This window comes from Gymnodinialimonas ceratoperidinii (assembly GCF_019297855.1).
Taxonomy (GTDB): Bacteria; Pseudomonadota; Alphaproteobacteria; order Rhodobacterales; family Rhodobacteraceae; genus Gymnodinialimonas; species Gymnodinialimonas ceratoperidinii.
The window spans coordinates 1502298-1612610 of the sequence record NZ_CP079194.1 but is presented as its reverse complement, the minus strand read 5'-3'; the positions used below and the strand labels follow the sequence as shown (position 1 = coordinate 1612610).

General features: G+C 64.6%; 111 protein-coding genes, 3 tRNA genes, 2 pseudogenes and 2 riboswitches (2 of these 118 running past the window's edge). Of the genes and pseudogenes, 55 read left to right on the top strand and 61 right to left on the bottom strand.

The window, feature by feature from the left end:
* The 9 genes from KYE46_RS07890 to KYE46_RS07850 all read left to right on the top strand — a co-directional run.
* Positions 1–33, top strand: a tRNA-Thr gene (locus KYE46_RS07890); it begins 42 nt to the left of the window's first position.
* A 175-nt stretch (positions 34–208) separates the two neighbouring features.
* Positions 209–1240, top strand: a complete 1032-nt coding sequence (locus KYE46_RS07885; RefSeq protein ID WP_219004753.1) for a LacI family DNA-binding transcriptional regulator — start codon at positions 209–211, stop codon at positions 1238–1240.
* A gap of 119 nt (positions 1241–1359) precedes the next feature.
* A complete protein-coding gene (locus tag KYE46_RS07880) occupies positions 1360–2679 on the top strand; it encodes an ABC transporter substrate-binding protein (protein WP_219004751.1) in 1320 nt (439 codons plus the stop codon).
* Between the two features lie 123 nt (positions 2680–2802).
* Positions 2803–3669: a carbohydrate ABC transporter permease gene (locus KYE46_RS07875; protein WP_219004749.1), complete on the top strand. Its 867-nt coding sequence runs from the start codon at positions 2803–2805 to the stop codon at positions 3667–3669.
* 10 nt (positions 3670–3679) lie between these two features.
* Positions 3680–4510, top strand: coding sequence for a carbohydrate ABC transporter permease (locus KYE46_RS07870; protein ID WP_219004747.1), 831 nt, complete (start codon positions 3680–3682; stop codon positions 4508–4510).
* Positions 4511–4522: 12 nt separating this feature from the next.
* Entirely contained in the window at positions 4523–5527 is a 1005-nt protein-coding gene (locus KYE46_RS07865) for an ABC transporter ATP-binding protein (RefSeq protein WP_219004745.1), read from the top strand.
* Complete coding sequence (locus tag KYE46_RS07860; protein ID WP_219004743.1) at positions 5524–6297, top strand: L-iditol 2-dehydrogenase; 774 nt, start codon at positions 5524–5526, stop codon at positions 6295–6297. Before KYE46_RS07865 ends, KYE46_RS07860 begins: the two co-directional genes overlap by 4 nt.
* Positions 6298–6341: 44 nt before the next feature.
* On the top strand, positions 6342–7841 hold the full coding sequence (locus KYE46_RS07855) for a mannitol dehydrogenase family protein (protein WP_219005063.1): 1500 nt from the start codon (positions 6342–6344) through the stop codon (positions 7839–7841).
* A 132-nt stretch (positions 7842–7973) separates the two neighbouring features.
* Entirely contained in the window at positions 7974–8666 is a 693-nt protein-coding gene (locus tag KYE46_RS07850) for a fumarylacetoacetate hydrolase family protein (protein WP_219005062.1), read from the top strand.
* A 112-nt stretch (positions 8667–8778) separates the two neighbouring features.
* Here the strand turns inward: KYE46_RS07850 and KYE46_RS07845 are convergent, their stop codons facing one another.
* Positions 8779–9858, bottom strand: coding sequence for a zinc ABC transporter substrate-binding protein (locus KYE46_RS07845; RefSeq protein ID WP_247716952.1), 1080 nt, complete (start codon positions 9856–9858; stop codon positions 8779–8781).
* Positions 9859–9927: 69 nt separating this feature from the next.
* On the opposite strand from KYE46_RS07845, the gene KYE46_RS07840 reads away from it, so the two are divergent.
* From KYE46_RS07840 to KYE46_RS07830, 3 genes are read left to right on the top strand one after another with little or no spacing between them, the layout of a single operon-like run.
* Entirely contained in the window at positions 9928–10407 is a 480-nt protein-coding gene (locus tag KYE46_RS07840) for a transcriptional repressor (protein ID WP_219004741.1), read from the top strand.
* On the top strand, positions 10404–11162 hold the full coding sequence (locus KYE46_RS07835) for an ATP-binding cassette domain-containing protein (RefSeq protein WP_219004740.1): 759 nt from the start codon (positions 10404–10406) through the stop codon (positions 11160–11162). Before KYE46_RS07840 ends, KYE46_RS07835 begins: the two co-directional genes overlap by 4 nt.
* Positions 11162–11986, top strand: a complete 825-nt coding sequence (locus KYE46_RS07830) for a metal ABC transporter permease (RefSeq protein WP_247716951.1) — start codon at positions 11162–11164, stop codon at positions 11984–11986. The genes KYE46_RS07835 and KYE46_RS07830 overlap by 1 nt, the downstream gene beginning before the upstream one ends.
* Here KYE46_RS07830 and KYE46_RS07825 read toward each other — a convergent pair.
* From KYE46_RS07825 to KYE46_RS07805, 5 genes are all read right to left on the bottom strand, one after another.
* Complete coding sequence (locus KYE46_RS07825) at positions 11961–12611, bottom strand: hypothetical protein (protein WP_219004739.1); 651 nt, start codon at positions 12609–12611, stop codon at positions 11961–11963. The two genes, KYE46_RS07830 and KYE46_RS07825, sit on opposite strands and share 26 nt — an antisense overlap.
* A 61-nt stretch (positions 12612–12672) precedes the next feature.
* Positions 12673–13842, bottom strand: coding sequence for a CapA family protein (locus KYE46_RS07820; protein WP_219004737.1), 1170 nt, complete (start codon positions 13840–13842; stop codon positions 12673–12675).
* Between the two features lie 39 nt (positions 13843–13881).
* Complete coding sequence (locus tag KYE46_RS07815) at positions 13882–15087, bottom strand: winged helix-turn-helix domain-containing protein (RefSeq protein ID WP_219004735.1); 1206 nt, start codon at positions 15085–15087, stop codon at positions 13882–13884.
* 9 nt (positions 15088–15096) lie between these two features.
* Positions 15097–16986: an acyl-CoA synthetase gene (locus tag KYE46_RS07810; protein WP_219004733.1), complete on the bottom strand. Its 1890-nt coding sequence runs from the start codon at positions 16984–16986 to the stop codon at positions 15097–15099.
* A gap of 108 nt (positions 16987–17094) precedes the next feature.
* Complete coding sequence (locus tag KYE46_RS07805; RefSeq protein ID WP_219004731.1) at positions 17095–18921, bottom strand: ABC transporter transmembrane domain-containing protein; 1827 nt, start codon at positions 18919–18921, stop codon at positions 17095–17097.
* Positions 18922–19200: 279 nt separating this feature from the next.
* Here KYE46_RS07805 and KYE46_RS07800 point away from each other — a divergent pair, with 279 nt between their 5' ends.
* Complete coding sequence (locus tag KYE46_RS07800) at positions 19201–21333, top strand: M10 family metallopeptidase C-terminal domain-containing protein (RefSeq protein ID WP_219004729.1); 2133 nt, start codon at positions 19201–19203, stop codon at positions 21331–21333.
* A gap of 31 nt (positions 21334–21364) precedes the next feature.
* On the opposite strand, the gene KYE46_RS07795 is transcribed toward KYE46_RS07800, so the two are convergent.
* A tRNA-Gly gene (locus tag KYE46_RS07795) sits at positions 21365–21438 on the bottom strand.
* A gap of 195 nt (positions 21439–21633) precedes the next feature.
* A riboswitch (cobalamin riboswitch) is annotated at positions 21634–21842 on the top strand.
* 38 nt (positions 21843–21880) lie between these two features.
* On the opposite strand from KYE46_RS07795, the gene KYE46_RS07790 reads away from it, so the two are divergent.
* Genes KYE46_RS07790 through KYE46_RS07780 form a run of 3 tightly spaced genes read left to right on the top strand, consistent with a single transcriptional unit; the run spans position 21881 to position 23260 of the window.
* Entirely contained in the window at positions 21881–22060 is a 180-nt protein-coding gene (locus KYE46_RS07790) for a CbtB domain-containing protein (RefSeq protein ID WP_219004727.1), read from the top strand.
* A 4-nt stretch (positions 22061–22064) separates the two neighbouring features.
* Entirely contained in the window at positions 22065–22757 is a 693-nt protein-coding gene (locus tag KYE46_RS07785) for a CbtA family protein (RefSeq protein WP_219004725.1), read from the top strand.
* Positions 22758–22783: 26 nt separating this feature from the next.
* Complete coding sequence (locus KYE46_RS07780; RefSeq protein WP_219004724.1) at positions 22784–23260, top strand: hypothetical protein; 477 nt, start codon at positions 22784–22786, stop codon at positions 23258–23260.
* Here KYE46_RS07780 and KYE46_RS07775 read toward each other — a convergent pair.
* The 7 genes from KYE46_RS07775 to cbiE are packed head-to-tail and all read right to left on the bottom strand — an operon-like array spanning position 23257 to position 28729.
* Positions 23257–23604 carry a DUF1636 family protein gene (locus KYE46_RS07775; protein ID WP_219004722.1) on the bottom strand — a complete coding sequence of 116 codons (348 nt, stop codon included), beginning with the start codon at positions 23602–23604 and terminating at the stop codon, positions 23257–23259. The two genes, KYE46_RS07780 and KYE46_RS07775, sit on opposite strands and share 4 nt — an antisense overlap.
* A complete protein-coding gene (cobF, locus tag KYE46_RS07770; protein ID WP_219004719.1) occupies positions 23601–24341 on the bottom strand; it encodes a precorrin-6A synthase (deacetylating) in 741 nt (246 codons plus the stop codon). The genes KYE46_RS07775 and cobF overlap by 4 nt, the downstream gene beginning before the upstream one ends.
* Before the next feature lies 1 nt (position 24342).
* The gene (gene cobA, locus KYE46_RS07765; RefSeq protein ID WP_219004717.1) at positions 24343–25065 is read right to left on the bottom strand and encodes a uroporphyrinogen-III C-methyltransferase; all 723 of its coding nucleotides are present in this window, start codon (positions 25063–25065) and stop codon (positions 24343–24345) included.
* Positions 25062–26378: a cobyrinic acid a,c-diamide synthase CobB gene (locus KYE46_RS07760; protein ID WP_219004715.1), complete on the bottom strand. Its 1317-nt coding sequence runs from the start codon at positions 26376–26378 to the stop codon at positions 25062–25064. Before KYE46_RS07760 ends, cobA begins: the two co-directional genes overlap by 4 nt.
* 1 nt (position 26379) lies before the next feature.
* The gene (gene cobM, locus KYE46_RS07755) at positions 26380–27174 is read right to left on the bottom strand and encodes a precorrin-4 C(11)-methyltransferase (RefSeq protein WP_219004713.1); all 795 of its coding nucleotides are present in this window, start codon (positions 27172–27174) and stop codon (positions 26380–26382) included.
* Entirely contained in the window at positions 27171–27536 is a 366-nt protein-coding gene (locus tag KYE46_RS07750; RefSeq protein ID WP_219005059.1) for a cobalamin biosynthesis protein, read from the bottom strand. Before KYE46_RS07750 ends, cobM begins: the two co-directional genes overlap by 4 nt.
* Positions 27533–28729, bottom strand: coding sequence for a precorrin-6y C5,15-methyltransferase (decarboxylating) subunit CbiE (gene cbiE / locus KYE46_RS07745; protein WP_219004711.1), 1197 nt, complete (start codon positions 28727–28729; stop codon positions 27533–27535). The genes KYE46_RS07750 and cbiE overlap by 4 nt, the downstream gene beginning before the upstream one ends.
* Here cbiE and KYE46_RS07740 point away from each other — a divergent pair.
* Positions 28728–29489, top strand: coding sequence for a cobalt-precorrin-6A reductase (locus KYE46_RS07740; protein ID WP_219004709.1), 762 nt, complete (start codon positions 28728–28730; stop codon positions 29487–29489). The genes cbiE and KYE46_RS07740 overlap by 2 nt on opposite strands.
* Here KYE46_RS07740 and cobJ read toward each other — a convergent pair.
* From cobJ to KYE46_RS07705, 7 genes are read right to left on the bottom strand one after another with little or no spacing between them, the layout of a single operon-like run.
* Positions 29456–30214, bottom strand: a complete 759-nt coding sequence (gene cobJ, locus KYE46_RS07735) for a precorrin-3B C(17)-methyltransferase (RefSeq protein ID WP_219004707.1) — start codon at positions 30212–30214, stop codon at positions 29456–29458. The two genes, KYE46_RS07740 and cobJ, sit on opposite strands and share 34 nt — an antisense overlap.
* Entirely contained in the window at positions 30211–30948 is a 738-nt protein-coding gene (locus tag KYE46_RS07730) for a precorrin-2 C(20)-methyltransferase (RefSeq protein WP_219004705.1), read from the bottom strand. The genes cobJ and KYE46_RS07730 overlap by 4 nt, the downstream gene beginning before the upstream one ends.
* On the bottom strand, positions 30945–31574 hold the full coding sequence (locus KYE46_RS07725; RefSeq protein ID WP_219004703.1) for a precorrin-8X methylmutase: 630 nt from the start codon (positions 31572–31574) through the stop codon (positions 30945–30947). Before KYE46_RS07725 ends, KYE46_RS07730 begins: the two co-directional genes overlap by 4 nt.
* Before the next feature lie 2 nt (positions 31575–31576).
* The gene (locus KYE46_RS07720) at positions 31577–32701 is read right to left on the bottom strand and encodes a cobalamin biosynthesis protein CobG (RefSeq protein WP_219004701.1); all 1125 of its coding nucleotides are present in this window, start codon (positions 32699–32701) and stop codon (positions 31577–31579) included.
* On the bottom strand, positions 32698–35979 hold the full coding sequence (cobN, locus tag KYE46_RS07715; RefSeq protein ID WP_219004700.1) for a cobaltochelatase subunit CobN: 3282 nt from the start codon (positions 35977–35979) through the stop codon (positions 32698–32700). The genes KYE46_RS07720 and cobN overlap by 4 nt, the downstream gene beginning before the upstream one ends.
* Before the next feature lie 6 nt (positions 35980–35985).
* On the bottom strand, positions 35986–37041 hold the full coding sequence (gene cobW, locus KYE46_RS07710) for a cobalamin biosynthesis protein CobW (protein ID WP_219004698.1): 1056 nt from the start codon (positions 37039–37041) through the stop codon (positions 35986–35988).
* A 3-nt stretch (positions 37042–37044) separates the two neighbouring features.
* On the bottom strand, positions 37045–37446 hold the full coding sequence (locus KYE46_RS07705; RefSeq protein WP_219004696.1) for a DUF1636 family protein: 402 nt from the start codon (positions 37444–37446) through the stop codon (positions 37045–37047).
* Between the two features lie 32 nt (positions 37447–37478).
* A riboswitch (cobalamin riboswitch) is annotated at positions 37479–37676 on the bottom strand.
* Between the two features lie 82 nt (positions 37677–37758).
* Here KYE46_RS07705 and cobO point away from each other — a divergent pair.
* Positions 37759–38367 (top strand): cob(I)yrinic acid a,c-diamide adenosyltransferase, encoded by a 609-nt coding sequence (cobO, locus tag KYE46_RS07700; RefSeq protein ID WP_219004694.1) that lies wholly within the window; start codon positions 37759–37761, stop codon positions 38365–38367.
* A gap of 45 nt (positions 38368–38412) precedes the next feature.
* A complete protein-coding gene (locus KYE46_RS07695) occupies positions 38413–39858 on the top strand; it encodes a cobyric acid synthase (protein WP_219005058.1) in 1446 nt (481 codons plus the stop codon).
* Here the strand turns inward: KYE46_RS07695 and pcaD are convergent.
* The 4 genes from pcaD to KYE46_RS07675 all read right to left on the bottom strand — a co-directional run bounded on the left by pcaD (position 39853) and on the right by KYE46_RS07675 (position 43806).
* Positions 39853–40650, bottom strand: coding sequence for a 3-oxoadipate enol-lactonase (gene pcaD, locus KYE46_RS07690; RefSeq protein ID WP_219004692.1), 798 nt, complete (start codon positions 40648–40650; stop codon positions 39853–39855). The two genes, KYE46_RS07695 and pcaD, sit on opposite strands and share 6 nt — an antisense overlap.
* Positions 40650–41768, bottom strand: coding sequence for an LLM class flavin-dependent oxidoreductase (locus tag KYE46_RS07685; protein ID WP_219004690.1), 1119 nt, complete (start codon positions 41766–41768; stop codon positions 40650–40652). The genes pcaD and KYE46_RS07685 overlap by 1 nt, the downstream gene beginning before the upstream one ends.
* 185 nt (positions 41769–41953) lie before the next feature.
* On the bottom strand, positions 41954–43270 hold the full coding sequence (locus tag KYE46_RS07680; protein WP_219004688.1) for a TRAP transporter large permease: 1317 nt from the start codon (positions 43268–43270) through the stop codon (positions 41954–41956).
* 11 nt (positions 43271–43281) lie between these two features.
* Complete coding sequence (locus KYE46_RS07675) at positions 43282–43806, bottom strand: TRAP transporter small permease (protein WP_219004686.1); 525 nt, start codon at positions 43804–43806, stop codon at positions 43282–43284.
* 238 nt (positions 43807–44044) lie between these two features.
* Here KYE46_RS07675 and KYE46_RS07670 point away from each other — a divergent pair, with 238 nt between their 5' ends.
* The 3 genes from KYE46_RS07670 to KYE46_RS07660 all read left to right on the top strand — a co-directional run bounded on the left by KYE46_RS07670 (position 44045) and on the right by KYE46_RS07660 (position 46631).
* A complete protein-coding gene (locus tag KYE46_RS07670; RefSeq protein ID WP_219004684.1) occupies positions 44045–45121 on the top strand; it encodes a C4-dicarboxylate TRAP transporter substrate-binding protein in 1077 nt (358 codons plus the stop codon).
* An 89-nt stretch (positions 45122–45210) separates the two neighbouring features.
* Entirely contained in the window at positions 45211–46095 is an 885-nt protein-coding gene (locus KYE46_RS07665; protein WP_219004682.1) for a polysaccharide deacetylase family protein, read from the top strand.
* A complete protein-coding gene (locus KYE46_RS07660) occupies positions 46092–46631 on the top strand; it encodes a cupin domain-containing protein (RefSeq protein ID WP_219004680.1) in 540 nt (179 codons plus the stop codon). Before KYE46_RS07665 ends, KYE46_RS07660 begins: the two co-directional genes overlap by 4 nt.
* 13 nt (positions 46632–46644) lie before the next feature.
* On the opposite strand, the gene KYE46_RS07655 is transcribed toward KYE46_RS07660, so the two are convergent.
* From KYE46_RS07655 to KYE46_RS07625, 7 genes are all read right to left on the bottom strand, one after another.
* A complete protein-coding gene (locus KYE46_RS07655; protein ID WP_219004678.1) occupies positions 46645–47028 on the bottom strand; it encodes a GFA family protein in 384 nt (127 codons plus the stop codon).
* 73 nt (positions 47029–47101) lie between these two features.
* Positions 47102–47725, bottom strand: a complete 624-nt coding sequence (locus tag KYE46_RS07650; protein ID WP_219004676.1) for a glutathione S-transferase family protein — start codon at positions 47723–47725, stop codon at positions 47102–47104.
* A gap of 18 nt (positions 47726–47743) precedes the next feature.
* Positions 47744–50119, bottom strand: a complete 2376-nt coding sequence (locus KYE46_RS07645; RefSeq protein WP_219004675.1) for a xanthine dehydrogenase family protein molybdopterin-binding subunit — start codon at positions 50117–50119, stop codon at positions 47744–47746.
* Positions 50116–50586, bottom strand: a complete 471-nt coding sequence (locus tag KYE46_RS07640) for a (2Fe-2S)-binding protein (RefSeq protein ID WP_219004673.1) — start codon at positions 50584–50586, stop codon at positions 50116–50118. Before KYE46_RS07640 ends, KYE46_RS07645 begins: the two co-directional genes overlap by 4 nt.
* Positions 50587–50588: 2 nt before the next feature.
* Entirely contained in the window at positions 50589–51407 is an 819-nt protein-coding gene (locus tag KYE46_RS07635; RefSeq protein WP_219004671.1) for an FAD binding domain-containing protein, read from the bottom strand.
* A gap of 100 nt (positions 51408–51507) precedes the next feature.
* Positions 51508–52113, bottom strand: a complete 606-nt coding sequence (locus KYE46_RS07630) for a TetR/AcrR family transcriptional regulator (protein ID WP_219004669.1) — start codon at positions 52111–52113, stop codon at positions 51508–51510.
* A gap of 56 nt (positions 52114–52169) precedes the next feature.
* On the bottom strand, positions 52170–52661 hold the full coding sequence (locus KYE46_RS07625; protein WP_219004667.1) for an OsmC family protein: 492 nt from the start codon (positions 52659–52661) through the stop codon (positions 52170–52172).
* Positions 52662–52757: 96 nt separating this feature from the next.
* On the opposite strand from KYE46_RS07625, the gene KYE46_RS07620 reads away from it, so the two are divergent.
* Both KYE46_RS07620 and KYE46_RS07615 read left to right on the top strand, forming a co-directional pair.
* A complete protein-coding gene (locus KYE46_RS07620) occupies positions 52758–53714 on the top strand; it encodes a cyclase family protein (RefSeq protein WP_219004666.1) in 957 nt (318 codons plus the stop codon).
* 12 nt (positions 53715–53726) lie between these two features.
* Positions 53727–54311 carry a glutathione S-transferase family protein gene (locus KYE46_RS07615; protein ID WP_219004664.1) on the top strand — a complete coding sequence of 195 codons (585 nt, stop codon included), beginning with the start codon at positions 53727–53729 and terminating at the stop codon, positions 54309–54311.
* Here the strand turns inward: KYE46_RS07615 and KYE46_RS07610 are convergent.
* The gene (locus KYE46_RS07610) at positions 54308–55501 is read right to left on the bottom strand and encodes an FAD binding domain-containing protein (protein ID WP_219004663.1); all 1194 of its coding nucleotides are present in this window, start codon (positions 55499–55501) and stop codon (positions 54308–54310) included. The two genes, KYE46_RS07615 and KYE46_RS07610, sit on opposite strands and share 4 nt — an antisense overlap.
* 155 nt (positions 55502–55656) lie before the next feature.
* Here KYE46_RS07610 and KYE46_RS07605 point away from each other — a divergent pair, with 155 nt between their 5' ends.
* Complete coding sequence (locus KYE46_RS07605; RefSeq protein WP_219004662.1) at positions 55657–56217, top strand: carboxymuconolactone decarboxylase family protein; 561 nt, start codon at positions 55657–55659, stop codon at positions 56215–56217.
* On the top strand, positions 56214–57164 hold the full coding sequence (locus KYE46_RS07600) for an SLAC1 anion channel family protein (RefSeq protein WP_219004660.1): 951 nt from the start codon (positions 56214–56216) through the stop codon (positions 57162–57164). The genes KYE46_RS07605 and KYE46_RS07600 overlap by 4 nt, the downstream gene beginning before the upstream one ends.
* On the opposite strand, the gene KYE46_RS07595 is transcribed toward KYE46_RS07600, so the two are convergent.
* The 3 genes from KYE46_RS07595 to KYE46_RS07585 form a co-directional block, all read right to left on the bottom strand.
* A complete protein-coding gene (locus KYE46_RS07595; protein ID WP_219004659.1) occupies positions 57161–57841 on the bottom strand; it encodes an SOS response-associated peptidase in 681 nt (226 codons plus the stop codon). The two genes, KYE46_RS07600 and KYE46_RS07595, sit on opposite strands and share 4 nt — an antisense overlap.
* Before the next feature lie 44 nt (positions 57842–57885).
* Complete coding sequence (locus KYE46_RS07590) at positions 57886–58053, bottom strand: hypothetical protein (protein ID WP_219004657.1); 168 nt, start codon at positions 58051–58053, stop codon at positions 57886–57888.
* A gap of 180 nt (positions 58054–58233) precedes the next feature.
* Positions 58234–59832, bottom strand: coding sequence for a bifunctional metallophosphatase/5'-nucleotidase (locus KYE46_RS07585; RefSeq protein ID WP_219004655.1), 1599 nt, complete (start codon positions 59830–59832; stop codon positions 58234–58236).
* 124 nt (positions 59833–59956) lie between these two features.
* Here KYE46_RS07585 and KYE46_RS07580 point away from each other — a divergent pair, with 124 nt between their 5' ends.
* From KYE46_RS07580 to arsC, 3 genes are read left to right on the top strand one after another with little or no spacing between them, the layout of a single operon-like run.
* Positions 59957–60292: a DUF952 domain-containing protein gene (locus KYE46_RS07580; protein ID WP_219005057.1), complete on the top strand. Its 336-nt coding sequence runs from the start codon at positions 59957–59959 to the stop codon at positions 60290–60292.
* A gap of 1 nt (position 60293) precedes the next feature.
* Positions 60294–61343 carry a quinone-dependent dihydroorotate dehydrogenase gene (locus tag KYE46_RS07575; protein WP_219004653.1) on the top strand — a complete coding sequence of 350 codons (1050 nt, stop codon included), beginning with the start codon at positions 60294–60296 and terminating at the stop codon, positions 61341–61343.
* Complete coding sequence (gene arsC, locus KYE46_RS07570; protein ID WP_346345226.1) at positions 61334–61687, top strand: arsenate reductase (glutaredoxin); 354 nt, start codon at positions 61334–61336, stop codon at positions 61685–61687. The genes KYE46_RS07575 and arsC overlap by 10 nt, the downstream gene beginning before the upstream one ends.
* Before the next feature lie 43 nt (positions 61688–61730).
* On the opposite strand, the gene KYE46_RS07565 is transcribed toward arsC, so the two are convergent.
* From KYE46_RS07565 to KYE46_RS07555, 3 genes are read right to left on the bottom strand one after another with little or no spacing between them, the layout of a single operon-like run.
* Entirely contained in the window at positions 61731–63068 is a 1338-nt protein-coding gene (locus KYE46_RS07565; RefSeq protein ID WP_219004651.1) for an MATE family efflux transporter, read from the bottom strand.
* A 6-nt stretch (positions 63069–63074) separates the two neighbouring features.
* Complete coding sequence (locus KYE46_RS07560) at positions 63075–63596, bottom strand: PaaI family thioesterase (RefSeq protein WP_219004649.1); 522 nt, start codon at positions 63594–63596, stop codon at positions 63075–63077.
* Entirely contained in the window at positions 63593–64036 is a 444-nt protein-coding gene (locus tag KYE46_RS07555) for a PaaI family thioesterase (RefSeq protein WP_219004647.1), read from the bottom strand. Before KYE46_RS07555 ends, KYE46_RS07560 begins: the two co-directional genes overlap by 4 nt.
* Positions 64037–64161: 125 nt before the next feature.
* Between KYE46_RS07555 and KYE46_RS07550 the strand changes: the two genes are divergently transcribed.
* From KYE46_RS07550 to KYE46_RS07520, 7 genes are all read left to right on the top strand, one after another.
* Complete coding sequence (locus KYE46_RS07550; protein ID WP_219004646.1) at positions 64162–64524, top strand: MerR family transcriptional regulator; 363 nt, start codon at positions 64162–64164, stop codon at positions 64522–64524.
* A 255-nt stretch (positions 64525–64779) separates the two neighbouring features.
* Positions 64780–65169, top strand: coding sequence for a MerR family transcriptional regulator (locus KYE46_RS07545; RefSeq protein WP_219004644.1), 390 nt, complete (start codon positions 64780–64782; stop codon positions 65167–65169).
* Between the two features lie 28 nt (positions 65170–65197).
* Positions 65198–66973 (top strand): acyl-CoA dehydrogenase C-terminal domain-containing protein, encoded by a 1776-nt coding sequence (locus KYE46_RS07540; RefSeq protein ID WP_219004643.1) that lies wholly within the window; start codon positions 65198–65200, stop codon positions 66971–66973.
* 55 nt (positions 66974–67028) lie between these two features.
* A complete protein-coding gene (locus KYE46_RS07535) occupies positions 67029–67241 on the top strand; it encodes a hypothetical protein (RefSeq protein WP_219004641.1) in 213 nt (70 codons plus the stop codon).
* A 317-nt stretch (positions 67242–67558) separates the two neighbouring features.
* Positions 67559–68179: a glutathione S-transferase family protein gene (locus KYE46_RS07530; protein ID WP_219004639.1), complete on the top strand. Its 621-nt coding sequence runs from the start codon at positions 67559–67561 to the stop codon at positions 68177–68179.
* Between the two features lie 124 nt (positions 68180–68303).
* Complete coding sequence (locus KYE46_RS07525) at positions 68304–69515, top strand: acetyl-CoA C-acetyltransferase (protein WP_219004637.1); 1212 nt, start codon at positions 68304–68306, stop codon at positions 69513–69515.
* A gap of 36 nt (positions 69516–69551) precedes the next feature.
* Complete coding sequence (locus tag KYE46_RS07520) at positions 69552–71753, top strand: 3-hydroxyacyl-CoA dehydrogenase NAD-binding domain-containing protein (protein ID WP_219004635.1); 2202 nt, start codon at positions 69552–69554, stop codon at positions 71751–71753.
* A gap of 72 nt (positions 71754–71825) precedes the next feature.
* Here the strand turns inward: KYE46_RS07520 and KYE46_RS07515 are convergent, their stop codons facing one another.
* Positions 71826–72392, bottom strand: a complete 567-nt coding sequence (locus KYE46_RS07515; RefSeq protein WP_219004633.1) for a porin family protein — start codon at positions 72390–72392, stop codon at positions 71826–71828.
* A 492-nt stretch (positions 72393–72884) separates the two neighbouring features.
* On the opposite strand from KYE46_RS07515, the gene KYE46_RS07510 reads away from it, so the two are divergent.
* Together KYE46_RS07510 and KYE46_RS07505 are read left to right on the top strand one after the other, a co-directional pair.
* A complete protein-coding gene (locus tag KYE46_RS07510) occupies positions 72885–74516 on the top strand; it encodes an AMP-binding protein (RefSeq protein ID WP_219004630.1) in 1632 nt (543 codons plus the stop codon).
* Between the two features lie 271 nt (positions 74517–74787).
* Positions 74788–75807 carry a hypothetical protein gene (locus KYE46_RS07505; protein ID WP_219004627.1) on the top strand — a complete coding sequence of 340 codons (1020 nt, stop codon included), beginning with the start codon at positions 74788–74790 and terminating at the stop codon, positions 75805–75807.
* Positions 75808–75809: 2 nt separating this feature from the next.
* Here KYE46_RS07505 and KYE46_RS07500 read toward each other — a convergent pair whose 3' ends face one another.
* The 10 genes from KYE46_RS07500 to KYE46_RS07455 all read right to left on the bottom strand — a co-directional run bounded on the left by KYE46_RS07500 (position 75810) and on the right by KYE46_RS07455 (position 87381).
* Positions 75810–76739 carry a cation diffusion facilitator family transporter gene (locus tag KYE46_RS07500; RefSeq protein WP_219004626.1) on the bottom strand — a complete coding sequence of 310 codons (930 nt, stop codon included), beginning with the start codon at positions 76737–76739 and terminating at the stop codon, positions 75810–75812.
* 84 nt (positions 76740–76823) lie between these two features.
* Positions 76824–77981, bottom strand: coding sequence for an SPOR domain-containing protein (locus KYE46_RS07495; protein ID WP_219004624.1), 1158 nt, complete (start codon positions 77979–77981; stop codon positions 76824–76826).
* 72 nt (positions 77982–78053) lie between these two features.
* Entirely contained in the window at positions 78054–78701 is a 648-nt protein-coding gene (upp, locus tag KYE46_RS07490) for a uracil phosphoribosyltransferase (protein WP_219004622.1), read from the bottom strand.
* The gene (locus KYE46_RS07485; RefSeq protein WP_219004621.1) at positions 78698–79684 is read right to left on the bottom strand and encodes an adenosine deaminase; all 987 of its coding nucleotides are present in this window, start codon (positions 79682–79684) and stop codon (positions 78698–78700) included. The genes upp and KYE46_RS07485 overlap by 4 nt, the downstream gene beginning before the upstream one ends.
* Positions 79681–80868 (bottom strand): phosphopentomutase, encoded by a 1188-nt coding sequence (locus tag KYE46_RS07480; protein WP_219004620.1) that lies wholly within the window; start codon positions 80866–80868, stop codon positions 79681–79683. Before KYE46_RS07480 ends, KYE46_RS07485 begins: the two co-directional genes overlap by 4 nt.
* Positions 80869–82179 (bottom strand): thymidine phosphorylase, encoded by a 1311-nt coding sequence (locus tag KYE46_RS07475; protein ID WP_219004618.1) that lies wholly within the window; start codon positions 82177–82179, stop codon positions 80869–80871.
* 9 nt (positions 82180–82188) lie between these two features.
* The gene (locus KYE46_RS07470; RefSeq protein ID WP_283095222.1) at positions 82189–82644 is read right to left on the bottom strand and encodes a cytidine deaminase; all 456 of its coding nucleotides are present in this window, start codon (positions 82642–82644) and stop codon (positions 82189–82191) included.
* An 11-nt stretch (positions 82645–82655) separates the two neighbouring features.
* The gene (locus tag KYE46_RS07465) at positions 82656–84176 is read right to left on the bottom strand and encodes a response regulator (protein WP_219004614.1); all 1521 of its coding nucleotides are present in this window, start codon (positions 84174–84176) and stop codon (positions 82656–82658) included.
* A 61-nt stretch (positions 84177–84237) separates the two neighbouring features.
* The gene (locus KYE46_RS07460) at positions 84238–86514 is read right to left on the bottom strand and encodes an NADP-dependent malic enzyme (RefSeq protein WP_219004612.1); all 2277 of its coding nucleotides are present in this window, start codon (positions 86512–86514) and stop codon (positions 84238–84240) included.
* Positions 86515–86613: 99 nt separating this feature from the next.
* On the bottom strand, positions 86614–87381 hold the full coding sequence (locus KYE46_RS07455) for an NAD kinase (RefSeq protein WP_219004610.1): 768 nt from the start codon (positions 87379–87381) through the stop codon (positions 86614–86616).
* A gap of 192 nt (positions 87382–87573) precedes the next feature.
* On the opposite strand from KYE46_RS07455, the gene glyA reads away from it, so the two are divergent.
* Positions 87574–88869 carry a serine hydroxymethyltransferase gene (gene glyA / locus KYE46_RS07450; RefSeq protein WP_219004608.1) on the top strand — a complete coding sequence of 432 codons (1296 nt, stop codon included), beginning with the start codon at positions 87574–87576 and terminating at the stop codon, positions 88867–88869.
* A 310-nt stretch (positions 88870–89179) separates the two neighbouring features.
* Positions 89180–90226, top strand: coding sequence for a fatty acid desaturase (locus KYE46_RS07445; RefSeq protein WP_219004607.1), 1047 nt, complete (start codon positions 89180–89182; stop codon positions 90224–90226).
* Positions 90227–90280: 54 nt separating this feature from the next.
* On the opposite strand, the gene KYE46_RS07440 is transcribed toward KYE46_RS07445, so the two are convergent.
* The gene (locus tag KYE46_RS07440) at positions 90281–90892 is read right to left on the bottom strand and encodes a TetR/AcrR family transcriptional regulator (protein WP_219004605.1); all 612 of its coding nucleotides are present in this window, start codon (positions 90890–90892) and stop codon (positions 90281–90283) included.
* Positions 90893–91019: 127 nt separating this feature from the next.
* Here KYE46_RS07440 and KYE46_RS07435 point away from each other — a divergent pair, with 127 nt between their 5' ends.
* The 6 genes from KYE46_RS07435 to KYE46_RS07410 all read left to right on the top strand — a co-directional run bounded on the left by KYE46_RS07435 (position 91020) and on the right by KYE46_RS07410 (position 96250).
* Positions 91020–91274 carry a hypothetical protein gene (locus KYE46_RS07435; RefSeq protein ID WP_219004603.1) on the top strand — a complete coding sequence of 85 codons (255 nt, stop codon included), beginning with the start codon at positions 91020–91022 and terminating at the stop codon, positions 91272–91274.
* Positions 91275–91350: 76 nt separating this feature from the next.
* Positions 91351–92637 carry a homoserine dehydrogenase gene (locus KYE46_RS07430; RefSeq protein WP_219004601.1) on the top strand — a complete coding sequence of 429 codons (1287 nt, stop codon included), beginning with the start codon at positions 91351–91353 and terminating at the stop codon, positions 92635–92637.
* 201 nt (positions 92638–92838) lie between these two features.
* Complete coding sequence (gene glpX / locus KYE46_RS07425) at positions 92839–93801, top strand: class II fructose-bisphosphatase (protein ID WP_219004599.1); 963 nt, start codon at positions 92839–92841, stop codon at positions 93799–93801.
* 1 nt (position 93802) lies between these two features.
* Entirely contained in the window at positions 93803–94360 is a 558-nt protein-coding gene (locus tag KYE46_RS07420) for a cysteine hydrolase family protein (RefSeq protein WP_219004597.1), read from the top strand.
* A complete protein-coding gene (recJ, locus tag KYE46_RS07415; protein WP_219004595.1) occupies positions 94357–96099 on the top strand; it encodes a single-stranded-DNA-specific exonuclease RecJ in 1743 nt (580 codons plus the stop codon). The genes KYE46_RS07420 and recJ overlap by 4 nt, the downstream gene beginning before the upstream one ends.
* 76 nt (positions 96100–96175) lie before the next feature.
* Positions 96176–96250, top strand: a tRNA-Glu gene (locus KYE46_RS07410).
* 440 nt (positions 96251–96690) lie between these two features.
* Here KYE46_RS07410 and KYE46_RS07405 read toward each other — a convergent pair.
* The 3 genes from KYE46_RS07405 to KYE46_RS07395 all read right to left on the bottom strand — a co-directional run bounded on the left by KYE46_RS07405 (position 96691) and on the right by KYE46_RS07395 (position 98422).
* Positions 96691–97140 carry a hypothetical protein gene (locus KYE46_RS07405; protein WP_219004594.1) on the bottom strand — a complete coding sequence of 150 codons (450 nt, stop codon included), beginning with the start codon at positions 97138–97140 and terminating at the stop codon, positions 96691–96693.
* A gap of 19 nt (positions 97141–97159) precedes the next feature.
* On the bottom strand, positions 97160–97489 hold the full coding sequence (locus KYE46_RS07400; RefSeq protein WP_219004592.1) for a helix-turn-helix transcriptional regulator: 330 nt from the start codon (positions 97487–97489) through the stop codon (positions 97160–97162).
* 399 nt (positions 97490–97888) lie between these two features.
* On the bottom strand, positions 97889–98422 hold the full coding sequence (locus KYE46_RS07395; protein ID WP_219004590.1) for a DUF3768 domain-containing protein: 534 nt from the start codon (positions 98420–98422) through the stop codon (positions 97889–97891).
* Between the two features lie 257 nt (positions 98423–98679).
* Between KYE46_RS07395 and KYE46_RS07390 the strand changes: the two genes are divergently transcribed.
* The 4 genes from KYE46_RS07390 to KYE46_RS07375 all read left to right on the top strand — a co-directional run bounded on the left by KYE46_RS07390 (position 98680) and on the right by KYE46_RS07375 (position 102684).
* A complete protein-coding gene (locus tag KYE46_RS07390) occupies positions 98680–99813 on the top strand; it encodes a type IV secretory system conjugative DNA transfer family protein (RefSeq protein WP_219004588.1) in 1134 nt (377 codons plus the stop codon).
* Positions 99814–99817: 4 nt separating this feature from the next.
* Positions 99818–99964: a hypothetical protein gene (locus tag KYE46_RS07385; RefSeq protein WP_219004585.1), complete on the top strand. Its 147-nt coding sequence runs from the start codon at positions 99818–99820 to the stop codon at positions 99962–99964.
* Positions 99961–101499, top strand: a complete 1539-nt coding sequence (locus tag KYE46_RS07380; RefSeq protein ID WP_283095215.1) for a recombinase family protein — start codon at positions 99961–99963, stop codon at positions 101497–101499. Before KYE46_RS07385 ends, KYE46_RS07380 begins: the two co-directional genes overlap by 4 nt.
* 58 nt (positions 101500–101557) lie before the next feature.
* A protein-coding gene (locus KYE46_RS07375; protein ID WP_219004580.1) for an IS3 family transposase occupies positions 101558–102684 on the top strand; the annotation gives its coding sequence in 2 pieces (ribosomal slippage) (positions 101558–101822 and positions 101822–102684; 1128 coding nt in all).
* Positions 102685–102718: 34 nt separating this feature from the next.
* Here the strand turns inward: KYE46_RS07375 and KYE46_RS17490 are convergent.
* Positions 102719–102904, bottom strand: a pseudogene (locus tag KYE46_RS17490) (SRPBCC domain-containing protein); the annotation flags it as partial.
* Entirely contained in the window at positions 102901–103242 is a 342-nt protein-coding gene (locus KYE46_RS07365; RefSeq protein ID WP_219004575.1) for an ArsR/SmtB family transcription factor, read from the bottom strand. The gene KYE46_RS07365 and the pseudogene KYE46_RS17490, both read right to left, overlap by 4 nt.
* Before the next feature lie 537 nt (positions 103243–103779).
* On the opposite strand from KYE46_RS07365, the gene KYE46_RS17570 reads away from it, so the two are divergent.
* The gene (locus KYE46_RS17570) at positions 103780–103965 is read left to right on the top strand and encodes an NAD-dependent epimerase/dehydratase family protein (RefSeq protein WP_346345225.1); all 186 of its coding nucleotides are present in this window, start codon (positions 103780–103782) and stop codon (positions 103963–103965) included.
* A gap of 275 nt (positions 103966–104240) precedes the next feature.
* A pseudogene (locus KYE46_RS07360) lies at positions 104241–105431 on the top strand (IS3 family transposase).
* Between the two features lie 36 nt (positions 105432–105467).
* Here the strand turns inward: KYE46_RS07360 and KYE46_RS07355 are convergent.
* The 5 genes from KYE46_RS07355 to KYE46_RS07335 all read right to left on the bottom strand — a co-directional run bounded on the left by KYE46_RS07355 (position 105468) and on the right by KYE46_RS07335 (position 108950).
* Positions 105468–106217: a heparan-alpha-glucosaminide N-acetyltransferase gene (locus tag KYE46_RS07355; RefSeq protein WP_219004572.1), complete on the bottom strand. Its 750-nt coding sequence runs from the start codon at positions 106215–106217 to the stop codon at positions 105468–105470.
* Between the two features lie 202 nt (positions 106218–106419).
* Positions 106420–107364, bottom strand: a complete 945-nt coding sequence (locus KYE46_RS07350) for a cation diffusion facilitator family transporter (protein ID WP_219004569.1) — start codon at positions 107362–107364, stop codon at positions 106420–106422.
* Positions 107354–108124 carry a transglutaminase-like domain-containing protein gene (locus tag KYE46_RS07345; protein ID WP_219004567.1) on the bottom strand — a complete coding sequence of 257 codons (771 nt, stop codon included), beginning with the start codon at positions 108122–108124 and terminating at the stop codon, positions 107354–107356. Before KYE46_RS07345 ends, KYE46_RS07350 begins: the two co-directional genes overlap by 11 nt.
* Positions 108125–108193: 69 nt before the next feature.
* The gene (locus tag KYE46_RS07340; protein ID WP_219004565.1) at positions 108194–108520 is read right to left on the bottom strand and encodes a YnfA family protein; all 327 of its coding nucleotides are present in this window, start codon (positions 108518–108520) and stop codon (positions 108194–108196) included.
* Position 108521: 1 nt separating this feature from the next.
* Positions 108522–108950 carry a MerR family transcriptional regulator gene (locus tag KYE46_RS07335; protein ID WP_219004563.1) on the bottom strand — a complete coding sequence of 143 codons (429 nt, stop codon included), beginning with the start codon at positions 108948–108950 and terminating at the stop codon, positions 108522–108524.
* Positions 108951–109195: 245 nt separating this feature from the next.
* Here KYE46_RS07335 and KYE46_RS07330 point away from each other — a divergent pair, with 245 nt between their 5' ends.
* The 3 genes in view from KYE46_RS07330 to KYE46_RS07320 are tightly spaced (each overlapping or abutting the next) and all read left to right on the top strand, a layout consistent with a single transcriptional unit that may run on beyond the window.
* Complete coding sequence (locus tag KYE46_RS07330; RefSeq protein WP_219005055.1) at positions 109196–109735, top strand: SCO family protein; 540 nt, start codon at positions 109196–109198, stop codon at positions 109733–109735.
* Entirely contained in the window at positions 109732–110154 is a 423-nt protein-coding gene (locus KYE46_RS07325) for a disulfide bond formation protein B (protein WP_219004561.1), read from the top strand. The genes KYE46_RS07330 and KYE46_RS07325 overlap by 4 nt, the downstream gene beginning before the upstream one ends.
* Positions 110151–110313, top strand: partial view of a DsbA family protein gene (locus KYE46_RS07320; protein ID WP_219004560.1) — the beginning only. 497 nt of this gene lie beyond the right edge of the window; 163 of the gene's 660 nt are visible here — the first part of the coding sequence; its start codon is at positions 110151–110153; its stop codon lies beyond the right edge, outside the window. The genes KYE46_RS07325 and KYE46_RS07320 overlap by 4 nt, the downstream gene beginning before the upstream one ends.

Here is a 110313-nt window from a genome sequence, read left to right as displayed (position 1 = left end):
AGGTCGGGAGTTCAATCCTCCCTCACAGCACCATTCCCCCCCTTCCCACGTTCGATCTTGCAGCCGCTGCGCTGACGGGCTCTATGGGCATCCGGCGGCTTTCGGTCGTGCATAGGCGCCTCAAAACTTTTCGCGCGTAAAGTTTTTTGCTTCAATATTCGTCGTTGCTCCATTAACGTAGGGTTAGTCAGGAAGGGTCTCAAACCAGATGGCCGATCAACAGATCAGAAACATGGAAGACTTTGCTGCCGTGAGCGGCATCTCTCGACCGACCATCTCGAAGTATTTCAACGACCCTCAAAGCGTGCGCTCCTCGACGCGCGAACGGATCGAGAAGGCGCTCGATCAATACGACTATCGCCCCAATATCTACGCGGTGAACCAGAACCGGCGGCAGACCAAGAACATCGGCATCATGGTGCCCTATCTTGCCGACCCGTTCTTTGCCGAAATCGCGCGTACCATCGAGATGATGGTGATCGAGGCTGGTTTCCGCCCCATCGTTCTCTCTTCCCACGGCAGCACCGAGCTGGAGGCCGAAAACCTCGAGACGCTCCGCTCGCTCAAGCCTGCGGGCGTGTTGATGGCCCCGCTTGGGCGCGCCTCGGACCGCGGCGCTGTCGAGAAGTTCTGCCGCGACGTGCCCTCGGTGCTGTTCGACAGCAACATGGAAGGCATGGGAGAGGCATTCATTGGCTCGGATAACGTAAGTTTTGTTGAGCAAACAGTAGGTTACGTGACCCAGACCGGCAGCCCGCCGTGCTTCTTCGAGATGAAGACCCCCGCCAACCCCAACGCCAACAAACGCCGCATCGCCTATATCAATGCGATGGAGGCCCGCGGGTTGGAGCCTCGGGTGGTCAGCATCGGCGGGGAGGGTTGGGCGTTCGAAGAGATCGGGCGTCAGGGCGCCCACGACGTGTTGGAAAAGGGCCATCTGCCCACCAACACGGTCCTGTGCAGTAACGACCGCCTTGCCATCGGCTTCCTCGCGGCCTGCTACGAACGCGGCCTGCGTGTCGGACGCACCGAGGGCTGCGCCCTGCGGGTGGCGTCCCACGATGATCACCCCTTCTCGCGATTCACCTGCCCGGCCCTGACCACCGCTGCGCATGACTACGATTCGGTGGCCCAAGGCGCCGTCGACACCCTTTTCGAGCTGGTCGAGAGCGGCGCGCGGGCCAACGCCCGCCAGGAAACCGTGTATCCGGCAAAATTGATCGTTCGCGCATCTGCCTGAATTGTAGGCACAAAATTAACCACGTTGGCAAAATTTTACGCGCGTAAAGTTTTTCGTTGACGCAAGGACCGGTATACCGCATCCTGAGGCCGTAACATCCAACTCAGGGAGGACACCGGATGTCTCTCAAGACAGCATTGGGCGCCACGACAGCGCTCGCAATTTGTGCAGCGGGAACGGCTGCATTCGCTGACGGCCACTCGCCGACCATCACCATCGCGACCGTGAACAACGGCGACATGATCCGCATGCAGGGTTATACCGACCAGTTCACCGAAGAGACGGGCATCGCCGTCGAGTGGGTCACGCTGGAAGAGAACGTGCTGCGTCAGCGCGTTACCACGGACATCACCACCAACGGTGGCCAGTTCGACATCATGACCATCGGCATGTACGAGACGCCGATCTGGGGCGCCAACGGCTGGCTCGTCCCGCTCGACAACCTGTCGGACGAGTACAACGTCGACGACATCCTGCCCGCGATGGCAAACGGTCTGTCCCACGACGGCACGCTCTACGCGGCACCGTTCTACGGCGAATCTTCCATGATCATGTACCGCACGGACCTGATGGAAGAAGCCGGTCTGGAAATGCCGGACGCACCGACCTGGGAATTCATCCGCGAAGCTGCGGCTGCAATGACCGACCGTGAGAACGACATCAACGGCATCTGCCTGCGCGGCAAGCCCGGTTGGGGCGAAGGTGGTGCATTCATCACCGCGATGTCCAACTCCTTCGGCGCGCGCTGGTTCGACATGGACTGGCAGGCACAGTTCGACACGCAGCCTTGGCGTGACACGCTGACCTTCTTCAACGACATGATGCAGGAATCCGGCCCCGCAGGTTTCGCGACCAACGGCTTCAACGAGAACCTCTCGCTGTTCCAACAGGGTCTGTGCGGCATGTGGATCGACGCAACCGTTGCGGCGTCCTTCGTGACCAACCCCGAAGACAGCGAAGTTGCTGACTCCGTCGGTTTCGCGCTCGCACCCGACAACGGCCTGGGCCGTCGTTCCAACTGGCTCTGGGCATGGGCACTGGCAATTCCTGCCGGCACCGATCAGGCCGAAGAGGCACTTCAGTTCATCGAGTGGGCCACGTCCACCGACTACATCGAGCTGGTTGCCGAGAATGAGGGTTGGGCCAACGTTCCCCCGGGCGCACGTACGTCGCTCTACGAGAACCCCAACTACGCCGAAGTACCGTTCGCGCAGATGACCCTGGACTCGATCCTGTCGGCTGACCCGAACAACTCGACCGTCGAAGAGAGCCCCTATGTTGGCGTTCAGTTCGCCGCGATCCCCGAATTTGCCGGTATCGCGACCGAAGTGAGCCAGGAGTTCTCCGCTTACTACGCCGGTCAGCAGACCCTCGACGAAGCGCTCGAGAACGCTCAGGCGATCACCAACGAAGCAATGGAAGCGGCCGGCTACCAGTAAGCCCTCCGCGTACCAAGCTCACGAAAGGCGGCGTGGATCGTCGCCTTTCGACCCAAAATTCCCTACAATCGACGAACTTCCCTTTAACCGAGCCGCCTGGCTCGAACGCAGAGGATATGTGTCATGGCGACCCAGCATTCCCGATCAGCGGCCCGGATCATGATGGCGCCAGCGGTTTTCCTGCTCCTTGTTTGGATGCTCGTACCGCTCTGCATGACGCTCTGGTTCTCGTTTCGCGACTTTCGCCCGCTCCGTGGCGGCGACCTCGGCTTCGCCGGGATCGACAACTACATTCGTTTCGTTTCTTCCAGCTCCTTCTGGCCCGCGGTCGGCACCACCCTGATGATCGTAGGCGGTGTCCTGCTGATCTCGATCATCTTCGGCGTGCTTCTGGCGATCCTGCTGGATCAGCCGATGTGGGGTCAGGGCATCGTCCGTATCCTCGTGATCGCGCCCTTCTTCGTGATGCCCACCGTGTCGGCGCTGGTCTGGAAGAACATGTTCATGGACCCGGTCAACGGCGTCTTCGCCCACCTCTGGCGCTTCTTCGGAGCTGATCCAGTGGTCTGGTTGCAGGATGCCTCGGTCTTCTCGATCGTGATGATCGTGTCCTGGCAGTGGCTGCCCTTCGCCACGCTGATCCTGCTGACGGCGATCCAGTCGCTCGACAGCGAGCAGCTCGAGGCCGCAGAGATGGACGGCGCAAGCCCGCTGGCCCGCTTCGGCTTCATCACCCTGCCCCACCTGAGCCGCGCCATCACCATCGTGGTGCTGATCCAGACGATCTTCCTGCTCGCCGTCTTCGCCGAGATCTTCGTGACCACCGGCGGCGCCTTCGGCACCCGGACGCTGACCTACCTGATCTACCAGCGCGTGCTGGAGAGCCAGAACGTCGGACTGGGCAGCGCAGGCGGCGTCTACGCCATCATCCTTGCCAACATCGTTGCCATCTTCCTGATGCGCATCGTCGGCAAAAACCTGGACAAGTGAGGGACTAGACATGGCACGATCTGTTACTTCCCAACGCAAGGCCCTGAATACGATCTTCGCTTGGGGCATCGGGCTGCTGATCTTCTTCCCGATCATGTGGACCATCCTGACCTCGTTCAAGACCGAGGCCCAGGCCATCGCCAACCCGCCGGTGTTCCTCGCCTTCGACTGGACGCTGGAAAACTACGGGATCGTTCTGGAACGCTCGAACTACATGCGGTTCCTGACCAACTCGATCATCATTGCCGGCGGCTCCACTGTCCTCGGCGTGATCATCGCGGTGCCCGCGGCCTGGTCGATGGCCTTCGTGCCTTCGCACCGGACCAAGGACATCCTGCTCTGGATGTTGTCCACCAAGATGCTGCCCGCCGTGGGCGTGCTCTACCCCATCTACCTGCTGTGCATTCAGCTTGGGGTCCTCGACAACCGTCTGGCGCTGGTGATCATCCTGATGCTCATCAACCTGCCGATCATCGTCTGGATGCTCTACACCTACTTCAAGGAGATCCCCGGCGAGATCCTCGAAGCGGCACGGATGGACGGGGCGACGCTGCGCGAGGAAATCCTCTACGTGCTGACCCCGATGGCGGTACCGGGCATTGCCTCGACCTTGCTGCTGAACTTCATCCTCGCCTGGAACGAAGCGTTCTGGACGCTGAACCTGACCTCGGTCAACGCGGCACCGCTGACGGCCTTCATCGCCAGCTACTCCTCACCCGAGGGTCTCTTCTTCGCCAAGCTATCGGCGGCATCGACCATGGCAATCATGCCAATCCTCATCCTTGGCTGGTTCAGCCAAAAGCAACTCGTCCGGGGCTTGACCTTCGGCGCCGTCAAATAGGAGCGACGAGATATGGGACGCATTACACTCGATAAAGTGCAGAAGTCTTTCGGCGACGTAGAAGTCATCCCGCCGCTGGACCTCGAGATCAACGAAGGCGAATTCGTCGTCTTCGTCGGCCCCTCGGGCTGCGGTAAATCCACCCTCCTGCGCCTGATTGCCGGCCTGGAAGATGTCACCGGCGGCGAGATCCGCATCGACGGGCAGGACGCCACCATGACGCCCCCCGCCAAGCGCGGTCTGGCCATGGTCTTCCAGTCCTACGCCCTCTACCCGCACATGTCCGTGCGCAAGAACATCGCCTTCCCCCTGCGGATGGCGGGCATGGACGCGGCCGAGCAGGATCGCCGGATCGAGGGGGCCGCAGCCGCGCTCAACCTCACCGACTATCTGGACCGTCGTCCGGGCCAGCTTTCGGGCGGTCAGCGCCAGCGGGTTGCCATCGGCCGCGCCATCGTGCGGGAGCCTTCGGCCTTCCTCTTCGACGAGCCGCTCTCGAACCTCGACGCGGCGCTTCGGGTCGGCATGCGGATGGAGATCTCCGAGCTGCACAAGAAGCTCGACACGACGATGATCTACGTGACCCACGACCAGGTCGAAGCCATGACCATGGCCGACAAGATCGTGGTGCTGCGCGCCGGTCATATCGAGCAGGTGGGCAGCCCGCTCGAACTCTACCGCGCGCCCTGCAACACCTTCGTTGCCGGCTTCATCGGGTCGCCCAAGATGAACCTGATCGAAGGCGCGGCCGCGGCCGAGTACAACGCCCAGACCATCGGCATCCGTCCCGAGCACCTCGACGTCTCGACGACCGATGGCAAATGGCAGGGCACCGTGGGCGTGGCCGAGCATCTGGGTTCGGACACCTTCATCCACATCCACGGGATTCCGGGGTGTGACCCGCTGACCGTGCGCGCGGATGGCGAGATGTCCGTGAGCCACGGCGATACGGTCTACCTGACGCCGAAAGAGATGCACCTGCACCGCTTCGACGCCGCGGGCCTGCGGATCGCATGACGCGACTGGCCGGTAAATCCGCCCTGATCACCGGGGCAGCCCGGGGGATCGGCAAGGAGTTTGCACGCGCCTACGTGAACGAGGGAGCAACGGTGGCGATCGGGGATATAAACCTCGACGCTGCCCGCGCCGCCGCCGGCGAGATCGGCGCCGGTGCAACCGCGGTCCATCTGGACGTGACGCGGCAAGACAGCATCGACGCGGCGATTGCCGCGGTGGTGGAAAAGGCCGGCAAGCTGGACATTCTCGTCAACAACGCCGCGCTTTTTGATGCTGCCGAAACAGTGGACATCACCCGTGACAGCTATGACCGGCTCTACGCCGTCAACGTCGCGGGCACGTTGTTCACCTTGCAGGCAGCCGCACGGCAGATGATCGCGCAGGGACACGGCGGCAAGATCATCAACATGGCCTCGCAGGCGGGCCGTCGAGGAGAGCCGCTGGTGCTCGTCTACTGCTCCACCAAGGCGGCAGTGATCTCGATGACGCAATCGGCGGGGCTCAACCTGATCGGCCATGGCATCAACGTGAATGCCATCGCGCCGGGCGTCGTGGACGGCGCCCATTGGGATCATGTCGATGCGATGTTCGCCAAGCTCGAGGGCAAGGCGCCGGGACAGAAGAAGGCCGAAGTGGCCGCAGGCGTGCCGGCTGGCCGCTTCGCCACTCCGGATGATTTGACAGGCATGGCCGTGTTTCTCGCCTCCCCCGAGGCCGATTACATCGTCGCCCAATGTTACAACGTGGACGGCGGCCAATGGATGAGCTGATCGAGGACAGGACGATGGCAACGACTTTAATGGGAGATGATCTGATGGCCGCACCGGTTTCGGGCAAAATTACGGTCCACAAACTCAGCAACGAGACGCTGTCATCGCTCGACAACGCCATTCGTGTGCCGCGCTATGACCGCGCGACCCTCAGCCCGGGCATTGTCCACATCGGGCTTGGCAACTTTCACCGGGGCCACCAAGCCTGGTATCTGCACCGGCTGTTCGACGCGGGCGTGGATCTTGACTGGGCCATCGTCGGTGCCGGCGTGCGCGCCGGTGACGCCGCCATGCGCGACAGGCTTCTGGCGCAAGATTGCCTAACCACCCTGATCGAACTGGACCCCTCCGGCCACCGCATCGAAGTGACCGGCTCGATGATCGACTTCGTTCCGGTCGAGGAAGACAACGGCGCCCTGATCGCGCAGATGGCCGACCCGGCGATCCGCATCGTCGCCATGACGGTGACCGAAGGCGGCTATTACATCGCCCCCGCCGACGGCGCTTTCGACGCCGATCACCCCGATATCCAGCACGACGCCGCCAATCCCGATGCGCCCCACACGGCCTTCGGCGCCATCATCGCCGCCTTGAAGGCGCGCCGTGACGCGGGCCACGGCCCCTTCACCTGCCAGAGCTGCGACAACCTGCAAGGCAATGGCGACGCGTTGCGGCAGACCGTCCTCGGCCTCGCCAACCTGTCGGATCCGGAGCTTGGCGCGTGGATCGAGGAGAACGTGACCTTCCCGAACTCCATGGTCGATTGCATCGTGCCCGCCACCGGCCCCAACGAACTCGCCCTCGCCCGCAGCTTCGGCATCGACGACGCCGCTCCCGTCACCCACGAAAGCTACCGCCAGTGGGTGATCGAGGATAAATTCTGCGCCGGACGGCCCCAGTGGGAGCGTGTCGGCGCCACCATCACCGATGACGTCCACGCGTTCGAGGCGATGAAGATCCGCATGCTGAACGCGGGCCACCAGGTCATCGCCAACCCCGGAGAGCTGCTGAGCATCGGCACCATCGCCGGCTGCATGGCCGATCCCTCGATCAACGCGCTGTTCATGAAGCTCGAGCGCGAGGAAATCGCACCTCACGTCGACCCCGTCCCCGGCATGACGCCCGAGGCCTATATCGACCTGATCGAGACCCGTTTCTCCAACCCCGAGATCATCGACACCACGCGCCGCGTGTCCTTCGATGGCTCCTCGCGACACCCCGGCTTCCTGCATCCGATCATCCGGGACGCCATCGCGAAAGGCACGCCCATTCAAGGCCTTGCCCTGATCGAGGCGATCTGGGCCCGGATGTGTGCCGGCACCCGCGAGGACGGCAGCGTGATCGAGCCCAACGACCCGTTCTGGGATGATCTCACCGCCTGTGCGCAAGAAGCAAAGACCCGCCCCGCCGCGTGGCTGGAGCAAGAGCATCTCTACGGCGATATCGCCGAAAACGAAGCCTTTGTTGCCGCGTTCACCGAATGGCTGGATCTCCTGTGGTCCGACGGGCTCCGCCGCGCGATCAGCCGCTACACGGGCGCCTGAACCACTCACAACCTGTCGAGGCAGACAGTGGCGCGCTCCCTGACCGGGGGCGCGTTTTCTTTGTGGGGGCTGGTAACTCTCCGAGTGATCCGCCTATCTTCCGCGTGAATGACCGAATTAGGAGAGATTTCCGTGGCCTATGTGTTCGACCCGATGCCCACCCCCACAGTTGCCGTAGCGGGGCTGACGGCCCATTACCCCGTCCGTCGGATCTTCTGCGTCGGCCGCAACTACGCCGAGCACGCGCGCGAGATGGGCCACGATGACCGCGAGCCACCGTTCTTCTTCGCCAAGCCCGCAGACGCGCTGGTGGCCGATGGCGCGACGGTGCCCTACCCTCCGGGCACCGAGAACCTGCATTTCGAGGCCGAACTCGTCGTCGCCATCGGCACCGGTGGCCGGAATATCCCCGAGGGCGACGCCCTCGACCACGTCTATGGCTACGCCTGCGGCAACGACCTGACGCGGCGCGACGTTCAGGCCGCGGCGAAAAAGGCGGGCAAGCCGTGGACGATGGCGAAGGGTTTCGACCATTCCGCCGTGGTCGGTCCGATCCACCGGGTCAGCGATGTAGGACATCTGGACAAGGGCGCGATCAGCCTCAGCCGCAACGGTGAGGTGCAACAGAATGGCGACCTATCCGAGATGATCTGGTCCACGCCCGAGGTCATCGCCTACCTCTCGGGCCTCGTCGAGTTGAAGCCTGGCGACCTGATCATGACAGGCACACCCGCCGGCGTCGGCGCGTTGACACCCGGCGATACGGCGGTGGTTTCCATCGCCGGCCTCCCCGATCTCTCGACCCACATCGGCGAGCCTGCCTGAATTGAAGAAAGCCGCGACAGATTTGTTCTGCCGCGGCTTTTTAATATATGTCAGATAGTTACGTCGCGAAGCTCATGTATCACATGAAGGGCCTTGCGTGACGAACGCTAGATCATTCCGGCGCAAGGCAATCCTCGAAGGACGCCGCCGTCGCCTGCATCAGAGCCTCGTAGAGGTCAGGCCCGGGTGTCAGAGCCACGCCCAGAGGGTCGATAACCCCGACCCGCGCACCGGCGTCTGACATCGTCGCCTCCACCATCGCCGGGTTGAACTGAGGTTCGGTGAAGACGCAGGTCACGTTCATCTCCTGCACTGTTTCTCCGATCTCCACCAAGCGGCGCGGCCCCGGAATGCTGCCATCCCCGAGCGTGATCGAGCCCGTCGCCTCGATGGCGAAACGCGCCTCATAGTAATGGTAAGCGTCGTGGAACACGACGAACGCCCCGGAAAGCGGCGCCATGCGGGTTGAGATCTCGTCAACCAGCGCTTCGACCCGCGCTGTCGCGGCTTCTGCATTCGCGGCGTAAGCCTCTGCGTTTTCGGGATCAATTTCGATCAGCGCCTCTGAAATAGCCTCCAGCCAGACGCCCGCATTGACCGGGTCCAACCAGGCATGCGGGTCGCGCCCGTCATGATCATGCCCGTGACCGTCGTCATGGTCTTCATGGTCGTGATCCTCATCGTGTTCGTGATCGTCGTGTTCGTGGTCATCCTCGTGCTCGTGGTCATCCTCATGCTCGTGCTCATGCTCACCGTCGTGTTCGTGCGCGTCTTCATGCTCGTGAGCTTCGTGGTCATCGTCTTCCTCATGGCCATGGTCCGCGTGTCCCTCCTCCCCGACCGGGGCGAAGACCGGACCTTCCCGGAACTCCAACACCCGCGTGCCCGGAACGTCCAACAGCGTCAGGACCGCGCCGTCTGCCACCGCCTCGACGCTGCGCGCCACGGCAGGGCTAAGCTCCGGCCCGATCCAGACCACGAGATCGGCTTGCGCCAAGGCCGCGGCATCGGAAGGACGCAGCGCCGCATCATGAGGCGAAAGGCCCGGGGGCAGGATCAGATCGGGCGTCGCGACCCCGTCCATGACCTGCGCCACCAGCGAATGGATCGGCGGAATATCGACCGCGACGCGCGGCGCGTCGGCCATCGCGGCGGAGGTCAAGGCAAGGAGAGCACAGGTGGAGCGGAGCATCGGAACCTCTGAATGTAATGATATAACATCACGGTTGTTATCGGTGATGTTATATCATATCAACCCCCTATGGAGACGATTGAATTTTCACAACACGACCACGCCCGCTGCATCAAGTCGGCTGTACAGGTTGTGGCCGAACGGTGTACGGCCGAACGGCTGCAACTGACCCCGGTGCGCCGCCGCGTTCTGGAGATATTGCTGGAAGAACACCGCGCGATGGGAGCTTACGATATTCTCGAGATTTTGCGGGAGGAGGGTTTGGGCGCACAGCCTCCGGTGGCCTATCGCGCCCTCGATTTCCTCACGACCCATGGCTTTGCCCACCGGGTCGAGCGGCTCAACGCTTTCGTGGCCTGCGCCCATTCGGACGAAGATCACGTCCCCGCCTTCCTGATCTGCCGCGTCTGTGACGTGGTTGCCGAAGCGCCCGCCCGCGACGTCCGCAGCGCCCTGTCCGACACCGCCCAGAGCGCCGGCTTCACGATTGAACGCGCCACGGTCGAGGCCTTGGGCCTCTGCCCCAATTGCCAAGTCTCCGTCGAATGACCGCGCTTATCTCGGCGATCGATATCTCCGTCATGCGAGGCAGAAACCGGGTGCTCCGCGACGTGGATTTCTCGATCTCACCCGGTGAGATCGTCACGATCGTGGGCCCTAACGGCTCTGGAAAATCCAGCCTTCTCAAAGCTTTGATCGGTGCGATTCCCACCGCCTCCGGCATCCTCACGCGCGCGCCTGACCTGCGCATCGGCTACGTCCCGCAATCTCTTGCCTTGGACCCGACCCTGCCCTTGAGCGTTCGCCGATTTCTGGATCTGCCCCACCGCGTCTCCAACGCCGAGGCCGAGGCTGTCCTGAACATCACCGGCAGCGCCGCCATCGCGAGCCGGCAGATGACCGATCTTTCCGGCGGCCAGCTTCAGCGGGTGATGCTCTCGCGGGCGCTCTTGGCGCGGCCGCAGCTCCTGATCCTTGATGAGGCCACGCAGGGCCTCGACCAACCCGGTGCGGCTGCGTTCTACCAACAGATCGAGGATGTCAGAACCACCCAAGGCTGCGCCGTACTGATGGTGAGCCACGATCTGCACGTCGTGATGGCCGCGTCGGACCGGGTCATCTGCCTCAACGGCCACATCTGCTGCGAAGGCCACCCCGAGCAGGTCGCCACCGCCCCGGCCTACCGCGCCCTTTTCGGGACCGGCACCCAGGGCGCGTTGGCACTCTATCGCCATGCCCATGACCACCATCACGACCATAGTCACGGCGGCGCTTGCGTCCATGAACACGAGGAAGCGTCGTGATGAGCCTTTTTCAAGACACGCTGCTCGACAGCCTCTTCGTCCGCGCCAGCCTCGCCGGGATCGGCGTGGCACTCGCCGCCGGCCCCTTGGGCAGCTTCGTGGTCTGGCGTCGGATGGCCTACTTCAGCGATGCCACGGCCCACGCGTCGATCCTTGGGGTCGCAATGGCATTAGCCTTTGACATCTCCATCTTTTCCGGCGCGCTCCTCATGGCGATCATCATGGCTCTCGGCGTTCAGAGCCTCACCTCACGCGGTCGCTCGATGGATACCGCGCTTGGCGTCCTCTCCTATTCCGCGCTCGCCATCGGCATGGTCGCGGTCTCCCTGACCTCCGGCGTGCGGATCGACATTTCGGCGCTTCTGTTCGGCGAGATCCTGATTGTCCAGGGCGCTGATCTGGCCCTGATTTGGGGCGGCGCGGCGGTGGTCTTCGCGCTCTTGTGGTGGCGCTGGTCGGCCTTGCTGACCGCCACCGTCTCCCCCGAATTGGCACAGGCCGCGGGTCTCAACCCACGGGTCGAGCAATTCATCCTCACCATCGCGCTGGCTCTGACCGTCGCCGTCGCGATCAAGGTCGTCGGCGTCCTGCTGATTGGTGCATTGCTGATCATTCCCGCTGCGGCAGCACGCCCCTTTTCGAGCACGCCGGAACGTATGGCCGTGCTCGCGACTGTGGGCGGCGTGGTCTCGGTCCTTGTGGGATTGTCGGCGGCGTGGGAGTTCGACGTGCTTGCAGGTCCCGCGATCGTCTGCGCTGCGGCGGCCCTCTTCGTGACGTCCATGCTGGTGCAGGGCGTCAGGGCGCTCCGGTCAGACGGTTGAGGAGCGGCGCTGGATCCTTGTAGGAGCCCCGCGCCATGAATGCCACGATTTCGTCCACATGGGCAGGAATCGGCAAGCGCAGAAATTGCGCCAATTCCTGAACGAACTCAGCCGGTTGCGCGGAGGCTTTCTCGTAGGAAACCATCAGGCAGGGCAGTTTCAATTTCTCGATCAATTCTGTATTTCGCATCTGGGCGCGCAAACGGCCGGCGATGAAGTCCGGTGCTTCCTCTGGCGTTTTCGCGCGGCGGAGGGCGGCGGGGACCGGGTCTCGGAAGACGCACACCAGATGCGGCGCGCGAAGGTGCGGGGCGAGTTGCTCAAGGTAGCGGGCGGCATTGGGGAACTTCCATCCCCAGATCTCATGGGCTTGGTTCCGCGCTTCGACGGTATCGCGCGCGTGTTGGAGGAAACCCTCCATCGCCATGCCCTGCGCGTCGAAGTTGAACGCCGGGTCTTCCAGATTGCGGCCCAGGTCCGGCCCCATCGGAACGCCGAGCCCAAGGATCGCGCCCGCCACCATCGAGGTGCCACCCCGCGCGGTTCCGAAACAGACGACGGTCCGCGGGCCGGGTTCGCCGATGTCGTCGGTGAAAACCGGAAGCGACGTCAGAGACTTGGTCATGGAAGTGGACATAGGGAGACCCGCTGGAAAGACGTTCAGGTTACGGGCTGCGCGGTTCCGGTCAAGGCGCGGGACAGCCGTTAGGCAAAAGCATTCCCGGTCCCAGAACGCGCTGCGCATGGGCGAGGCTCGGCCCGCCAGTCGCGAGTTGCGCCGCCGGAAAGACCGCCACGCCGCGGTCCACGGTGCGCTCGACCCGGGTCGGCAAATAGCGCGGGTCAGTCGCTTGTAGCCGCCCCGCTGCGTCGCGGGTCAGGTCGAGAAAATAGACCGCCCCCGTGCGCCGCTCCAGCCGCCATTGGGTAGAGATGAGATTGCCGAGCGAGAATGCCACGGGCACCTGTCGCCCGTCGGCGGCAGTGAGCATCTCCTGCGGTTGAAGAACATGAGGATGCGTGCCCACGACAGCAATCGCCCCGGCATCGGCCGCTGCCTGCGCCAAGCGCCTCTGTCGCCTGGTGGGGCGGTTGGAATACTCCGTTCCCCAATGGGGCAACAGGATGACGCCGTCGATGTCTGGCTGCTCGGCAAGGGTGTGAATGAGGTTGAGGATAAAACTCCGATTCCGGTAACACCCAAGAGACTGTTGCCGCTGATCTGACAGACCATTGGTCGAAAATGTGCAAGCGAGGAAGGCGATGTTGTAGCCGGAGACCTGCCGGGTGGCATGCCATATGGCCGCGCCGTCGGAGGGATGCGTACCGGTCGACGACAGGCCGGCTTCGGCAAGGGCTGAGAGCGTCAGATCAGCCCCCACGGACCCGCGATCCATGGCATGATTGTTCGCCGTCTGCACGATATCTACGCCTGCCTGTTGCAGGACCTCCGCGATGGACGGGTGGTAGTTGAACAAGGGATAGCCGGAGTAGATGTGTCCGTCATATCGCGTCTCCGGGTCCGCTTCGATCCGGTGACGCGGTGACACGTTCCGCGCGGCCGGCCCCTCGAGGTTCACGACTGTCACGGACGCCTGGGAGAGGACATTTGCTAAGGGCGCGAAGGCCGGCGCGAACCCCTCTGGCCTTGCGGCAGCGTCGGATTGGATCAGGCTGTGCAGCAACACGTCGCCGCCAAAGGCGAGGTCTGGCCGATCGCAGGCACCGGGGCCGCTGTCGCTCGGGGTGCAGGAGGCGATGACGCCTGCAATCAGCGCCAACCGCAAAAGGTGAACGCCCCGCGCGAGACGCTTGTCTTTCATCGAGAAGTCCATGGCTCGGCCTGTGGATAACACGCGATCAGGCAACTACGGGCCGCGGGATGCTGTCAACGGTTAGCTGAGCGGACCGCGCAGCCAATCCTCGGCGAAATCGAGCGCGCCGCCGGTCGCAAAGCGTGCCGCCCGTTCCAATTCTGCCCGCAACCGCTCTACTCGGCCCGACCCCATCCGCACGCCTGTTTCCGGCCAGAAGGCTCGGACGTGGAGCACGCCGTTGTCGCGCGCCATGTCGATCCGCCCGATGAGCCGAGTGCCCTCGAGCACCGGGAAGACGTAATAGCCGTAGCGCCGTCTTGGCGCGGGCACGAAGATTTCGATCCGGTAATGAAACCCGAACAAACGCTCCGCCCTCTTGCGCTCGCGCAGCGCGGGATCGAAGGGAGACAGCACCCGCACGCGGGACGAGGGCGCGGGCAGTTCTGCCAACGTTTCCAGATCCTTGACCCACATGAACGCGCGTTTGCGCTGTCCGTCTGCACCGGTTATATCCACTTCGGTGAGGCGTCTCTCCGCCAGCGCACCAGCCACCCACTGCTTGGCGTGCTCTGGCCGGATGAGCGCGAAAAACGCAGCCAGCTCTCCGCTCGTTGCAAAGCCCAAACGATCCATCGCCGCGACGCAGGCCTGCTCGATGATCTCATCGTCGCTGAGTTGCACCGCGCGCGTATCTGCCGGGATCACCCGTTCGCTCAGGTCATAGAACTTGCGGAACCCCACGCGCTTGGTGACTGCCAGGTCGCCTGATCGCCAAAGATACTCCAACGCGACTTTCGAGGGCTTCCAATCCCACCATCCGGTGGATTTTTCGGGCCTGTCGTCCTCCATATCCGCGGAGCAGCACGGCCCCTGCTCCGCGACCTGGTTGAGGACCCTGTCGATCTCGGGGTGAAACCCGGCGCCGTGCCAATCCTTCCACTTGCCGTGCAGCCGCTCGCGGTCACGCTCGAACCGCATCCGCCAGAGCGGGTAGAAAGCCATGGGGATGATCGAGGCATCGTGGGTCCAATGCTCGAACGTCGCGCGGGCGCGATCGTTGATCCAGCGCAGGCTCTCGGGACGGTAGGACTGCCGCCGAGACCAGAGGATCAAATCATGGGCGCGGGCAAAGGTGTTGACGCTGTCGACCTGCACGAAGCCGAGCGAGTCGATCAGGCCGGCCAGAGCCGCGCCGGTGGCCTTGCCCGAGGGCGGGTCCATCAGACCGTGGCGCGCCAGAAAAAGCCGGCGCGCCTGATCGTTGGTCAGAACCGGGACGGTCAATGGGCCCGCTCAGGCGGCCTCGACCCATTCCCACGGCCGGGTGAATTCGCCCAGAACCTGCCGGACACCATCAGCATCGGCGCCGTTCTGTTCCAGATAGGCCACCAGCCCGCGTTTCTTGTGTTCACGCACCTCGACAACCCGCGCGTCGTGGCCGGCCTTCTCCAACGCCTCATTATAAATCCGCGTGATCGCCTTCTTGCGCAGGTCGGGCTTGAACACCTTGCCGACGGCCGTTTTGGGCAATTCATCGAGCACTTCCAAGTATTTGGGGATCGCGGCGCGTTCGTGAATGTGGTCCTTGGCATAGGCCATCAACTCATCCTCGGTGATCTGGGCGTTGTCCACCAACTCGACATAGACGCAAGGCAGCTCGCCTGCGAATGCGTCGGGTTGACCGATGGCACCGGCGAAGGCGACGGCCTCGTGGCCGGCCAATGCCTCTTCGATCTCGGCGGGGTCGATGTTGTGACCGCCCCGGATGATCAGGTCTTTCGCGCGGCCTGTGATCCAGAGGTAGCCGTCTTCGTCAAACCGGCCCAGATCGCCTGTGCGCAGGTAGACGTCGTGGTGGAAAAGGTCGCGGTTCTTGTCGGCTTCGGTATAGGTCGAGCCTTCGAAGACGCCGGGGCTGGAGATGCAGATTTCGCCGACCGTGTCGACGTCCGCCTCGACCGGTCCATCGGGGCTATCGGTCAGGATCTTCACCTCGGTATGGGGGAAGGTCACGCCGATGGAGCCAATTTTCTTCTCGCCTTCCACGGGGTTACAGGACACGAGGCACGTCGCCTCTGTCAGGCCGTAGCCCTCGATTAGGGTCACGCCAGTGGCTTTCTCGAAGCGGTGGAACAGCTCCACCGGCAGCGGCGCGGAGCCCGAGAAGGCGGTTTTGACCGTTGAGACATCGGCATCCACCGGGCGCTGCATCATCGCGGCAATCGCGGTGGGGACAGTGATGATGAAGGTCACCTGCCAACGCTCGACCAGCTTCCAGAAGTTGTCGAAGACGCCCTCGCCCCGGTAGCCCTGCGGCGTCGGGAATACCACGTGCCCGCCCGAGGCGACCATGGCCATCAGGATGACGTGACAGGCAAAGACATGGAACAGCGGCAGGGGGCAGATCACCGTGTCCTTCTCGGAGAAGAGCAGCGTGTGGCCGATCCAGCCGTTGTAGATCATCCCGGAATACTTGTGCTGCGCGACCTTGGGCATGCCGGTGGTGCCGCCGGTGTGGAAGTAGCACGCCACGCGGTCTTCGCGGACGTCCTCGAAATCGAGGGTCTTGTTCTGCTTCGCGCATTCGTCCGTGAAGCTCAGCACGCGTGCGTTGTGCTCGACCGGGTTCTTCGGCCGCAGGAGTGGTACGATGAATTTCTTCAGGCCCGTGAGGTAGCGCAGGAGGTCAACCTCCAGCACCGTTTCAACACCCGGCGCCATGGTGATAGCCTCGGACACCTTCTGGGCGACATCGGTCTTGGGGAAGGATTTCAGCGTCACCACGACCTTGGCGTTGGTCTCGCGCAGGATCGAGGCGATCTGCTCGGCCTCCAGCAACGGGTTGATCGGCGCGGCGATGCCAGCCGTGGCGCCGGCCAGAAGGGTGACGGCGGTCTCGTTACAATTCGGCAGGATGTAGGCCACGGTATCCGTCGGCCCGACCCCGAGCGACCGGAACAGGTTCGCCGCCTGCGTGATCCGCTCGTGAAACATGTTCCACGTCAGGGTTTCTGCCGGGTCCTTGGGACCAGAGAACAGTTGAAACGTGATCGCGTTCAGGTCGCCGTGGGCCTTGGTCGTGTTGCTCAGCAACTCGTACAAGGTGACCGCCGGCTGGCTTTCCGGCCATGGCATCTCTGCTTCGATTTTCCTGACGTCTTCGAGCGATGCAAAACGAGCCATGGCTCCCTCCCCTTACTTTTCTTGCGGGCACCTTTTTAGCGGTGCCTCTCCCGCAATCAGCATCGGGGAAACTCGCGCAGCGCGCAACTATAACGCAACGTAGAGGTGTTATTCGGCAGCAAGGCCCGAGGTGAACTGCAACCGCGCCAGACGCGCATAGAGCCCCCCCTCCGCGACGAGGCTGTCGTGGGTGCCTTCCGCGACGATGCGCCCGTCCTCGAAGACCAAGATGCGGTCGGCCTGCTTCACGGTCGCCAGGCGGTGCGCCACGATCAAGGTGGTTCGGGTCTCCGACATCCGGGTCACGGCCTCTTGCACCGCGCGCTCGGATTCCGCGTCCAGCGCGCTTGTCGCCTCGTCCAGCAACAAAATCGGCGCGTCGCGCAGGATCGCCCGCGCGATGGCGATGCGCTGCTTTTGCCCCCCGGACAGCATCATGCCGCGCTCGCCGACATAGGTGTCGTAGCCCTTGGGAAGCGCGCTGATGAACTCGTGCGCGGCGGCGGCGCGGGCGGCGGCCTCGACCTCCGCATCGGTGGCGTCCAAGCGCCCGAAACGGATGTTGTCGCGGGCGGAGGCGGCAAAGATGACCGGGTCCTGCGGAACCAGCGCCATCGCCTCGCGGAACGTGTGACGGGCCATCTCGGGCAGGCCGGTCCCATCGAGGGTGATGCGCCCCGATTCCGGATCGTAGAACCGCAAAAGCAGTTGGAAGACAGTGGATTTACCGGCCCCCGATGGGCCGACAAGCGCGACCGTCTCGCCGGGCTGAATGGTGAAACTCACGCCTTCGAGCGCCGCCGTCTCGGGGCGCGATGGGTAGTGAAAATGAACATTGTCAAAGGAGATCGGCCCGCGCCCGCCTTGCGGCAGCTCCGCGCCCGCCGCCGGATCGGCGACCGTATCGTCAGAGCCCAGAAGCTCAACCAGCCGTTCCGTGGCGCCGGAGGCCCGCTGCAACTCGCCCCATATCTCGGACAAAGCACCGACCGACCCGGCGACCATGATGGCATAGATCAGGAACTGGATCAGGGCACCGATGGTCATCGCCTCGGACCTCACGTCGCGCGCGCCGACCCAGAGGACGCCGACGACGCCGGAAAACACCAAGGCGATCACGATGACGGTCATGATTGCGCGGGTCGCGATGCGTTTCTTGGCGCTGTCGAAGGACAGTTCGGTCACATCCGAGAAGCGCGTGGCGGTGGGCTCCTCATGGGTGAAGGCCTGCACCGTCTGTGCCGACAACAGCGCTTCGGAGGCGTTGCCGGAACTCTCGGCGATCCAGTCCTGGTTCTGACGGCTGAGCACGCGAAGACGGCGGCCCAGAACGACAATCGGGACAATGACCATCGGCACGATCAGCAAGACAGCGCCCGCCAGCTTCGGAGAAGTCCAGAGCATCAGTCCGACCCCGCCGATCAGGATCAGCAGATTGCGCAGGGCGACGGACATGCTGGAGGAAATCACGCTGAGCAAAAGGGTCGTGTCGGTGGTAATCCGGCTCAGCACCTCGCCGGTCATGATCCGCTCGTAGAATGCGGGGCTCATGGTGATCATGCGCGCGAAGACCGCTTTGCGAATGTCCGCGATCACCCGCTCTCCAAGGCGCGTCACGAGATAATAGCGCAGGCCCGTGCCCACGGCGAGAAGGCCGGCAATGCCAAGGGCGGCCATGAAATACTGATCGAGAAGCTCGGTCGTCTCGGTCTCGAAGCCGTCCACGACGCGGCGCACGGCAAGCGGCAAGGTCAGCGAGACCACGGCCGTCAGGATCAGCGCCCCGACGGCGCCCAGAACCATCCAGCGGTGCGGCGCAAGGAACGGCATCAACCCTTTCAGGCTGCCGATTTTCCGCGAACGCTCGCGCTCTTCCGACGCGGCCTGCGGAGCCGTCTGGCCAGGAGCGGAGGGGGTGTCTTGCTTACGTGCCATGGTTCAATTCGCCCGCTTGGAAGGCTTCGTTTCTCTGCGTCGAACGAAGGATTTTATCGTGCAAGGAGCGTTAACACCGCCCTTTGACCCACGCAATCCGACGTGCCGGCGACAAAAGGCGCGCGGGCGCGTGGACCGGTAAATTTCGCCGTAGCTGTCCCTCGGAGTAAACCGGTTTTTTACACTTTGCGCAGTAGCCTCGGCGACAGGCCCCATGCTCCGCAACAACTCTATACACGCCTCCTTGGAAAGACGCCGATGTGCCAGATTTGTAAGACGATGAACCCCGCCTTGAGCGGGTGTGAATACCTTGGCCTGACGTCCTCCAACGCCCCCGGCCCTGCGAGGGTACCGGGCGACACGATTGTCGAGACTGGCGACGCTGGCGCGACGGTCGGCAGTGCGGCTGCCATGACGGTCGGCACGTATTTCCTTGGCGAGTTATCCTCGGGAACCGAGAGTGACTGGATCGAGGTCACGCTCGACCCCGGCACCTACACGATTGCAGGCGTAGGAACCGGGCCACTCGACAGCGCCGTCAACGACATCACGCTGACCCTTCGGGATGTCTCCGGCGTGTCGATCGATTACGACAATGGGTCAGGACCCGGCCTGAACGCCGAGTTGTCGGTCACGACCAGTGAGACGATGACCCTCTTCATCGACGTGGGCTCCTACGTTCCGACGGACAGCGGCACCTATGGTGTCTCGATCACCGAGGGGAGCCTCGCCAGCTACAACGCCGAGATGGGCGCCGGGAACCTCATGCGGTCGAACCAGGCCTGGGTGTCGAGCGGGGGCACGTCTGTGGACCTGACCTGGGCCGTCCGGGCCTCCGGCACCGATCCCCTCAACGGCACACCGATGGTGGCGCTGGACGCCAGTCAGATCGCCCTCGCGGACGCGGCATTGAGTTATACCGATGCGATCTCGGGCCTGAACGTCACGCGCGTCGCGCCGGACGGCAGCTCCAACGATGCCACGTTGCTCATCGGTGCCTACAGCGCGAATGACGGCGCGGGCGCCTATGCCTATCTTCCCGGCAGTAACGGCGGCAACACCAGCAGCCCCGCCGCCAACGGTGACATCTGGCTGAACAATCAATCTTTTGGATGGCAGAGCTACGGCTTTGGCACCTACACCTCGTTCACCATGCTGCACGAGATTGGCCACGCCATAGGCCTCGCCCATCCCGGCACCTACAACGCGTCGTCCGGCGTGACGTTCAGCTATCAGAACCACGCGCAATTCACCGAGGATAGCCAGCAATACACGGTGATGAGCTATTTTGACGAAACCCACACCGGCGCCAGCGGTGGGCTTGGGTTCCCCGACACCTTCATGCTGCATGACTTCATGGCGATCCACCAGCTCTACGGCACGGACGACACTTACAATGCGGGCAACACGATCTACGGGTTCAATGCCACCGAGGCGGGCTCGGCCTATGATTTCACGGCCAACGCCACGCCTTTCATGACCGTCTATGACGGCGCCGGCTCCGACACGATCGACCTTTCCGGCTACGCGAACGGACAGCGATTGACGCTTGAGGCGGGCAGCTTCTCCGATATCGGCGGCTACTCCGGCAACTTCTCCATCGCGTTCGGCGCGGTGATCGAACATGCCGTGGGCGGGTCTGGCAATGATGAGATCACGGGCAACAGCGCACCCAACCAGCTTGAGGGCGGCGCGGGGGCTGACACGCTGATCGGCAGCGCCGGCAATGACACGTTGATCGGCGGCGAGGGTAATGACACGCTCATGGGCGGCGCTGAATTCGACCTGCTGGAAGGCGGCGAAGGGCGCGACTCTCTTGTCGGCGGAATGGGCAACGACACATTGGTCGGCGGCCGTCAGAACGACCGCATGTCCGGCGGAAATGGAGATGACATCATTCTTGGAGAGATGGGTGCCGACCGTTTGATCGGCGGACGCGGCGCCGACACCTTGAGCGGCGGCAACCGCAACGACAAATTGATCGGCGGTGACGGCGACGATGACATCTTCGGCGATCAAGGCAACGATCTGCTGCGCGGCGGCAGCCAGAACGACGCGCTTCACGGGGGCGCGGGCAACGACATCCTTGTTGGCGGCGCGGGGTTCGACACTCTCGAAGGTGGCGACGGCGATGACAGTCTGACCGGTGCGTTCAACGCCGATTTGTTTATCTTCAAGGATGCCAACGGCGCCGATACAATCTCGGACTTCGACGCGCAGAACGATTTCGAGAAGATCGACTTTTCAGGCATGTCGTCGCTCAACACCCTCTCCGACGTGCTCGGCCATGGCTCGGGCACAGCCGCCGCAACTCAGGTCGACGCCGATGTCTTCATCGCGACAGATGGCGGATCGATACTGTTGCAGAACGTGCTCTACGCGGATCTCGACGCGCAGGACTTCATCTTCTGAGTGGAGGCTATGGTGATGAACGTCAGGAAGATGGAGCGGGCGACGGGAATCGAACCCGTATCATCAGCTTGGAAGGCTGAGGTCTTACCATTACACAACGCCCGCGCTGTGTTTCGTGTGGGTATGCCATGCGCTTTTTGAGGTCAAGTCCGGCTTGCACCGGGCGCGAAGCACGCAGCCTCTCCGCTCATGACGGAACGCTAAACCAAAGCACAAAGGCCCACCGCGCCCTTCCAGCTTTATCCCCTCTGCAGACTCAAATCCTGCGCATTCCGTTTGACACCCCCGGAGCGGCTCTGTCATGGATAGCGGACATTCGGTTTCCCGAGGCACCTTGGTGTCGACGGAATTTGAGAGGGAATGCAGTGCGGCGTCTGACGCCAATCCTGCAGCTGCCCCCGCAACTGTAAGCGGTGCGTCAGGTTGAACACGCCACTGGAGCGATCCGGGAAGGCCAGCCAGACCATTCAGCCGCGAGCCAGGAGACCTGCCGGATGTATGAAACGCAAACGGCCGTCGGGTGTGACGGTATGAAGGAGCACGAAATATGACGACGCAGACGCAAAACCTCGCCGGATCCAAGGCAGGCCTTTCCACCATCGGCGCAGCCCTCATGGTTGCCGCAATGGGCTTTGGCCTGATGTTCGTGACCGGCCACGTGCAGGCGGCAACGCTTCACGATGCGGCCCACGACGTGCGCCACGCCACTGGCTTCCCCTGCCACTGAACTGATGTTCACACGGCTTTTGACCAGCGCGTTGTTCGCTGGCGCTGCTTCAGGGCTGATTGCCGCCCTGTTGCAGCTTTGGTTCGTGCAGCCTGTCCTGCTTCACGCTGAACTCTATGAATCGGGAGAATTGCTGCATTTCGGTGCCGACTCGAATATCGCCGCGGCGCAGGACGTCGGGGGGATTGACCTCGTCCGGGACGGGCTGAGCACCGTTTTCACGATGTTGATCTACTCGGCCTACGCGATGATCCTGCTGGCGGCGATGTCCGTCGCGGAGGAGCGAGGCGCCGCGATTACCGCGCGCACTGGCATGATCTGGGGCATCGCGGGTTTCGTCGCAGTGCATCTGGCGCCGGGCTTTTCGCTGGCGCCCGAAGTGCCCGGCGTGGCGGCTGCCGATGTCGTGCTGCGTCAGGTCTGGTGGTTCACCACTGCAATCATGGCCGCCGCCGCGATGGTGTTGATCGGCTTTGGCAAGAACTGGGCCGCATGGCTCGGAGCGGCGGTGCTCTTGCTGGCGCCGCACGTCTACGGCGCGCCGGAGCCCGAGGTTTTCACCGGGCCGGTTCCGACCGAGATCGGCGCGCTCTTCGCGGCCCGTGCCCTAGGCGTCGGCCTTGCGGCCTGGGTGCTTCTGGGGCTCTTTGCCGGCTACTTCTGGTCGCGTCGCATCGGCGCGACGGACGCAGCCTGAGCATCAGGATTAGACGGAGACCTTCGATGAACACCGGCCTACCCCTTCTGGTCATCGGCCTCCTTTTCGGCGGCGGCATCGGCTTCACGATTGCCGCCGCCAACGGGATCACCCTGGATGGCCACGACCATGGATCTCATGGTGCCGCCGGTCACGGCGACATGGACCACGATACCATCCTCGCCCTCCCCGCCTCTGACACCGCCCCTACTCTCGCAATTGCCGTCAGCGAGGATCCGGTCGCGGGATACAACCTGCACATCATGACCGAGAACTTCTCGTTTTCGCCGCAGAACGCGGGACTCGAGCACGCGCCCGGCGAAGGCCATGCTCACGTCTATATCAATGGCGTCAAGCTCGGGCGGTTCTATGGACCTTGGGTGCATCTCGATCATTTGCCCGAGGGGGAGGTGATCGTCGATGTGACGTTGAATGCCAACGATCACAGGGCCTTGGCAGTGGGTGACACGCCGCTGCGCGCCAGCGTCACGATCGAGAACTAGCCACGCGGGAGCGCCGGGATGCGGCCTTTCAGGCAATGCCGCAGCCGTCCGCACGCGGTGGCATCCTCGATCCATCCCTCCGGACTGGCGAGGTAGCATTTTACCGTCGCCACGATATCGGCAAGGTCCGCCTCGGGATCAATCCCTCCGAAGAAATACGTCGCCCGTCCCGCCCCTTGCAGCGCGAGGCTGACGGGCGCGGCGCAAGCGTTCATGCAGGGTTGAGCCACAACGGCGGCGTCGATCCCGGCGCTGCTCAATGCGGCTTGCAGGCCATCTCGCGCGCCTGAAAAACCGGAGGGGTCGCAGGTTGAACAAAGATGCAGAACGACCGCAGGGCTCATTCCAACCCCTTGGGACGCAACAGATATGTGTCCATGATCCAGCCATGTGCGGCACGGGCGGCGGCGCGGGTCTCGATGATCCGGGGTGCGGCCTCCGCAAGAGGGCCGTGATCGAGGATCTGCTCCGGCATCCCGAGGTAGGCGCCCCACCAGATGTGCAGATCATCGCGACCGAGGGTCTGGAAACTGCATTCCCCATCCAGCATCACGATCAACGTTTCGGTCCTCTCGGGCCACCCATGCTCGCGCAACCGCCGCCCGGTGGTGACCGTGACAGCGCCGGCGAGGGTGTTGAACGTCAGCCCATGGGCCGCGGTCAGCGCCTGCAGCGCAGTAATGCCGGGCACGACTTTGATCGCGGGCGCGGGCGACAAGCGCGAGGCGATGCGCAGGGTGCTGTCGTAGAGCGAGGGATCGCCCCAGACCAGCAGCGCCACGGCGCCTGCAGGCGCAACGTCCGAAAGCGCTGCGGTCCAGCGCCGGGCGATTTCATCGTGCCAGGCGCGCACCCTTTGCTTGTAGGGAATCGCGGGATCCCGTGTGGGGTAGTCGAACTCCACAATTTGGCCTTCGGCGCCGGCATCACGGATGATCCGATGGCGCAAACCTGCGAGGTCGGACTTGTCCGGCCCCTTGCGTGGCACAAGGATCACCGCAGCCTCGCGCAAGGCGCGCTGAGCCTCCAACGTGACATGCTCCGGATTGCCGGTGCCGATGCCGATCAACCACAGGTCCATCCTAGCGCTCATCTGCTAACGGACCGTAAAGGATCAGCGCCGGCGCGGTCCCGATCTCGGCCTCCAGCTTGCCCACCAGTTCAGACAGCGGCATCCGGTAGAGCGCCTGGTCCGGCGTGCTCACGGCCTCCGCAAGGATTGCGGGGGTGTCGGCAGGCAGACCACGCGCGATCAGGGCTTGCGCCAGCTTCGGGAAGGTGCGCTTGCCCATGAAGATAACCGTGCTCGCGCCGGGATCGGCGAGTGCGTCGAGGTTGATGTCGTCGGGCAATTCGCCCGAGGCATCGTGGCCGGTCACGAACTGCACCCGCCGCGCGGTGAGCCGCCGGGTCAGCGGGATGCCCGCGGCGGCGGCGGCGGCGATGGCCGAGGGCACACCCGGCACGATCTCGTAGTCGATACCCGCCTCGCGCAGTGCCACGAGCTCCTCCTCCAGTCGTCCGAACAGGCCGCTGTCGCCCGACTTCAGCCGCACCACCCGCTGCCCGGTGCGCGCGTAATCCACCAGCAGCCGGCTGACATGGTTCTGCTTCGGCGAGGGCCGCCCGGCACGCTTTCCCACACCCACGAGGTCCGCGCCGCTGCGCGCGTGGGACAGGATCGGGCCAGAGGAGAGGTCGTCAAAGAGCACCGCGTCAGCGCGCTTCAGACGGTCCACCGCCTTGAGCGTCAGCAGTTCCGGGTCGCCGGGACCCGAACCCACGAAAGAGACGAAACCGCTCATGCGCGCTCCTCCGTGATCATGTGGAAAAAGGTGCCGCTGACATAGCCGCGGACCGAGCCGGTTTGCACCACGGCGTTGCCGTCGGCATCGAAGACCTCGGCCAGCGGCGCATCGGGTTGCTGGAGAATGCTGGAATAGTGAAACTCATGCCCGCGCAGGACGCTGCCGGCGGCGAGCCCGGGCATGGTTTCGGAAAGCACCGCGCGGCGGTAGCCGAGGTTGAACTTGCGTTTCTCGTAAGATGTCTCGAGCCCGAGCAGCCCCGCCATCTCGTGCCGCACCCCCTCCTTGTCGATGAGCCCTGCGCCGAGCGCCATGTAGCCCCCGCATTCGCCGTGGACCGGCTTACTCTCCGCATGGCGACGCAGGCCGTCGCGGAACGTGCTTGCCGCCGCCAATGCACCGGCGTGCAACTCCGGGTAGCCGCCGGGCAGCCAGACCAGATCGGCCTCCGCCGAGGGGGCCTCGTCGGCCAGCGGCGAGAAGGGCAGGATCTCGGCCCCCGCCGCGCGCCACGCCTTGAGCAGGTGCGGATAGGTGAAGGAGAAGGCTGCGTCCCGCGCCAGGGCGATGCGCTGCGCGGGCGGGCGCGGCAGGCTGCCCGAAGCGACGGAGGGGCCCGCCGCCGCTGCCGCGCGGATCGCGCCGAGGTCGACATTCTCGCGCAGGAAGGCGGCATAGCCGGTGATCGCGGCTTCCAGATCCGGGTGCTCGACCGCCTGGATCAGCCCCAGGTGCCGCTCGGGCAAGGTCAGGTCTCCGCGGCGCGGCAGCACGCCCAGAACCTCCAGCCCCGCATGATCCATCCCGCGGCGGATCAGCCGCTCGTGCCGGGGGGAGGCCACGCGGTTCAGGATCACCCCGGCGATGGGTAGCTCCGGGTTGTAGGCTTGGAAGCCGAGCGCCGTCGCCGCCGCCGATTGCGCCTGACCGCCCGCGTCGATGACCAGCACCACGGGCCAGCCCATGCGCTGCGCGGTCTCGGCGGAGGTGCCAAAGCCCGACTGCCCGCGCGTCGCCACCCCGTCGTAGAGGCCCATGGAGCCCTCGGCCACGCAGATGTCGGCCCCTTCGGCCTCGGTCGCGATGGCATCGATCAGCGCGCCGTCCATGGCCCAGGTGTCGATGTTGAACGAGGCCCGCCCCGAGGCCGCCATGTGGAAGGCCGGGTCGATGTAATCGGGACCGGACTTGAAGGGCTGCACCTCCAGCCCATCGTCGCGCAGGGCGCGCAACAGCCCGAGCATCACCGTGGTCTTGCCGGTGCCCGAGGAGGGCGCCGAGACCAGCAGGCCGGGGGGAAGCTTGTGCATCTCAGTCATCTCCGTGCTGCCATTCCGACCAGGGGCTGTCGGCTGTCTGAGGGCGATAGCGGCGGTCGTAATCCGCTGCATAAAGGCGGCTTTCGGTGAAGTCACGCGCACCGATGGCGGGTCCCACGAGGATCAGCGCGGTGCGGGCGATGGCGGGGTCCATGGCCTTCTCCAAATCACCAAGGGTGGCGCGGATGATCTTCTCGTCCGGCCACGAGGCGCGGTAGACCACGGCGACCGGGCATTCCGCGCCGTAGTGGGGCTCCAGTTCCGCCACCACCTGCGCGAGGTTCCCGATGGAGAGGTGCAGCGCCAGCGTCGTGCCGGTGCGGGCGAAATTCGCGAGGCTCTCGCCCTCGGGCATGGAAGAGGCACGGCCCGGCGTGCGGGTCAGCACCAGCGATTGCCCCACGCCCGGCAGGGTCAACTCCTGCCCGAGGCTCGCGGCGGCGGCGGCGAATGAGGGCACGCCGGGGGTCACGGTGAAGGGGATGCGCAGGGCGTCGAGCCGGCGGATCTGCTCGCCCATCGCGGACCAGACGGAGAGATCGCCCGAATGCAGCCGCGCCACGTCCTTGCCCGCGTCATGGGCCACGGCGATGGTCCCGATGATCTCGTCGAGCGACATCGGCGCGGTGTTGATCACCTGCGCCCCTTCCGGGCAATGGTCAAGGATCGCCTCTGGCACCAGCGAGCCCGCGTAGAGGCAGACCGGACAAGACGCGATCAGGTCGCGCCCGCGCAGGGTCAGCAGGTCCGGCGCGCCGGGGCCCGCACCGATGAAATGAACGGTCATGGGGTTTCTCCTGTTCGGGCAAGGGCGCAGGTTGCCATCCGGTCGGCGGAGACGACCCGGGCAGCCAGCAGCCGCGCGCCGGGGCCAGCGGCGGCAAGGGCGGCGGACTCGGCGACGGAACCCGTGTTGCGGTGTGCTTGCGACGCCGCCGAGCGGGTCGCCGTTTCCTGTTGCGCGAGGGTCTCGGCCGGGAGGCCTTCCAGCGGCAGGCCGAGCCGCGTCGCGAGCGCGCGGATTGCTCCGGCGGCCGCCTTGTCCTCCGCCGTGGCAAGGCACCCTGCCCCACCGCCCGCGCGGGCATAGGCGTCGGCCAGGCTCTCCACCGTGGCGGCGGCGCGGAACCCGAAGCCCGCGACGATCACAGCACCACGTTCCATTGCGCCACCGGGTACGCCTGCGCCCAGGCGCGTTTCGCCCCGAGGGGTTTGGCGTGGGCCAAGTCGATGCGCATCAGCTCGCCCCCGTGGCGCTCCTGCGCGGTGGCGAGAAGCGCCTCGGCCTCCAGCGTCACGCCGTTGGCGACAAGGCGCGTGCCGGGGGGCAGCACGGTGAGCCGGTCGAGCAGTGCGTCCGAGAGGCCGCCGCCCACGAAGACGGCATGCGGCGCGGGCAGCGAGTCGAGCATGGCCAGGGTATCGCCTTGGTGCACGCCGATCCGGTCGACCCCGAAGCGTTCGGCATTGGCGCGGATCAGGGCGACGCGGTCCTCGCGCAGCTCCACCACACTGGCCGAACACCGCGGGTGCGCTAGCGCCCATTCCACCGCGATGCTGCCCGAGCCGCCGCCGAGATCCCAGAGGTGCTCGCCTGCGCGCGGCGCCAGTGCCGAGAGGGTCAGCGCGCGCACCGGGCGCTTGGTCATCACGCCGTCGGTCTCGAACATCTCGTCCGGTAAGCCCGAGGCCCGCGGGATCGCGGCGCCCTCCCCCGCCACTTCCAGCGCCACGCAGACCGGCGCCGTGAAGCCTCCCGCCTGTGCTGTCGCCACGTCGCAGCGCTGCACCCGTTCGCGCGGGCCGCCGAGGGCCTCGCACACCGTCAGGATGCTGTCTCCAAAGCCCTGCGCTTCAACGAAGGTGGCGAGATCCGCCACCGCTGCCCCGTCGCGCAGCAGGACGATGGCGCGCAGGCCGGCGGAAAGCTCGCGGCGCAGGCGCGCGAGCGGGGCCGCGTGCAAGCCGATGCAGAGCACCTCCTCCAGCGGCCAGGCCATGCGCGCGGCGGCCAGTGAGAAGGCCGAAGGCGCGGGAAAGGCGCGCCAGTCCTCGGCTGCGAAAGCGCGCGAGATCGCGCGGCCCGCGCCGTACCAGAAGGGATCGCCCGAGACGAGCACCGCCACCTGCCGCCCCCGCAGACCGGCCAGCACCTCGATGCCCTCGGCGAAGGGAACCGGCCATTCGATCCGCTGTCGGCCATCCTCGGGCAGCAGGCCGAGGTGTCGCTTCGGCCCCATGATGATTTCCGCCTCCGCCAGTGCGCGGGCGCTTGCGGGGGCAAGGCCCTCCGGTCCATCTTCGGTCAGCCCGATAATCGTGATCCACGGAGCCTCAGCCATGACACCCAACCTCCTGATCCTCGGCGGCACGATGGAGGCCACGGCGCTCGCCCGCGCGGTGGCAGAGGCGGGAATCGCCGGCACCGTGTCCTTCGCGGGACGTGTGGCGCGCCCGGTGCGCCAGCCGCTGCCGCAGCGCGTCGGCGGGTTCGGAGGCGTCGCCGGTTTGCGTGCCTTCTTGGCCGAGGCAGGCATCACCCACGTGGTCGATGCCACCCATCCCTTCGCCGCGCAGATGAGCCGCAACGCGATTGAAGCCTGCGCCGAGGCGCGCGTGCCGCTCATCGCCCTGACCCGCCCGCCCTGGGTGCCGCAGCCGGGCGATGATTGGCAGCGTGTCCCCGACATTGCGGGGGCCGTCGCGGCGCTCGACCAACCCGCGCGGCGCGTCATGCTTGCCGTGGGTCGGATGCATCTGGCCGATTTCGCCCCCAACCCGCAGCATTTCTACCTGCTGCGCCTCGTCGATCCGCCGAAGGAGGCCCTGCCCCTGCCGAACGCGGAGGTCGTCGTCTCGCGCGGGCCGTTCACCGAGGCCGATGACCGCGCCTTGATGGAGCGCCACGGGATCGACCTCGTCGTTTCCAAGAACGCGGGCGGCAAGGGCGCCTATGCGAAGATCGCTGCCGCCCGCGCGCTCAGCCTGCCGGTCATCATGATCGACCGCCCCGCGATCCCGCCAAGGCCCGAGGTTGCCACGCCGGAAGAGGTGCTCGACTGGCTCGGTCATCCCGCCTCCGTCACTGAACGTGGCGTGTAGACGAAAGGCGCGCCGTCCCGCGCGATCACCCGCGTCAGCGACGAGCCCACCAGCACCACCGTGCGCATATCCGCCATTTCCGGCGTGGCCTCGGCCAAGGTGGTAACGCGGATCGCCTGATCTGGCGTGGAGACGGCGCGCGCAAAGAGGATCACCCGCTCGGGCTCGCAGCATTCGCGCAGGATATCGAGGGTCTTCCCGAAGCCCTCGGGCCGCGATTTCGAGCGGGGGTTGTAGAAGGCCATGGCGAAATCGGCCTCGGCAGCCAGCCGCAAGCGCCGCTCGATCAGCGCCCAGGGCTTGAGGTTGTCGGAGAGGTTGATGCAGCAGAAATCGTGCCCGAGCGGCGCGCCGGCGGCCGCGGCGGCAGCAAGCATGGCGGTGATGCCGGGCAGCACCCGGATATCCAGCGCGCGCCACGTCTCTGGCCCGGCCTCGACCGCCTCGAAGATGGCCGACGCCATGGCGAAGACGCCCGGATCGCCGGAGCTGACCACCACGACGCGGCGGCCTTCGGTAGCCATGGTAAGCGCATGGGCCGCGCGCTCCATCTCCACCCGGTTGTCACTCTCGTGCAGGGTCAGGCCCGCACGCGGCGCGATGCGGCGGACGTAGGGGATGTAGCCCACGATATCGGTCGCGGCGTCGATGGCCGCCTGCGCCCCCGGCGTGATCAGGCTCTCCGCCCCGGGCCCGAGGCCCGCCACCACAACCCAACCGCTCATGGCCGCCGCCCCTCGCCGTGGACCACGACGATGGAGAAATACGGCAAGGCCTCCCCCACGAAATCCGCGAGCGGCTGCACCGTCTGCCCTTCCATGCTGGCGTATTCCACCAGCACCGCGCGCGCCAGCTTGCCCGACGCTTCCAGCGCACGGCGGACCTTGGGCAGGTTGCGGCCGATTTTCATCACCACCAGCGCGTCGGCGCGGGTCATCGCCTCGGTCAGCGCGGCCTCGTCGAGCGTACCCATGACCGTCGAGAGCACGTCATCCCCCCAGGTGATCGGCGCGCCGCTGGCGGTCCATGCGGCCGACATGCCGGTGATCGCGGGCACGACCTGCACCTCGCAGGTGCCTTGCAGGCGCGAGTGCAAATGCATGAAGGAGCCGTAGAAGAACGGATCGCCCTCGCAGAGCACCACCACGTCCTCGCCCTCCGCCGTCAGGGCGCAAAGGTGGCGCGTGCACTCCTCGTAGAACTCCGAGAGCACCGCGTTGTAGCGCGGGTCGCTCAGCGGGATCTCAGTCGTGACGGGATATTCCATCGGGAACTCGACGGCGTCCTCGCGCAGCATCCCCTCCACGATCGCCCGCGACCGCCCGTTGCGGCCAGCTTTGCGGAAGAAGGCCACATGCTTCGCGCCGCGCACCAGACGGTCGGCGCGGACGCTCATCAGCTCCGGGTCGCCGGGACCGAGGCCGACCCCATGCACACGCCCCTGCACCGCGCCGCTCATTCCGCGCGGCTCGCGATGGCGTTGATCGCGGCCACGGTGATGGCCGAGCCGCCAAGGCGGCCTTCCACGATCAGCGAGGGCACCGGCGCGGCCTCCCACAGCGCCTCCTTGCTCTCGCGGGCGCCGACGAAGCCCACCGGGCAGCCGATGATTGCCGCAGGGCGCGGGCACGCGGGGTCCTCGAGCATCTCCAGAAGGTGGAAGAGCGCGGTTGGCGCGTTGCCGATGGCGACGACAGCACCCTCCAGCCGCTCACGCCAGAGCTCCAGCGCGGCGGCGGAGCGGGTGGTGCCCATGTCGGCGGCCATCTGCGGCACGCGGGCGTCGCGCAGGGTGCAGATGACATCGTTGTCCGCCGGCAGGCGTTTGCGAGTCACGCCCTCACTCACCATGTAGGCATCGCAGAAGATCGGCGCGCCCGCGTCCAGCGCCGCACGGGCCGCCGTGACCATGCCGGGGGCGATCTGCACGCTGTCCTCCAGCCCGACGAGGCCCGCCGCGTGGATCATCCGCACGACGATCTGCTCGTCCTCGGCGCTGAAGCGCGACAGGTTGGCCTCGGCGCGGATGGTGGCGAAGCTCTCCAGGTAGATCGCGGCGCCGTTTTTCTCGTATTCGTAGGGCATGGTCAGGCTTGGATATCCTTGAAGCTGAGGGAGGCGGGCAGACCGCGTTGCGTGGGCGCATCCCACGGCGCGCCGCCCGAGACAAGATCGAAGCCCGCCGCCGTGGCAACGAGCGTGTGATCCGCCCGGCGCGGCAGGGCGCAGCCCTTGGCACAGCCCGAGACGTGCAGGCTTGCACAGGCCGGCAAATCCGGCGCGAGGCGACGGGCCAGCGCGCGGGTGGGGCCATGGGCTTGAGGGCACCCGGGCGCGCCCGTGCAGGCGTGCACGCGTAAGAGCGGGTCGTCGGGGGCGCAGAAGCCGGACGGGCGTTTGGGTGAGGCATTTGGCACGAGGAGTCGCCGGTCGGGCAGGATGCGGAGCGTCGTGACGGAGGGGTCGGCTAGCAGCGCGCGGAGTGCCTCGGCCTCGACCTGTCCGAAGGGCGCGCCGATGAGCGTGCCGAGGGTGCTTTCGCGCGGCACCGGCGCGGCTTGGCGGGGGACCGCGCGCCAGTGTTCCGGAAGATCGACCCGCTGCAGATGCCGCGCCATGCGGCCCGCCTCGCGCCCGCCGGTGGCGATGAACCACTCGAGCAGCTCGGCCACGGTCGCCATAGCCGCTTCTTCGTCCACCACGCGCCCCGCCTCGGCACCGTCGGCGACCACGATCAGCCGGCCCTCGGCGGCGCGTTCCAGCCGGATGTCGGCGGGGGCGCCGGCGACCCAGGGGCGCGTTCCAGTGTCGATCGCGTATCCGAATTTAGATGGCACTTCAGGGAGTTGCGGCAGGACCTTCAACCAGTTTTCAGCAAGGCGGTGAGAGAGATCGCCCGCCTGCCACTCGGGGGTCATCACGAGGTTCCGCCGCCCCTCCTGCGCAGGGTCCGCGTCGAGCAGGCCTGCCTGCTGCAGCCCCTCCACAACCGCGCCGTGATCGGCCTCCGCGATGCCGCGCAGCTGCAAGTTGGCGCGGCTGGTGAGTTCGATCACGCCGCTGCCGAATTGCTCTGCCAGATCGCAAAGCGCGCGGCCCTGCGCGGCGTCGATTTCTCCCATCCACGGGCGGACGCGGACCACCAGCCCGTCGCCCGACGCCATCGGCCGGTAGGCCCCGGGGCACCAGCCCTTGACCTCGGGCGCACTCATTGGGCGGCCTCGATCTCGGCGAGGATGGAGTTGCGCCGGGACTGCCAGAGGCCCGCTTCATGGAGCGCGGCGAAGCGGTCGCGCATGGCGGCGAGCGCGCCGGGGTTCGCATCGGCGAGGAAGGCGGTCACGGCCGCATCGCCGAGGGTGGCGTCGTAGTAGGCATCGAAGAGATGCGCGGGCACAACGTCGGCGAGCTGCGCGAAAGCGGCCATGTTCTCGAGCGTTGCGGCAATCTCGGCGGCGCCGCGGAAATCGTGTCGTTGCATGCCCGCGATCCAATCCGGGTTGGTCGCGCGCGCAAGGACCACGCGGGCGATCTCCTCCGTTAGGGCGCGGGCGCGGGGGCGGGCGGGATCGGTGATGTCGAGGTGCCAAGGCCGCGCCGCGCCACCGGTGACGGCTTGGGCCGCGAGGAATCCCGCCTCGTGGGTGGCGTAATCCTCGGCCAGCAGGAGGTCGGTCTCGGGCAGGTCCTGCAGGTGGACGAAGGCATCGGCGCGGGCCACGCGCTCGCGCAGGGCATCGGGGGCGCGGGTGATGCTTTCACCGTCAAGCGCCCAAGCGGAGGCGGCGAGCCAGGCCTCCCCGGCGGCGCGTCGCGCGTCCTCGGAGTAATCACCGATCCGCGGCCCGATCCCCGCGCCGTAGCTGCCCGGTGCAGGGCCGAAGACCCGGGGCGCCGCCTTACCCACATAGGGGTTCCAGTCCGGCGCCTCATCGCGCTCGGCCAGCGCGCGGACGGCTTGATTGAAGAGCGCCGAGAGGGTCGGGAAGACGTCGCGGAAGAGGCCCGAGACCCTCAGTGTCACGTCGATGCGCGGGCGGTCGAGTTCTGCGATGGGCAGGACTTCGATCCCCGAGACCCGCTCGGAGCCCGCGTCCCAGGTGGGCCGCACGCCTAGAAGCGCCAAGGCCATGGCGAATTCCTCGCCCGCCGTGCGCATGGTGGCCGAGCCCCAGAGGTCGACGACAAGGCCCTTGGGCCAGTCGCCCTCGTCCTGCAGGTGACGGCGCATCAACTCGTCGGCGAGGGTGCAGCCCTGCGCATAGGCCGCGCGCGACGGCACCGAGCGGGGGTCGGTGGCGTAGAGGTTGCGGCCCGTGGGCAGCACGTCGGTGCGGCCACGGTAGGGCGAGCCCGAGGGGCCCGCGGCAATGCGCTTGCCGTCGAGTGCAGCAAGCAGCGCCGCGCGCTCCGCGGCGGCGGAGGGGGCGCTGTCAAAGCTCTCCTGCCCCCGCTCTGGCCGCCCCCAGACGTGAAGACCGTCGCCGAACTGGCTCTCCTTCACGTCGCAGACAAAGCGGTCGATCCGGGTGAGCGCCTCGGCGGGACAGGAGGCCGCGTCGATCCCAAGGTCGCCCTCGACGCCCAGGGCCTGTGCCTCGGCGCGGATGTCGTCCTGCAGCCGGTCGCGGCGCTTGGGATCGAGACCGTCGGCGTTGGAGAACTCGTCGAGCAGCGCCTCCAGCCGCACCAGCCTGTCGGGCGTCTGCGAGGCCTTCATCGGCGGCGGCACGTGGCCGAGGGTCACCGCACCGATGCGGCGCTTGGCCTGCGCGGCCTCGCCGGGGTCGTTGACGATGAAGGGGTAGATCACCGGCAAAGCGCCGGTCAGCGCGTCGGGCCAGCAGTCGCGCGAGAGGGCAACGGATTTGCCCGGCAGCCATTCCAGCGTGCCATGGGCGCCGATATGGATCAGCGCGTCGGCGTGGGCCTGCATCCAAAGGTAGAAGGCGACGTAGCCATGACGCGGCACGCGGGCGAGGTCGTGGTATTCGGCGTCGCGAAGCGCGGGGTTGCCGCGTTCGGGCTGAAGCGCAACGAGAGTGTTGCCCCGCCGCACGATCGGCAGGCGCAGCCCCTCCTCGGAGGCCGCCGCGTCCTCCTCGCAAGACCCCCAGGCGGCGTGGAGCGCCTCTTGCAGGTCCTGCGGCAGCTGCGCCAGCGCGGCGCGGTACTCGGCGAAGGGCCAGATTATGCCGGCCTCTTGCAGCTCGGCGCCGCTGATCGCGCCCAGGGCGTCGTGGCCGGCTTCTGCGAGGTCCGCGAGGATCGCATTGGCCGAGGCGATGGCGTCGAGGCCGACCGCATGGGCCGCGTTCCACGCGCGGCCGGGATAGGTGGAGAGGACCAGCGCCGGGCGGCGCGCGGCGGGGGGTGTCGCCGCCAGCCGGTGCCATGCCGCGACCCGGCCCGCGACACGCTCGACCCGCTCCGCCTGGGCGCGGTGGACCTGTCGCGCGAATTGCAGGTCCGGGTCGCGCGTGGCGGGCTCCTTGAAGGAGGCGGCACCGGCGAAGATGCGGCCGTCAACCTCGGGCAGCACGACATGCATGGCGAGATCGGCCGGGGAAAGGCCGCGTTCGGCCTCGGCCCAGGCGGCCTCGTCCGAGGTGGCGAGCGCGACCTGGAAGACCGGCACCCCGGCGGCATCGAGCGGCGAGGCGCCGCCCGCCCCCTTGCCGGAGAAAGACGTGGCGTTGACGATCGCGGCGGGTGCGAGGTGGGCCACCTGCCGGGTCATCCACTCCGCCGCGCCGGGCGCCTTCAGCGAGGGCGCGAAGAGGCCCATGACGGCGAAGCCACGGGCGCGCAGGGCCTCGAAAAGCGCGCGGATCGGGTCGAGGTCGGCAGCCACGAGGTAGGAGCGGTAGAAGGTCACGAGGACGAGCGGCGCCGCCCCCTGCCCCGCCAGTACCGGACAGCAGACGCCGTCCTCCGGCGTCCAGCCGCCGACGCTCGACAGACCCTTGGCGCCCACCACCGGCCCTGCGTAGAGGCCTGAGGCCAGCGCCATCTGCGCCAGCGCCGCCTGGGCCGCGACCTCTCCGCCCGCGTCGCAGAGGTGCTGCAATCGCCGCAGGGTGGAGACCGGCAGGGTGGAGATCGCGTCGAGCCGCGGATCGGCGCGGCCGTCGGCAGGCAGCACCGCCAGTGCGATGCCCTTCTCGCGGCATAGCGCCTCGATCTGTTGCAGCCCGTAGGGCCAGTAAGGCACGCCGCCGATCAGCCGCACAAGGATGCCGCGCGCGCCCGAGAGGGTCTGCTCGACGTAAGTATCGACCGAGAGCGGGTGCTTCAGCGCCGCGATATTGGCGAGGCGGAGTGAGGGCAGCGCCCCCGAGGCCCCGCCCGCCCGGTGCCAGCCCGCCGCGAAGGCGCCCAGGTCGGAATCCGAGAGCGAGAGCACCACCAACTCGGCCGGGCTCTGCGCCAGGTCGATCGGGGTCTCGGTCTCATCCAACCCGTGGCTTTCGCGGAAGACGACGTGCATGGCAGCTTACTCGGCGGCGGCCTGTGCGGGGGCGAGCATCTCGCGGATCGCGGCCTCGTCCACGTCGTCATGCTCGGCGATTACCACGAGGCGGCCCTGACGCGGCTCGTCGGCGCCCCATGGACGGTCATACTGGTGCCGCACCCGCGCGCCCACGGCCTGCACCAGCAGGCGCATCGGCTTGCCCGCAACACTGGCGTAGCCCTTCACCCGCAGGATGTTGCGCGTGTTGGCGAGATCCTCGATCCGGGCCACCAGATCGGTGGGGTCGGCCACCTCGGGGATGTCGATGACGACGCTTTCGAAGTCGTCATGCTCGTGGTCGTCGTGCCCGTCGTGGTGCGAGGGGCGCGCGTCCATGTCGTCCTCGGCAGCGGCCTCGAGCCCCAGGATCACCCGCGGGTCGATCGCGCCCTCGGCCACTTCGACGACCGGCAGGGCGCGGGGCGCCTCGGCGGCGATGATTTCCTTGGCCTTGGCCACGCCCTCGGGGCCGGCGAGATCCGGCTTGGTGAGCAGGATGATGTCGGCGCAGGAGATCTGGTCCTCGAAGACCTCCGACAAGGGCGTTTCGTGATCAAGGCTGTCGTCGGCCAGCCGCTGCGCATCGACCCTGGCCACGTCGGGGGCGAAACGGCCCGCCGCGACGGCCTCGGCATCGGCCAGCGCGATGACCCCGTCGACGGTGATCTTGGAGCGGATATCGGGCCAGTCGAAGGCCTTCAGAAGCGGCTTGGGCAGCGCGAGGCCGGAAGTCTCGATCAGGATGTGCTCGGGCCGCGGCTCCAACGCCATCAGCGCCTCGATCGTAGGGATGAAATCATCGGCCACGGTGCAGCAGATGCAGCCGTTGGCGAGCTCGAGGATGTTCTCGGCCGGGCAATCGGGGATGGCGCAACCCTTGAGGATTTCGCCGTCCACGCCGACGTCGCCGAATTCGTTGACGACCACCGCGAGGCGCTTGCCGCCGGGGTTCTGGATCAGGTGCGAGATCAGCGTGGTCTTGCCGGAGCCCAGAAAGCCCGTGATCACGGTGACGGGGAGTTTTGCGAGATCAGCCATGGGTCAGGCCTCCTTTTTCGTAACGGGTGGAATGCGCGCGATGCAGTTGCGTTTGAAGTGCTCGGGGCGCGAACGCCACGGGATCAGGCCGTCGTCGGTCTCGTGATAGAGGGCGATGCCCTCGGCCAGCATGTCGGGATGCGACGATTCAAGGAAATTTCCGTAAACGTAGGTCCAGCGGGCATCGCCCCCGCGGATCGCCACCGAGCAGCCGCTGTCACAATTCTGCAGGCATTCCATCGGGCGGATCGTAACGCCCTCGGGCATCTCGCGCTGGATCAATTCATCGTAGAGCTTCTGGCCCGGCCGCGCGCCATCCTCGGGCGCGTCGAGGCCACGCAGGCATTTGACGCAGACCAGCACTTCGGTCTCGGCGCGATTTGCGCTTTTTTCTGGGTTATCCATCGGTCCTCCTCCGGGGCACCCCGCCCGGGACATAAGTTGCGTTGCCGATGGCAGGTCTCCTGGCTCACGGGTCGTCACGGGGCCCTGCGCCTTCCCGAATTCAGCGTGAATCCAGTGGCATACCCAGGGTCGCTTGCCGCTTACAGTTGCGGGGGCAGCCGCGGTATCGCACCGCGTTCCCTCTTAGGCCATTGGCTTTCGCCGCAGGCACCATCGGCCAAGACCCTGTTCATGGGTCTGCGGGCTTGTCAATCGGCGCATTAGCCGCCAAGCCTTCCGAATGCCGCCCGAACGCCCGCAAGGAGAGACCCGATGAGCGACGACAACGCCCGCCACGCCGAGAAGATGCGCAAGATCAAGGCCGCGCGTGACAAGATGATGGAGACCAAGACCGAGGAGAAGGGTCTGATCATCGTCCATACCGGTCCCGGCAAGGGCAAATCGTCCAGCGGCTTCGGCATGGTCATGCGCGCCATCCAGCACGGCATGGGCTGCGCCGTGGTGCAATTCATCAAGGGCGACCGCGACACCGGCGAGAAGAGCTTCCTGCGCGAGCGTTTCGCCGAGGAATGCCGGTTCTTCGTCTCCGGCGAGGGCTTCACCTGGGAGACCCAGGACAAGGAGCGCGATATCGCCGCCGCTCAGGCCGGCTGGAAGATCGCGCAGGAGCAGATTCTCGATCCGGCCATCGACTTCGTGCTGCTCGACGAGATCAACATCGCTCTGCGTTACGACTACCTCGATATCGACGAGGTGGTGGACTTCCTGCTGCACCAGAAACCGCGGATGACCCACGTTTGCCTGACCGGGCGCAACGCCAAGCCCGAGCTGATCGAGGCCGCCGATCTGGTGACCGAGATGACACTGGTCAAGCACCCCTTCCGCGACGGCGTCATGGCGCAGAAGGGCGTCGAGTTTTGATGCTCTGCCATCGGGATCTCGCAGCGGCGCGTGCGGACTGACCCCATGACCCGCGCGGTGATGATCCAGGGGACGGGCTCCAATGTCGGCAAGTCGATGCTGGTGGCTGGCCTGTGCCGGATCGCGCGGCAGCGCGGCCTGTCGGTGGCGCCGTTCAAGCCGCAGAACATGTCGAACAATGCCGCCGTCACCGAGGACGGGGGCGAGATCGGGCGGGCGCAGGCGCTTCAGGCGCTGGCTTGCGGGCTCGCGCCCCATACGGACATGAACCCGGTGCTGCTGAAGCCGGAATCCGAGACCGGGAGCCAGGTCGTCGTGCAGGGCAAGCGGCTGACGACCGTGCGGGCACGGGAATATGCGCGGCTCAAGCCACAGCTTCTGGTATCGGTGCTGGAGAGTTTCGAGCGGCTCAAGGCGCGGCACGATCTGGTGATCGTGGAAGGCGCGGGCTCTCCGGCGGAGGTGAACCTGCGCGCTGGCGATATCGCCAACATGGGCTTCGCGCAGGCGGCGCAGGTGCCGGTAGTGCTTTGCGGTGACATCGACCGGGGCGGCGTCATCGCGCAGATCGTTGGCACCAAGGCGGTAATCTCGCCCGAAGATGCGGCGCTGGTGCGCGGCTTCATGGTGAACAAGTTCCGTGGTGATCCGCGCCTCTTCGACGAGGGCTACCGGATGATCGAGGAACACACCGGCTGGCGGGGATTCGGGGTCGTCCCGTGGTTCGCCGAGGCCGGGAGGCTGCCGGCGGAGGATGCCCTCGACATCACCACGCCTGTGCGGTCCGAGGGGCTGCACGTGGTCTGCCTGCGGCTCTCGCGGATCGCGAATTTCGATGACATGGACCCGCTGGCGCAGGAGCCGGAGGTGCGGCTGACCATGCTGCCGCCGGGTGCTGCGATCCCCGGCGATGCGGACGTGGTCATCATCCCCGGCAGCAAGTCCACCCGTGGCGATCTCGCCTTCCTGCGCGCGCAGGGATGGGACGTGGACCTCGCCGCGCATCTGCGGCGCGGGGGGCATGTTCTGGGGATCTGCGGCGGCTACCAGATGCTCGGGAAAACAGTGGCCGACCCCGAGGGCATCGAAGGCCCCGCCGGGATCGACGCGGGCCTCGGGCTGCTGGATGTCGCCACCGTGATGACCGGTGACAAACGCCTGACGCAGGTGAGCGCGGGACATGCCGCCTCGGGCACGGCCTTCAGCGGCTACGAGATCCACATCGGCCGGAGCGAGGGCGCCGATTGCATCCGGCCCTTCGCGCTGATCGAGGGCGCGCCCGAAGGTGCCACGAGTGCCAACGGCAGGGTCAGCGGCAGCTATCTGCACGGCATGTTTCGCGATGACGGGTTTCGCCGTGCGTGGTTGGCTCAATTCGGCGTGGCGCAGAGCCTCAGCTACGATACGACGGTCGAAGACACGCTGGACGCGCTCGCGGCGCATCTGGAGGGCGTGATGGATATCGACGCCCTCCTCAAGGTGACCCTATAACCCGAGGAACTCCGCGATCGCGGCGTTGAAGGCCTCGGGCGCATTGATGTTTGCCACATGGGCCGCATGGGGCACCTGTTTGTAGACACCGCCCGGCGTCGCATCGGCCATCTCCTGCATGACCGCGGGGGCCGCGCCCATGTCCTGATCGCCGCCGACGAAGAGGATCGGCGCCTTGGCTTCCGGCAGACGGCGCAGGCAATCGAGCTCCTTGAGCGCGTGACAGCAGGCGATGTAGCCCTGCGGGTCATTCGACAGCACCATCTCGCGGACCTGTGCCAGACGCTCGGTGTTGGCGTTGCGCCAGTCTTCGGTGAACCACGAGGCGAGCGTGCCTTCCACGATGGCCTCCAGCCCGCCCTGCTCCACCGCGGCGATGCGACCGTCCCACATCTCCTTGAACGGAGGCGGAGCGTCGGCGCGGCCATCAGCACAGACGACGCGGGTGATCCGGTCGGCGTGATCGACGGCGAGGCCCATTCCGGTCATGCCGCCCATGGACAGGCCCATGAAGGCGGCCTTCTCGATTTCCAGCGCATCCATCAGGGCGATCACGTCGGCGTTGAGGTCGGCGAATGTCGTCGCCCCGCCCACCGTGTCGCTGCCGCCATGGCCCCGCGTGTCGTAGCGCAACACGTGATACTTCTGCGTCAGCAGGTCGATCTGCTCGTCCCACATCGTCAGGTCCGCGCCGAGGGAATTGGAGAGGATGATCCAATCCTCCCCGCGCCCGTCCATGCGCGTGTTCAGCTTGTGGGTGCCGAGGTCGATCCGGTCCTTGCGCTCCAGCATCAGGCTGCTCCCTCCTTGGCGTGAACCGAGCTGGCTTCGGCCGCGTCGATGGCGGGCTTCACCCGCTCCGCCAGCAATACCATGTTGCGCCGCGCAAGCTCGGGGTCGGCCCAATCCTTGCCGGCCACAAGCAAGGTGCCGAATTGGCCGGTCTCCTCGCGGAAGGACAGAAGCTCGTCGGCCACCTTGTCCGGCGTGCCCCAGATGATGAGCCGGTCGCAGACGTGATCCAGCGTCACCTCTTCATCGGGCTGGTCGCGGTGTTCCTTGAACAGGTTGATGCGGCCGTGCTTCTTCAGCTTGGTGAAGAGCTGGTTGTAATAGAAACGGTAGGGGCTGTCCGGGTCGGTCGCATAGGCGCGCGCGGTGTCCATGTCGTCGGCCACGAAGACAGATTTCGCCACGCGCCAGTTGGCCATGTCCGCCGGACGACCGACGCGCTCGCACCCCTCCTTGTACTTCGGCCAGTGCGAGGCCACCCACTGGGGCATCAGGAAGTTGGCCGAGATCGGGTCCCATCCGCGCGCCGCCGCCTCTGTCACGCCTTTCGAGAAGGGCGCCACGGCGGTGACAACGATGGGCGGATGCGGATCATTCTGCAGCGGCTTGGGCATGATGCCCTGGCCGATTTCCGTCATCTCGGTGCGCTCGGTCGAGATGTTCCAATATTTGCCCTCGATGTTGTAGGGCGCGTCGCTGGACCAGATCTTCAGGACCGTGTCGATGCACTCGAGGAACATCTCCTGTCGGTCCGCGTCGAGGTTGCCGAAGACTTCAGCGTCCGAGGCGAGGCCGCCGGGCGAGATGCCGAAGTTGAACTTGCCGTCCAGCATGTGATCGAGCATCGCGACCTGTGCGGCCACATTGGCAGGATGGCTGTTGGGCAAGTTCACCGTGCCGGTGCCAAGCCGCATGTTCTTCACCGCGGATGCCAGCGAGGCGATGAACATCGTGCAGCTCACGATCTGCTCGGCCTTGTCGGTGACATGCTCGCCGACATAGGCCTCGGTGAAGCCCAACTCGTCGGCCAGAAGAAACGCTTCGCGGTCCTCGGCGAGGCACTTGCGCCACTCCTTGTCGATGGGATGAATTGGCATCGTGAAGAACCCGAGGTCCATGGCTGCTGTCTCCGCTTCTGGTTACTGCCCCACGATATGACCGGGGGACCGCGTAGGGAAAATCAAAAGGAATCGGCGGACCCATTAGAAAAGTTGATAGGCCGCAAATTCGGGATGTGATCGGCAAAGGCCCCACCGCGAACGGCAGGGCCCTTGGCAATTCGTGAACCGGCGCAGGGGCCGTTCTAGAACATGATCGAGGGCAGCCATGTCGCGAGGCTCGGGATGAACAGCACGATCAGGGCAGCCAGAAGGATCAGCACGAAGTAGGGTGTCGAGCCGATGAAGATCTCGCCCAAGGTGACCGAGGGGTCGGGCACGGCTCCCTTCACGGTGTAGACCAGCAAGCCGAAGGGCGGCGTCAGCAGGCCCGCTTCGATCACGAGGATGCCGAAGATCGCGAAAGCCACCTGGTCGATGCCCAGAACCGCGGCGATGGGCGCGAAGATCGGCACCGTCAACAGGATGATCGAGACCGAGTCCACCAGCATGCCGAGGATGATCCAGATCACCATCATCAGCGCGATGATCATCCACGGCTCGGCGCCGAGATTGAAGAACAGCCCCTGGATGAAGGGCACCGCGCCGCCGATGGCGAGAAGCCGCGAATACATCTGCGCGGTGATCAGCAGGAACATGATCGGCGCGGTCGTCCGCCCGGCCTGATAGATCGCGTCGAGGATCTCGGCCCCACGCATTCCCTTGATCAGCCCGATGATGAAAGCGCCGATGGCGCCAAAGCCCGCAGCCTCGGTCGGGGTGAAGAAACCCTGCCAGATGCCGCCGATCACCAACATGATCAGCCCCAGAATGCCGAGGCCGCCGATCAGTTCCGAGCGGATCTCGGCGCGGGTCAGCGGCACCAGTTCGGCCTTGAAGGACGGTGCGATCTCGGGCTTGTGGGCGACGGAGATGATGACATAGGCGGCGAACATCAGCGCGAGGATGACCCCCGGAATGATCCCGGCGATGAACAGCGCGCCGACGCTGAGCTCGGTCAGGATCGCCCAGACGATGAGCAAGACCGAGGGCGGGATCAACATGCCGAGACAGGCGGAACCGGCCACGGCCCCGAGGGCGAAGGTGCGCTTGTAGCCGGCGCGCTTCATCTCCGGGTAAGCGATGCGCGAGAAGGCCGCCGCGGCTGCGATGGAGACGCCGGTCACGGCTGCGAAGACCGTGTTGCCTGCGATCGTCGCAATGGCGAGACGCCCCGGCAAGCGCTTCAGGGTGCGGTCACAGATGCGGTACAGATCGCCCGCCGCCCCTGATCTTGATATGAAATCCCCCATCAGCACGAAGAGCGGGATCACCACGAAGACATCCTTGCGCACCGCCTCGTAGGCCGTGTTGCCAAGGATCGAGATTGCAGCCTCGAAGCTGCCGAGCATCAGGAAGACCCCGAGCCCGGAACAGACCGCGAGCGCCACGCCGATGTGTGTGCCCAACAAGATCAGCAGGATCAAAAGACCCAACATCCAAAGGACGATATCGCCTCCCATAACGTATCCCCTCAGTGAATGTGCACGGGCGCCATGGCCCCCGGCGCTTCGATTTCGTTTTGAAGTTTGCCGCGCCAATCGAGCACGATCATGTGCAGGTAGGCGAAGGCGGTGAAGGCCGACATCACCAGCACCGCGCCGCGCACGGGCCAAGTCGGCACCCGGAGCGAGCCTTCGCCCTCGTATTCACCAATGCGGTAGGCGTCGATGAAGCTGTCGCTCGTGCTCCAGACCAGCGCGATGAAGACGCCGATGCCCAGAAGTGCCGAAATCGTGCGCAGGATCCGCCGGAACAGGGCCGGGACGGCATCGGCAAAGACAGAGGTGCGCAGCATCGAGCCGGAATAGATCGCGAGGGGCAATTGCAGGAAGGCGATGGAGACGACCGAGTTCTGAAGGATCTCTTTCGTTCCGGGCACCGGGGCGCCGAATAATTGTCGGCCCATCACGTCGGCGAAGATCAACAACGCCAGTGCCATGGTCCAGAATGCGGATATCAGGTGGATACCCCGTGATAGCTTGATCGGCACGCCCATCAGACCCTCCCCGTCTGTCGCTTGCTGCAATTCCAGAGGACGCTAATGAATCACGGCAGCGGGTCAAGAGCTTATTTAGCGACCGATAAATAACGACACAGGACGCTTGACCGATTTGAAATTTTGTGAGGAGATATGCGTGATTAGCAGTCGATAAATAAGGGATGCACCCTTGCGCGCCCTCCAACGACGGGGCCGACCGCTGACAGCACTATCGTCTTCATGGGAGGAGAAAACAATGAAAACTACATCGATCTTGCGGGGCACGGCCCTTGCAGCGGTGACGTTGTCCATCGGCGCGGGAGCGGCGCTGGCGGACGATTTCACACTGCGCATCGGCGCCGGTCACCCGAACGGCCCGGCGGTCTACGTGGCTGACGTCGCGGACTTTTTCGTACCCGAAGTGGTGCGCCGCGTAGAGGAAGAAACCGACCACACGATCACCTTCGTGGAGGGCTACGGCGGCTCCATCGCGGGCGTGGCAGAGACGTTGGAGTCGGTCGAGAACGGCATCCTCGACATCGGCGCCTATTGCGCCTGCTTCGAACCGGCGAAGCTGTTCCTGCACAACTTCCCCTACTACGCGCCCTTCGGCCCTCAGGATTCGGATCAGCAAATCACCGCGGCGCGCGCCGTCTACGATCAGGTGCCATGGCTGGAGGAACAGTTCACCTCTGAATACGGCCAGGTGCTTCTGGGCCTGCATGGATGGGACAATTACCACCTCGGCACCACCGACCCCTGGGAGACGGTCGATGACCTTCAAGGTGTGAAGATCGGCGGCGCCGGTCCGAACCTGCCGTGGCTGGAATTCGCGGGCGCTACCCCGGTGCAATCGACGCTGCCCGATGGCTACCTGTCGCTTCAGACCGGTGTCTATAACGGCTGGCTGATGTTCCCCTCGGCCTACCTCGGCTTCCGCTTCTACGAGCCCGCGCCCTATTACACCCTGATCGGGTTCGGCGCGATGGGCGTGAACGTTCTGACGATGAACGAGCGCAGCCTGAACAACCTGCCCGAGGACGTGCAGACGATCATCCGCGAAGTTGGTGCGGCCTACGAGGCTCAGGCCGGCGCATCGCTGAACGCACGCCAGGCCTCGGGCCTGACCGGTCTGGAAGAGGCTGGTGCGACGATCTCGGAAATCTCGGCCGAGGTGCGCAGCGGTTGGGCCGAGTCCCTCGCCTCCTTCCCGAGCCAGCAGGCCGCCGAGGCCGATGGCCGCGGCATGCCGGGCACCGAAGTGATGCAAGCCTACCTCAATGCAGTGGGTGAGACGGGCTACGAGTGGCCCTACGAATACACCGTCGAGTAATCGACGCGACCCGAAGGGCGGCCTGAACGGGCCGCCCTTTTTTTGTTCAAGCCCATTCGAGACCCTCCTTTTCAGCCGGAGCATCCGCCATGGCCCTGTCCGATCGCATCCCCTACCAAGCCATCGTCGACCGACCCAAGCTGCGTCTGCCCGGCGGCAAGCGTGTCGCGGTTTGGGTCATCGTCAACGTCGAGGAATGGCGCATCGAAAAGCCGATGCCGCGCACCGTCCTGCCGCCTCCGATGGGCCAGCCGCTTCTGCCGGATGTCCCGAACTGGAGCTGGCACGAATACGGCATGCGCTCGGGGTTCTGGCGGCAGTACAAGGCGCTGGTCGACCGCGGCATTCCCGCCTCGCTCGCGATCAACGGCAATGTCTGCGACAGCTACCCCCGCGTCGGCGAAGCCGCGCTCGAGGCGGGATGGGAGTTCATGGGCCACGGCTTCCTGCAAGGGCCGATGCACAAGCTCGACGATCAGGAGGGCGCGATCAAGGCGGCGCTCGACCGGATCGAGGCCTTCTGCGGCACCCGCCCCCGCGCCTGGGAAAGCCCCGGCCTGACCGAGACCGAGGAAACGCTCGACCTGCTGCGCAAGCACGGTGTCGAATACGTGGCCGATTGGGTGATCGATGATCTGCCGCAGGACGTGGAGACCCCCTTCGGGCGCGTCACCACCCTGCCCTATACCGTCGAGACCAACGACATCGCGGTCTACGCTTTGCAGGGCCACCGCTCGGATGAATTCCTGACCCGCGGCCGCGATCAGTTCGACCGGCTCTATGCCGAAGGCGCCGACAACGCACGGGTCATGGCGATCTCGGTCCATCCCTACATCACCGGGGTGCCGCACCGGATCAGATACCTCGAAGAATTGCTCGACTACATCGGCGGTCATGAGGGCACCGAATGGATGACCGCAAGCCAGATTGGCGATTGGTACCGTCAGGAAATGCAGCAGATAGAAAGGGAATGACCATGGAGATCAAAGACCTGAGCATTGCAGAGATGCAGGAACGCGTGGCCCGCTACCGCGAACTGAAAGCCTCACCCCAGGCTTTCGTCGACACCCGCATCCCCGAATACGAGCGCGACATCTACAACGTCATCGGGCGCGGCGTGACCGAGGACGCGGGCCTTGCCCCCTCCATCACCGACTCGCGGTATTTCAGCATCACCTACGTGGGCGCCGAGCCCGGCAAGGGCGCCGCGCTCCACGCCCATGAAACCATCGAGGTGTTCATCCCGCTGGTGGGCCGTTGGGCGGCTGTCTGGGGCGAGGATGGCGACAAGGAGATCGAGCTTGATCCCTTCGATGTCATCTCGTTTCCGCCCGGCATCTACCGCGGTTTTCGCAATATCGGAGACAGCCACGGCATGCTGATGGCGATCATCGGCTCCAAGGAGACAACCGGTGATGGCGGCCGCGTCGCCTGGGCGCCCTCGATCCTCGAGCAGAGCCACGCCACCGGCCTGAAGGTCAACACCGAAGGCGACCTCGAAGAAGGCTAGGTGGCGGGCGGCGTCAGGCCTCGGGGGCCTCGCGGTTGCGCCGATGCGTCGTTGTCCCTTCGACCGGCGGGAGCCAGCTTTCCCGCCGTTCGCACCAGACCTCGTAGGTGGGCTGGAAGCGGCCCGGCGCGTCGAAGGCGCCGAGGTGAACCTCCACCTCATCGCCCGTTCGCGCGAAGACGGAGCTGCCGCAGGTCGGGCAGAAGCACCGTCCCTGAAAGGCGCTGAACGGCCCCTCGATCACCACGGCCTGTGCCGAAAAGATCGCCGCGCCGTAGAAGAGCGCGCCGTGGTGTTTGCGGCAGTCGAGGCAATGGCACAGCCCGACCCGCAGCGGTGCGCCCGTCGCCGTGACGCGGAGCGCGCCGCAGAGGCAGCCGGCTTCATGTCGATCCATCATCCCTCCCCCAGAACGCAAAACGCCGGGCAATGGTCTGCCCGGCGCGTCTTTCCTGTCAACAGCTGGCGGCTCAGTCTGCGCCTTCCAACTCGCGGTTCGCCTTCACCGAGGGGCGCTGCTTCATCCGCTCGTAATGCGCTTTCACGTTCGGCGGCAGGTCCCACCCGGCCACATCGGCGGCCCAGTATTCGTTGTAGTAAAGCGCGGTGTCGGCGATGGTGAAAGTGTCGCCCATCATCCATTCCTTGCCCTCCAACTGCTGGTCCACCACGTCCAAAGCCGCCAGCATCGCATCCTTGCCACGCTCCTTCAGCTGTTCGATCGCCTCGGGAATATCCGAGTAGGCATCGGGCCGGCGGTACATCCGCCATGACAGCATGTGGACGGTGCCGATGACGAAATCCATCGCCTCGAGCGTGCGGATCATGCCCTCGGTATCGGTGGGCATCAGGTTCTTCTCGGGGTTCTCGAGTGCCAGATACATGGCAATGGCGGCATATTCCGTGATGACGCTGCCATCGTCGCGGACCAGCGCGGCCACTTTCCCCTTGGGGTTCAGCTTCAGGTATTCCGGCGTCTTCTGCTCTTTCTTGGAGAAATCGACGATCTTGAGGTCATAGGGAAGGCCAAGCTCTTCCATCAGAACGTGGATGCCGACGGAACAGGTTTTCTTCGCGTAGCAAAGGGTCGTCATGGGGTCTCCTTCAATGAATTAAACGGTGCCGAGAGCTTTCAGGATGCGCTCGGGCGTCATGGGCATTTGGTGGATCTGCGCGCCGAGAGGGCGCAGGGCGTCGTTGACGGCGTTCATCAGGGCGGCGGGCGCGCCGCCGGTCCCCGCCTCGCCCGCGCCTTTGGCGCCGAGTACGCTGGTCTTGGTCGGCGTCTCGACATGGGCGATGGTGATATCGGGCATCTCGAAGGCCATCGGAACGAGGTAATCGGCCATGGTTGCATTCTCGAACTGACCGTCCTCGGAATAGATGCATTCCTCGTAGAAAGCGCCGCCGATCCCCTGCACCACGCCGCCGCGGATCTGGCCGTCGACCAGCTTGGGGTTGATGACCCGGCCGCAGTCCTCCACGGCCCAGAAATTCAGCACTTTCACGAAGCCGGTGTCGATGTCGAGCTCCACCTCGGCCGCCATGGCGGCATTGGTGAAGACGAAAGGAAAATCGGTGACGCGGTAGTGGCGCGTCGCCACCAGCTCCGGCGTCAGGTCCGAGGGCAACTCGTTGCCGCGATAATAGACCGTCCGGGCAAGATCGCTCAGGGTGATGCGCTGCGTTCCGTCGGTATCGGTCACGTGACCGTCCTGAATATCGAGGTCCTCGGGTTTGGCCTGCAGGATCACTCCCGCGACAGCCAGCACCTGCTCCTTCAGCGCATGGGCGGCCTGCAAGGTCGCCTCGCCGCCGATCCCGGCCCCGCGCGAAGCCCATGTCCCGCCCCCGTAGGGCGTCGTTTTCGTGTCGCCGGTGGTGACCTTCACACGCGCCATGTCGACGCCGAAAACGCCCGCCGCGATCTGCGCAAGGATGGTGTTGGTCCCCTGCCCCTGCTCGGTCACCGAGGAGGACACATGCAGTGCGCCGCCCGCGTCGAGCCGGATGGTGGAGCCGTCCTGACTGGCAATCGGCGCGCCGCCGATGCCATAGAACATCGGGCTCGGATTGGTCACTTCGATCATCGAGACGAGCCCGATGCCTCGGTGGACACCTTGCGCGCGCAGCTCGGCCTGTTCCGCGCGGCGCGCGTCGTAGCCCATGGTCTCGATCAGCGTGTCGAGGGTCTTGTGATGGGACAGATCGTCGAGCTTCATGCCGGTGGCCGATGTGCAGGGATATGCGTCGTCGCGGATCAGGTTGCGGCGACGGATTTCGACCACGTCCATGCCGATCTGATGCGCCGCTTCCTCCAGCAGGCCATCGGCAACCGCCATCGCAATGGGATGACCCACGGCGCGGTACTGGCACATCAGGTTCTTGTTCTGGAACACCACCTTTGCATTGGCGCGGTAGTTGTCGAAATCATAGGGCGCGCCGGTGAGGTTGAGGATCTGGTTCGCCTCGATCGCGGAGGTGCGGGGGTACATGGAATAGGGCCCGATGCCGGTCACATCGTCGAACGCCAGGGCGGCGATCCGCCCCTCGCCCGTCACCGCGATGCGGCCATGGACGACGTGATCGCGCGCGTGGATATCGGTGAGGAAGCTTTCCAACCGATCCGCCACGAATTTCACCGGTCGCCCAAGCAGTTTTGCCGCCGCGGCAGTAGCGATCTCGTCGCCGTAGGTGTGGATCTTGATCCCGAAGGAGCCGCCAACATCATTGGAGATCACGCGCACGTTTTCTTCAGGCAGCCCGAGATGCTTGGCGAAGATGAACTGCATCATGTGCGGCGCCTGACCGGAGTAATGGCAGGTCAACAGGTCTTCGGAAGGATCGTATTCCACCACGCTGGCGCGGGTCTCCAGCGTCACGCCGGTGTGGCGGCCGAAGCGAAAGGTCCGCTCGACCACCGTGACATCGTCACGGGCGAAGGCCGCGTCGGGATCGCCCGCCTCGACGGTCCGATCCCAGGCGAGATTGTTGCCAAGGTCGGCGTGGATCACCGGCGCGTCAGGCTCCAGCGCGCGCTCCATGTCCGTGGCTGCGGGCAATTCCTCGATATCGACGTAGATCATGGCCGCGGCATCCTCGGCCAAGGCGCGGGAGGTGGCGACGACCATCACCACGGGCTCCCCCGTCCAACGCACCGCGTCCACGGCCAGCGGCATCTGCGGTGCCGACCGCAGGCCCGCAAGGTGACTGAGGACGCCCACGTAGGGCTCCACATGCTCCGCCAGATCAGCGCCGGTATAGAGCGCGATGACGCCGGGCATCTCACGCGCCTCGTCCAGATCGATGGAGAGAACCTTCCCGTGCGCCACGGGCGAGCGCACGAAGGCGGCGTGCACCATGCGGGGCAGTTGGATGTCGTCCACGAACTTGCCGCGTCCCTGCAGCAAGCGCTTGGCATCAGGGCGGTCGACGGGCTTGCCGATATAGCTGTTGGGCTTGTCGAAGATCGTCCGGGGGCCGCTCATGCGCTCTCTCCCTCGATCACGTCGCAGACGGCGTCGACGATGGATTGATAGCCGGTGCAGCGACAATAGTTGCCGCTCAGATGTTCGCGGATCGCAGCGCGGTCGGCTTGGCCTCCGGCCTCCACGTATTCCAGTGCCGAGGCCATCATGCCCGGCGTGCAGTAGCCGCATTGCAGCGCGTTGTGCTCAACGAAGGCCGCGCGCAGGGCTTCGGCCCGGTCGCCATAGCCTTCCACCGTAGTGATCTGCGCACCGTCGGCTTGGACCGCCAGCATCAGGCAGCCGCGCACCATGGCGCCGTCGACCTCCAGCGTGCAGGCGCCGCAGACGCCATGCTCGCAGCCGACGTGGCTTCCGGTGAGCCCCAGGGTGTTGCGCAGGAAATCGACGAGGTTCTGGCGCACGGGCACGGCGGCAGCCGTGGTCTCGCCGTTGACGGTAACCGAGATGTTCGCGGTGTCTGACATGGCTACAGCGCCTCCAATGCGCGGGTCAGGACGACGCCCGACAGGTGCTGTTTCGTGGCTTCGCCCGCGTTCAGATCGCCGGCGAAGGGAAGCTCCGAGAGGGCTGCAACGGCCTCTTGCACGCCGCCGCCTGCGTCCAGCACGGCTTCCGCCCCGGTGGCGCGCAGGGCGCGGTCCGAGATCGAGAAGAACGCGATGCGGTGCGACCCGTCCCGGCGCGCCACCGCGACGCCGGCCATGGCGTAATCCCCGTGGCGGCGGGCGAGCTCATAGAATGAAAAGCGGTCGGTTTCCGCTGCGACGGGGATGGCGATTTCGGTCACCAACTCGCCCTCCTCCAACGCGGTGTCATACATGCCGAGAAAGAAGTCCGTCGCGGCATGGGTCTTGGTCCCCGTGGGCGACTGCACGGTGATCTCCGCATCAAGGGCGAGCAGCAGCGCAGGCATCTCGGCCGCGGGATCGGCCAGCGCGACCGAGCCGCCAATCGTGCCGCGATTGCGCACGGCGGCATGGGCGATATGCGGCAAGGCCAACGCCAGAAGGGGCACGCATTCCGCTACAAGATCCGAGCGCACAAGCTCCACGTAGCGTGTCATGGCCCCGATGCGCAAAACCTCTCCGTCCCGCTTGATGCCACGCAATTCATCAAGCGCCGAGAGGTCTACCAGCGTGCCGGGTTGAGCGAGGCGGAAGTTCATCATCGGCATCAGGCTCTGCCCGCCCGCCAGAGGTGCGGCGTCACGATCCTCGTCGCCAAGCAGTGCCAGAGCATCCGCAACCGAGGCAGGACGTTCATAGCGGAAATCAGCAGCTTTCATCGATCCTCCCCCAACGGTTAACCAATACCGTCGGGTCTAATTTATCGATCTATAAATAACAAGCAAGCACATTCTTCCGGCAGTGCTTGCGACCAATAAATCAAGGGGATGAGGCGTCGCGGATTACCGCGATGTGGCCCAGGAAACCGTCGATCGCGGTCTCGATCACGAAGCGTTTGTTGGTCAGCTTTGCGTTCTCGTAGATCAGCTTGCGCACGCCGTAGTAGTAGATGCCGCCGTGCATGATCCACGCGGCCTCGACCTCTTCATCGGTGGGCGTCAGATCCTCCAACCCCTCCTCGAACCGGTTTTCCGTCAGGATCGGCTCAAGGATGCGCTCCCGGACCAGTTGCATGTACCGGCGGTTGATATCGACGCCCTTCAGGCCGGAAAACAGGAAGATCCGCATCCAGTCGTTGTGAAACACGACCTCCGTATAGGCGTCGTAAAAGTCGACCAGACGCTCGCGCAGCGGTATCGAGCGGTCGGCCAGCAGGACGCCCCATTCATCCTGCCACCGCTTGACGTAGACCGCGTCGTAGACCTCGGCGATCAGGTCGTTCTTCGAGGGAAAGTAGCGATAGAGCAGAGGCTGCGTCACCCCGAGACGCCGGGCCAATTCGCGGGTCGAGGATTCGAACCCCTCCTGCGCGAAGAACTCGATCGCCTTGCTGATGAACTCTTTGCGCCGCGCCTCCGATGACATCCTGCGGCGCGGTTGCGCGTCATTTTCGGGCGGTGTTTGGGGATCAGATTTCGTGGTCACGCATCATGCCATTCATTGTCGATTTTGAGCCGGTGCCCCACTATGACCCCTTCCGCGAGACTTTGCTCCAGAAAACAGCCCTTCTTCGCGGCATTCAATAGGTTGCGTTGCTCTTCGGCATTGGCATCGCTGTCGAGATCCACATCCAGCGTAAATGCAACGGGATGGGTGACATAGGGCGCGTTGCCCTCCTGCTCGCCTTTCCAGTGCAGCCGCGCGTTGACCTCGACCCCGCGCAGATCGATCTTCAGCCGTTTGGCGAAGGCGCGGATCTGGGTCATCAGGCAGCCGGTGAGCGCGGCGGTAAACAGCGCGAGGGGCGGAGGTGCTGTCCCGTCGCCGCCGTGGAACGGGCCTTCATCGGTGGCCAGCTCGAAGCTCTCCTTCATCATCGGCCATTCCACCGAAATGTCGTTGCGCATCTTGCCCGAAGCGACGCCCTTTCCCTCGAAGATCACGTCGAAGGTTTTTGTGCTCTGGTCCGCCATGAATTACCCCTGTTGCTAGATCGTCAACTCGACGCTAGCATCTATTTATCAATCGATCATTAGTAAAATTTGCACGCCGCTTGGGAGGGCAGCACCATGGCCAAATTGACCCGTCAGGATATTTACGACACCGCGAAAGAGCTTTCCAACTGGGGGCGTTGGGGGGACGACGACCAGATCGGCACGCTGAACAACGTGACGCCCGAAGACGTGGTCGCGGCGGCGGGATTGGTGCGCAAGGGCAAGACCTTCGCGCTTGGCCTCGACCTGAAGGAGCAGATCCAGTCGGGCCTTTTCGGGGGTCGCTGGAACATGATCCACCAGATGCTCGCCACCGGCACGGATGCCGTGCAGGGCGAGCAGGACGGCGACGGCAAGGCCTACCTGCGCTACGCCGATGACGCGATCAACCTGCCCTGCCAAGGCAGCACGCAATGGGATGCGCTCTGCCACATCTTTCTCGACGACAAGATGTACAATGGCTACCCGGCCACGGATGTGACGGTGAACGGCGCGAAGCGGCTCGGGATCGAGCACGTGCGCGACAAGATGGTGGGCCGTGGCGTCCTGCTGGACATCGCGCGCTGGAAGGGTGTCGACAGTCTCGACGACGGGTATGGCATCACCAACGCCGATCTCGACGGCTGCGCCGAGGCGCAGGGGGTGGAAATCCGCAAGGGTGACTTCGTGATCGTGCGCACCGGCCATCAGGAACGCTGCCTCGCCAAGGGCGATTGGGACGGCTACGCCGGAGGCGACGCGCCAGGGCTGTCGTTCGAGACGGCCCGCTGGATCAAGGCCCATGACATCGCCGCGATCTGTGCCGATACCTGGGGCTGCGAAGTGCGCCCGAACGAGACGGACGAGGCGAACCAGCCGTGGCACTGGGTTGTCATTCCCGCCATCGGCATCTCCATGGGCGAGATCTTCTACCTGAAGGAACTGGGTGAGGATTGCGCCGAGGATGGCGTCTACGAGTTCCTCTTCACCGCGCCGCCCCTGCACATTCCGGGCGCAGCAGGCTCGCCGATCAACCCGCAGGCGATCAAGTAGAGGGGTGGTGCGATGATCCTGTGGGGGCGGCCCAGTTCGGTCAACGTGCAAAAGGTGCTCTGGGCGCTGGCCGAGCTATCGCGCCCCTTCGAGCATCGCATCGTCGGCGACAAATACGGTGGCACGGATACGCCGGAATTTGCCGCCCTGACCCCGGTGCCGCGCGTGCCGGTCCTGCAGGACGGCGACCTCGCGCTGTGGGAAAGCCACGCGATCCTGCGCTATCTGGCGGGGGGCGTGCCGCCTCTCGCCGATCAATGGATGGAATATGCGACGTCCAGTTTGCAGCCCGCCTTCATCCGCCTGTTCTACGAGCGTGTCCGCACACCTCCGGCGAAGCGGCAGGGAAATGCCGCGGAGCTTGAGGCCGCGTTTCAAGCCGGGCTCGCCCCTCTGGAATGGCAGCTTGAGAAGACATCGTGGCTTGGCGGGGAAAGCTTCGGCATGGCCGATATCGCGGCAGGTGCGATGATGTATCGAGCGCACGATATGGGCGTCTCGTTCGGCCCGGAAGTCGCGCGCTGGTACGGGCAATTGTGCGAGCGCGCGGCCTACCGCGAGATCGTGATGACGTCATACGAGGAACTTCGCGGCTAGGGGAAATCGGCCACGGCGGTCAGCCGGATGATCTCCTCCATATGTGCATTGTTTCGTCCGTCCGTCGGATCGCCCGCCTCCGGAACCTGCTTCATGTAGCGCCCGAGCAGCTGCGCGCGCTCATAGGCCGCCTGTGAAGCTGGCACGCGCTCATCGGAATAGGCCTGCAACCCCGCCGCGACGTCGCCCGCCACATGCTCTGCCAAAGCCAAGGCATCCTGCGCCGCTTTCGTCACGCCCATCCCCACGTGGGGCCGCGCGACACAGGCGGCGTCGCCCGCCAGCGCCACGCGGCCCCGCGCGAAGGTGGGGGAGAGGTGGTCATAGATCGGCGTGAAGAAGGGGCGCTCGCTCTTGTCGAGGATGTGGCAGAAAACGTCCGGCAATATCCGCGCGGCGGCACCTTCGATCCAAGAGACCACATCATCGCGCACAAGGGGCGGCGGGATCGAGATCGCATGGGTCTTGCCGTCCGCGTCGGTGAGCAAGTCGGCCAGATCCTGCGTCGAGACCGGCACGTACCAGACAAAGTTGTAGCGCCGATGGCCCGGGCGCAGGTCGTTGTTTTCACCCGCGATCGGATAGCCCACGATCTGGGTGCCGGCGGGCATGAACATGCCGAAGACATCGAAGATCCGGGCGCGCATGTCGGCAGACAGCTCTGCCTCCTGCGCCAGCGCGCGCCAGACGACATATCCCGCGTAGGCGGGCTGAACCTTGGGCAGCATCTGCGCGCGCACGGCAGAGCGGAAGCCGTCCGCGCCGACCAGCAGATCGACACGGTCCCGGGTGCCGCTGGCGAAAGTGAGAGAGACCCCTTCCCCATCGTCGGCGTAGCCTGTCAGCGTCTCTCCCAGATGGTAGTCAGCGTCTGGGATCATCCGGCGCAGTGTCTGGTGCATGCGGTCCCACGAGGTGACGACCTGCGGATAGGGCAGCGTGTGGATCCTCTCGCCTTCGCGATCGAAGACCACGCGGTCGTGGACCTGCACGCCCAGATCAGCGGTGTTCGCGCCGACGCGGTCCAGCGCGTCGAGAAGCTGCGGATGGGTCACAATCCCCGCGCCGCGCCCGGACAAAGGCGCGCGGGCGCGCTCGTAGACCTTGACGTTCCAGCCCGCATTTCGCAGCGTCACCGCCGAAAACAGACCGCCGATGGAGCCTCCGATTACTGCTGCTGTTCGCGCCAAATTTTGACTCCCCCTATACCTTACCTCCGTTCTTATTTATCACTCTATAATTAAAAGGCGAGAGCTGCGCGGCAATTGTGTCATCGATCCATGTGCCGAGAGCCCTTGCCGCCCACCCATTCGCCCGCTCGGGCCAGCCTGCGCAGGAGCGCCACATGTCAGATCCCAAACTCGCCCCCCTCTCCGCCTCGGCCTGGCCCGACGTTCTGGCCGACCTCGAAAACGGATTCGCGGGACAGCTGAACGTCTATCGCACCATGGCCCATCACCCGGCGCTGGTGCAGGCGTGGGCCAATCTGCGGCAGCATGTCGTGCTGGATACCAGCCTTGGGCGTGACCGCTCCGAAGTCGTGATCCTGCGCGCCGCCGTGACACTGAACTCCGACTACGAATGGTCGCACCACGTCCATCGCGCGCGCGCCCTCGGGTTTTCCGACGCCCGCATTGCCGCGCTGCGCGGGCCGACCTCCGACATGAACGCCGAGGATGCCGTGATCGCCGGCGCCGTCGACGAGGTTCTGGCCTTGGCGCGCCTCACCCCCGGCACGCTCGCCGCGCTCACCGATCTTGTGGGCTCGAAGGGTGTCCTCGACCTGTTCGCGACGGTCGGGTTCTATTCCACCCTTGGCTTCATCGTGAACACGTTCTCGACGCCCATCGACGACGAGATCGCCCAATCGCTGCAGGCAGACCCGTTGGAAGCCACGGCGCAATGACCGCAGGCGTCCACAGCAAGCTTGAGCACACGCCGATCAGCTTTTTCACCACCGCCATGGGCGCCTTCGGCCTGTCGCTGGCCGCGCGCGCGGGCGGGTTCGAGGTGGCCTCCTCGGTAGTTGGAGCCGTCGCGACGGCGTTGCTGGTGATCCTGTTCGCCGTCTTCGCGCTCAAGTTCCTGCGTCACCGCGCGGCCGTGGTGGCCGAGTGGAGCCATCCGGTCAAACTCGCGTTCTTTCCCGCCGCGAGCATTTCGCTGCTTCTGATGGCGTCGTTCCTGCATCCCATCGCGCCAGAGGCGGCGCGGCCCGTCTGGCTTCTTGGCGCAGCACTTCAGGGCGTGCTGACGGTGGTGGTCATCTCCGCCTGGATCAGCCACCGCGCCTTCGGGCCGGGGCAATTGTCGCCGGCGTGGTTCATCCCCGCGGTGGGCAACGTCATGGCGCCCTTTGGCGGCATTCCCTTGGGATACATCGAGTTCAGCTGGTACTTCTTCGCGGTCGGCATCCTGTTCTGGCTGGTGCTGCTGACGCTGGTCTTCAACCGCCTGATCTTCCACGATCCGATGCCGGGCAAACTGCGGCCCACCATCGTCATCCTGATCGCGCCACCGGCCCTGGCGTTCCTCACCTGGGTGCAGTTTCACAACGGCAGCATCGACGCCGCCGCGCGGGTGCTGATCAACCTGGGCTATTTCTTCACCGCCCTCGTGGCATTGCAGATGCCCGCGATCCTGCGGCTGCCATTCGCGCTTTCGTTCTGGGCGCTGTCGTTTCCCTTGGCCGCAATTACCATCGCCAGCTTCCGGTTCGCCGAATTGACCGGATCGCTCGTGCATCTGGTGATGGGCTACGGATTGCTGGCTGTTCTGGCGATCGTGCTGGCTGTGCTGACCGTCCACACCGCGCGCGCAATCGTCAGCGGCGCCGTGTTCCAGCCCGATTAGGCAACCAGAGGCTCGATCAACTCGGGCCCGTCGGCGCGGTTGGAGTTGACGGCGCGGTCCACGCGCCAGCGCTGGAACGTGTCGGTCGGCGCCGGGCGCATCAGCGGGGCGGCTTTTTCGTCGTTCTCGCCCAACCACGTCGCCCAATCGTCCTCTGCCACGACCACGGGTTCGCGGTGATGGGTCTCGGCCATCCAGTCCGATGCGCCCGTCGTCACCACCGCGCAGGTGGTGAGCGGCGCGTCGCCCTTGTCCCAGACCTGCCAGATGCCGGCGAAGACCATCGGGCTCCCGTCCAGGCGCGAGAAGTACCACGGCAGGCGGGCGTCATCCTCGCCTTTCGTCCATTCATAGAAGCCTGTGGCAGGGATCAGGCAGCGCCGCGACCGCACGGCCGAGCGAAAGGCGGGTTTCTCTGCAATGGTCTCGGCGCGCGCGTTGATCAGCAGGGGGCCGTCGTTCGGCTTCTTGTACCAATGGGGAATGAAGCCCCACCGCATCGGCCTGAGCGCGCGCTGCGGGGCGTCGTCGCCCTCCGCACTGGCGGTGACCGCGGCGACAGCGTTGGTCGGGCAGACATTGTAATTGGGGACCGGGGGCAGGTCGTTTGCCGGCGCGGCCTGAAACAGCCGCGCCATGGCATCATGGGGATGGGTCATCGTCATACGGCCACACATGGGCTTAATAGACCCTGAAATGTGACGCAGGTAAACGGCGCGTCTTAGCGGCCATAAACGCTGCGCAGCGCGATCTTGTGAGCGTCTTCCGGGTGCATGCCCAGATCTTCCACGGCGAATTCCACGGGAAGAGCCGAAATCTCGGCGACGGTACGGTTGTAGGCAGCCCGTTTTCGGGCGGCGTTGCGAAGGTCTTTGAACAGATTTGCCATTGGGGCAGCTCCTTTTGAGCCAGGTGTTTCAGGTTCGTGCTCCCAATGTGATAGCGCTAACAGGATCGACCAGAGGCCGTATCGACAGACCCGCCTTGCGCCCCACGCATGGCCAAACGAAAACCGGCGCGGGTTTCCCCACGCCGGTTCAAATCGCTTAAATTTCAGACGATCCGAGGATTACTCGGCCGCAGTGATGCGTCCGTCGGTGTAAGGCTCGTAGGTGCCTGCCTCCGAGATGTAATCCGCAACCACCTGCTCCAGACCCGGACCAAAGTCATAGGCATTCTCGGCCGTGGTGAAGCTGGCATAGCCGTCGCCGCCGCCGCGCATGTAGTTGTTGGACACGACGCCGTAGGTGGCTTCCGGGTCCAGCGGCTCGCCGGCGATCTCGACCGAGACGATACGCGAGCCCGGCTCGGCGGAGGGATCATAGGTGTAGGACATGCCCGAGACCTGCGGGAAGCGGCCCGCGCCCTCTTCCACGGCGCTCACACCATTCTCCAGCGCTTCGATGATGCCCGCGCCGGTCAGCTGGAAGGTCGCCAGCGTGTTCTGGAAAGGCAGCACCGTGAAGACCTCGCCCATGGTGATCTCGCCTGCATCGATGGTGGCCCGCAGACCGCCGCCGTTCTGGATCGCCACGTCGATGCCCTGATCACGCACACGCTCGAGCATGGCGTCGGCCACCAGGTTGCCCATCGGGCATTCCATCGCCCGGCAGGTCTCGCGCGAGCCGTCGATGATGTCCGAGGATTCGCCGATCACGACCGACATGGCCTCTTCGATCGGGCCGCCCAGCTCGGCCACCCGCGCCGCGATCTCCGGGTCCGGCGTGACGGAGGCGTCGAGCACCATGGTGTCGCCCGAGGCGTAGACCACGTTGCCATCGTCGTCGAAGGTCACCTCGAGGTGGCCCAGGTACTTGGAGTAGGCGTAGGCCTGCACGATCGGCACGAAGGCGCCGTCGGGGTTGGTGGCCATCGTCGGATAGGCGCCTGCGCGGTCGGGGTCGGAAGACGACAGGTAGGTGTGCGAGTGGCCGCCCACGATCACATCGATCCCCGAAACGCCCTCGGCGATGCGGATATCCTGCGGCAGACCCACATGGGTCAGCGCGATGATGATGTTCACACCCTGCTCGGTCAGCGCATCGACATCGGCCTGCAGCGCCTCGATCTCATCCTGGAAGATGATGCTCGGCCCGGGGGAGGAGGTTTCCGCCGTATCCACCGCCAGCGCCGAGACGATGCCCACCTGCGTGCCGTTCACGTCGAGCACCACATGATCGGGGATCATCTCGTCGGTCAGCACGTTGGACTGCGACAGGTCGAGGTTGCCCGAGATGATCGGGAAGCTCGTCATCTCCACGAACCGCGCGAGGTTCTCGGGGCCGTCGTCGAATTCGTGGTTGCCCACGGCCATGACGTCGAAGCCGATCGCCTCCATGAACTCCGCTTCCACGTCACCCTTGTAGGTCGTGTACATCAGCGAGCCCTGGAACTGGTCGCCCGCGTCGAGCACCAGCACGTTCTCGCCGGCCTCTTCCAACTCGCCGCGCAGGGTGTTGATCGCGGTGGCCACGCGAGCGACGCCGCCAAAGCACTCCCCCGCCGCGTCATCTTCGGCGCTACAGGTCGAATCGAAACGGTTGATCGGCTGGATCCGGCTGTGCAGATCGTTGATGTGCAGAAGGTGCAACGTCGTGTCCGCGGCGGCAGGTGCAGCCACAGCAAGACCCGCCAGCATCGCTGTGGAGCCTAGAATACGAGAAAGCATGGAATTCTCCCCAAGTTATTGTTGAACTGATCGCAGCTTGGCCGCGTGCCGTGTCCAAGTAAAGACGCTTGATGACGGACCCGTGACACTTGACGTGGCGGAGCCTGCGGGGGAAACGACGCCCATGCGGATTTACAAGATATTGCGCGCGGACGAATGGGCCGCGCTTGAGGCCGCCGGGCAGACCCCCGGTGCGCCGATTGACGTGGCCGATGGCTATATCCACTTCTCTACCGCCGAACAGGTCGTCGAGACGGCGGCAAAACATTTCGCGGGAACCGAAGGCCTCGTGCTAGCCGCGTTGGAGTCAGACGCCTTGGGCGATGCCTTGAAATGGGAGCCGTCGCGCGGTGGCGCTCTGTTCCCGCATCTATACGGACCGCTCCGCCTGAGCGATATCCTCTGGCACCGGTCCCTGCCCGTCCGCGACGGCGCCCATGTCTTCCCCGAGGGGCTCTGAAATGCTCGAAAAACTGGCCCTGCCGCTCCTGCGCCGGATCGATCCCGAGCGCGCCCATGGCCTCGCCATCGCGGCGCTGAAAGCCGGCTTCGGCCCGGTCGAAGGCCCCTTCACCTCGGCGCGCCTGCCCACACGCATCGCGGGCTTGGACATGCCCAACCCGATCGGCCTCGCCGCGGGATTTGACAAGAACGCCACCGTCGCGGGACCCCTGCAGCGCGCGGGCTTCGGCTTCATCGAACTGGGCGCCGCCACCCCGCGCCCACAGCCCGGCAACCCGCGCCCGCGTCTTTTCCGGCTCGCCGAGGACCGCGCTGCGATCAACCGTTTCGGCTTCAACAACGACGGCGCCGAGGCCATTGCAGCCCGGCTCGATGGCCTCCCCCACGAGATCCCCATCGGCCTCAACCTCGGCGCCAACAAGGACAGCGCCGACCGGGTCGCCGATTTCGCGCAGGTGTTCCACACTTGCGCGCCCCATATCGATTTCGCCACGATCAACGTCTCGTCCCCCAACACCGAGAAGCTGCGCGACCTGCAGGGCAAGGCCGCCCTGCGCGCGATCATCGAGCAGGTGGATGCCGCACGGGCCGAGAGCACTGTCGCGCTCTTCCTCAAGATCGCCCCGGACCTGACCGAAGCGGAACTGGCCGATATCGCCGATGTGGCGATCGACAGCGGCCGCCTGCAGGGGATCATCGCCACCAACACGACGCTGGACCGCATAGGCCTGCAGAGCCGTCACGCGGGCGAGCAAGGCGGCCTCTCCGGCCAGCCTCTGTTTGAAAAATCCACCCGCACCCTCGCACGCCTCTACCAGCTGACCGAGGGCAAGCTGCCCCTGATCGGCGTGGGCGGTGTCGCGTCGGCAGAACAGGCCTACACCAAGATCCGCGCCGGCGCTTCGGCCGTGCAGCTCTATACCGGCCTCGTCTACGGCGGCCTCGGCATGGTCACGAAGATCGCCAAGGGGGTCGACGCCCGCTTGCAGCGCGACGGCTTCGCCAACGTCGCCCAAGCCACCGGCACCGGAGTTTCGGAATGGACATGAACAACACCCTCACCCTCTGGCACACTCCGCGCTGCTCGAAATCACGCGCCGCGCTGGCCCTGCTGGAAGACGCAGGCCGCGCGCCCGACGTCCGCCTCTACCTGCAGACACCACCCTCCGAGGCCGAGCTCACGGCCCTGCTCGGCAAGCTCTCACTCTCTCCGCGCGACCTGATCCGCCGGGGCGAAAAGCTCTACAGGGACCTGAGCCTGAAGGACGCCGATGACGCCGCGCTGATCGTCGCCATGGCGACACATCCGATCCTGATCGAACGCCCGATCCTGATCACCGAGTCCGCGGCGGTCATCGGGCGCCCCACCGAAGCCATCGCCGCGTTGCTGTAACCCCCAACGCCACCCCTTCACCTTTTTTCAAATACGGAATTCCTCACGCCGCCGCACGCTCCAGCGCCGGGTAGCGGGTGCCCAGACTTGCCCCACGCGCCGCGAAGGACACCAGCAAAGCAGCCCAGACCCCGTGATTGCCGAGCCATGGGATCAGCACCACGGCGGCCACCACGTAGAGACCGGCGCTCAGGATCATCATGTTGCGCATATCGCGCCCTCGGGCCGCACCGATGAAGATACCGTCGAGCATCCAGGCGGCACAGCCGATGGCCGGCGCAAAGACCATGTAGGGCAGGAACACCCGCGCCGTCTGCTGCACCTCTGCATCCTTCGCAAGCAGATCAATGAGCCACGGCCCTCCCAACCAGAACCCCAGGCCCATGGCGACGCAGATCCCCGCACCCCACATGGATGTCATCACGGCCGAGCGGCGCAGCCGCGCCGGGTCTCGCCGCCCGAACGCGCGCGCGATCAGCGTCTCGGCGGCGAAGGCAAAGCCGTCCATCGCGTAGGCCGTGAGGTAGAGGAACTGGATCAACACCTCGTTTGCCGCCAGCGTCACCTCTCCGAATTGAGCGCCCAGGAAGGTGAACGAGGTGAACATCGCCACCAGAAGTGCCGAGCGGATCAGGATGTCGGCGTTAAGCAGCATCATCCTGACCAGCCGCGCGCGCTCGAAGACGCGGGGCCAGTCGCGCCACGCGGGCCGCGCGAAAGCGTTGCGACAGAACCAGAGGCCGATGCCCGCTCCGATGATCTCGGCAATCGCGGTCGAGAGCGCGACGCCCTCCACCCCCCAGCCGAAGCCGAGCACGAAGAGGAAGTTCAACCCGATATTGATGCTGTTCATGATCAGCTGGACCGCAAAGACCGCCCCCGTGCGCTCCTGCGCGACCAGCCAGCCGGTCAGCGCGTAGACGGAAATCGCGAAAGGTGCGGTCCAGATCCGGATGAAGAGGTATCGCCGCGCCAAGGCCTCTACATCTGCCGTGGTGGATTCCCACGAGAACGCGGCGAAGACGATCAGCGGATAGGCCGCGATCAGCAACAGGCCACCCACCCCAGCGACGATCAACGCGCGCGTCAGGATGGCCGAGACCTCGGCCATGTCCCCTGCCCCTTCCGCCTGCCCCACGAGGCCGACGGTGCCCATGCGCAGGAAGCCGAAGATCCAGAACACGCTCGACAGGATGATCGCGCCGATGCCGACCGCGCCGATCGGCGCCGCATCGCCCATCTGCCCCACGACACCCACGTCGACGATCCCCAGAAGCGGCACCGTGGCATTGGAGACCACGATGGGCACGGCGATCTTCAAGACCCGGCGATGGGTCAGGGGCTGTGGCGGGGTGCTGGCGACGTCGGCTGGCGTGTCCATTCGGGCCTAGCCCTGACCTGAACTGGCGGGCGCGGGCATCAGGAAATGACCCGTGGCCTGCGCAAACAGCTTTTGCCGGTTGTCCTGCCATGCCTCCACATGGACGCTGGCATAGCGCCGACCCGAGCGGTTGACCCGCGCCCGCGCGTAAGCGTCGCGCGGCAGGCCGGAGCGCAGGTAGTCCACCGTGAAATCAATCGTCTTCGGCATACGGGGCAGCGTCTCGGGCGTCAGCGTGTCGGCGTCCATGCGGCCGCTCTCGATCTCGTCCCACAGAAGGTGGAAGCTCAGTTCCATGATCGCCGTCACTTCCAGAAACGAGGCCGTCGCACCGCCATGGATCGCCGGGAGAAGCGGGTTGCCGATAAGTTTGTCCTGATAGTTCAAGACCGCTGTTAGCTCATCGCCGCGACGGTCGAAGGTGATCCCCATGGTGGCGATATAGGGCACGCCGGAGACCAGCGCGGCAAGCGCCCGGTCGCGGCGGTTCTTGACCACATCAACGGGTTCGGGACGCGCGCGGCTCATGCCCCGCCCTCCGCGATGGAAAACGCGCCGGTGGCCGAGGCCACGGGGCGATCCGCATCGGCATCGAAGGCTTCGGCCCGGATGAAGGCCACGGATCGCGTGACATGGTAACATTCGGCCCGCGCCGTGATCTTCTCGCCGGGCGTGGCGGGCCGCATGTAGTCGATCCGCAGATCCAGCGTCGCCGTCGCCGATTTCGTTTGCGGATGGCTCATCACCGCCGCCCCGCCGCAGGTATCCATCAAGGCGGAGACCGCGCCGCCGTGGATCACCCCGGTCGCCGGATCACCCACGATTTCGCGGGCATAGGGCATGGAGATGACAGCGCGCCCGTCGCCCATTTCCTCCATTTCCATCTGCAATGCCTTCGCGAAAGGGAGGGCCTCGATGAATTGGCGCACCATTCGCGCCTTGTTTTCCTCGGTCAGGTTGATCTCCATCGGCTCCTCGTACGGCTGCGTCTTACAGGTGTCGCGCCGGGCCGGTCCCGACGCAAGGGGTTTTACTTAACAACGCTGCCGCCCCGCGCCATAGTGGAGGCGCATTGAGGAAAGGACACCCGAAGATGGCCGAGGACCGTCTCACATTTAAGCAGATGTGCGCGCGCTTCGACGTAACGCCACGAACGTTGCGTCATTATGAATATATCGAGCTGCTCTCTCCGGACCGCGAAGGACGGGCACGGTTCTACCGCCCCCGCGACGTGGCCCGCATGACCCTTATCCTGCGTGGACGCCGGTTCGGCTTCTCGCTCGAGGAAATTCGCCAATGGCTGGAGATCTATGACCAAGGCGATGGATGGGAGGGCCAGCGTGACGTGTGGATCGCGAAAGCCAACGAGCAGTTGGAAGAGCTTCGCGCCCGGCGTGCCGAACTCGACGAGATCATCACCGAGTTGGAAGATCTGCGTGACGCCAGCGCGAAATAAGCTGGCTCCACCCCGCGCCTTCTTGGTGTGACGCTCGGGCAAAGCGGGAAAGTTTGGCCAAAAACAGCCGTCAAGACCCGATATCTGCTTTGCAAAGATTCCGCATTCTCATACCACGAGTTGGTTAACCTTTCGTCACTCCCAGAGTGACGCAACGTTCAAGTTACGTAAACGTCATCCAAGCTTGTAGACAGGACCTGTGACCACACATGGACCGGGACGAGTTTGATGTTTGACCTTAGTGAGACCCAAGCAATGACAACCGATACCATGACCATTCGCGAGATGTGCGACGCCTACGATGTAACGCCCCGCACCTTGCGCTTTTATGAATCCAAGGAGCTGCTCTACCCGATCCGGGAAGGTCAGCGCCGCCTGTTCACCCGCCGCGATCGCGCGCGCCTGAAGCTGATCCTGCGCGGCAAGCGCTTCGGCTTCTCGCTCGAGGAAATCCGGCAGTTGCTGGACCTCTATTACGTCGGCGACGGCCAGGAGACGCAGCTGGTCAGCACGCTGTCCGTGGCCCGCGCGCGGCTGAGCGACATGGAAAAACAACGCGCCGAGCTTGATGAGGCCATCGACGAGCTGCGCAACCAGATGACCATGGTGTCGGAAATGCTGACTGGCAAGGTTTCCGCCGCCTGATCCGAATTTCTGTCTAGGGAGAGACATGATGCCGAGCTACACCGCTCCGACCAAAGATACGCAGTTCATCCTGCACGACGTGCTCAATATCTCGTCGTTGGAAACGCCCGGCTATGGCGATCTGGAGCGGGAGTTCACCGGCGCGATCCTTGAAGAGGCGGGCAAGATCTCGTCCGAGGTGCTCTCTCCCCTCAATACCGTCGGCGATACCCAGGGCTGTGTCATGGAAAACGGCGTGGTGCGCACGCCCGAGGGCTTCAAGGCGGCGTTCGACCAGATGGCCGAAGGCGGCTGGCCCGGCATCGACATGCCCGAGGAATTCGGCGGCATGGGCCTGCCTTACGTGATGAATACCGCGGTGGGCGAAATGTTCTCGGCCGCAAACATGGCCTTCACCATGTATCAGGGCCTGACCCACGGCGCCGCCTCGGCGATACTGGCCCACGGCACCGACGCGCAGAAAGAGACCTACCTGCCGAAGATGGTCACCTGCGAGTGGACCGGCACGATGAACCTGACGGAGCCCCATTGCGGCACCGACCTGGGCCTGATGCGCACCAAGGCCGAGCCTCAAGACGACGGCAGCTACAAGATCACCGGTCAGAAGATCTTCATCTCGGCCGGCGAACACGACATGTCCGACAACATCATCCACCTGGTGCTCGGCAAGATCACCGGTGGGCCCGAGGGGATCAAGGGTGTCTCTCTCTTCATCGTGCCGAAGTTCCTCGTGAACGAGGATGGCTCGCTCGGGGAGCGCAATGGCGTCTCCTGCGGGAAGATCGAAGAGAAGATGGGCATCCACGGCAACTCCACCTGCGTGATGAACTACGACGGCGCGACCGGCTACCTCCTGGGTGAAGAGCACAAGGGCATGCGCGCCATGTTCACCATGATGAACGAGGCGCGCTTGGGCGTCGGCATGCAAGGTCTGGCGCAGACCGAGGTCGCCTACCAGAACGCGCTTGAATACGCAAAGGACCGCCTTCAGGGCCGCGCCGTGACCGGGGCTGAGAACCCCGATGGGCCTGCCGATCCGCTGATCGTGCACCCCGACATCCGCCGCAACTTGATGGAGCAAAAAAGCTTCGCCGAAGCGGGCCGCGCATTCCTGCTCTGGGGCTCGACCCTGATCGACGCCGCGCATCGCTCGCAGGACAAGGAGGCCGATGGCCTCGTGTCGCTCCTCACCCCGGTGATCAAGGGCTTCCTCACCGACAAGGGCTTCGACATGACCGTGCAGGCGCAGCAGGTCTACGGCGGGCATGGCTACATCGAAGAATGGGGCATGTCCCAATTCGCCCGCGACGCCCGCATCGCGATGATCTACGAGGGCGCCAATGGCGTCCAGGCGCTCGACCTCGTGGGCCGTAAGCTGGCGCAGGACGGCGGCAAGCACGTCATGGCCTTCTTCGACCTCGTGAAAAGCTTCTGCAAGGACAACGCCGAGATCGTGGGGATGGAGGAATTCATCGCCCCGCTGAAGGCCGCGTCCAAGGATCTGCAGGCGGCGGGAATGTATTTCATGCAGGAAGGCATGAAGAACCCCAACAACGCGCTGTCGGGCTCGAATGACTTCATGCACCTCTTTGGCCACACCTGCCTCGGCCTGATGTGGGGCATGATGGCGAAAGCCTCGCTGAAGGCTCTGGCAGAGGGCACCTCGGACCCCGAGTTCCACGAGACAAAACTGGCCACCGGCCGCTTCTACATGACCCGCACCCTGCCGATGACTGCCGTGCACCTGACCCGTATCCAGGCGGGCGGCGACGCGGTCATGGCGCTGGACGCGGCCAACTTCTGAACGGCATAGTCGTGGCGCGGCCCACCGGTCGCGCCACGGAAACGAAAGGGACACTATGCCAAAGCGCCTTCGCCTGACACGCCGCACCAACATCGCGATGACGGAAGACGGCTACCGCAAGCTGCGCGCCCTCTCGAAAGAGGCAGGTCTGGACGAGGGAGAGTTCCTGTCCTTCGTCTTCGAGCACTGGGGCAGCGTCATGAACGAAGAGAAATTCATCGCCCGCATCCGGATTTTCAACTCGGAACTGGAAGAGCGCAAACGGTAGACGACGGCGCGGGATGCAAGACAAGGAGTCCGTATTTTTGAAAAGATGAAGCGAGGGCGGAAGTACGCCCATGTCGAACCGAGTGTTCCCCAGCCGTCTATAGCCAGAGGGGCGCTGCACTGAACGACACGGGCGCCTTCACCTTTTACGGTCATCGGCTCGGCAGCCTGTACCGCGACTCGACGATGGCACGTTAACCTTAACGAAGCGTTATGAGCCTTCATCTTTTCATAAATACCGGCACGGGGGTGTGGGGGTGTGAAACCCCCACCGCTCCACGCGCGCAACGACGTGCAGCACTTTGGGGGGAGACGCAAATGACCAATACGCTCTATTGCTTCGGCGAAAGTGGGAACGCCTACAAGGCAGCTTTGGCGCTCGAATTGGCGGGGGTCCCGTGGGAGCCGCGTCACGTCGATTTCTTCAAAGGCGAGGCACGCAGTCCGGAGTTCCGCGCGGTCAATCCGATGGGCGAGGTGCCGGTGCTGGATACCGGTGACGAGGTCATGACTCAATCCGGCGTGATCCAGCATTGGGTGATGGAGACGACCGGCAAGCTGACCGGCGACACGCCGCGCAACGTACTGCGCTGGACGATTTTCGACAACCAGAAGGTCTCGGGCGTCGCGGGCCCGCTGCGGTTTTTGATGAATTTCCTTCCCGAGGAGAAACGCAACGCCGATGTCATCGCCTTCCACGCCGGCCGCCTGAAAGCCTCGCTACAGGTGCTCGAGGGCGAACTCTCGCAGCGTGACTGGCTGGCCGGTGAGGCGATGAGCTGCGCCGACATCAGCTGCGCGGGCTACCTGTTCTACGAGGAGCCCTTCACCTTCCAGCGCGCCGAGTACCCGGCCATCGACGCCTGGCTGACGCGGATCAGCGAGACACCCGGCTGGAAGCATCCTTACGACCTGATGGCACGCGCATTCCCCGCATGACCGTTCCCGTCACAATCCTCTCACCGGCACCCGTTGCAGACCCCTGCCCGGCGTTCCCATATCTAGACATATCCTCGCGCGCTAAAGGCCAGACCCGACAGCGCCAGAGCTCAGGAGACCACATATGACCGATGCCTATATCTACGACGCCATCCGCACCCCGCGCGGCAAGGGCCGCCGCGACGGGGCGCTGCACGAGGTCACCTCGGCGCGGCTGTCCGCCTTCACCCTGAACACCCTCAAGGAGCGCAACGGCTTCGAAGGCCATGCCGTGGAAGACGTGATCTGGGGCAACGTCACCCAGGTGATGGAACAGGGCGGCTGCCTCGCACGCGCCGCGGTGCTGGCCTCGGACCTCGACGAAAGCATCCCTGGCCTCGCCATCAACCGCTTCTGCGCCAGCGGGCTGGAGGCGGTGAACCTCGCCGCCAACCAGGTGCGCGGCGGGGCCGGCAACGGCTACATCGCCGGCGGCGTCGAGATGATGGGCCGCGTGGCCATGGGGAGCGACGGGGCGGCGATGGCCGTGGACCCGCAGCTCGCCATGGACAGCTACTTCGTGCCACAGGGCATTTCGGCCGACATCATCGCCACCGAATACGGTTTCACCCGTGACGAGGTCGACGCCTATTCCGTCGAGTCCCAGAAGCGCGCCGCCGCCGCTTGGGAGGCCGAGCGCTTCGCCCGCTCCGTCATCACCGTGAAGGACCAGAACGGCCTGACGATCCTCGACCGCGACGAATACCTGCGCCCCGAGACCGACATGCAGTCGCTCGGCGCGCTCAAGCCCGCCTTCAAGGACATGGGCGAGCAGATGCCCGGCTTCGACGCCGTGGCGCTGATGAAATATCCGCATCTGGAGCGGATCAACCACGTCCACCACGCGGGCAACTCCTCGGGCATCGTGGACGGCGCCGCCGCCGTGCTGATCGGCGACAAGGAGTTCGGCGAGAAATGGGGCCTCAAGCCCCGTGCGCGCATCCGCGCCAATGCCAAGATCGGCACCGATCCGACGATCAACCTGACCGGCCCCGTCCCGGTGACCGAGAAGATCCTGACCGAGAACAACATGGCGATCAGCGACATCGACCTCTTCGAGGTGAACGAGGCTTTCGCCGCCGTCGTGCTGCGCTTCCTGCAGGCCTTCGACGTGGATCATGCAAAGGTCAACGTGAACGGCGGCGCCATCGCCATGGGCCACCCCCTCGGCGCCACCGGCGCGATGATCCTCGGCACGCTGCTCGACGAGATGGAGCGCGCCGACAAGGAAACCGGCCTCGCCACGCTCTGCGTCGCGGCGGGCATGGGCTCTGCCACGATCCTCGAGCGGGTGTGACCCGTCAGCTCCGAATTTACCCGAAAGGATGAAAATATGACCGATTTCACGATGCAGGTCGACGACGATGGCGTCGCCATCATCACCTGGGACGTGCCCGGCAAGTCGATGAACGTGCTCTCGCGCGAGGCCTTTTCCGTCTGCGAGGACCTCCTCGACGAGGCGCTCGGCAATGACGACGTCAAGGGCATCATCATCACCTCCGGCAAGTCCACCTTCGCCGGCGGCATGGACCTCAACGTGCTGGCCTCGATCCGCGAGGAAAGCGGCGAGAACGCCGCCGAGGGCCTGTTCAACTTCACGATGAACGGCCACCGGATCCTGCGCAAGATCGAGCGCGCGGGCATGGAGCCCAAGACCAACAAGGGCGGCAAGCCGATCGCCTGCGCCCTGCCCGGCACCTCGGCGGGCATCGGCACGGAGATCGCGCTCGCCTGCCACCGCCGCTTCATGGCCGACAACCCGAAGGCCAAGATCGGCCTGCCCGAGATCCTCGTGGGCCTCTTCCCCGGCGCGGGCGGCACCACCCGCTATTCCCGCATGGTCGGTGCCATGGCCGCGGCCCCGGTGCTGCTGGAAGGCAAGATGCTGGACCCGAAGAAGGCCAAGGGCGCGAGCCTCGTGGACGAGGTCGTCCCGGCCGACGAGTTGATCGCGCGCGCCAAGGAATGGGTGCTGAACGCCGCGCCCGCCGACATCGTGAAGCCCTGGGACGCGAAGGGCTACAAGATGCCCGGCGGCGCCCCTTACCACCCCGCGGGCTTCATGACCTTCGTGGGCGCCTCGGCGATGATCCACGGCAAGACCAAGGGCGTCTACCCGGCCGCCAAGGCCCTGCTCTCGGCGATCTACGAGGGCGCGCTGGTCGATTTCGACACCGCCCTGAAGATCGAGGCGCGTTACTTCACGCAGATCCTCATGCATCCCTCCTCCTCCGCGATGATCCGCTCGCTGTTCATCAACAAGGAAGCGCTGGAGAAGGGGGCTAACCGTCCCGACGTGCCGGACCAGACGGTGCAGAAGGTCGGCATCCTCGGCGCCGGCATGATGGGCGCGGGCATCGCCTATGTCTCGGCGCTGGCCGGGATCGAGGTGGTTCTGATCGACGCCGCGCAGGAAAGCGCGGACAAGGGCAAGGCTTACTCCGAGGGCCTGCTCGACAAGGGCATGAAGCGCGGCAAGGTGAGCGAGGAGAAGAAGGCCAAGGTTCTGGGCCAGATCACTGCCACCACCGATTACGATGCGCTCAAGGGCTGCGACCTGATCGTCGAGGCCGTCTTCGAGGACCCGAAGGTGAAGGCCGAGGTGACCGCGAAGGCCGAGGCGGTGATGAACGGGGACGGCATCTTCGCCACCAACACCTCCACCCTGCCCATCACCATGCTCGCCAAGGCCTCCTCCCGGCCCGAGCAGTTCATCGGCATCCACTTCTTCTCGCCGGTCGACAAGATGGCGCTGGTGGAGATCATCAAGGGCAAGCAGACCGGTGACGTGGCCGTCGCCAAGGCGCTCGACTTCGTGCGCCAGATCCGCAAGACGCCCATCGTGGTCAACGACGAGCGCTTCTTCTACGCCAACCGCTGTATCCTGCCTTACGTCAACGAAGGCGTGCGGATGCTGCAGGAAGGCGTGGAGCCCGCGCTGATTGAGAATGCCGCCAAGCTGGTGGGCATGCCCCTGGGGCCCTTGCAGCTGACCGACGAGACCTCGATCGATCTCGGCGCCAAGATCGCCCGCGCCACCAAGGCGGGCGACCCCGACTACGACGACACGACGGACGAGCTGATCTTCTGGATGGAGGAGGAAGGCCGCCTGGGTCGCAAGGCCAACGCGGGCTTCTACGAATACGACGAGAAGGGCAAGCGTACCGGCCTCTGGGACGGTCTGCGCGAGCGCTACGACGTGCGTGACGAGCAGCCCGAGCTGGTGGACGTCCAGCACCGCCTCCTTTTCGCGCAGGTGCTCGAAGCCGTCCGCGCGCTGGAAGCGGGCGTGCTCATGGACATCCGCGAAGGCGACGTGGGCGCCATCCTCGGTTGGGGCTTCGCGCCCTGGTCGGGCGGCCCGTTCTCCTGGCTCGACATCCTCGGCACGCCCTATGCGGCGGACCGCTGCGACGAGCTGGAAGCCGAGTTCGGCCCCCGCTTCGCCTGCCCACCGCTCCTGCGCGAGATGGCCGACAAGGGGCAGAGCTTCTACGGCCGCTTCGGCGAAGGCGTGGACAGCAAGGCCGCCTGATGCGACCGGCTTGAAACAAGAAAGGGGCGCTCCGGCAACGGGGCGCCCCATTTATTCAAACGAGCCAGTCGATCAGAACCGATAGGCCGCCCCGATCCCCACGGAAGTCGCCCGCACGTCGGAGCTTCCGAAGTTGTTCAGGATCGTCCGCGTCACCTCGGCGCCCACCATGATATCCTCGTTCAACATGTAATCGGCCCCGAGCGCGAAGTAGGACCCGAACTCGGACTCCCGCTCATCGGTCTCGTCGGTCATGATCGCGAAGGTCTGCCCGACGCCGCCGGTCACCAGAACCGGCCCCAGGTCGTACCCCAACTCGATACCCGCACGCAGCAAGGTGTTGAGCGTCGGATCAGGCAGAACCGACGGCGATGTCGGAGACACGTCGACGCTGCCGAATTGCGCGCCGCCGGTGGCGCCCATCACGACATTGCCCAGATCGAAGCGGTAACCGCCGGTGACGCCGATCATCAGACCGTTGCCGTCATGGGTCTCCGATCCGCCCGAGGTTTCCATCGTGACGCTGGCGGTCTCGATCTGCCCACCGGCGTAGAAGCCCGACCAGTCGGCGGTTTGTGCGGTGACTGGGGCAGCAACGCCCAACAAGGTCACGCACGCGAAAGTGCGAAAGAACTGCATATCTGCCTCATGTGATTTGTTTTGTTTTGATTGGGGATAAGTTTGCACCAACCTCTCGCGCAACACAATTGCCCATGACAGCGCCGATTAGTTCGCACCCTTTGTTTTCAAGCAACATCGCCCCGCCCCGTTGCCTGCCCCCGTCAGCCACCTCGCGCCCGGCCTGAAGTCACCCACCGCGCTCCCCCTTCATCTTGGCCAATACAACTCAAATCCCGCGCTATCAGCCCGCACAATCACCCGAAATCGGCACACCAAGCCCCACCACCAAACCATCCAACGACCTTCCCGAGACCATTCTCCGACGGAAACACCGGCCTGCCACGTGTTTCTTATGTCCCCCCGCGGCGGGGACTTGCCCCCGTCGCGACCCGCCTGCCCCCCTCTCTCTCACTCCCCCGGGGCAGGCGGGCCTTTCCGCTTCCCTTTTATCGCGCGCTTGGGCAAAGATTTTCGCCACGGACAAGCGACAGGCGGGAGGGAGAACCGGCAATGGGTTGGATGAAAGACGAAACCGGGCTCGACAAGACACCCGCCAATTTTGTGCCCCTGACACCGCTCAGCCACCTCGCGCGCGCCGCCCGCGTGTTTCCGCGGCGCACCGCCGTGGTCGATGGCGCCCACCGCAAGACCTACGCCGAATATCACGCTCGCGTCTCCCGCCTTGCCTCGGCGCTCGCCGCGCGCGGGATCAAGCCCGGCGATGTCGTCTCCACCGTGCTGCCCAACACCTACGCCCATGCCGAGGCGCATTTCGGCGTGCCGGCCTCCGGCGCGGTGCTGAACGCGATCAACATCCGCCTCGATGTCGCCACCGTCGCCTATATCTTCGACCACGCCGAGACGGCGCTGATCCTCGCCGACACGCAATTCCTGCCGCTGGTCGAGAAGGCCCTCGAGGCAATGGAAGGCCCCGCGCCGCAGATCATCGAGGTGCCCGACGCCGACGCGGGCCACCCCGCCACCGGGCGCTACACCACCTACGAGGCACTGCTGGAGGAGGGCGACCCCGAAGCCCCCTGGCAGATGCCCGAAGATGAATGGGAGAGCATCGCGCTCAACTACACCTCCGGCACCACCGGACGACCCAAGGGGGTCGTCTACCACCACCGCGGCGCCTACCTGATCACCATGGGCACGCCGATCTCCTGGCGGATGACGCTCTACCCGATCTACCTGACCATCGTGCCGATGTTCCACTGCAACAACTGGTGCCACACCTGGATGATGCCCGCCGTGGGCGGCACCCTCGTCTGCTGCCGCGAGATCACCGCCACCGCGATCTACGATGCCATCGCCGATGAAGGCGTGACCCACATGGGCGGCGCGCCGATCGTGCTGAACATGCTGGTGAACGCGAAGGACGAGGACCGACGCGCCTTTGATCACCGGGTCGAGGTCTTTACCGCCGGCGCCCCGCCCGCCGCGGCCACCCTCGCCGCGATCGAGACGATGGGCTTCCACGTCACCCAGGTCTACGGGCTGACCGAGAGCTACGGCCATGCCACCGAATGCGTCTGGCAGGACGACGATTGGTCCGATCTGGACGCGGCGGCCCGCGCCGGGATCAAGGCACGCCAGGGCGTGGCGCTGCCCAACATGGACCACATCACCGTCATGGACCCCGAGACCATGGCGCAAATCCCGATGGACGGCACCGCCACGGGCGAGATCATGATGCGCGGCAATGTCACGATGAAGGGCTACTACAAGAACCCCGAGGCGACCGCCGAGGCCTTCGCGGGGGGCTATTTCCACACCGGCGATATCGCCGTGCAGCACCCCGACAGCTACATCCAGATCGCCGACCGCGCCAAGGACATCATCATCTCGGGTGGTGAGAACATCTCGTCGGTCGAGGTCGAGGGCGTGCTGATGCACCACCCCGCCGTCTCGCTCTGCGCCGTGGTGGCGCGGCCTGACGAGAAATGGGGCGAGGTGCCCTGCGCCTTCGTCGAGCTGAAGGAGGGGGCACAGGCGACCGAGCCCGATATCATCGCCTTCGCCCGCGAACGGCTAGCCGGGTTCAAGACCCCCAAGGCGGTCTTTTTCACCGAGCTACCCAAGACTTCCACCGGAAAGATCCAGAAGTTCGAACTCCGCGCCCGCGCCCGCACCCTGTAGCCTCCCTGAGCCGCGCATCGCCGGGCCGCGGTGCGGCGATCCAATCGCAATGACTGGCACTTTATGGCAGAAACACAGGCGCTCGTCGCAGACCTTGTGCCAACCGCAGCAAAATCGCCGTGCCGGGGGGCGGCCCGGCGATGCGCGGCGGCCTGCGGCCTTGATCCCGCGCAGGAGCCGTTGGAATCAACGCTTTACCGTTGAGAGGACCCCGCCCCTCCCCTAAGCTGCCGCCCTGACGCGGGCGGTTCACGGGACACATGACCGAAAGATGACAGCACTCAAGAAATACGCGCGGCTCGAGGCCTTGGGCCTGTGGCGCGAGAGCGCTGACGAGCAGCGCCGCGAGGTTGTCGTCACCTTGGGCGAGGCCACGCTCGTGATGTCGTCCTCCTCCGGCGCGGCGCTTGGCCATTGGTCCCTGCCTGCCATTGAAAGGCTCAATCCCGGCAAGGCGCCGGCTCTTTACGCGCCCGCGCGGGACAGTGACGAGGAATTGGAGATCGCCGACGCCGAGATGGTCGAGGCGATCGAGCGCATTCGCACCGCCATCGCCAGAACGCGCCCCCGTCCCGGCCGGCTGCGCCTGGTGCTCGGTCTCGGGTCCGTCGCCCTCGCCGCAGCGCTGGCAGTCTTCTGGCTGCCCGGCGCGCTGACGCGGCAGACGGTAACGCTGCTGCCCGAGGCCAAACGGGTAGAGATCGGCCAGCAATTGCTTGCCCAAATGACCCATATCGCGGGCCGCCCCTGCACCGGGCGCGGCGGGCGCACGGCGCTTCTTCGCCTCGCCGTGCGGACCTTCGGACAGGAGAACGCCCCGCAACTGGTGATCTTTCCCGCCACGATCCCAGACACCCTCGGCCTGCCCGGCAACATCGTCGCGGCCTCGGCCGCCCTGGCCGAGGATTTCGAGACGCCCGAGGTCTTCGCAGGCTACCTGTTGGCGGAAGCGGTCCGTGTCGCGGCGCAGGATCCGGTCGAAACCTTCCTGTCCGAGGCCGGTCTCGGCGTCACCTTCCGCCTGCTGACCACCGGAGAGATCTCGGACGAGGCCATCCACGCCCATGCCGCGCGCCTGCTGTCGCGCGATGGGGCGATGGTCGATGACGCCGCCCTTCTCGAACGGTTCGAGGCAGCGCGGATCTCCTCGCAGCCCTATGCCTTCGCGCGGGATGTTTCGGGTGAGCAGGTTCTGGGGCTGATCGAGGCCGACCCGATGCGGGGCGGCGGGGGGGAGCCGGTTCTCAGCGATGCCGATTGGGTCAGCTTGCAGGAAATCTGCACGACCTGACCCTATGCCTTGGACGGCATCTCGCCCGTGATCTCCACGGTCACATGGCGTACACCGGACAGGTGCTGCACCCGTTCTTTCACAGCGCGCCGCACGACCTCATGATCGGCGCCGGGTTCGAGATCGACTTCCAGCGAAGCCATGGGACGCTCCTGCGTGATCGACCAGGCGTGGAGATGATGGGCCCGTGCGACCCCGTCGACGTTGGCCGCAAGATCCTCGGAAATGGCCCGCCGGTCGAAGCCCTTGGGCGCGCCTTCCAGCAGGATGTGCCCGCTCTCTTTCAGCACCGACCAAGCGGACCGCAGGATCAACAGGACGACAAGCACCGAGAGGATCGGGTCAATCGGCGTCCAGCCCGTCCAGATGATCACGAGGGAGGCGACGATGGCGGCGACCGAGCCTAAAAGGTCGCCCATGACATGAAGCGCCGCCGCGCGGACGTTGAGGTTGTCGCCCTCGGCGCGCGACAGCACCCAGAAGGCCGCGATGTTCACCAGCAGCCCCGCGACCGCGACCCAGAGCATCAGCCCGCCCAGAACCTCCGACGGCTCACGCAGCCGCTGCACGGCTTCCACGAGGATCCATATCGCGATGGCGAAGAGGCTCAACCCGTTCACGAAAGCGGCGAGCACCGAGAAGCGGTCGAACCCATAGTTGCGCTTCCAATCCGCCGGGCGACGCGACAGGCGAAACGCCAGCCACGCGAGGAGGAGCGAGGCGAAGTCGGTCAGCATGTGGCCCGCATCTGCCAGCAGGGCGAGGCTGCTCGAGACCAACCCGCCGATGACCTCCGCGCCCATGAAAGCGCCGGTCAGACCGGCCGCAATGGCAATCGCGCGCTCCTTGGAACGACGCTCGCTCTCGGGCGCGTCGGGGGAGAGGGTCGGCCCGTGGTGGTGCCCGTCGCCGTGATCATGACCCTGTCCCATCGACTTCTCCCGCGATCGTCTCAGACATAGAAAAATGCGGGCCGCGCCGGGCGACCCGCATTAAGAAGACGCGACACCGTCCAATCAGTTCCGGGTGATCGCTCCGGAAAAGCCGGCACTGCGGGTCTGAAGCAGCGCGCGGCCGAGGGATTGCGGATCGTTGTACGGCCCGGCCATGACCACGAAGAGGGTCTGACCCTGCCGCTGCACGCGCCCGATCCGGGCAGGCAGGCCCGATGCTGCGAGGCGCTGATACGCGCTCGACGCGTCGCCCTCGCCCCGGAAGGTGCCGGCCAGAACGTGGCGATGGCCTGCGCCGACGCGCACCTCGTTGGTGGCGGGGGCCGTGGGCTCTCCGGCAAGCGGGACACGGGACCGCGTGGTGCGTGTTCCGGCAGACACCAGCGCCCCCGTGGCAGGGGTCTCGGCGGCGGTGCGGGCTGCCAGTGCCGCGGCGGCGGCCTGTCGACGGGTCAGCACCTGCGTGCCCCGCGTGATCGGGACGGAGGCCAGACGACGCGGCACCGTGTTGGTCCAGACCTGTTCCATCTGCGCCTGCCCCGCCGGGGTGCCGAGACCGCGGTAGGGGTTCAGGCGGCCGTCATCCCAGGCGACCTCGTAGCCCGGAGGCGGCGCGCTCAACGCGAAGCTGCGCGGCGTGCCGGTGCGTGGCTCTGCCGCCGCGCCCCCAAGGCTGGACTGGGGGCCGACCGTGCCGGGGAAATGCGCCTGCGGTCCGCACCGCACGCCCTCGCCCGTGAAGTAGGGCTGGTGGGCCGCGGGAAGGTTGGGGCAACCGGTCGTGGCCTGCGGGGCCTGGATCGTGACCGGCGCCGGGGTCGCCACCTGCACCTGGGGTGCTGCGACAACGGGCGCCGCGACGACAACGGGCGGTGCCGTGGGTGCCGGGGCCGGTGCGGGCGCCGCCGCTACGGGCGCTGCGCCGCCGATCACGGTCACGCCGCTGTCGGCGGTCAGATCAGGCTGCGTGCGGGCAACACCGCTGCTCGGCGTCTGGCCGCAGACCTGGTTGCGGTCGCGGCCCACGCGCGGCACCCATTCGGTGGCGGCACCAAAGCCCACGCGGACGAAAACGCAGCCTCGGCTGTCGATATATTGATCCCCCGAATAGGACGAGGATGGTATCTCGGCAGGTACGCCCTGTGCGGCAGAGGCAACGGGCAGGACCAATCCCAAAGACAGGCTTAAAGCGGCGACACTGCGCCAATGTTTGATAGACATGCGATATCCCCCAGATAAACGCTTGTGGATATCTAGGGCGAAAATTGCCGCCAAGTAAAGGGGATCACAGGGTTATTTGGTACCGAACATCCGGTCGCCGGCATCGCCCAGACCCGGCACGATGTAGCCGTGATCGTTCAGATGGTCGTCCAGCGCGGCGGTGACGATGGGCACATCGGGATGCGCCTCTTTCATCCGCGCGACCCCTTCCGGAGAGGCCAGCAGGCACAGGAAACGGATGTTGCGCGCCCCGCCTTCCTTCAGGCGGTTGACGGCGGCGACCGTGGAATTGCCCGTGGCCAGCATCGGGTCGACGACGATGGTCAGACGGTCCTCCATCGCCTCGGGCACCTTGTAGTAATACTCCACCGGCTGCAGCGTCTCGGGGTCACGGTAAAGGCCCACGAAGCCCACGCGCGCGTTGGGCACCAGCTCGAGGATGCCGTCCAGAAGCCCGTTGCCCGCCCGCAGGATCGAGACCAGCGCCAGCTTCTTTCCCTTGATCGCCGGGGCCTCCATCGGCTGCAGGGGCGTGTTCACCGTCACCGTGGTCATCGGCAGGTTGCGCGTGACCTCGTAGGCCAGCAGGTGGCTGATCTCGCGCAGGAGCTGGCGGAACGACTTGGTCGAGCATTCCACGTCGCGCATCAGGGTCAGCTTGTGCTGCACCAGCGGGTGGTCGACGACGGTGAGGTGCTCGGTTGCTTGGGTCTCGGTCATTGGGTCAGCCTTTTTCGGATCGTCTCTCGCGTCGTCTCGTCGCAAAAAGCGGCGTCCATCGCGTTCTGGTTCAATTCGGTGAATACCGCCTCGTCATAGCCGAAGGTATGGGCGAGGTTCTCGTATTCCTGGGTCATCGTGGTGTGGAAGAACGGCGGGTCGTCGGTGGAGACGGTGACCTTCACGCCGCGCTCGCGCAGCCGCTCGATCGGGTGGTTCGCCAGTTTCGGCACCGCACCGTTGAAGACGTTGGAGGCGAGGAAGACGTTGGAGCCCGGGCAGACCTCCAGCGTGATGTCGCGTTCCACCAGCAAATCGCAGAGCGCCGGGTCGTCGATGGCCTGCACCCCGTGGCCGATGCGCGAGGGGTTCAGCGCCTCGATGCTGTCGCGCACCGACTTGGCCCCACCCCATTCGCCGGCATGGGTGGTGATCCCGAGCCCCGCCTCGCGGGCGCAGTCGAAGGCCCAGGCGAAATCGGCGGGGGTGAAGGCATCCTCGGCCCCGCCCATGCCGAAGCCGGTCAGGAAGTCGCCCGCCGTGTCGGCGGCGCAGGCGGCTGCCTGCTTGGCCTTCTCGGGGCCGAAATGGCGGATGCAGGTGGCAATGCCGCGCATGGTGATATCGGGCACGCCTGCGGCGGCCTCTTCGATCGCGGCGAGATACTCGCGCCATGCGGCTTTGTCGCCACCGCCGCAGAAGTCGGGCGAGATGAACATCTCGGTGTAAACCACGCCGTGGGAAGCACTTTCTTCCAGCACCGCACGGGTCAGCCGGGCGAATTCCTCGGGTCCGGTCAGGACCGAACAGGCCGCCTCGTAGACTTCGAGGAAGTGGTGGAAATCACGGTAGGCATAGCCGCCGTCTTCGGTGAAGATGCCGCTCAGATCGACACGCTTCTCCTGCGCCAACCCGCGGATGAACGCCGGAGGGGCCGCACCTTCGATGTGCAGGTGCAATTCGACCTTGGGAAGATCTCTCATAAAAAACTCTCTCCTGCTCCGCGCTCGGACAGCCCCAGATGAGCCGCCACGGAAGCGCCGACATCGGCAAACTTGCGCAGGCCCAGATGCCCGGAATACGGCCCCTTGGCAAGCACCGGAACCCGTTCCCGGGTGTGATCCGTGCCGGGCCACGTAGGGTCATTTCCGTGATCGGCCGTGAGGATCATCAAATCGTCGGGCCGCATCGCATCGAGCACCGGCGCAATGGCCGTGTCGAACCACTCCAGATGCCGCGCGTAGCCGGAAACATCGCGGCGGTGGCCGTAGAGGCTGTCGAACTCCACGAAATTGGCGAAGACCAGCGCGCCCTCCGGCGCGGTCTCTACCGTGTCGAGCAGATGATCCATCAGCTCTGCGTCGGGTCCCTTGCGGACCTCTCCGGTGTTCCGGCCTGCGAAAATGTCGCTGATCTTGCCGATGGTGATGACCGGGCGGCCTGCCTCGGTCGCCCAATCGAGCAGGGTCTTCTCGGGCGGCTCCAACGCGTAGTCGCGGCGATTGCCCGTGCGGCGATAGGTCCCCGGCGCCCCGGTGAAGGGCCGCGCGATGACCCGGCCGATGCGGCGCGCGTGCAGCATCGGGGCAAGGCCCTCGCAGAGCCGCAGCAGGCGCTCCAGCCCGAAGGTCTCTTCATGGGCCGCGATCTGGAACACGCTGTCGGCGGAGGTGTAGCAGATCGGCCAGCCGGACTGCTCGTGCTGCTCGCCCAAACGCGCGATGATCTCGGTGCCGCTGGCGTGCTGGTTGCCGAGCGTCCCGTCGGTGCCGCAGAGCCGCTGGACTTCGTTCAGGATCTCTTGCGGGAAGCTGTTGGTCTTGTCGGGAAAGTAGGCCCATTCGAAGGGCACCGGCAGACCCGCCAGCTCCCAATGGCCCGAGGGCGTGTCCTTGCCCGCGCTGACTTCCTCCGCCACGCCCCAAAGCCCCTCTCCTCCCGGTGCCAGCGTCGCGCTGAGACCGAGCGCGTCGAGGTTCGGCACCTGCAGCGGCCCGCTTCGGCCTTCTTCCGCGCGGCCCGCGGCGCAGGCCTCCTTGATGTGGCCGAGCGTGTTGGCGCCGGTGTCGGGCAGGTCGCCGTTGAAGAACTCGTCTGCATCGGGGGCATGGCCGACCCCGACCGAGTCCATCACGACAAGAAACGCGCGTCCATTGGGTGCGGCCATTCAGGCGATCCTTTCATGGATGAGGGGGGGCGTGTCGATGGGCTTCTCCGAGAGGGTAAAGGCGCGGCGCAGCCGGGCGGCCACGGCACGGCCGGCGTCTTCGTTGGCGGCATGGATGCGCGCCAGCGGGGTTTCGTGATCCACGAGGTCTCCGAGCCGCGCGATGGTCGACAGGCCGACGGCCAGATCGATCCGGTCGTCCTCGCGCATCCGCCCGCCGCCAAGGCTCACCACGATCTCGCCCAAGGCGCGGGTGTCGATGGCGGTGACATGACCGGCCTCGCCGGGGTGAATGTCCATCATGACGGGCGCGGCCGGCAGCCGGTCGGGCCAACGCTCCACGAAATCCACCGGGCCGCCCAGTTCGGCGACCATCTCGCCGAAGACGTCCGCTGCGGCACCGCCCGTCAGCGCGCCCCTGATCCGCCCCTCGCCATCTGCTGCGTCAGCCGCCAATCCGCCAAGCGCCAAGACCTCTCCGCCCAAAGCGACGGTCAACCGCGTCAGGGCGTTGTCGCTGGCCGAACCGGTCAGAACCTCCATCACCTCGATGATCTCCAAGGCGTTGCCCGCGCTGTGGGCCAGTGGCTGGTTCATGTCCGAGACCAGCGCCGAGGTCATGCAGCCGGCGCCCTGCCCGGTCGCGACCAGCGCCTGCGCCAGCCCCACCGCCTCGGCTTCCGCGCCCATGAACGCGCCAGTGCCGACCTTCACGTCCAGCACCAATGCCTCCAACCCGGCGGCGAGTTTCTTCGACAGGATCGAGGCCGTGATCAGATCGACCGAGGCGACAGTCCCGGTCACGTCGCGCACCGCGTAGAGCCGCTTGTCGGCTGGCGCGATATCTGCCGTTGCGCCCACGATGGCGCAGCCCACATCGGCCACGATCTCCTGCAGGTCATCGGGCGACACGTCGCAATTGTATCCGGGGATGGCTTCCAGCTTGTCGAGGGTCCCGCCGGTGTGGCCCAACCCGCGCCCCGAAATCATCGGCACGAAGGCCCCGCAAGCCGCCAGCGCGGGCGCCAGCAACAGCGAGACGCAGTCGCCCACGCCGCCCGTGGAATGCTTGTCGATCACCGGCCCGTCCAGCCGCCATTCCAGCACCCGACCCGAGGCGCACATGGCCCGCGTCAGATGCGCCCGCCCCTCGTCTCCCAGACCGTTCTGGCAAACCGCCATGGCAAAGGCGCCCGCCTGCGCGTCAGTCACCGCGCCCGACGAGAGCCCGGCCGCGAACCACGCAATCTCGTCCTCCGACAGGCGCTCGCCCTCTCGCAACTTGGTGAGGATCTTGCGGGCGTCACTCATCGCGGTCCCTCATTTCGCCATATGGGCAGCCGAGAACTGCCCCGGCAGCAGTGCGCCAACCTGTGTTTCCTGCGCGCCACCCTCGGTCGTCGCCATGGTGATGTTCACATCCGCCTCGGCAAATTCGGCAAGCTTCTGACGGCAGCCACCGCAGGGCGGCACCGGAGTGGGGCTGTCGGCGATCACGGCAATCTCGGCAATCCGCGTGTCTCCCGCCGCGATCATCGCGGCAATCGCCCCGGCTTCGGCGCAGGTGCCCTCGGGATAGGCGACATTCTCGACATTGCAGCCGACATGCAGGTTCCCCTCGACCGAGCGGATCGCGCAGCCGACCTTGAAGTTCGAATAAGGGGCATGGGCGTTCAGGCGCACACGCGCGGCATGTTCTGTCAGGGTCGTCTCTGCCATCTGGCGCGCCTCCTTGGGGGTCGTTGATCCCGGAGTGTGCGGCCTTGCTCGCGCCAGTGCAAGCGCTCCTATGACAGGCTCGCGTGGCGGGCGCGGATGACGGTGATCAGGTCGTCCAGATCGGCCTGCAAATGTCCGTGGATCAGCGGCATCTGGTCAAGGTTCGACCGCTTCGCCGCGATGTTGAGGACCTCGGCAAACTGGCACAGACGCTCGGCCCCCGCGGCACCGGAAATCGCGATCAGGATATGGGTCTGCGCCCGCACCTCCTCGGCGTCGGCTGCGGCCACACCAATGCCGAGCGCATGGCCCACGGCTTGCAGATCCTCGGTCATGCGCGCCAGCAACTCGACGCTTCCCTCCGCGCCCGCGGCCTCCAGCAAACGGTCGAGGCGGCCGATGTCCATCTTCGGCTCCAATCCGCCCCCGCTCAGCACGTCCGTCGGGATCGTCTCGCCGGTGGCGCGACCCACGTAGCGCAGGATCGCGCGCCCGAATTCGGCGGGCGACGCAATAGGCTTGCCGATGATCCCATCGGCGCCCGCTGCGTAGATCGCCTCGCGGTTGTCGCGCAGAACATAGGCCGTGACGGCGACCAGCGGCATCGTCGCGAGCTCTCCCGACGCTGCGCGCACCTGTTCCATCACCTCGAGCCCGGACATGCGCGGCATCTCGATATCGAGCAACGCGATGTCGAACCGCTCGCGCCCGAGCGCGCCCATCGCGGCCTGACCATCGGCGACGATAACCGTCTGCGCGCCCATCCCTTCCAGCATCTGCCGCAGGATCGTCTGGTTCGTCAGATTGTCCTCCGCCATCAGAATGCGCAGATCGGACAGGTCCGGGATCACAGCGTCGGGCTTGGCCTCCACCGTCCAGACGACTTTCTCCTTGGGGATCAGCAGACAGGCGCAACCGTGGCCGGTATCGGGCTCGTTGCGGAGCCATAGGTTTGCGGGCATGCCGGCGCTCAACTCCCGCGCGATCGACAGGCCCAAGCCGCTCCCCCTGTCGCTCGGGACGAGGCCGTCGTCGGCCTGCAGGACATGCTCGGGGAAGCCCGAACCCTGATCCTTGATGCAGATCCAGAACCCGCGGGACCGCTCGCAGCTCACCTCGATCGCCACATCACCGCCGCCCGCATGGATCAGCGCGTTTCCGACGAGGTTTCCCACGACCCGCGCCAGTTCGATCGGCGAGACAAGCAGCCTTTTCGGCAGCGCACCCTGTCGATCCAGCACGAAGCGGCTCCCCCGCTCTGCCGCACGCCCGGCCCATCGGCCCTCCAGCGCACGCAGCCACAGGTCCACGTCCACATCGAAATGCTGCGCCCTGATCTGGGTCTCTCCGGAAGCCACCATGAGGGCGTCATCCACCAGCGCCGCCAGCGTGTCTGACGCCGCGCGCACACGGTCGATCTGGGTTTGGGTTTGCGGGTCGAGCCGGGCCGTATCCACCAGCCTGATCCCGCCCAGAACGTCGGACATGGCAGATCGGATATCGTGAGACAGACGCTGCAACGCCTCAGACGAGCGCTGCTCCGCGGCGCGGCGCTCCTCCGACGGGATCGGAGGCCGGCCCTCAGCCATCGGTCACTGGGCGTGTGATAAGACGCTTCTTGATCCCGGCAGTCTCCATGCCCATCGCCCCCTAGCCGTAATGGCTCACCGGGGTGCCCGCCAAGGCCGAGATGTTCAGCAGGCCGCGCGCCGTGATGGAGGGCGTCACGATATGCGCCTTGTTGCCCATCCCCATCAGGATTGGCCCGACCTCCAACCCGTTTGCCTTGGCTTTCAGGATGTTACGCGTCGCACCGGCGGCGTCGGTCGAGACGAAGATCAGCGCATTCGCCGCGCCTTCCAGACGGCAGTTCGGGAAGACCCGCGCCCGCAGCTCGGCGCTCAACGCGCTGTCGACATGCATCTCGCCCTCGTAGATGAAGTCCCGCGGCTCGCTGTCGAGGATCGACAGCGCCTCGCGCATCACGCGACCCGAATTGCTGTCGAGGTTGCCGAATTGGCTGCCCGAGCAGAGCGCGATTTTCGGCTCGATCCCGAAGCGCCGGATGTGGCGCGCGCAGCCGATGGTGGATTCGGCGATCTGGGCCGGCGTGGGCACCGGATGCACTTGCGAGTCCGCGATGAACAACGGCCCGTCCTCAAGGATCACAAGGCTCAGCGCCCCGACCGGTTTATGAATGTCGGTGCCAAGGATTTGCGACACGTAGTTGAGGTGCCAGAGGTACTGTCCGAAGGTGCCGCAGATCAGGCTGTCAGCCTCTCCGCGATGCACCATGACCGCGCCGATGGCCGTCGTGTTCGTCCGCATGATGGCCCGCGCCAGATCGGGCGAGACGCCGCGACGCGCCATGATGTTGTGATAGGTCTCCCAATAATCGCGGTAGCGCGGGTCGTTTTCGGGGTTCACCAGCTCGAAGTCGCGCTCCGGTCGAATGACCAGACCGGCCCGCTCGATCCGGGCGTTGATCACCTCGGGGCGGCCGATCAGGATCGGCATGTCGGTCGATTCCTCGATCATCGCCTGTGCCGCGCGCAGAACGCGCTCGTCCTCGCCCTCGGCGAAGACGATCTGCCGCTTGCCCGTCGCCGCCGCCTCGAACACCGGGCGCATGACGAGGGCCGACTTGAAGACCGACTGGTTGAGCTTCGCGCGGTAAGCGTCCAGATCGTCGATTGGTCGCGTCGCCACGCCCGAGGCCATTGCCGCCTCCGCCACCGCGCTCGCCACCACGGAAGAAAGGCGCGGATCGAAGGGTTTCGGGATCAGGTAATCGGGTCCGAAGGTCAGCTGCTCGCCCTGATAGGCCGCCGCCGCCTCGGCGCTGGTGGTCGCGCGCGCCATGGCGGCGATGCCCTCGATGCAGGCGATCTTCATCGCGTCGTTGATCTCGGTCGCGCCCACATCTAGCGCGCCTCGGAAGATGAAGGGAAAGCAGAGTACGTTGTTGACCTGATTGGGAAAATCGCTGCGACCCGTGGCAATGATCGCATCCGGCGCAACCTCGCGCGCGACCTCCGGCAGGATCTCGGGCGTGGGATTGGCCAAGGCGAAGATGATCGGCGCGGGCGCCATTTTCGACACCATCTCAGCGGTGAGGACACCCGGACCGGACAGGCCAAGGAAGAGGTCGGCGTCGTGGATCACGTCGCCCAGATCCTTGGGCTCGCTCCCTTGAGCGAACGCATCCTTCTGCGGGGTCGAGTTGCCGCGCCCCACATGGACCAGCCCGTCGATGTCGCAGAGGAACACGTTCTCGCGCCGCACGCCCAGCTTCAGCAGCATGTTGAGGCAGGCGATCCCCGCCGCGCCACCGCCGGTCGAGACGACCTTGATGTCCTCGAACGACTTCCCCGTGACCCGCATGGCATTCGTTGCCGCAGCTCCCACGACGATGGCCGTGCCGTGTTGATCGTCATGGAAAACCGGGATGCCCATCCGCTCTCGGCACAATTGTTCAACGATGAAACAATCCGGCGCCTTGATGTCTTCGAGATTGATCGCACCGAAGGTCGGCTCCAGCGCACAAACGATATCGGCGAGCTTCTCGGGATCGGATTCGTTCACCTCGATATCGAAGCAATCGATGTTGGCAAACTTCTTGAACAGAACCGCCTTGCCTTCCATCACCGGCTTTGAGGCCAGCGCACCGATGTCGCCCAACCCCAGCACCGCCGTCCCGTTCGAGACGACAGCAACAAGGTTTCCGCGCGCGGTGTAACGGGCGGCGTTCGCAGGATCAGCCTTGATCTCAAGGCTCGCCTCGGCCACGCCGGGGCTGTAGGCGCGCGCCAAATCGCGACCGTTAGCCAGAGGCTTGGTGGCGCGGATTTCCAGCTTACCGGGGTGCGGATACTCGTGATACGCCAGCGCCGCCTCTCTGAGGCCGTCCTTTTTCTCGTCGCTCATGCCGCCCCTCCCAGGATATAGTTTAACGTTAAACAGTTTCTAGCAGCGACGTGAGACCTTGGCACTGCGACACCTGCGCGCCGGGTCTGATTGCTCCGTTTACTGAAACTGTTCCCTCAAGAGCCTCTCTTCCAATCCGTGTCCGGGGTCGAACAGGATGCGATGTTCCACTGCCGGCTCGGACCTGATCTCCACTGCGGAAACGCTCTTGACCGAGCGGCTGTCCGCGTCCGCCATCACCGGGCGCTTTGCCGCCTCGACCACTTCGATCCGCACCACGGCCGACTTCGGCAGCAACGCGCCGCGCCAGCGTCGGGGTCGGAAGGCCGCCACCGCCGTGATCGCCAAAACCTCCGATCCGATCGGCAGGATCGGCCCGTGCGCCGAGTAGTTATAGGCGGTCGATCCGGCCGGCGTACTCAGCAGAGCGCCGTCGCAAACCAATTCGTCCATCCGCAGCTTGCCATCCACGATGATGCGCAGCTTCGCGGCCTGCGGTCCTTCCCGCAACAGGCTCACCTCGTTGATCGCGAGCGCTTCAACCACCGTCCCGTCGACGCATTCCGCGCGCATGTGCAGCGGGTTGATGACCGCCTCTTCCGCCTCTTCAAGGCGCGCGATCAGATGCTCGTCCGAATAGCTGTTCATCAGGAAGCCGACCGTGCCGCGGTTCATCCCGTAAACCGGCGCGGGCAGGGACTGGGTCTCGTGCAGGGTCGACAACATGAAGCCGTCACCGCCGAGGGCGACGATCACATCGGCCTCTTCCGGCGGATAATCCCCGTAGCGATCAGCCAGCGCGACCTTCGCTGTCTGAGCCAGGGGCGTCTCGGACGCCAAGAACGCAATGTTGCGCGCAGAGGGCATCGACACCCCTTTCCTTCGGTGATTTTTCCCGACCATCGCGCGCGCCTATAGGAAACACAATCCTCATCCCGCACCCATTGGCGCCTGAAATGCCGCAATTCCACGGTTGAGCGCCGCAATCCGGGCTTTCCCGACTTGCGGAACTCCAATACATCGCTGCGAGACATCCACTGCCATGCAGGAGCTTCCGCCATGACCGCCTCCCACACCGACGCGGGCTTTTTCACCGAAAGCCTCGAGTCCCGTGACCCCGAGATCTTCGCCGCAACCCGCAAGGAACTGGGTCGCCAGCGCGACGAGATCGAGCTGATCGCCTCCGAGAACATCGTCTCGGCCGCGGTGATGGAAGCCCAGGGCGGTGTGATGACCAACAAGTATGCCGAGGGCTACCCCGGACGCCGCTACTATGGCGGTTGCCAGTACGTTGATATCGCTGAGGAACTGGCGATCGACCGGGCCAAGCAGCTGTTTGGTTGTGAATTTGCCAACGTGCAGCCCAACTCCGGTTCGCAGGCCAACCAAGGTGTCTTCACGGCGCTGCTGCAGCCCGGCGACACGATCCTCGGCATGAGCCTCGACGCGGGCGGTCACCTGACCCACGGCGCGCGACCCAACCAGTCGGGCAAATGGTTCAACGCCGTGCAATATGGCGTGCGCGAGGATACGCTGGACATCGATTACGACCAGATCGCGACCCTCGCCGAAGAGCACAAGCCGAAGATGATCATCGCCGGCGGCTCCGCCATTCCGCGCGTCATCGACTTCAAGCGGATGCGCGAGATTGCCGACAAGGTCGGGGCCTACCTGCTGGTCGACATGGCGCACTTCGCGGGTCTCGTGGCCTCGGGCCACTACCCCTCCCCCTTCCCCCACGCCCATGTCGCCACGACGACCACCCACAAGACCCTGCGCGGTCCGCGCGGCGGCATGATCGTCACCAACGACGAGGCGATCGCCAAGAAGGTCAACTCCGCGATCTTCCCCGGCATCCAGGGCGGACCGCTGATGCATGTGATCGCCGGCAAGGCCGTGGCCTTCGGCGAGGCGCTGCGCCCCGAGTTCAAGGACTACCAGGCCCAGGTCATCGCGAACGCTCAAGCCCTTGCCGCACAGCTGATCGAAGGCGGGCTCGACATCGTCACCGGCGGCACCGACACGCACCTGATGCTGGTCGACCTGCGCGCCAAGGGCGTGAAGGGCAACGCCACCGAGAAGGCGCTCGGTCGCGCGCATATCACCTGCAACAAGAACGGCATCCCGTTTGACACCGAGAAGCCGATGGTCACCTCCGGTCTGCGCCTCGGCTCCCCCGCCGGCACCACGCGCGGCTTCGGTGAGGCCGAGTTCCGCCAGATCGCCGACTGGATCGTCGAGGTCGTCGACGGCCTTGCAGCCAACGGCGAGGACGGAAACGAGGCGGTCGAGGAGAAGGTTCGCGGCGAAGTGCAGGCGCTCTGCGACCGCTTCCCGATCTACCCGAACCTCTGAGGTCTTTTACCCGGCACCGGGTTGAGGAACGGTTAACGCATGACTGCAAACGGCCGTCGCGAGACCCTCGCGGCGGCCGTTTCGACTTCATCGCGCCGCGCCGCCGGAGCTAGGCCGGAATCTGCGCAGGCGGCGGAGGGATCGCGCGAGAGTTGCGAGAAACCCTTAACCATGACAGTTTGAAACGGCTTGCACCGAGCATATTTGTATAAAAAGCGGTGGGTTAAGAAACCTTCTCGCAGCGCCCGTGTTGATTAAATAACTGAATAAATTCAATTCACGCAGACCCTTCGAGACCTGGACCGGACCCATGCACACCACATCGTCCCTTCCCGAGATCACCCCAACCTACCGGCAGGAGGCAGAGCGAGAGATTCGTCGCTTTACCCGCGATTGGACGAAGCGCGATAACCGTCTGGCCGCGCTCAGCTATTTCGCCACGCTTGCGGTCTACCTCATCACGTTAACCCTTGCCATCCTCGCCTGGCCATCGCCTTGGCTGGTGGTCCCTCTCATCGTGATCAACGCCTTCGCAGGGGTCCGGCTCTACGTGTTGCAACACGATATGGGCCACAACTCTTTGTTTACCACAGCACGGTTGAACGCCATCGCGGGCCACGCCTTGAGCGTGTTCACGTTAACGCCCTTCGCCGTGATGCAGCACAACCACAACGCCCATCACAGCCACCTCGGTAATCTGGAAGAGCGCGATACGACCGAAATTTTCACCATGACGCTCCGCGAATGGGAGGCCGCGAGTTTCTGGACGCGGCTTTGGTACCGGCTCTACCGCAACCCTTTCCTGATGATCCCCCTCGGCGGCGTCTTCACCTACGCGTTGGCTTACCGCTGGCCGAAGAACACCGCGCGCATCGCGCCGGTTCAGGTGATCCTGCACAACCTGGCGCTGATCGGATGGGTCGCGATCCTGTGGTTCATCGCAGGCCCGCCCGCGCTTTACATCTATGCGGGCACCGTCTTCACCGCCGGCTGCATCGGGGTCTTCCTCGTCTATCTGCAGCATAATTTCGAGGATACATGGTGGGATCGCAAACCCGATCTCAACCCCGCCCGCGCCGCGCTGCAGGGCTCCTCCGCGCTCGATCTCGGCTGGTGGTTCGATCTGGCGGTCGCCAACATCACCTACCACGATATTCACCACTTCAACGCCAATATCCCGAGCTACCGTCTGCGCGTGTGTCACCAAGCGCTCCGCGAGCGCTACGAGGTGCAGACCATCGGTTGGGTCGAGGCGTTCCGCTCTTTCACGCTGAAGCTCTGGGACGAGGATCAGGAGCGGCTGGTGCCCTTCCCCAAGACCCAACGCGCGCCCTCCTCCGCGATCCCGGCGGAGTAGCAAGCCTTCGGTGCCGCCCATACCGTGGCAACGCGGGTCGGCGAGAGGCTTCCGTCAGGAGGCCCGAGCCGGCGCGCCCGCGCCCTCGGCGCTCACCGCACGGCGCACCATGTCCCAGTAAATCGCCTCCACATCAGCGCGCGTCAGACGTCCGTCGTCGCGAAACCACGTGGTCACTCCCGTCAGCATCGAGATCAGCCCCATCGTCGCCAGCCGCAGGTCCGCCACGTCGAAGACGCCCTCGGCCATGCCGGCGCGCAGGATATTTTCCAACCTTGCCTCATACGCACCGCGCAGGCCCTCGATCACCGCGAAATTCTCGGGTGAGAGGTTGCGCAGCTCCATGTAGGCGATGAACACAAGGTCCGGCCTATCGAGGTGAAAGCGGATGTGATGGCGCGCGAAATCCTCCAGCTGCGCCATCGGGCCGCCGCCGGGCGGCGTCCAGGCCGCCAGAAGCTCCTCCATGTGGCCGCGCATCAGTTCGAACAGCAGCGCCTGCTTGTCGGGCGTATAGAGGTAGAGGGCGCCCGCCTGCACGCCGACTTCGCGGGCGATCTGGCGCATCGAGACGGCCGCGAACCCGTGCTGCGCGAAGAGGCGCAACGCAACCTCGCGGACTTTGGGGCCGGTGGTGCCTGCGTGAGAGCCTTGGGTACGTGCCATGCCGAAAATCTATCTGAACGCTCGTTCAATTCAAGCGAATTGCGGCCCGGTTCGGCGGGCCCCTACCCACTAGCGTCGCGCATTGCGCCGCTGGACTTGCCCCCCGTTGATCCGTTAGCTGTGGGACATGCGATTTGCCCTGCTAACTCTCTGCGTCCTGTTGCTCCCCGTGGCCTGTGGCCCTGGCCTGCCGGATCTCGAGCAGGAGTTGAGCGCCGAGGCGCGTGCGGCCGACTATCCGCAGCTAGTCCCGCTGGATCCGCTTCTCGCCCGCGCCGATGCTCCCCTGCGCCGCAGCGCGGCCGTCGAAGGCAGCTCGCTCGAAGCACGCGCCGCCGATCTGCGCCGCCGCGCCGCGTGGCTGCGGGCAATGGCTCTCTGACCACCACCCCGCATTGCAGCCCTGCCGCGAAGCCGCTACACCCGGCGCGACTGATTTCACGCGCCCGGAGGCCCCCATGACCGACACTCTCAGACTTGGCATCGCAGGGCTTGGCACTGTCGGCATTGGCGTCGTGAAGATCATCCAGCGACAGGCGGCTTTGCTGGAAGCGCGAACCGGGAAAGAGATCACGATTTCCGCCGTTTCCGCGCGCTCGCGCGACAAGGATCGCGGCGCGGATCTCTCGGCCTACGCTTGGGAAGACGACCCGGTGGCACTGGCCAAACGCGATGATGTCGATGTGTTTCTGGAGCTGATGGGCGGTGACGAAGGCCCGGCCAAAGACGCGACCGAGGCCGCGCTGGCGGCGGGCAAGGACGTGGTTTCCGCCAACAAGGCCCTGTTGGCCCATCACGGACAGGCGCTGGCCGAACTGGCCGAGGAAAAAGGCGCGGTCCTGCGCTACGAGGCCGCCGTTGCGGGCGGCATCCCGGTCATCAAGAGCCTGACCGAGGGGCTGGCGGGCAACCGCATCACCCGTGTCATGGGCGTGATGAACGGCACCTGCAACTACATCCTCACGCGGATGGACGAGGCCGGGCTCTCCTATCAGGAGGCCTTCGATGAGGCCGATGGGCTGGGCTATCTTGAAGCCGACCCGAACCTCGACGTCGGCGGCATCGACGCGGGCCACAAGCTGGCCCTTCTGGCGTCCATCGCCTTCGGCACCCGCGTGGCCTTCGATGACATGCGGCTCGAGGGCATCGGCGCGGTCTCCATCGACGATATCCACCGCGCGGCCGATCTTGGCTACAAGATCAAGCTTCTGGGCGTGGCCCAGATGACCGGCCGGGGGCTGGAACAGCGGATGACACCCTGCCTCGTGCCGGCGACCTCGCCGCTCGGGCAGCTTGTGGGTGGCACCAACATGGTGGTGATCGAAGGCGACGCGGTCGAGCAGATCGTGCTGCGTGGCCCCGGTGCGGGCGAAGGTCCGACGGCCAGTGCCGTGATGGGCGACGTCTGCGACATTGCCCGCGGCCTGCGCCTGCCGATCTTTGGCCAACCCGCCGCCAGCCTCTCCACCGCGCCGCCTGCCAATGCGGAAAGCCCGGCGCGCTTCTACCTGCGCATGGAACTGATCGACAAACCCGGCGCATTGGCCAAGGTGGCCACGGCCCTGGGCGAGAACGGGATCTCCATCGACCGGATGCGCCAGTACGACCACGAGAGCACCAACGCGCCGGTCCTGATCGTCACCCACAAGAGCGCCCGCCCCGATCTGGATGCCGCGCTCGCCGCGCTTCCGTCCACGGGCGTTGTCGCGGGCACGCCGGTGGCGCTGCGCATCGAAGACGTGTGACGCGCGCCGGTTGGTGGCCCCGGCCGCAAGATGCCTTCAAGGGCCGTGTTTTCCACGCCTCGGCCTGCCCTCCGGGAGGCTGATGGCGCAGGTATCTCGCGCGCGGGCCATACCGCCCGTTAGCGCCCCCAGACTTGTCGCCTCGTCCCGCGCCCGGTAAGGCGAAGGCATCGCATCATATTTCTCGTAGGGACCATCCTCATGCCCAAGACCGATTTCAACGACCGCATGCTCTCCTTGGGTCTCGCCCGTGTGTCCGAGGCGGCGGCCATTGCCTCGGCGCTCTGGATCGGTCGCGGCGACGAGAAGGCCGCCGATCAGGCCGCCGTCAACGCCATGCGCGAGCAGCTCAACAAGCTCGACATCAAGGGCGTCGTGGTGATTGGCGAGGGGGAGCGGGACGAGGCTCCGATGCTTTATATCGGCGAGGAAGTCGGCAACGGCTCCGGCCCCGAGGTCGACATCGCGCTCGACCCGCTGGAGGGCACGACGCTGACCGCCAAGGACATGCCCAACGCGCTCACCGTGATCGCCATGGGCCCGCGCGGCTCGATGCTGCATGCCCCCGACGTCTACATGGAGAAGCTCGCCATCGGGCCGGGCTACCCCGAGGGCATCGTCTCCCTCGACCAGACCCCGGCCGAGCGCGTGCGCCTGCTGGCAGCCGCCAAGCAATGCACCACCGCCGACATCACCGTCTGCGTCCTCGACCGTCCGCGCCACGAGGCGATGATCGCCGAGCTGCGCGACACCGGCGCGGCGATCCGGCTGATCACCGACGGCGACGTGGCCGGCGTGATCCATTGCGCCGAGGCCGAGCAGACCGGCATCGACATGTACATGGGCCTCGGCGGGGCGCCCGAAGGGGTACTGGCCGCCGCCGCGCTGAAATGCATGGGCGGGCAGATGTGGGGCCGCCTGACCTTCCGCAACGACGACGAGAAGGGCCGCGCCGCAAAGGCTGGCATCAAGGACCTCGACCGGATCTATTCCCGCGACGACATGGTGACGGAGGACGTGATCTTCGCCGCCACCGGCGTGACCGATGGCTCGATCCTGCCGGGCATCAAGCGCGAGCCGGGCCACCTGACCACCGAGACCATCCTGATGCGCTCCAAGACCGGCTCCGTGCGGCGCATGAGCTACCGCAACCCGAAGCACTGACATGGCCTCAGCCCTCCTTCTGATCGACATCCAGCAAGGCTTCGACAGCCCCTATTGGGGCGCGCGCAACAACCCCGATGCCGAGGACAACGCCGCGCGCCTGCTTGCCGCCTGGCGCCGCGCCTCGGCACCGGTCGTCCACGTGCGCCACCTCAGCACCACGCCCGGCAGCCCCCTGGTGGGCGAAGGCGCCGAAATCCAGCCCAAGGTCGCCCCGCTAGACGGCGAGCCGGTTTTCGAGAAGTCGGTCAACTCCGCCTTCATCGGCACCGACCTCGAACAGCACCTGACCCATTCCTCCATCGCCGATCTGGTGATCTGCGGGCTGACCACGCCCCATTGCATCTCCACCACCACCCGCATGGCCGCTAACCTCGGCTTCGGCGTGCGCCTCGCCCATGACGCCTGCGCGGCCTTCGCTACGAACGCCGACACCACCTGGGCCGAGGGCATGGCGCCGCTGTCGCCGCAGGTGATCCACGACACCGCGATCAGCCAACTCCACGGCGAATTTGCCCGGGCGATGAGCACCGAGGCGATCCTCTCGGAGGGTCCATGAGTTACCTCGGGGTGGAGACCTCCCTGACCGGACGGCGCTGGATCGGCCCGTCCGACGAGGTCGAGCGGCTGGCCCAGACCCTGATGCAACGCGCCGAGGTGGAGCCTGCCGTCGCCGCCATTCTCGCGCGCCGGGGCGTGCAGCCGGAGGAGGTGGTGGGCTTTCTCGCCCCTGCCCTACGCGACCTGCTGCCTGACCCGATGACCCTCAAGGACATGGAGCCTGCCGCCACCCGCCTTGTCGCCGCCGCGCGAAAGGGTGAGCGCATCGCCATATTCGCCGACTACGACGTCGACGGTGGCGCTTCTGCCGCTCTGCTGATCTGCTGGCTGCGCGCCTTGGGCCGCGAGGCCACGCTCTACATTCCCGACCGCATCGACGAGGGTTACGGCCCCAACGAAGAGGCCATGGCGATGCTGGCCCGTGACCATGACCTGATCATCTGCGTCGATTGCGGCACGCTTTCCCACGGTCCGATCGCCGCCGCCAAGGGTGCCGACGTGATGGTGCTGGATCACCACCTCGCCTTGGCCGAGCTGCCCGAGTGCGTGGCCGTGGTGAACCCCAACCGGCAGGACGAGGATGGCAGCTGCGGCCACCTCTGCGCCGCCGGCGTCGTCTTTCTCGTGCTGGTGGAGGCCAACCGCCGGATGCGGGCCGCGGGTGAGAGCGGGCCGGACCTGATGGGGTTCCTCGACCTCGTGGCACTGGCCACCGTGGCCGACGTGGCCCCGCTGGTGGGCGTGAACCGCGCGCTGGTGGTTCAGGGACTGAAAGTCATGGCGCGGCGCCAGCGCCCCGGCCTCGTGGCGCTCTGCGACGTGGGCCGGCTCGACCGGGCGCCGACCTCCTATCACCTCGGCTTCGTGCTCGGGCCGCGCGTCAACGCGGGCGGGCGCATCGGCGCGGCCGACCTCGGCGCGCGCTGCCTCTCCACCGATAACGCGGGCGAGGCCGGCAAGCTCGCCGCGCAGCTCGACAGTCTCAACACCGACCGCCGCGACATTGAGCAGCGGGTCCGCGAAGCGGCCCTCGCCCAATGCGAGACCCGCGGCCTTGACGCGCCGCTGATCTGGGCCGCCGAAGACGGCTGGCACCCCGGCGTCGTCGGCATCGTCGCCTCGCGCCTGAAAGACCACAGCCGCAGGCCCGCCATGGTCATCGGCTTCGACGGCGACGAGGGCAAGGGCTCGGGCCGTTCCGTCGCGGGCGTCGACCTCGGTGCCTCGATCCAGAAACTCGCAGCCGAGGGGCTGATCCAGAAAGGCGGCGGGCACAAGATGGCCGCGGGCCTCTCGCTCAGCCGTGCGCAGCTCGAGCCCGCCATGGCCCGGCTCACCGAGCTTCTCGCCAAGCAGGGCGCGGGCACCGGCGGCGCCGGCGACCTGCGCCTCGACGGCACGCTGATGCCCTCCGCCGCCACGCCTGAGCTGATCGAGAAGATCGAGGCCGCAGGCCCCTACGGCGCCGGCGCCCCCGCCCCGCGATTCGCCCTGCCTGCCCTGCGCATCCGCCACACACGGCCGGTGGGCGAGAACCACCTCAAACTCACCCTCGGTGATGGTGGCCCGGTCACCCTCGACGCGATCTGCTTCGACGCCGTGCGCTCCGGCCTCGACGCCTTGCAGGCACACAACGGCCGCGCCGTCCACGTGGCGGGACGCGTCGAACTCAACCATTGGCAGGGCCGAACCCGCGTCCAGCTCCGCCTCGACGACGCCGCCTGGGCAGAAAATTGAATCTCCGGCAAAATACCTGAAGAATCCCCTTGATCCCCCCGCGCGCATTTTCTAAAGACGCGCTACCGCCAAGCGCGGCCCGTTCGTCTATCGGTTAGGACGCCAGGTTTTCAACCTGGAAAGAGGGGTTCGATTCCCCTACGGGCTGCCACTTCATTCGCGTAGAGATCTGAAATTTAAAGATTATCTTGCAAATCCAAACTACCGCTCCCACATTTCTTCCCACATGAGTTCGCGCATTGGTTCTGGCGGGAAAAGGCCTCGAACAGTATGCCGCAGCTCTCTATTTCCTGAATAACCCATCCCATAGCGCTCGCCGTCGCGGAAACTGGAACTGCAAAGAGAAATCTGGCGATCGCCATCGCCTCAAAGATGATGGCGCGCGGCAACCCTGACCACGTTCAAACGGCACAAGAAACGCGAGAAGACCGCAAAACTAAAGGACCTTATGGCATCGACGGAGCGCAAGACGGTCACTGCTTGGCCAGACGCTTCCCAGCGGTTCTGGCGACTTTGTTGCCTGACAAATACGCCTAGGGCTCTTTCTGAGCAAAAAGGGAGCAACGGTCAAATGGCCGCTGCTTTTCTGTTTCAACCTAGCGCCCCGGCCAGATGTCTCATCGGATCCCTCAGAACCTGCGTGGCCAATGCCACCGCCTCAAAAATCGCGACTGAATTCGGCTCGTTGTCATAAAAATGCGGGCGTTCCGGCCGCCACGGCTCGAGGATCGGAAAGCGCCCAATCAAGTGTTCTGCTTCGACGTATTTTGTCCGGTGAGGGCGCTCCCGAATGACCCGCACCTGCAAGATGCCCTGTACCGCCAGAAAGTTTTCGATTGCATCCAGCAACAGCGGCGTCCGCCCGCGTTTCTTGGACTGCGGCGTCAACGCTTCCGTCACAACCGCATGGGGGCCAAGATCCTCAAGCCATTTGCCCAGAACCTCTTTGACGGCACCCTCAGACCGTGCAGCCTTGCGCGAAATCGCCCAGTCGACCAAGACATCCCCGTCAAAGACCGCATAACCGACCCGCCCGCTCATCACGGACAGTGACAGGAGTCTAATCGTCATAGGTCCCGGCGTCATTTAGTAAATCGTCCTCGATCCGCTCCAGTGTGTAGCGCCGTTTCTGGAAATTGACTTGATCGCTGACCTTGTCGGGGAGTTGCGGCAGGCCCGCCCGCACGGTTGCCCGCGCTGCGGCGAGGCGTTCTGCGAAAAAGGTTTCGAACGTCCGGTTGTAGATGACTGACAGCATCAACAGATCGTCAAGCGCGGGCTGTCGAGCGCCTTTCTCAAGCCGGAGGATGTATTTCCGGCTGCGGTTCATAAGAGTGGCGCAATCGTCTTGAGTCAGCCCGGCGATCTTCCGCGCCAGACGCAGGTCCATTGCAAATTGAGTGAACATAAAATGATGGTCTTATTGGCTAATGCCGCATCATGGTATGTTGTGGGGATCGGTCTTTCTAGGAGACGCAATGTCCCCAGTCTGTCGCTTCAGGTCGGCTATGCGCGCAAGTCACAACCAGGACCGGTCTTTCTCGCCAGCTCATCGCCGGAAGGGTGAAGCCCTTCCGGAGCTGCGGAAACCGATCCTCGTGGTGAACTGCACCCCGACCCTTTCGGTTAGTCTGTCAGGCAGGATAGCAGTCGCTGCTACCTCAATGCTAGTCCACACCAAGCGGCGCGGACGGCCATTCGGTGGGACATATAGTCGGTGACGTTCGAGGGGCCCGTTTCTTACAGATCGGTAGAAGAAAGCCGCTCAGCTCGAAGGCTGAGCGGTGGCTCAATACTCGCTCGCGAGCATGATGGTCAGGACCCGGTAGGTGACCGCCGGGTTGGCCGGGTTGGGCGAACCCGCCGTCTGGTCGAGATTGTAGCAATCGATCTTCCAGAAGATCCGATCATTCCCGACATCAAACGCTCCGAAATCATGTTCCCCCCACGGATCACTTTCCGGCGGAAAGTCCGAGAAGCCCCGCACCGTTGCCGCGATCGACCGCATAGCGTCCGGTCCCAAAGCCTCGATGCCGCGCGTGATCAGCACGGTACCGTGCCCCTCCAGGGTGGTCCTGAACAGATCATTGAGCTCAGTAACTCGCTTAACCGGCTTGTTGGCATCTGACGGTTGCCAGACAAGGTCAGTCCGACCCTCGCAGGCGTGGCAGCGCGCTGCATCTCCGGTCGTTTCCAGCTCCCAAAGGCCAAATTCGCGGTTCCAGCAGGCGAAGGCCTGTAGCACAACACGTTCGGATCCACATCTCCCGCAGATCGGCACAGTGCCGACATCTTCGATTGCACTTCCCAGAAGATCACCCATCGTAGTCTCCTTCCGTTGGGTGGCCGCCGGACCCCATGTCCGACGCACCCCGCGAAAGGCGACCTCGACGTCTGCCACCAGGATACGGCGTCTGCCTATCCTGGCACGGGTCACCGGCGTGCAATCCGGTCCCATACTGCAGCCCTGTCAAACCAGACCGGGTCCCGCATGATGGACCGATGCGTTCTGTCTCGTCTCAGTTTACTATCTTGGGCATGGCGTCGGGCCGTTACCGGACCTTGCCGGTGGCGCAGTCCGTGCAAGACCGCCTCCAGCATCTCTTTGCCATCGGCCAGACGGGCACAGGCAAATCGACCCTGCTTCGCGTCTTGATCGAGCAAGACGTTGCAGCCGGTCGGGGCGTGATGCTCATCGATCCCCATGGCGATCTCGCGCTTGCCCTGCACCACTCGCTGCAGCGGTCCCATCACTACTGGGATCCCGCTGATCCGGGCTGTCGCCTCGGCTACAACCCCCTCACGCCAGCCGGACCGGCCATCCGGCCCCTGATCACCGGCGGCCTTATTGATGCGCTCAAGAAGCAATGGGCCGATGCCTGGGGCGCCCGCATGGAGCACCTTTTACGCTATGCGGTGCTGGCGCTGCTCGAGAGCCCTGCCCCGGACCTGCGCGACATCATGCGCCTCTATCTCGAAAAGGATTTTCGGGAGCAGGTTCTGTCCTGCGTCACTGATCTCCAAGTACTCAGCTTTTGGCGCGGAGAATTCCGGGCAATGAACTACACCAATGCAGTGGACGGCGTCGCACCGATCGCCAACAAACTCGGGGCCTTCCTGGCCCATCCTCTGGTGCGTCGCTCGGTCTGCGAACCGGATCAACCGCTGCGGCTCCGGCAGGTGATGGACCGTGGCGAGACCCTGATCATCAATCTCGGGAAAGGCCGCCTGGGCATCGATTCCGCGACGGTGCTTGGCGGATTGATCCTCGCCAGCGCCATGCATGCAGGCCTCTCTCGTCAGGTTCTCGCCGAAACCGCCCGCTGCCCCTTCATGCTCTATGTCGACGAGTTCCATAGTTTTACCACTGAGGCCTTTGCCGATCTCCTGTCGGAGATCCGCAAATACGGCATCGCCGTCACCTTGGCGCAGCAATATCTGGGGCAGAGCGAAGAAGCGGTGTTTGCCGCCATTATGGGGAATGTCGGTAGCGTGTTGGCGTTCCGGGTGGGCCCTCTCGACACAGCGCTCCTCAGCCGCCAGCTGACCGACATTCCACCCCGAGACCTGATCTACCAGCCGAACTACCGCGCCTTTGCGCGGCTCTTGGTCAGCGGCATGCCGCGGGTACCCTTCACGCTGGACACCCTGACTCCGGGCGCTGACTGGTCCCATGCACCAAACGTGCCCGATGAACGTGACTTTGTAGACTAAAGCCATGAAAGATAACGACCACATCGAGCGCCATCTGGAGCTGTGCCAGCGCATTTTCGAACGCCTTCTGGCGGACGGCACCTGGCCGTGGGCGGATTCGCAAAATCCTGAAGATCTGGTAGAGTCCAAGGATACCCAAACAGACTTATGAAACCATGTTTTGGATACATCCGAGTGTCCACGCAGAAGCAAGGCGAAGGCGTCTCACTCGAAGCCCAAAAGGATGCAATCCGTGCTTTTGCGAGTCAGCACAATCTCACCGTGACCCAGTGGTTTGAAGAAAAGGAAACCGCTGCCAAGAGCGGGCGGCCCGTCTTCAACCAGATGCTCAAGCAGCTGAAGCAGGGTAAGGCAGAGGGGCTCGTTATGCACAAAATCGACCGTTCGGCTCGCAATCTCCGCGACTGGGCCCTGATCTCTGAATTGCCCAAGTACGGCGTAAAACCATATTTCGCCGCTGACGGAATGGACTTCGAAACCCGAGGCGGACGTCTTTCAGCAAATCTCCAAGCCGTCATTGCCGAGGACTACATCTTCAACCTACGTGAAGAGACCATCAAGGGCATGAACGGACGGTTGAAGCAGGGGTTGTTCCCTTGGGCCGCCCCGCCGGGATATCTTGACCAAGGTGGCGGAAAACCAAAGGTTCCGTGCCCGAAAACTGCGCCGCTTATAAAGCTGGCCTTTGAGCTTTATGCCACGCGCCAATACTCATATGCGACGCTCCTCAACGAGCTCCATCGTCAGGGCCTGCGCAATCGCCGCGGTGGTAAGCTCACTTTGTGCGGCCTCGGAAACATCCTCCAGAACCCCTTCTACATTGGTATCATTTTTGTCCGCAGTACCGGTCAAACCTACGACGGCATCCACGAGCCCATCGTTTCAGCCGCCATGTGGCAGCGGGTGCAGGATGTGCGCCAAGAAAGGTCGGGGCCGAAGACCACGCGTCACAACCACCTGTTCCAAGGGCTGTTCCGTTGTGGTGAATGCGGGAAGCCGATGGTTCCAGAGATACAGAAAGGCCAAACCTACTATCGCTGCCACCGCAGGGGCTGCACGACGACGTCGGTGCGGGAAGACGTGATCTCGCAACAAATACGTCGTGGACTTACTCGGCTCCAGCTTAACGCCAAGGCCCAAACCCGAGCGGAGCGTGAGGATGATCAGGTCACCATCGTTTCGCTCCAAGAGCAACGCACTGCCCTCGACCTGCAAATAGGCGACACAGAGCAGCGACTAAGTCGCCTGGAAGACCTCCTGATCGACGGAGTGATCGACTCTGCAGCCTTCGCCCGAAAGAAGAACGAACAGCAAGTACACCTCGTTGAACTAAGAGATCGACTCGCTCGCATCCCTTATCCGGAGGCCGCGCGCGTGTACCAAGCCAAATTGGTCGAACTCCGAAAAAACCTTGTTTTACTTTACGAAATCGCAAATCGAGCTGAAAAACGAATACTCATCGAAAACGTCTGGTCGAACCGCACGGTGCAGCAGAAAAACCTAAAGCTAGAGCCATATTCTTGGGTGAGGAAAGGCGGAAATGATCCAGCCCTCCTGGGTGGTGTCCCAGAGCGGGACAGAGATCGAACTCTGCTTGAGTTATTTGAGAACCTGTGCGCGATGACATTTGAAGCACATGAAGGCCGCGGCACGCCAAGTGTCTGCCTTGCGCATGACGTGGAGTAGCCCCCTGAAAGTGGTCCACCAACTGGGATAGATTGTCCCTTAAATTGGAGGATCAGCGATGGCTGGGAAAAGAGAGGAACCCGAAGAGATTGTATCGAAGCTTCGGCAGGTAGAAGTCCTGCAAGGACAGGGCGCGACGATTGCAGAGGCGGTGCGTCAGATCGGTATAACGCAGCAGACATTCTATCGGTGGCGGAAGCTGTATGGCGGGATGCAGCGGTCACAGTTGGTCCGTCTGAAAGAGCTGGAGAAAGAGAACCTGCGGCTGCGGCGCGCTGTGTCGGACCTGACACTGGACAAGCTCATTCTGAGCGAGGCTGCAAAGGGAAACTTCTAAGCCCTTCACGGCGTCGCAAATGCATTGACCATGTGCGGCAGGAACTTGGCGTGTCTGAACGCCGCGCCTGCCGTACTTTGGGTCAGCATCGATCCACACAGCGTAAGGTCCCGCAAGGCCATGCCGATGAAGATCGCCTGACCGACGATATCATCGAGCTGGCAGATCAGTACGGACGCTACGGATATCGGATGGTGACCGGGTTGCTGAACAACGCGGGCTGGCACGTGAACCACAAGTGGGTCGAGCGTATCTGGCGGCGTGAAGGGCTGAAGGTCCCGCAAAAACAGAAGAAGAAAGGGCGGCTTTGGCTGAACGATGGCTCCTGCGTACGACTCCGGCCAGAACGCCCCAACCACGTTTGGTCATACGACTTCGTGCAGGATCGCACCGCTGACGGTCGGGTCTACCGGACACTCAACATCATCGACGAATACACCAGGGAGGCGCTCATGATCCGCGTCGATCGCAAGCTCAACTCCACGGACGTGCTGGACGCTCTGACGGACCTGTTCATCCTGCGCGGCCCGCCGGAATACATAAGATCCGACAATGGCCCCGAATTTATCGCCCAAAAGGTACGAGACTGGATCGCTGCCGTCGGAGCAAAGACGGCCTACATCGAACCAGGATCGCCTTGGGAGAACGGATACAGCGAAAGCTTTAACGCCCGATTCCGCGACGAGTTGTTGAACGGCGAGATCTTCTACAGCCTAAGGGAGGCTCAAATCCTGATTGAGCAAAGGCGTATCCACTACAACACCGTCAGGCCGCACAGCGCACTGGGATATCGACCGCCAGCGCCGGAAAGCATCGCTCCAATGGACCAGAGACCAACGATGCACTAACAATTACAACGGACCACCCGATGGGGGCACGCCAGACGTTCATCGTCGTGTTGAACTTGCCGCCGACACGAAGCTCAATCTCGCAAGCGTCGATCCCATGCGGTTTTGGCACGAAGAAGTGCTTGATATGCTCGGGTGTAGTCCAGCACTCCCACACCAGGGCACGCGGAGCATTGATTATGCGCGTGAAGGTCAGGTCAGTTTCTGAGTACAGTTTCATTTGTTGCGCTCCTGCATGAGGTTTTTGATGTAGTCGTCAAAGCGGTCGAGCCTTCCCTCCCAGATCTCATTTTGTTCATTCAGCCAGTCTTTCGCGGGCGTGAAGGCATCAGGAGCCAATTGGCAAATCCGCGTCCGCCCCTCCTTTCTCGATTTGACGAGGTTGGCTGCTTCCAGTTTCTTGAGATGCTCCATGAATGACGGCAGCGCCATTTCATGGGGTTCCGCGAGTTCGCTCACCGTCGCTTCACCCCTTGCAAGGCGTTGGAGGATCATACGCCGTGTTGGATCACCGAGCGCGGAGAAGCAGAGATCGAGGTTCGAATAATACTTAGACATGTCCCTTTGTAAGGTTTCGAGGGCACTTGATCAAGATACTTAGGAAAAATCCTAAGTAATGGGATAGAAGCCATTCTTCATCGCGCGCAGCTCCCCCGAAGCGGCCATCGGCGGCAATTTGCAGCATTTTGAGCGAGTGGATGACTGCAATGCGGGACGTTTCCGCCGTTCACTCAATCCAGCCGATCCGGCAGACCTCGCCCATTGTTCCACCAACGGTTTAGATTGTCGCTCCGCAGATCGTAAGCGGCGCGGCTTGCCCAATCTTCCCGAATGAAAATCACGGGTTCTTCTTAATGCTGGGGATAGTCGGGTGAACCAATGTCGGAACCTTCCAGCGGGGGAAGGTTGTTCTATCCTTATGGGCCTAAGTCGAAATGGGCGACAGCTAGGAGGAAAGCAATGATGGACGGTGGTATGATGGGCGGCGGCATGATGTTTGGCATGGGGGTCGGCTGGCTCCTGGTCATTGTGCTCTTGGTTCTGGCGATTGCTGCTTTGGTTAAATATCTGCGCAAGTAATACGGGAGGTGGGGCATGGACTCGTCCGATAAGCCAATCATCGTCGTCACCGGAGCGAGCGGTTATCTTGGCGTGGCGGTCGTCAAGCGGTTGCACGTGACATACCGCGTTGTCGGGTTGGACCGCAGTTCGCCCCCGCATCCGCCCCATGGAAAACTCAGTGCGGAACACTATGGAAGTTGGGATCGCTATATCGTTTGAAGCAGGAGCGCCCTAAATTCGCACACCGTAGCCGCGTCGAGTTTTCGGAGTGCGTGTTAAGCCTTTTGACTTGCTCCGCGTAAAAGCGGCGACAACACGGATCTGGTTGTAAACAACGCATAAGCTAGCACGTACGAACTTATGCGCCTCAACCCAACGTTAAGATTAAGTCATCAGACAGATCAACTTGAGTATATGAAGGTTTTCAGGTGCCGGTGAGGTGCCCCTAGATTTGTAGACGCTTTGCCCCCTAATTTTGAGGCTAGGAGGCCGACATGGGGACAAACAACTACAGCGATGATTTCAAGCGGGACGCGGTCGCGCAGATCACTGAGCGAGGGTATCCGGTTCGAGAGGTCTCGAAGCGTTTGGGCGTCAGCGCGTATTCTCTGTACGAGTGGCTGAAGCTCTACGGCGCGCCTGCGCCCAGGCGCGGCGGGGTTGATCATGAAGCCGAGAACCGGCGACTGAGGCGCGATTTGGCTCGAGTCACCGAGGAGCGCGACATCTTAAGAAAGACAACGGCGTACTTCTCGCGAGAGTCCCGATGAAGTACGCCTTCATCCGGGCGCACCGCGAGGAGTTCGGCGTCCGGGCCATGTGTCGGATGCTGCGGATCCATGTAAGTGGGTTCTACGCTTGGCTGAGAGAGCCGGTGAGCGCACGGGCGAAGGAGGACGCCAGGCAGACCACGCTGATCCGCGATGCTTGGTCGGACAGCGGTAAGGTCTACGGTTACCGCAAGCTGCACGACGACCTGCGTGATCAAGGCGAGACGTGCTCGCCGAACCGGGTGGCGCGACTGGCGAGCCTTGCTGGGATCGCGGCCCAGATCGGCTATCGGCGCCGTCCCGGACGGTATGGTGGCAAGCCCGCGATCGTTGCTGAGAACAGGCTGGACCGTCAGTTCAAAGTTGATGCGCCCGATCAGACTTGGGTGCCCCCTCTCGGCAGCATGCTGTGCATGCGCCTGCCGGGCAGTGGACATTACCTACATCCGAACGCACGAAGGCTGGTCGTATCTGTCCGTCGTCATCGACCTGTTCTCTCGACGGGTTGTCGGCTGGTCGATGCAGCCCCGCATGACGACGGAGTTGACCCTACAGGCGTTGCTCATGGCCGTCTGGCGTAGGAATCCGAAGGACACCGTCCTGGTTCACTCGGATCAGGGCAGCCAGTTCTCGAGTCGCGAATGGCGTACATTCCTGTCGCAGCATGATCTGGAAGCCAGCATGAGCCGACGTGGAAACTGCCATGACAACGCAGTGGCGGAGAGCTTCTTCCAGCTGCTCAAACGGGAACGGATCAGAAGACAGACCTATGTGACCCGAGAGGCCGGGCGGAAGGACGTGTTCGAGTACATCGAGATGTTCTACAACCCAAAGCGCAAGCACACGAACAACGGCATGCTGTCGCCCGTTGACTTCGAAAGAAGACAGCAGAAACTGAGAGAGGCAGGTGTCTAGGAAACTAGGGGCACCTCAGTGCATTTCGAAACGGCTCTATCGCAGGACCTGTGTGGCCGCCCAAACGATGGATATCAATATGGGTTGGTGGATCAAATAGACCACGAGCGTGTGCCGTCCGAAGAACCCGAACACGCGCATCGTGCGCGACGACTTGGTTGTGGAGAGCTGCTCCCAATATCCTGAACGCGATGCCAATTTCGCCACGGCCATGCCCGCCAAGAAGGCCGCAAACCATGGGAAGATAGGCTCATAGTCCACGGTGCTCAGTTGGATCGTCTGCAGGCCTGTCCACCATAGCCACGGCGCATTGAAGACCGGGGATGCCGCGAAGTCCGGCGCGAAGAATACTGCAACGGCGAGGATCGCGATGATCAAGATCGGCAGGCGCAGGGCGGCAAGGCCCAAAACGCTGCACAGCGCAATCGAGTGCAGGATACCGAAAAAGACAAAGGCGTCGGGAAACGCGATGTAGGTCGCAACGGACACCAACGCGGCCGCCGACACGATGATCGCCAAACGCTTGCCAAAGGCGCCTAATCGGATGCCGTTCGCGTGGGAAAGCCAAAGGCCAACGCCCGCAAGAAAAACGAAGGATCCTGCGGAAGCTACGGCAAGACCACGCCAAAAGCCGGCGCCGGTCGTGCCGGGTTCGACATAGCCGAAAATTTCCAAATCGAACACGAAGTGAAACACCGCCATCGCCAAAAGCGCCGCGACCCGCGCGATGTCGAGAACGAAGATCCGAGGCCGAGATGCAGAAGCGTCGGCGGTTGCGGTGGTCATGGGGTTCGCCCCTGGATGAGTTCGGCGTGAATGCCAGTGAAGCGATCAACGCGATGTTCAACGCCATTTTTTATCAATAGCTTAGGTGGGCATAAGTGGGCAAACGACACATGACCGATGGCACCGGCCGGGTCGCCGTCCGCGACGTTTGAACGGCACAACTGTTTCCTACCACTTCGAGCGGCTACGCATGGTCAGCCTGTCAGTGACCATTTGCCTCCCTTTCGCTTGTATCGCCGTGACCATAAAGGTCGACGTTTTTATGGGCACGGTCCTCGTGTTCAAATTCCAAACAGGAATGGGTGATGCCGAAGTCATCCTTCAACCGATCCTTGATCACGCCTTTTACGGACTCGCTCTGTGACCAAGCATCGGCTGTCAGAACGACGTGGCAATCCAGCGCCACTTCATGTTCCTGCATCTGCCAAAGGTGGACGTGATGAACGTCTGCGACACCGTCTACACCGCGCATCGCGTCGACGACCGCGGCGTTATCCATATCAGGCGGACTGCCGAGCATCAGGGTTCGGATCGGACCTCCAATTTCCGTAACCGCCAAGTACAGAATGTAGAGCGCGATGCCGATGGTGGTGGCCGGATCAACCCACCGCATGTCGTAGAGGATGATCAGCGATCCGCCCACGATGACCGCCACCGAAGCAAGCGCATCAGACAAGTTGTGAAGAAACAGAGCGCGGATATTCACGCTGCTTTTCTGCATCGAATAGGTCAGCAGCGCCGTCAACGTATCGACAACCAGCGCAACACCCCCAATGATCACGACCGTCCAGCCCTGCACTTCCGGTGGATCGATCATGCGCATTCCGCCCTCATAGATCAGGTAGACCCCGACAAGGATGAGCGTCGTGTAATTGATTAGCGCAGCCACGATCTCGATCCGGCCATAGCCGAAGGTCATATTCTCGTCAGCAGAACGGCGACCGATCTTGCGCGCCGCAAACGCGATGACCAAAGATGCCATGTCCGAGAAGTTGTGTAGTGCATCCGCAATTAGTGCGAGGCTGCCCGAGAGCACCCCACCCACGATCTGCGCGACCGTTAGAAGACCGTTCGCCCAGATAGCGATTGAGACGCGACGGTCGCCGGAGTTCGGGTCAATATGTACGTGGCCGTGGTCATGCGGCATGGTTCGTATCCCGATGGCTGTGGTTTGGCAGGGCGCCGCCCGGCATTCGAGGCACATCCCCGCGCCGGATCGCGCGCACCCGTGCGTTCATCCAATGGCGGATCAAGTGGCGATACAGCCAATTGCGAACGGTTCCAAAGTCTTGACTGTGGCTTAGGTAGAATGCGTCAGGTGTATCGAAGATTCCAAAATCTTTGGCGATACCACTCTTCTGGATAAACGTATCTTGACCCACCCACTCAACCGGCGGGGCGCTTAAACACCCTGTTCCGGCCCCGTAGCCGCACAAGTCATCGGTTGCGCTAAATTCGTGCTGCAAAGATGCAAGGAAGGTTGCGTCAAGGATAAAGCCTTCAAGATTGATCCAGCCATTCTCGGTCTTCACTTCAACCCAGGAGTGCAAGATTTCTCTTGGCGCCAGCGGATAGACCAACTCAGGAACCACCCCACGCTGCAGCGCTTTGTGAATGGTGAAGCCGTGCAGTCTGCACGCAACACCAAGACCGCGCAGCAGCGCCATCAAAAGCGTGCCCTTCGTGTTGCATTGGCCGTAACCGTTGGCTAGGACCTCGGACGCCGGGATATCATCTGCCCGATTGTATCCGAAGCTAATCTCGTTGCGCACAAAGTCGTAGGCGGCGCCGATCTGGTTATGTCGGGAAAGAACCTTCCAGCGGCGAGCACAGATCAGGCCGGCAATTGCGAGCCCGTCGAAATCAAGCAGTCGGGTTGCGGCAAGGTGGGTATGTTCGTCGGCCAAGGTTGGACTCCCAGAATCTAACTGGACCCTACCTAGTTGCTACAGTTACTATAGCTTCAAGGCCTAATTTCAACCGCTCCGCAGGGCACCAAGAATGATCGCGGCACCCATCAGGCAAATAACAGTGCCAAGAACGTCCCATCTGTCGGGCCTCTGACCCTCTGCCAACCACATCCACAACACCGACGCTGCAATGTAGACCCCGCCATACGCTGCGTAGGCGCGGCCCGCGGCGACCGTTTCGACTTGCGCCAGAAGCCAACCGAAAACCACCAGCGCTCCAATACCAGGCAAAAGCAATGCCGGAGACGCGCCCAACCGCCACCAGCTCCAGATGGCGAAACACCCCGCGATTTCGGCCAAGGCGGCCAGCGGATAGACCAACGCGGCGGGCATTCTAGGCACCAATTTCATTATGTTCGGTCAGGCATTCGGAGTGATCGCGCAGCACCTCCAGCACGCGGCAATCGGCACTTCGCCCACCGCTGCATTCGTGCACCATGCGTTTGAGTTCGGCACGCAACGCCTTCAGGCGTGCCATGCGCTGCTCCACCTGCTTAAGCTGGCGGCGTGCGATGGCATCAGCGTCCTCGCAAGACCTGTTGGGGTCGTCGCTGAGATCGAGCAACTCACGGATCGCGTCGAGCGAAAACCCGAGTTGCCGCGAATGGCGGATGAACGACAGACGGTCAAGCTCTGCCTCGCTGTAGCGCCGCTGCCCACCTTCTGTCCGGCCCGGCTCCGGCATCAGCCCGATCTGTTCGTAATAGCGGATGGTCTGCACCTTCGTGCCGGTTTTCTTCGCCAAGGTTCCGATCGTGAGCATGCTCAACTCCCTACAATATGTATAGTTTGTGTAGGTTTTGACATGTCCGGTGACAAGGGTTGGAATCACGTCCGCGTGATCACGTGCGGCGCTATGAATTTCGTGCTTGAACCTCCAGTTGCTAGAGGAGGTATGCGCCGGGACTAATAAGAACCAACCGCAGGTAAACCTTGTTGTCTCTCCTTTCTGTCAGAAGAACCCTATGGGGATTGGTGGCCGTGTCGGCGATCGCAACGGCATGGCTGATGCTCTGGCCAGATCTTCGGGATGATCGCGCACAGACTGCGTCTGGGCCTGCGTTCTACGCCGATTTTGAGCTGACAGATCACCGCGGGATGGTGCAGCAAGATGAGTACTTTGAGGGACGCTGGATGTTGGTCTTTTTCGGCTTCATCAACTGTCCAGACATCTGCCCGACGACGCTGTCCGAAGTCGCATATGTGATGGAAAACCTAGGTGACGACGCCGCAGACGTGCAGCCGATATTCATTACGATCGACCCTGCGCGGGATACGACGACCGCGCTCTCCGAATTTGTCCCGCCGTTCGACGCTAACATCATCGGTCTTACAGGCACGCCGGATCAGATCGCTGCGACATCGGAGACCTTCCCGATCTTCTTTGAGCGCATCGAAGAAGCGGCCGCACCTGACGGCTACACGATGGGGCACACGTCAAATTTGTTCCTGTTCGACCCCGAGGCTGGCTTCGCGATCTCTTGGCCCTATGGCACGCCCGCCGACGAAATCCTCGCCGATCTGCAAAACATAATGGAGGTCAGATGAAACGTCTGACCGGAGAAACCGCCCTCGGGCTGGCTTGGATCATTGCCGCCGTTGCCTCGCTTGCCGTACTTTTCATTGGTGAAGTGTTGGGGCAAACACCGTGCCTGCTGTGCTGGTTCCAGCGCGCCTTCATGTTCCCACTGGCTATCATCCTTGGCTTGGGCCTCTGGTGGCGGGACACGCGGGTCGGCCGATACGGCATCGCACTGGCCATTGGAGGCGGTGCAATCGCACTTTGGCATATGGGGCTCTACGCCGGGCTGATCCCCGAGCGCATCCAACCCTGCACGGCCACCGGCCCCTCGTGCACTGACGACAACCAATTGGTTTTTGGCATTCCCATCCCGCTGATGGCCCTCGCGGCTTTCGTCCTGATCGGACTGCTGTCGACCCTTTCACTGAAGGAAACACGAACATGAAGCGACGCAGCCTAATCCTGTCCGTTCTCGCCGTAAGCGTTGCCGGTTTCGGCGGTGCGACCTGGTTTGCAACAAGGCCCGGTCCCATGGTCGAGGCAGAGCCTTTGGCACCGGAACTGGCGGAGGCCATGATCCGCCCCTACTCACCCATCCTTGGAC

Bases quoted from the DNA above. Each gene is read 5' to 3' on its own strand.
- KYE46_RS07885 (WP_219004753.1), top strand. From the start codon at position 209: ATGGCCGATCAACAGATCAGAAACATGGAAGACTTTGCTGCCGTGAGC.
- KYE46_RS07880 (WP_219004751.1), top strand. From the start codon at position 1,360: ATGTCTCTCAAGACAGCATTGGGCGCCACGACAGCGCTCGCAATTTGT.
- KYE46_RS07875 (WP_219004749.1), top strand. From the start codon at position 2,803: ATGGCGACCCAGCATTCCCGATCAGCGGCCCGGATCATGATGGCGCCA.
- KYE46_RS07870 (WP_219004747.1), top strand. From the start codon at position 3,680: ATGGCACGATCTGTTACTTCCCAACGCAAGGCCCTGAATACGATCTTC.
- KYE46_RS07865 (WP_219004745.1), top strand. From the start codon at position 4,523: ATGGGACGCATTACACTCGATAAAGTGCAGAAGTCTTTCGGCGACGTA.
- KYE46_RS07860 (WP_219004743.1), top strand. From the start codon at position 5,524: ATGACGCGACTGGCCGGTAAATCCGCCCTGATCACCGGGGCAGCCCGG.
- KYE46_RS07855 (WP_219005063.1), top strand. From the start codon at position 6,342: ATGGCCGCACCGGTTTCGGGCAAAATTACGGTCCACAAACTCAGCAAC.
- KYE46_RS07845 (WP_247716952.1), bottom strand. From the start codon at position 9,858: ATGCTCCGCTCCACCTGTGCTCTCCTTGCCTTGACCTCCGCCGCGATG.
- KYE46_RS07840 (WP_219004741.1), top strand. From the start codon at position 9,928: ATGGAGACGATTGAATTTTCACAACACGACCACGCCCGCTGCATCAAG.
- KYE46_RS07835 (WP_219004740.1), top strand. From the start codon at position 10,404: ATGACCGCGCTTATCTCGGCGATCGATATCTCCGTCATGCGAGGCAGA.
- KYE46_RS07830 (WP_247716951.1), top strand. From the start codon at position 11,162: ATGAGCCTTTTTCAAGACACGCTGCTCGACAGCCTCTTCGTCCGCGCC.
- KYE46_RS07825 (WP_219004739.1), bottom strand. From the start codon at position 12,611: ATGACCAAGTCTCTGACGTCGCTTCCGGTTTTCACCGACGACATCGGC.
- KYE46_RS07810 (WP_219004733.1), bottom strand. From the start codon at position 16,986: ATGGCTCGTTTTGCATCGCTCGAAGACGTCAGGAAAATCGAAGCAGAG.
- KYE46_RS07805 (WP_219004731.1), bottom strand. From the start codon at position 18,921: ATGGCACGTAAGCAAGACACCCCCTCCGCTCCTGGCCAGACGGCTCCG.
- KYE46_RS07800 (WP_219004729.1), top strand. From the start codon at position 19,201: ATGAACCCCGCCTTGAGCGGGTGTGAATACCTTGGCCTGACGTCCTCC.
- KYE46_RS07790 (WP_219004727.1), top strand. From the start codon at position 21,881: ATGACGACGCAGACGCAAAACCTCGCCGGATCCAAGGCAGGCCTTTCC.
- KYE46_RS07785 (WP_219004725.1), top strand. From the start codon at position 22,065: ATGTTCACACGGCTTTTGACCAGCGCGTTGTTCGCTGGCGCTGCTTCA.
- KYE46_RS07780 (WP_219004724.1), top strand. From the start codon at position 22,784: ATGAACACCGGCCTACCCCTTCTGGTCATCGGCCTCCTTTTCGGCGGC.
- KYE46_RS07775 (WP_219004722.1), bottom strand. From the start codon at position 23,604: ATGAGCCCTGCGGTCGTTCTGCATCTTTGTTCAACCTGCGACCCCTCC.
- cobF (WP_219004719.1), bottom strand. From the start codon at position 24,341: ATGGACCTGTGGTTGATCGGCATCGGCACCGGCAATCCGGAGCATGTC.
- cobA (WP_219004717.1), bottom strand. From the start codon at position 25,065: ATGAGCGGTTTCGTCTCTTTCGTGGGTTCGGGTCCCGGCGACCCGGAA.
- KYE46_RS07760 (WP_219004715.1), bottom strand. From the start codon at position 26,378: ATGCACAAGCTTCCCCCCGGCCTGCTGGTCTCGGCGCCCTCCTCGGGC.
- cobM (WP_219004713.1), bottom strand. From the start codon at position 27,174: ATGACCGTTCATTTCATCGGTGCGGGCCCCGGCGCGCCGGACCTGCTG.
- KYE46_RS07740 (WP_219004709.1), top strand. From the start codon at position 28,728: ATGACACCCAACCTCCTGATCCTCGGCGGCACGATGGAGGCCACGGCG.
- cbiE (WP_219004711.1), bottom strand. From the start codon at position 28,729: ATGGCTGAGGCTCCGTGGATCACGATTATCGGGCTGACCGAAGATGGA.
- cobJ (WP_219004707.1), bottom strand. From the start codon at position 30,214: ATGAGCGGTTGGGTTGTGGTGGCGGGCCTCGGGCCCGGGGCGGAGAGC.
- KYE46_RS07730 (WP_219004705.1), bottom strand. From the start codon at position 30,948: ATGAGCGGCGCGGTGCAGGGGCGTGTGCATGGGGTCGGCCTCGGTCCC.
- KYE46_RS07725 (WP_219004703.1), bottom strand. From the start codon at position 31,574: ATGCCCTACGAATACGAGAAAAACGGCGCCGCGATCTACCTGGAGAGC.
- KYE46_RS07720 (WP_219004701.1), bottom strand. From the start codon at position 32,701: ATGAGTGCGCCCGAGGTCAAGGGCTGGTGCCCCGGGGCCTACCGGCCG.
- cobN (WP_219004700.1), bottom strand. From the start codon at position 35,979: ATGCACGTCGTCTTCCGCGAAAGCCACGGGTTGGATGAGACCGAGACC.
- cobW (WP_219004698.1), bottom strand. From the start codon at position 37,041: ATGGCTGATCTCGCAAAACTCCCCGTCACCGTGATCACGGGCTTTCTG.
- KYE46_RS07705 (WP_219004696.1), bottom strand. From the start codon at position 37,446: ATGGATAACCCAGAAAAAAGCGCAAATCGCGCCGAGACCGAAGTGCTG.
- cobO (WP_219004694.1), top strand. From the start codon at position 37,759: ATGAGCGACGACAACGCCCGCCACGCCGAGAAGATGCGCAAGATCAAG.
- KYE46_RS07695 (WP_219005058.1), top strand. From the start codon at position 38,413: ATGACCCGCGCGGTGATGATCCAGGGGACGGGCTCCAATGTCGGCAAG.
- pcaD (WP_219004692.1), bottom strand. From the start codon at position 40,650: ATGCTGGAGCGCAAGGACCGGATCGACCTCGGCACCCACAAGCTGAAC.
- KYE46_RS07685 (WP_219004690.1), bottom strand. From the start codon at position 41,768: ATGGACCTCGGGTTCTTCACGATGCCAATTCATCCCATCGACAAGGAG.
- KYE46_RS07680 (WP_219004688.1), bottom strand. From the start codon at position 43,270: ATGGGAGGCGATATCGTCCTTTGGATGTTGGGTCTTTTGATCCTGCTG.
- KYE46_RS07675 (WP_219004686.1), bottom strand. From the start codon at position 43,806: ATGGGCGTGCCGATCAAGCTATCACGGGGTATCCACCTGATATCCGCA.
- KYE46_RS07670 (WP_219004684.1), top strand. From the start codon at position 44,045: ATGAAAACTACATCGATCTTGCGGGGCACGGCCCTTGCAGCGGTGACG.
- KYE46_RS07665 (WP_219004682.1), top strand. From the start codon at position 45,211: ATGGCCCTGTCCGATCGCATCCCCTACCAAGCCATCGTCGACCGACCC.
- KYE46_RS07660 (WP_219004680.1), top strand. From the start codon at position 46,092: ATGACCATGGAGATCAAAGACCTGAGCATTGCAGAGATGCAGGAACGC.
- KYE46_RS07655 (WP_219004678.1), bottom strand. From the start codon at position 47,028: ATGGATCGACATGAAGCCGGCTGCCTCTGCGGCGCGCTCCGCGTCACG.
- KYE46_RS07650 (WP_219004676.1), bottom strand. From the start codon at position 47,725: ATGACGACCCTTTGCTACGCGAAGAAAACCTGTTCCGTCGGCATCCAC.
- KYE46_RS07645 (WP_219004675.1), bottom strand. From the start codon at position 50,119: ATGAGCGGCCCCCGGACGATCTTCGACAAGCCCAACAGCTATATCGGC.
- KYE46_RS07640 (WP_219004673.1), bottom strand. From the start codon at position 50,586: ATGTCAGACACCGCGAACATCTCGGTTACCGTCAACGGCGAGACCACG.
- KYE46_RS07635 (WP_219004671.1), bottom strand. From the start codon at position 51,407: ATGAAAGCTGCTGATTTCCGCTATGAACGTCCTGCCTCGGTTGCGGAT.
- KYE46_RS07630 (WP_219004669.1), bottom strand. From the start codon at position 52,113: ATGTCATCGGAGGCGCGGCGCAAAGAGTTCATCAGCAAGGCGATCGAG.
- KYE46_RS07625 (WP_219004667.1), bottom strand. From the start codon at position 52,661: ATGGCGGACCAGAGCACAAAAACCTTCGACGTGATCTTCGAGGGAAAG.
- KYE46_RS07620 (WP_219004666.1), top strand. From the start codon at position 52,758: ATGGCCAAATTGACCCGTCAGGATATTTACGACACCGCGAAAGAGCTT.
- KYE46_RS07615 (WP_219004664.1), top strand. From the start codon at position 53,727: ATGATCCTGTGGGGGCGGCCCAGTTCGGTCAACGTGCAAAAGGTGCTC.
- KYE46_RS07605 (WP_219004662.1), top strand. From the start codon at position 55,657: ATGTCAGATCCCAAACTCGCCCCCCTCTCCGCCTCGGCCTGGCCCGAC.
- KYE46_RS07600 (WP_219004660.1), top strand. From the start codon at position 56,214: ATGACCGCAGGCGTCCACAGCAAGCTTGAGCACACGCCGATCAGCTTT.
- KYE46_RS07595 (WP_219004659.1), bottom strand. From the start codon at position 57,841: ATGTGTGGCCGTATGACGATGACCCATCCCCATGATGCCATGGCGCGG.
- KYE46_RS07590 (WP_219004657.1), bottom strand. From the start codon at position 58,053: ATGGCAAATCTGTTCAAAGACCTTCGCAACGCCGCCCGAAAACGGGCT.
- KYE46_RS07585 (WP_219004655.1), bottom strand. From the start codon at position 59,832: ATGCTTTCTCGTATTCTAGGCTCCACAGCGATGCTGGCGGGTCTTGCT.
- KYE46_RS07580 (WP_219005057.1), top strand. From the start codon at position 59,957: ATGCGGATTTACAAGATATTGCGCGCGGACGAATGGGCCGCGCTTGAG.
- KYE46_RS07575 (WP_219004653.1), top strand. From the start codon at position 60,294: ATGCTCGAAAAACTGGCCCTGCCGCTCCTGCGCCGGATCGATCCCGAG.
- arsC (WP_346345226.1), top strand. From the start codon at position 61,334: ATGGACATGAACAACACCCTCACCCTCTGGCACACTCCGCGCTGCTCG.
- KYE46_RS07565 (WP_219004651.1), bottom strand. From the start codon at position 63,068: ATGGACACGCCAGCCGACGTCGCCAGCACCCCGCCACAGCCCCTGACC.
- KYE46_RS07560 (WP_219004649.1), bottom strand. From the start codon at position 63,596: ATGAGCCGCGCGCGTCCCGAACCCGTTGATGTGGTCAAGAACCGCCGC.
- KYE46_RS07555 (WP_219004647.1), bottom strand. From the start codon at position 64,036: ATGGAGATCAACCTGACCGAGGAAAACAAGGCGCGAATGGTGCGCCAA.
- KYE46_RS07550 (WP_219004646.1), top strand. From the start codon at position 64,162: ATGGCCGAGGACCGTCTCACATTTAAGCAGATGTGCGCGCGCTTCGAC.
- KYE46_RS07545 (WP_219004644.1), top strand. From the start codon at position 64,780: ATGACAACCGATACCATGACCATTCGCGAGATGTGCGACGCCTACGAT.
- KYE46_RS07540 (WP_219004643.1), top strand. From the start codon at position 65,198: ATGCCGAGCTACACCGCTCCGACCAAAGATACGCAGTTCATCCTGCAC.
- KYE46_RS07535 (WP_219004641.1), top strand. From the start codon at position 67,029: ATGCCAAAGCGCCTTCGCCTGACACGCCGCACCAACATCGCGATGACG.
- KYE46_RS07530 (WP_219004639.1), top strand. From the start codon at position 67,559: ATGACCAATACGCTCTATTGCTTCGGCGAAAGTGGGAACGCCTACAAG.
- KYE46_RS07525 (WP_219004637.1), top strand. From the start codon at position 68,304: ATGACCGATGCCTATATCTACGACGCCATCCGCACCCCGCGCGGCAAG.
- KYE46_RS07520 (WP_219004635.1), top strand. From the start codon at position 69,552: ATGACCGATTTCACGATGCAGGTCGACGACGATGGCGTCGCCATCATC.
- KYE46_RS07515 (WP_219004633.1), bottom strand. From the start codon at position 72,392: ATGCAGTTCTTTCGCACTTTCGCGTGCGTGACCTTGTTGGGCGTTGCT.
- KYE46_RS07510 (WP_219004630.1), top strand. From the start codon at position 72,885: ATGGGTTGGATGAAAGACGAAACCGGGCTCGACAAGACACCCGCCAAT.
- KYE46_RS07505 (WP_219004627.1), top strand. From the start codon at position 74,788: ATGACAGCACTCAAGAAATACGCGCGGCTCGAGGCCTTGGGCCTGTGG.
- KYE46_RS07500 (WP_219004626.1), bottom strand. From the start codon at position 76,739: ATGGGACAGGGTCATGATCACGGCGACGGGCACCACCACGGGCCGACC.
- KYE46_RS07495 (WP_219004624.1), bottom strand. From the start codon at position 77,981: ATGTCTATCAAACATTGGCGCAGTGTCGCCGCTTTAAGCCTGTCTTTG.
- upp (WP_219004622.1), bottom strand. From the start codon at position 78,701: ATGACCGAGACCCAAGCAACCGAGCACCTCACCGTCGTCGACCACCCG.
- KYE46_RS07485 (WP_219004621.1), bottom strand. From the start codon at position 79,684: ATGAGAGATCTTCCCAAGGTCGAATTGCACCTGCACATCGAAGGTGCG.
- KYE46_RS07480 (WP_219004620.1), bottom strand. From the start codon at position 80,868: ATGGCCGCACCCAATGGACGCGCGTTTCTTGTCGTGATGGACTCGGTC.
- KYE46_RS07475 (WP_219004618.1), bottom strand. From the start codon at position 82,179: ATGAGTGACGCCCGCAAGATCCTCACCAAGTTGCGAGAGGGCGAGCGC.
- KYE46_RS07465 (WP_219004614.1), bottom strand. From the start codon at position 84,176: ATGGCTGAGGGCCGGCCTCCGATCCCGTCGGAGGAGCGCCGCGCCGCG.
- KYE46_RS07460 (WP_219004612.1), bottom strand. From the start codon at position 86,514: ATGAGCGACGAGAAAAAGGACGGCCTCAGAGAGGCGGCGCTGGCGTAT.
- KYE46_RS07455 (WP_219004610.1), bottom strand. From the start codon at position 87,381: ATGCCCTCTGCGCGCAACATTGCGTTCTTGGCGTCCGAGACGCCCCTG.
- glyA (WP_219004608.1), top strand. From the start codon at position 87,574: ATGACCGCCTCCCACACCGACGCGGGCTTTTTCACCGAAAGCCTCGAG.
- KYE46_RS07445 (WP_219004607.1), top strand. From the start codon at position 89,180: ATGCACACCACATCGTCCCTTCCCGAGATCACCCCAACCTACCGGCAG.
- KYE46_RS07440 (WP_219004605.1), bottom strand. From the start codon at position 90,892: ATGGCACGTACCCAAGGCTCTCACGCAGGCACCACCGGCCCCAAAGTC.
- KYE46_RS07435 (WP_219004603.1), top strand. From the start codon at position 91,020: ATGCGATTTGCCCTGCTAACTCTCTGCGTCCTGTTGCTCCCCGTGGCC.
- KYE46_RS07430 (WP_219004601.1), top strand. From the start codon at position 91,351: ATGACCGACACTCTCAGACTTGGCATCGCAGGGCTTGGCACTGTCGGC.
- glpX (WP_219004599.1), top strand. From the start codon at position 92,839: ATGCCCAAGACCGATTTCAACGACCGCATGCTCTCCTTGGGTCTCGCC.
- KYE46_RS07420 (WP_219004597.1), top strand. From the start codon at position 93,803: ATGGCCTCAGCCCTCCTTCTGATCGACATCCAGCAAGGCTTCGACAGC.
- recJ (WP_219004595.1), top strand. From the start codon at position 94,357: ATGAGTTACCTCGGGGTGGAGACCTCCCTGACCGGACGGCGCTGGATC.
- KYE46_RS07405 (WP_219004594.1), bottom strand. From the start codon at position 97,140: ATGAGCGGGCGGGTCGGTTATGCGGTCTTTGACGGGGATGTCTTGGTC.
- KYE46_RS07400 (WP_219004592.1), bottom strand. From the start codon at position 97,489: ATGGACCTGCGTCTGGCGCGGAAGATCGCCGGGCTGACTCAAGACGAT.
- KYE46_RS07395 (WP_219004590.1), bottom strand. From the start codon at position 98,422: ATGGGTGATCTTCTGGGAAGTGCAATCGAAGATGTCGGCACTGTGCCG.
- KYE46_RS07385 (WP_219004585.1), top strand. From the start codon at position 99,818: ATGAAAGATAACGACCACATCGAGCGCCATCTGGAGCTGTGCCAGCGC.
- KYE46_RS07380 (WP_283095215.1), top strand. From the start codon at position 99,961: ATGAAACCATGTTTTGGATACATCCGAGTGTCCACGCAGAAGCAAGGC.
- KYE46_RS07365 (WP_219004575.1), bottom strand. From the start codon at position 103,242: ATGTCTAAGTATTATTCGAACCTCGATCTCTGCTTCTCCGCGCTCGGT.
- KYE46_RS17570 (WP_346345225.1), top strand. From the start codon at position 103,780: ATGGACTCGTCCGATAAGCCAATCATCGTCGTCACCGGAGCGAGCGGT.
- KYE46_RS07355 (WP_219004572.1), bottom strand. From the start codon at position 106,217: ATGACCACCGCAACCGCCGACGCTTCTGCATCTCGGCCTCGGATCTTC.
- KYE46_RS07350 (WP_219004569.1), bottom strand. From the start codon at position 107,364: ATGCCGCATGACCACGGCCACGTACATATTGACCCGAACTCCGGCGAC.
- KYE46_RS07340 (WP_219004565.1), bottom strand. From the start codon at position 108,520: ATGCCCGCCGCGTTGGTCTATCCGCTGGCCGCCTTGGCCGAAATCGCG.
- KYE46_RS07335 (WP_219004563.1), bottom strand. From the start codon at position 108,950: ATGCTCACGATCGGAACCTTGGCGAAGAAAACCGGCACGAAGGTGCAG.
- KYE46_RS07330 (WP_219005055.1), top strand. From the start codon at position 109,196: ATGCTCTGGCCAGATCTTCGGGATGATCGCGCACAGACTGCGTCTGGG.
- KYE46_RS07325 (WP_219004561.1), top strand. From the start codon at position 109,732: ATGAAACGTCTGACCGGAGAAACCGCCCTCGGGCTGGCTTGGATCATT.